This window comes from Amycolatopsis sp. MEPSY49 (assembly GCF_051337345.1).
In the GTDB taxonomy this organism is placed as follows: Bacteria; Actinomycetota; Actinomycetes; order Mycobacteriales; family Pseudonocardiaceae; genus Amycolatopsis.
The window spans coordinates 345,050-434,592 of record NZ_JBDLYJ010000006.1 but is presented as its reverse complement, the minus strand read 5'-3'; the positions used below and the strand labels follow the sequence as shown (position 1 = coordinate 434,592).

The following is an 89,543-nucleotide window of genomic DNA, read 5'->3' as shown; positions in this document are numbered from 1 at the left end:
CGGGCCCCCCCCCACGGGCGGTGGGACATCAGGAGGAGGCGGTCGCCTGCTCGGTGGCGGCCTCGGTCGCGGCAGCGGCCTCGGTCGCGTCGGCGGCGGCGGTCTCGGAGCCGGCGAGCAGCTCCTTCTCCCACTCGGCCAGCGGCTCGTCGGCGGCGACGCCCGGCTCCGGCTTGGTGTCCGCGGAGGCACCGTTGCGGCTGGAGCGCTGCATCAGACCGGCGGCCGCGGCCTCGGCGACGACCTTGGTCAGCAGCGCGGCCGACCGGATGGCGTCGTCGTTGCCCGGGATCGGGTAGTCGACCTCGTCCGGGTCGCAGTTGGTGTCCAGGATCGCGACGACCGGGATGTTCAGCTTCCGAGCCTCGCCGACGGCGATGTGCTCCTTCTTCGTATCGACGATCCACACGATGCTCGGCACCTTGGCCATGTCGCGGATACCGCCGAGGGTCTTCTCGAGCTTGTCCTTCTCACGGGTGAGCGTGAGGATCTCGCGCTTGGTGAGACCTTCGAAGCCGCCGGTCTGCTCGCGCGACTCGAGCTCCTTCAGGCGGAGGAGGCGCTTGTGGACGGTCTGGAAGTTGGTCAGCATGCCGCCGAGCCAGCGCTGGTTCACGTAGGGCATGCCCACGCGCGAGGCTTCGGCCGCGATGGCTTCCTGAGCCTGCTTCTTGGTGCCGACGAACATGATGGTGCCGCCGTGCGCGACGGTTTCCTTGATGAACTCGTACGCACGGTCGATGTAGGTCAGCGTCTGCTGCAGGTCGATGATGTAGATGCCGTTGCGCTCGGTGAAGATGTAGCGCTTCATCTTCGGGTTCCACCGACGGGTCTGGTGCCCGAAGTGCACGCCGCTGTCGAGCAGCTGCTTCATGGTGACGACGGCCATTGCCGGAATCACACCTCTTCTGTGTCGCGCGCGCCCGCTGGACGCGCTGCTCGGTTTTGTCGCTCGCGGCCGGGTGGCCGTTCGCCCTGGTGCCCGTGCCGGAGCCCGGACCCTGAGGGGTTGAGGAACCCCAGGGACCGCCGGACCCCGTGCGTCTCCCGCGGTAGGAAAATCGAGGGAACGCGCACGTGCACGCGAAGTCAGCCCGCTCACGCGGACCGCGCAGAAGATTCTACCCCCTGCCACCAGCCCCGCCCCCACCGGCGGCCGAGTTGTCCACACCGGCTCCGGAACGGTCCGAGTTGTCCACAGATTCGCGGCCGGGCCCCCACGACGCCTCGGCGTGACGCAGGCTGGAGCCATGGAGTTGATCAACGGAGTTTCGCGGTGGTCGAGGGGTCGCACTTGGGGCATGATTGCCCTGGTCAGTGCGGGTTTTCTGGCGGGCGTCGCGGTGGCTGTTCCGGCGCCGGTGACGTCCGGTTGGGCAGCCGGCCCGGGTGCGACGGCGGGCTTGGACGGGCTGGGGATGCCTGCCGGTCGGACCGGTGGGCAAGGACCACCACCGGCACCACCGCCACGGACGGGTGAGCCGCCGCCGACGGCCGGTCGGCCGACGGCGCACCGCGCCGAACCGATGGCGGCGGCAGCGCTCGGATCGACCCCGATCGAATCCGCCGGCCGGCTCCCGGCCGAACCGAGGCCAGTCGCTCCCGAAGCGACCGACCCGACGGCGGCTGGGCCCGGGGCCACGACCGAACCGCCGACGACCGTCCCATGGGCGGCCAGGCCGACGCTGGCGGGCTCCGAGGTCGCCAGGCCCGCAGCGACTGAGCCGACGATGGCGGTCCCGTGGGCGGCCCGACCAACGCCGGCCGACCCCGGGAGCGCCACGCCCGCAGCGACCGAACCGCCGGCGGCCGTCCCATGGGCGGCCCGACCTGCCCCGGCCGGAGCCTGGGCCACGGCACTCATGGCGGGCCCGTCTTGGCCCACCTCGACCTCGCCGGACCCCCGAGCCGTGCCCCAGGGGCGGCTCTCCTGGCCGTTATCACCCGATCCGGTGGTCACGAAGTACTTCGACGCCCCCGAAACGCCCTACGGCGCCGGGCATCGGGGCGTCGACCTGGCCGCCGTCCCCGGGCAGGAGGTTCTTTCCGCCGATGCCGGTGTCGTCGTCTTCGCCGGGCTCGTCGGCGGGCGGCCCGTCATGTCCGTCGACCACGACGGTGGCCTGCGCACCACCTACGAGCCCGTCGAGCCGAAAGTCGCCGTCGGGGATCAGGTCTACCGGGGGCAGGTGATCGGGACCGTCCTCGCCGGGCACCCCGGCTGCGCGATCGCCGCCTGCCTGCACTGGGGCGTGCGGCGGGGCGACGAGTACGTCGATCCCCTCGCCCTCACCGGCGAGCTCGGCGAGTTCCGCCTCAAGCCGTGGGGAGGTGGTCCCTGATCAGGTGCCGGTCTGCTCGACCAGCTTGGCGCGCAGCCGCATGACAGCCCGCGTGTGCAGCTGGCTGACCCGCGACTCGGTGACGCCGAGGACCTTGCCGATCTCGGCGAGGGTCAGGCTCTCGAAGTAGTAGAGGCTGACCACGATCTTGTCGCGCTCGGTCAGCTGCGCGATGGCCTGCGCGAGCTGGCGCCGGTTGTCCTGGTCGACGAGCACCGCGACCGGGTCGACGGCGTCGTCGTCGGGCAGCGTGTCGACCAGCGAGCCGCTGTCCTTGCCCGCGGCCACCAGGTCCTCCAGCGCGACGACGCTGGTGAGCTGCAGCTGGCCGTAGAAATCGCGCAGGTCGTCGAGGCCGATGCCCAGCTCGGTGGCGAGCTCGGCGTCGGTCGGGGTGCGGTTCAGGCGGGCGCCGAGCCGCTCCATCGCGCGCTCGGCCTCCTTGGCCTTGCTGCGGACCGCGCGCGGCACCCAGTCCTGCGAACGGAGGTCGTCGAGGATCGCGCCGCGGATGCGCTGCATCGCGTACGTCTCGAAGCGCAGGCCGCGCTCGGGATCGAACTTCTCGATCGCGTCGACGAGGCCGAAGATGCCGGACTGCACGAGGTCACCGACGTCGACGTGGGTCGGCAGGCCGGTGCCGACCCGGCCCGCGACGTACTTGACCAGCGGGGCGTAGTGCAGCACGAGCCGATCGCGCGACGCCTGGTCGGGGCTGTCGGCGAACTGCCGCCACAGCGCCGCGATCCCGGCGTCGACGTCGTAGCCGGCGCGCGATTCCGCGGGCGCGGCGGCCTCACCGTGAGTGGTCACTCCGGTGGCTTCGGTCACGTGCGGGCCTGCGGTCATTGCACAGTCGTTCTCGGCATGCGGCTCAGTGTCGTCTCCGTGCTCGTGCGGATGCGCGTGCGCCGCCGGGCCCGCTGGTGACGACCCCGGCGAGACTCCCCGGGCCGCCTCAGGCCCTGGGGTGCGTTCGGTCATGGATCGCTTTCAACCGGTCGACGGTCACATGAGTGTAGAGCTGCGTCGTGGCAAGCGTAGCGTGACCGAGCAGTTCCTGAACGCTCCTGAGATCCGCACCCCCCTCGAGCAGATGCGTCGCCGCCGAATGCCGCAGGCCGTGAGGCCCCATGTCGAGCGCTCCGGGCACCGCCGAGACGGCGTCGTGCACCACCCGCCGCACCGCGCGCGGGTCGACGCGTTTCCCCCGGACACCGAGGAAAAGCGCCGGCTCGACGCCGTCACCGGCGGTTTCCGCGACGATCTTCGGCCGTCCCTCGGTGATCCAGTCGTCGAGCGCTCGCGCCGCCGGGACGCCGAACGGCACCACGCGTTCCTTGCCGCCCTTGCCGAGCACCGTCACGACACGACGGGAGAAGTCGGCTCCACCGAGGTCCAACCCGCACAACTCGGACACGCGGATGCCGGTGGCGTAGAGCAGCTCGACGATCGCGCGATCACGCAGTGCGACGGGATCGCGTTCGGCGGCACCGGCCGCCGACGCCTGCATGACCTCCCCCGCCTGGCCGGCGCGCAGCACCCCCGGCAGGGTGCGGTGCGCCCGCGGCGCGGCGAGCCGACCGCCGGGGTCGGTCGCGAGGACGCCGGTCCGGTGCGCCCAGGCGGTGAACGTCCGCGCCGAGGCGGCCCGCCGCGCGAGCGTCGTCCGGCTCGCCCCGCCGGTCTGCTGGGCGGCGAGCCACGCCCGCAACCGCGCCAAGTCCAGCTCGTCGAGCCCGCCGCCGCCGTCCACGACGAACCCGAGCAGCGACACCGCATCGCCGACGTACGCCCGGACGGTGTGCGCGGACAAGCCGCGTTCGAGCCCGAGGTGCCGTTCGTACCCGGCGACGACGGCCCGGACCGGCTCGGGCAGCGCGGCCCGGAGCGCGCGCAGGTCCGGCCGGCGGCCCCGTCCGGAGTGTGATGGCGGCGGCATGGATGTCACGCTGCGCGAACATCCGCCTCCGGTCAAGGATCGCCACGCGGGCACACCGGACCGGCCGAACGGCTTCGACGATTTCGCCCGGATTTCGTGGCGTTCACGCGCTTTCCCTCCGTCGTCGCCAGCCCGCGTCGCCGCGGACGGCGAATCCGTCGATCTCCAGCGCGGGCAGCAGGGCCCGCACTTTCCGCAGCGGCAGCCCGGATTCGGCCGCGATTTCGGAGTCCGACCGGTCGGCGCGTACGGCAAGCGCCTCGTAGGCCCGCAACGCCTCGGGACCGAGCCGGTCGGTCGGGCGCTTCGGCCGGGCGTCCGGGTCCTCGGCGATGCCGAAGCGACCGACGGTCTCGAGGATCTCGTCGACGGTCGAGACGAGCGTCGCGCGGGAGTCGCGGATCAGCTCGTGGCAGCCGACGGACATCCCCGACGAGATCGGTCCCGGCACGGCCATGACCACCTTGCCGAGGGCCCCGGCGGTGCTCGCGGTGTTGCGCGCGCCGCTGCGTTTCCCGGCTTCGACGACCAAGGTGCCCTCGGTGAGGGCCGCGATCAGCCGGTTGCGGACCAGGAACCGGTGCCGGGCGGGCGGTGTGCCGGGCGGGTACTCGCTGACGACCGCGCCGCCGTCGCGGACGATCCGGTTGAGCAGCCCGACGTGGCCGGCCGGATAGCCCGCATCGACGGCGCAGCCGAGCACGGCGACGGTGACGCCCGAGGCGGCGAGCGCACCGCGGTGGGCGGCGCCGTCGATGCCGTAGGCCGCGCCCGAGAACACCGGAACGCCCCGGGTGGCCAGGCCGTAGGACAGCTCGGCGGCGTGGTGCTCGCCGTACTCGGTCGCCGCCCGAGCGCCGACCACGGCGACAGCGCGGTCGGCGGCGGTGCCGAGGGCGACCTCGCCGGTGACCCACAACGCGAGCGGAGGCACGGCTTCGGACACGCCGCGCCGGGCCGCTTGCTCGAGGGCGAGCAGCGGCCAGGCGGGCCACTCGTCGTCTTCGGGGACGACGAGCCGAGCCCCGGCCGCGGCGGCTCGCGCGAAGTCCTGACCGACGAGGTCGTACTCACGGCGCGCTTCGGTCGCTTTGAGCACTTCGGGCGGACAGTCCCCTCGACGGACCCGCGCAGCCGCGTCGACCGGGCCGCGTTCGGCCACGAAGGCGACCAAGGCGGCGGCTGGGGGTTCCGCGACCCGCAGGAGGTAGGCGCGGGCCTGTCGCAGCTCGTCGGCGCTCATGCCGCCACCCGCTCACGAATGGCCCGGGGCAAGCCGGTCGAGTGTTCCGGCGGGCCGGTCACTCGTGTACACGGCCGCTGCACCCCTTCGGCACTCACCACACCGCTCGAGCGCAAGGGCAACGACGAACCGACCGGACCCGTCCCAGCGATGGTCATGGGCTCCACCGGAGGCAGGCACGCCTGGCGTAGCTCGTCGGGACTCACACCGCCTCGCCCGCCGAAAACCAGGGTCAGCCGACCCGCGACACGCGCGTATGCGGTGCGCAGTCTGCCGGGGGTCATGCCGCCACCCGCTCACGAAACGCCAGCGCCGAGCCGACCTGGTCCGCTCCTGGGCGGTGCTCGCCGTCCAGGTCGGCCAGGGTCCAGGCGATGCGGAGGCAACGGTCGGCTCCTCGGCCGCTCAGGGCTCCGCGGTCCATTGCCCGGTCCAGCAGCTGCGTCGCGTCCGGCGCGAGCGTGAACTCGCGGCGCAAAGCCGGGCCCGGGACCTCCGAATTCGACCGCCAGCCATGGGCTTGCCAGCGGTGGGCGGCTCGTTCGCGAGCCTGCAAAACCCGGGTTCGGACCGTTTCGGAGGACTCCGTCGCTCCCGTGTCGTGGGCGTTGATCGCACTCAACGGTCGTAGGCGGACGCGGAGGTCCACGCGGTCGAGCAACGGACCCGACAGCCGGCCGAGGTAGCGGCGGCGGGCTGTCGGGGAGCACACGCAGTCCGCTTCCTTCGGTGGCGCGCACGCGCACGGGTTCGTCGCCAGGATCAGCTGGAACCGCGCCGGGTACGTGATCGAGCCCTTGACGCGCGCGATGCGGACCTCGCCCTCCTCCAGCACCGTGCGCAACGACTCCAGGCGCTGGCCGCCGAACTCGCAGACCTCGTCCAGGAACAGCACTCCGCGGTGGGCCCGGCTGATCGCGCCCGGTCCGGCCAGGCCGCTACCGCCGCCGATCAGGGCCGCCACCGTGATCGAATGGTGCGGGGCCACGAACGGCGGGACCGTCACCAGCGGCGACGACTTCGACAGCGAGCCGTCGACCGAGTGCACCGCCGTCACCTCCAAGGACTCTTCGTGGGACAGGCGCGGCAGGAGGCCGGGCAACCGACGAGCGAGCATCGTCTTCCCGACACCCGGTGGGCCGGTGAGCAGCAGGTGGTGGCCGCCCGCCGCCGCGACCTCCAGGGCCCAGCGCGCCTCCGGCTGGCCGACGACGTCCGCGAGGTCCGGTACCATCGGGGTGACCGGCGGGCCCGGGGGCTCCGGCGGCACGAGACCGGCCTCGTTCTTGAGCCACGCCACCAGGTCGCGCAGGTGGGCCGCGCCCGCGACGTCGATGCCGTCCACCAGCCCCGCCTCGACCAGCGAGTCCGCCGGGACGACGGCTCGCTCGTAGCCGGCCGCGCGAGCCGCCAGGAGGCCCGGGAGGATGCCGCGGACCGGGCGGACGCGGCCGTCCAGCGCCAGCTCGCCCAGCAGGACCGTGCCGAGCAGGCGGGTCGCCGGGACCGAGCCCGTCGCGGCGAGCACCGCGGCCGCGATGCCGAGGTCGTACGCCGAGCCGACCTTCGGCAGGTTCGCCGGGGACAGGCCGAGCGTCACCTTCCCGTCCGGCCAGCCCTGGCCGGAGTTGCGGACGGCCGACCGGACGCGGTCCTTGGCCTCGCGCAGCCCGGCGTCCGGGAGACCGACGAGGGTGACGCGGCTCAGCCCGCCGCCGAGGTCGGCTTCGATCTCGATGACCCGGCCGTCGATGCCGAGCAAAGCGACGCTCCAGGCTTTGGCGATGGGCATCAGAACGCCGCCTCGATGTGCTGGACGCGGGGGCGCTTGCCCGGCTCCGCGAGGATCGTCACCACGTCGTAGCGGACTGGGCACCAGCCGATGCGGTATTCACGTAGCCAGCGCTCGGCCGCTCGGCGCACGCGGCCCGCCTTCTCCTCCGTCACCGTCTCCGACGGCAGGCCGAACTCCGTGCCCGTGCGGGTCTTGACCTCGCAGAACACGACCCGGGCGCGGTCGGTGAGGATGAGGTCGATCTCGCCTTCGCGGCAGCGCCAGTTGCGGCCCAGCAGGACCAAGCCGCGGTCCAGCAGGTGGCGGGCCGCGAGGTCCTCGCCCCATGCGCCCAGGTCGCGGCGGTGTCTTGCGAGCTGGTCGGTGCCCGTCATCGTGTCGCCCCCTCGTCGGTGCGCCGGTCACCGGGACGGTCCCGGCGATCACGGTGCGTGTGCGTTCGACGATGCCAGGGGGCGAGGGGGCGGAACCAGGCCGGATTCGCCGGGCTGTGGACAACCGGGGGTATGTGGACAACTCGTCCACGGATCGCCGCGGAACAGCCGGAATCGTCGGACCGGCGTGCTATGGGGCGAAAAAGCGCCGGCCCGTCCAGAAGGACGAGCCGGCGCGGGTGAAGAACGGAAGCTCAGCCCGAGAACGGGCCGTCCTCGGGCAACCTCAGGTCCGGCTTGTCGAGCTCCTCGACGTTGACGTCCTTGAACGTGATGACCCGGACGTGCTTGACGAACCGGGCCGGGCGGTACATGTCCCAGACCCACGCGTCGGACATGCGGACCTCGAAGTACACCTCGCCGCCGCCGTCGCGGACCTGGACGTCGACCGCGTTCGCCAGGTAGAACCGCCGCTCGGTCTCCACCACGTACGAGAACTGGCCGACGATGTCGCGGTACTCGCGGTACAGCGAGAGCTCCATCTCGGTCTCGTACTTCTCGAGATCCTCTGCGCTCATGAAATCCGCGCCCCTCCTCGGGCTCGTGCTGCTCCGGCGGAGCGTTCATTGTGACCCACACCCGCGCCCGGGGCATGCAGCGGCAGGCTGAGTTGTGGCTCGAGTGCCTCGTCGAGGACCGCGGTCAGGCTCGCCGCGGTCCCGGACTCCATGGCCTTCTCCAGCGCCGCGTAGGTCAGCACGACCGGCCGCGTCGGCCGCAGGCCGTGCTTGACGGCCACCGTCGCGACGTTCGTGTACGACCACCGGTGGACGTCGCTGGGGCCGTGTTCGCGCAGCGCCGCCAGGTGGTCGGACGTGCTGTAACCCTTGTGCACGTCGAAACCGTAGTGCGGGAGGTCGTCGTGGTAGCCCGCCATGATGCGGTCCCGCGTCACCTTCGCCAGCACCGACGCGGCCGCGATGCACGCCACCGACCGGTCGCCCTTGATCACCGCCGCGTTCGGCGCCGTCAGGCCCGGGACCCGGAACCCGTCGGTGAGGATGTAGCCCGGCGACCCGCGCAGCGCCGCCGCGGCGCGCCGCATGCCCTCCAGGTTCATCACCCGGATGCCGTAGAGGTCGACCTCGGCCGTGGGGATGACGATCACCGAGTAGTCGACGGCGCGCTTGAGGATCAGGTCGTAGACGCGGTCGCGCGCCTTCGCCGTCATCAGCTTCGAGTCCGTCAGCTCGGTGAGCTTCGCGTCACCCTGCTTGAGCACACAGGCCGCGACGACCAGCGGCCCCGCGCACGCCCCGGCACCTGCTTCGTCCACACCGGCGACCGGGCCGAGGCCACGGCGGTCGAGCGCGCCCTGCAGCCCCCAGAAGAGGTCGCCGCGCACCACGGCCCGCGGCGGCCGGACCGGCTCGGCCGCGGTGAGGGGAACGGGAAGAGTCAAGGCTGGATCACCCGCCTGCCGACACGGATCGGGGTGGCTAGCGTTTCCGGCGCAGTCCGGATTTGAGCTTGCGCCCCAGGAAGAGCGCCGGCCACGCCGCCGCGACCCCGGCGCCGAGCGGGATGCCGCTCTGCCAGGCCGGCGCGCCGAGCGCCACCGGCTGGGCCGCTTCCTGCGGGTTGTGGTCGGTGATCCCGCCCCACCGGCTCGGCGGCAGGACGATGATCCGCGCCTTGCCGATGATGTTGTCCACGGGAACCGCGCCGTTCACGCCGCCGCCGCCCTGGAACCGGGAGTCGTCGGAGTTGTTCCGGTTGTCGCCCATGACCCAGACCGTCCCGGCCGGGACCTTGACCGGCTCGAACGGGCGCTCCGCCTGGTTGTCGGCGTTTTCCCAGTAGACGTACGGCTCGTCGAGCGCCTTGCCGTCCACGACGACGCGGCCCTGCGTGTCGCAGCACTGGACCGTCTGGCCGCCGACCGCGATCACGCGCTTGACGAAGTCCCGCTCGTCCGGCGGGGCGAACCCCACCAGCGAGCCGAGACCACGCAGGCCCTGGACGATGATGTTGCTCGACTCCTGCGGCGCGATCTCGTTGTTGACCCACGCCGGCGGACCCTTGAACACGATCACGTCGCCCGGCGAGGGCTCGGTGAAGTCGTAGGTGACCCGGTCGACGAGGATCCGGTCACCGGTGCAGCCGGGGCACCCGTGCAGGGTGGCCTCCATGGACCCCGAAGGGATCATGAAGACCTTCGCGAGGAATGTCTGGATCAGGATCGTGAGCACCAGGGCGATCACGAGCAGGATCGGCAGTTCCTTCCAGAACGACCGTTTCTTGGCGGGCTTGGCTCGCCGCCGTCGGGACCCCCCGCGCTCCTCGGAGCGGGACCGCCTCGGCTGGTCCTCCTCGGAGCGATCGGGGTCATCCTCAGGAGCGTTCTGGGACACGGGTTCGGCCACGTCGTCAGGCTACCGGTAACCGGGTTGTGACTCAGTTAGCCGAGGCCGTCTCGCGGTTCTCGCGGCGCTCCTTGATCTTGGCCTTCTTGCCGCGCAGGTCGCGCAGGTAGTACAGCTTCGCGCGCCGCACGTCACCGCGCTTGTGGACCTCGACCTCGGCGATGTTCGGCGAGTGCACCGGGAAGGTACGCTCCACGCCGACACCGAAGGAGATCTTGCGAACGGTGAAGGTCTCCCGGATGCCACCGCCCTGACGGCGGATGACCACGCCCTGGAAGACCTGGTTGCGCTCGCGGTTGCCCTCGATGACGCGGACACTCACCTTGAGCGTGTCGCCCGGGCGGAAGTCCGGGATGTCGGAACGCAGCGACTGCTTGTCCAGCGCGTCCAGGGTGTTCATCGGTGGTCCGTCCTCGTCTTCGTATGGCTTGCGTACACGTCCCCAGGCGCGCAACGGTGCCGCTGCGGGCGACCCGGGGGGCTGATGGCGGGCTCGTGAACGAGGAAGTCCACTCACGCCAACCTGTCAAGTATTACAGACCGGGATCGGGCGGCCGGAACCGGCCCTGAGCCTGCTCGGGGTCCAAGCCCTCCAGGACCCCGCGATCGTGCTTGTCGAGACTACCTTCCGGCAGCGCCGCCAGGAGATCGGGGCGGCGGCGGGCCGTGCGTTCGAGGGCCTGGTCACGCCGCCAGCGGTCGATCAGCGCGTGGTTTCCCGACCGCAGCACATCCGGCACGGCCAGGTCCCGCCACACCTCCGGGCGCGTGTAGCTCGGCCCTTCGAGCAGGCCGTCGGAGAACGAGTCCTCGGCGGCCGAACGCGCGTTGCCGAGCACGCCGGGCAGCAGCCGGACGACGGCCTCGACGATGACCAGCACCGCCGCCTCGCCGCCGACCAGCACGTAGTCGCCGATCGACACCTCGTCGACCGGCATCCGGCGCGCGGCGTCGTCGACGACCCGCTGGTCGATGCCCTCGTACCGGCCGCAGGCGAACACCAGGTGCTTCTCCGACGCGTACTCGTGCGCCAGCTCCTGGGTGAACGGCCGCCCGGCCGGCGTCGGCACGACGAGCCGCGTCCCGGAGGTGCAGACGTCGTCCAGCGCCGGGCCCCAGATCTGCGGCTTCATCACCATGCCGGGGCCGCCGCCGTACGGCGCGTCGTCGACCGCGCGGTGGACGTCGTGGGTCCAGTCGCGCAGGTCGTGCACGCCGACCTCGATCAGGCCGCGGTCGATCGCCCGGCCCAGCAGCGCGGCGCGGAGCGGGTCGAGGTACTCGGGGAAGATCGTGACGACGTCGATGCGCATCTCAGGCGTCCAGGAGCCCTTCCGGCGGGTCGAGCACGACCCGGCCGCCCGGGACGTCCACCGTCGGGACGATCGCGCGGACGAACGGCACGAGCACCTCACGGCCCTCGACGTCCAGCTCCAGCAGCTCACCCGCGGGCGAGTGGACGACTTCGACGACCTTGCCGACGACCGTCCCGTCGGCCAGCTCGGCCCGCAGGCCGGCCAGCTCGTGGTCGTAGAACTCGTCCGGGTCCGACGTCGGCGGCAGCGTGTCGGTGTCGGCGAGCAGGAGCGCGCCCCGCAGCGTCTCGGCGACGTCGCGGGTCAGGACCTCCTCGAAACGCACCAGCAGCCGCCCGCTGTGTTCGCGGGCGGCTGCGATGGTGAGTTCCCTCTTGCTGCCGTCACGCAGCTTCGTCGTGACGGCCGCACCGATCTTGAACCGCTCGTCCGGCGAGTCCGTGCGCACGTCCACCGCGAGTTCCCCGCGGATGCCGTGCGCCTTCGCGATGCGGCCGACTACGACGTCCATCCTGACCGTGCTTCCGAAAGGCTCAGCGGTCGGTGTCGACGACGTCCACGCGGACGCCGCGGCCACCGATGCCACCCATGACGGTGCGCAGGGCGGTCGCGGTGCGCCCGCCCCGGCCGATCACCTTGCCGAGGTCGTCGGGGTGCACGTGCACCTCGAGCGTGCGGCCACGACGCGTGGTCAGCAGCTCGACCCGGACCTCGTCCGGGTTGTCGACGATCCCGCGCACCAGGTGCTCGAGGGAGTCCGCGAGGAAACTCACTCGGACTTCTCGCCCTCAGCGGCCTCCGCCTTCTCGGCCTCGGCCTTCTTCGGGGCGGACTTCTTCTTCGGCGTGGTGGCCTCGGTGGAGGGCTCCTCGCCGGCGGCGGCGAGCGCCGCGTTGAACAGGTCCTGCTTGGACGGCTTCGGCTCGGCCACCTTCAGGGTGCCCTCGGCGCCCGGCAGGCCCTTGAACTTCTGCCAGTCACCGGTGATCTCCAGCAGGCGCTGGACCGGCTCGGTCGGCTGCGCGCCGACACCCAGCCAGTACTGGGCGCGCTCGGAGACGACCTCGATCAGGCTCGGCTCTTCCTTCGGGTGGTACTTGCCGATCGTCTCGATGGCCTTGCCGTCCCGGCGGGTGCGCGCGTCGGCGACGATGATGCGGTAGTACGGCGCACGGATCTTGCCGAGGCGCTGCAGCTTGATCTTGACGGCCACGGGTGTGGGTTCTCCTCGAATCTCTCTGGTGCTGGGCTGGGCGCACGCGGGCCGAGTGGGGACACGGTCGCGGGCACCCGAAGGTCAGGAGCTTTCGCACGGTGAGAGGGTCCGGCGGAAGCAGGCAGTGAACCATTCTGCCAGACGGCGCCCGCGCACCTAGAAAGAGGCCACCCCGAGCGCCCCGAGCAGGATGGTCAGCGCCGGGAGGAAGTTGTTCACCTGGTGGGCGACGATGCTGGCCGGCAGCCGTCCGGTGACCAGCCGGGCCAGGCCGATCGGCACCGCGATGACCAGCAGCAACGTCGTTCGCAGCGGCTCGAGGTGGCTGGCGGCGAACACCGCCGTCGACAGCAGGAACGCGGCCACGCGGCCCCAGCGCTCGCTGCGCCACTGCAGTTGTTCGGCGGCGCCCCAGAGCAGGCCGCGGTAGATGATCTCCTCGCAGATCGGGCCGAGCAGCCAGAGGTAGACGAACATCACGATGGCCGCGGAGATCGACATCTTCCGGTCCTCGACCAGCGCGCTGATCGCCGACGTCGCGTTCGCGTTGCCGACCAGCTGCGTCCACAGATAAGCGCCGAGAGTCGTGAAGACGAGCCCGACGCAGCCGTAGCGGAACCCGGTGCGGACGTCGGCCCAGCGCCACTCCAGCCGCAGGTCGACGACGGGCCCGTTGCCGCGCAGGTAGGTGATCAGCACCGCGACACCGGCCGCGATCATCGTCGGCAGCATCGTGCCGAGCAGCACGACCCGGATCGGCAGCGGACCGGGGCCGGTGTCGCCGACCAGCACCGACACGAACGCCGCCGACGCCAGGAGCACGGCTTCGACAAGCAGGAAGGCCCCGAAGCCCCACCGGTGCCGCCGCGGAGGCTCGAGGAACGCGGCCGGCTCCTCGGGTTCCGGCAGCGCGTCGGAAGCCGGGTCCCGGGGCTGGGAAGTGGTCACGCCTGGCCCTCCGCGGTCGCTCGGCTCCTACGTCGAGCCTAGCGGCCGCAAAGTGATCGCACAGTATCCGTCCGACTACTGTCCACGATCTTCCCAACCAGGCTCAGTGCGCGACGAACAGCAGCACCGCGGGCGGCAGGTTGTTGGCCGCGTGCGCGATCACCCCGGCGCTCACCCGGCCGGACAGGTGCCGGGCCAGCCCGATGGCCATGCCCTGGCCGATGAGCGCGATCGTGCGCGTCGGCTCGCCGTGCAGCTGGGCGAACACCACCGAGGTGAGCAGGAGCACCACCCACGGCGGGACCCGGTGGAACGCCAGCGCGTTCCACAGCGTGCCGCGGACCAGCAGCTCTTCGGTGATCGGCGCGCCGGCGATGACGATCACCGCGGCGAGCACCAGCCAGACGGTGTCGCCGTCGAAGGTGTCGGCGAGGTCGGTCAGCGGGCTGTCGGAGACGTCGTCGGCGCCGTAGACGGCGATCAGCACGAGGTTGAGCCCGTAGCCGACGACCAGCGCGAGCGCGCCGCAGGCGAGGCCGATCCGGACGTCGCGCCAGGTCGGCTTCAGCCCGAAGTCGGCGCGCAGGCCCTCGCCCCAGCGCCACGAGCCCACCGCCGGGCCGAGGCCGAGCAGCAGGTTGGGCACGAACGCCAGGAGCAGCAGCGGGCCGATGTCGTGCAGTTCGAGGGGGTCGAACTCGCCGACGTTGCGGTTGACCGCCGCGGCGATGACGAGGTTGATCAGGTAGTAGCCGGCGATCCCCGCGAAGAACGCCACGAAACACCAGTGCGCCCCCAGCACGCGCCGTGCGCCGTCGTCGTCCGTCACAGGTCCAACGCTAAAGTGCCGACCCCGCAAGGAAAACGGCGGGGGTCACGCGTACACGACGCCGCCGAGCACGATGTGCTCCGGGTGCCGCAGGACGCCCAGGTCCTCGCGGGGATCGCTCCCGTAGACGAGCAGGTCGGCGGGTGCGCCGTCGGCGATGCCGGGGTGGCCGAGCCAGTCGCGGGCGGCCCACGACGCGCTCGCGAGGGCCGCCTCGCGGGTCATGCCCGCGCGGTGCAGCGCCTCGATCTCGTCGACGAGCCTGCCGTGCTCGACCATGCCGCCGGCGTCGCTGCCCGCGAAGACGCGTACGCCCGCTTCGATCGCCGTGGCGACCATCTCGCCGACGCCCGCGTGCAGCGCCCGCATGTGACCGGCGTACGCCGGGTACTTGCCGGCCTTGTCCGCGATGCCCGGGAAGTTCTCGATGTTGATCAGGGTCGGGACCAGCGCGACGTCGTTGCGCGCCAGCTCCGCGAGCTGGTCGCCGCTCAGGCCGGTGCCGTGTTCGAGGCAGTCGATGCCCGACGCGATCAGGCCGGGCAGCGCGGCTTCGCCGAACACGTGCGCGGTGACGCGGGCGCCGTTCTCGTGCGCCACTTTGACGGCCTCGGCCAGGACGTCGTCCGGCCAGAGCGGCGCGAGGTCGCCCACGCCGCGGTCGATCCAGTCGCCGACGAGCTTGACCCAGCCGTCGCCGTCCCGCGCCTGCCCGGCCACCGCGTCCGGCAGCTGCGAGGCGTCTTCCAGCTCGATGCCGAGCCCGGGGATGTAGCGCCTGGCCAGCGCCAGGTGCTGCCCGGCGCGGATGATCGTCGGCAGGTCGGCGCGCCGCTGCAGCGGCCGGACGTCGATCGGGAGCCCGCAGTCGCGGATCAGCAGCGTCCCCGCGTTCCGGTCCACGATCGCTTGCGACGTCGCCTCGTCGAGCGAGACGGGCCCGCCGACGCCGATGCCGGGGTGGCAGTGCGCGTCGACCAGGCCCGGCACGAGGAAGACGTCCCGGCCCAGCGTCTCGGCGTCCGGCACCGGCTCGAACGAGATCCGGCCACCGGTGATCCAGAGGTCCCGGGACTCGCCGCCGGGCAGGACCACCCCGGCGGCGTGCAGCGCCGTGCTCAATTGTCCTTCGGGTTCTTCGGCAGCTTGAACTTCGACGGGTCGAAGCCCGGAACGTCGTTCATGCCGCCCAGCTGCGAGAGGTCGGGCATCCCGCCCGGCATCGGCCCGCCCGGGGGCAGCATCGGCATGCCGCCGGGGAAGCCGCCGCGGACCTTGGGCTGCGTCGGGCCGCGGCCCTTCTTGCCCTTCTTGCCCTTGCGGGACTTGGAGCCGCCGCCCCCGCCGCCGAAGCCGAACCGGCCGGCCATCTGGGCCATCATCTTGCGGGCCTCGAAGAACCGGTTGACCAGGTCGTTGACCTCGCGGACCGTGACGCCCGAGCCGTTCGCGATGCGCAGCCGCCGGGAGCCGTTGATCATCTTCGGGTCTTCGCGCTCGGCCGGGGTCATGCCGCGGATGATCGCCTGCAGCCGGTCCAGGTGCTTGTCGTCGACCTGGGCCAGCTGGTCCTTCATCTGGCCGGCCCCGGGGAGCATGCCGAGCAGGTTGCCGATCGGGCCCATCTTGCGGACCGCGAGCATCTGCTCGAGGAAGTCCTCCAGGGTGAGCTGGCCGCTGGAGAGCTTCTCCGCGGCCTTCTCGGCCTGCTTCTGGTCGAAGGCCTGCTCGGCCTGCTCGATCAGGGTGAGCACGTCGCCCATGCCGAGGATCCGCGACGCCATCCGGTCCGGGTGGAAGGTGTCGAAGTCCTCGAGCTTCTCGCCGTTGGAGGCGAAGAGGATCGGCTGGCCGGTGATCTCCCGGACGCTCAGCGCGGCACCACCGCGGGCGTCGCCGTCGAGCTTGGTGAGCACGACGCCGCTGAAGCCGACGCCGTCCTGGAACGCCTGGGCCGTGGTCACGGCGTCCTGGCCGATCATCGCGTCGACGACGAACAGGACCTCGTCCGGCTCGACGGCGTCACGGATGTCCGCGGCCTGCTTCATCAGCTCTTCGTCGACACCCAGGCGGCCCGCGGTGTCGACCACGACGACGTCGTGCTGCGCGTGTTTGGCCTCGGCGATGGCGCGGCGGGCGACGTCGACCGGGTCGCCGACGCCGTTGCCCGGCTCGGGCGCGAACGTGACGACGCCGGCGCGCTCGCCGACGACCTGCAGCTGCGTGACGGCGTTCGGGCGCTGGAGGTCACAGGCGACCAGCATCGGCGCGTGGCCCTGCTTCTTCAGCCACAGCGCGAGCTTGCCCGCGAGCGTCGTCTTACCGGCGCCCTGCAGACCCGCGAGCATGATCACGGTCGGCGGGTTCTTGGCCAGGTTCAGCCGGCGCGTCTCGCCGCCGAGGATCCCGACGAGCTCCTCGTTGACGATCTTGACGACCTGCTGCGCGGGGTTGAGCGCCTGGGAGACCTCGGTCCCCTTCGCCCGTTCCTTGATCCTCGCGATGAAGGTCTTGACCACGCCGAGGGCGACGTCGGCCTCCAGCAGCGCGATGCGGATCTCGCGCGCGGTGGCGTCGATGTCGGCGTCGGACAGCCTGCCCTTGCGCGTGAGCGTCTGCAGGGCGGCGGTGAGCCGATCGGAGAGGGTGTCGAACACGGGTGTGCACGCTCCAGCTGGGTCGATGGTGGCGCGCCGGACGAGGCCGGCCTTCCCGAGGGTAGTCGCTCCAGGTCCTCGGCCTCACGGGTACGCGTACGTAGTACATGTATGCGTAATACCTCAGCACTCTGTTCGGGAAAACGGCTGGAAAGCTGTGCGCGAATCAGTAAACATAGGCGTATGACCTCTGCGACCAGAGCCCGTCCGTCGCTCGCCGAGCCCACCACCGACACCGACGAGCCGGTCCCCCTCCGGCGGATCGCCGGCCTGTTCCGCGTGCACCGCGGCCCCCTCGCCGCGCTGTTCGCGCTGATCGTCGTGCAGGCCGGGCTCGGCGTCACTTCGCCGTTCCTGCTGCGCGAGATCCTCGACGACGCCCTCCCGCACCGCGACACGCTGCTGCTGAGCCTCCTGGCGGGCGGGATGATCGCCTGCGCGGTCGGCAGCGCCTCACTGGGCGTGGCGACCACCGGGCTGTCCAACACGATCGGGCAGCGCGTGATGAACGAACTGCGCGTGGCGGTCTACGGCCACCTGCAGCGGATGTCGCTGGGCTTCTTCACCCGGACGAAGAGCGGCGAAGTGCTCTCGCGGGTGTTCAACGACATCGGCGGCGTCGACAACGTCATCACCACGACCGCCGGGTCGATGGTGCAGAACGCGACCACGACGATCGCCATCACGGTGGCGCTCATCCTGCTCGACTGGCAGCTCGCAGCCCTCTCGCTGATCGTCGTTCCGCTGTTCCTGCTGTTCACCCTCCGGCTGGGCAAGAAACGGCGGACGCTGGCCCGCGGGCGGACCCGCCGGATGGCCCGGCTGACGACGATGGTCGAGGAGTCCCTCTCGGTCACCGGCGTGCTGCTCGCCAAGACCATGGGCAACGAGCGGGCGATGCGCGAGCGGTTCGGCGCCGAGTCGCGGGAGATCGCGTCGCTCGAACGCGCGGCGGCGCTGGCCGGGCGCTGGCAGATCGCGTCGCGGGCGATGAGCCTGACCGTCATCCCGGCGCTGGTCTACTGGATCGCCGGGCTGGCGCTGGCGGGCGGGGCGTCCCCGATCTCGCTCGGCACGGTCGTGGCGTTCACCAGCATGCTCAACCGGCTGGTCGCCCCGGCCAGCGCGATGCAGACCATCGGGCAGAACGTGGCGACGTCGAAGGCGCTGTTCGGGCGCATCTTCGAGGTCCTCGACCTGCCGGTGGAGATCGGCGACAAGCCCGGCGCCGGCACCCTGGAGGTGCGCCGCGGTGATGTCGCCATGCGCGGGGTGTCGTTCCGCTACGACGAAGACGGCCCGCTGACCCTGCAGGACATCGACCTCGACGTCCCGGCCGGGACCACGACGGCGCTCGTCGGCTCGACCGGCTCCGGCAAGACGACGCTCGCCTACCTGGTGGCGCGGCTGTACGAGGTGAGCGACGGGACGGTGACGATCGACGGCACCGACGTCCGCGACGTCACCCTGGCCTCGCTCGCCGCCGGCGTCGGGATGGTGTCGCAGGAGACGTACCTGTTCCACGACACCGTGCGGGAGAACCTGCGCTTCGCGAAGCCGGACGCGACCGACGAGGAGATCGAGGCCGCGGCGAAGGCCGCGCACATCCACGACACCCTGGCCGGGCTGCCCGACGGGTACGACACCGTCGTCGGCCAGCGCGGCTACCGCTTCTCCGGCGGCGAGAAGCAGCGGATGGCGATCGCACGGATCCTGCTGCGCAACCCGCCGGTGCTCATCCTCGACGAGGCGACCAGCGCGCTCGACACCCGCACGGAACGCTCGGTGCAGGCCGAGCTCGACCGGCTCGCCGCGGGCCGCACGACGCTGACGATCGCGCACCGGCTGTCCACTGTGGAGCACGCCGACCAGATCGTGGTGCTGCACGAGGGCCGGATCGTCGAACGCGGGACGCACGACGAGCTGCTGGCGCGCGACGGGCGTTATGCCCGGCTGGTCCGGGGAACCGCCTAATCTGGGGCCATGCAGCCCGAACCCGACGTCGCACCGCCGGTCAGCGCGGATCCCGAGCTGGCCGACCTGGCCCGCCGGGTCCGCGAAGGCGTCGGGCGGCTGAATTGGCGGATGCGCGCGGAACGCGACCCCAGCGGCCCGGGCCCGGCGGTGCTCGCGGTGCTGAGCAGGCTCTACCGGGCGGGCACGCACACGCCGACCGAGCTGGCCGAAGCGGAACGGCTGCAGCCGCAGTCGCTGACGCGGATCCTCGCGTGGGTGACCGAACGCGAGCTGGTGACGCGCGCGCCGGACCCGCAGGACGGACGCCGGTCGCTGGTCAGCATCACCCCGGCCGGCCTGGCGGTGCTGCGCGAGTACAGCATCCGCCGGGAGCGCTGGCTGGCCGGCGCGATCGAAGCGACGCTCTCGCCGACCGAACGGCAGCTGCTGAGCCTGGCCTCGGAACTGATGCTCCGGGTCGCGGACGCCGGATAGCCGCCGCGGAGACCCCTCGATCCCTCCACGGCGGCGATCCGGCGTTCGCGCCGCCTCCCCGCGGTGCGATGCGAGTCCCGGAACGGGCCGCTCCTCCGTCGGCCCGCCCCGGAACCCTGGTCCCCGGACGGCTCACCTCCCCAGGGGCCGTCCGGTTCTCCCCCCTGCCGGCGGTCCGGTACCCGCTGGCAGGACGAAGTCTGCCGCGCCGGGGTACCCGGCCAGCAGTGGGAGAACCCTCAATTACCCGTGGGTAGTAATACTCAAGACGTCTTCGTGCGGTTGCGCGTCGCCGCTCGCTTCGCCGTCGTACGCGCCTTCGCCGCCCTCGACGCGGCAGCTTTCGCCTTCGCCACGGCCGCGTTGCGCGCGTCCTCGGCTTCGGACGCCGTCTCCTGCAGGGCCGCCAGCAGTCGCGTGACGCCCTCCGCCTGCTCGGCCGCCGTCGGCTGGACGACCTCCGCGCCGTCGATCTTCGCCTGGACCAACGCCTGGAAGGCCTCGCGGTAACGGTCGGGGTAGCGGCCGGGGTCGAACTCGCCGGTCAGCTCCTCGACGAGGTTCACCGCGCGCCGGAGTTCCCCCGGCCGGATGTCGACGTCGGCGTGGCGGAACGGGAAGTCGGGCGCGCGGACCTCGTCCGGCCACCGCATCGTCTCCAGCACGATCACCTGGTCGCGCACGCGCAGCGCGCCGAGGGTCTCGCGACGGCGCAGCGCCACGGTGACCAGCGCGAGCCGCAAGGACTGCTGCAGGGCCTCGCTGAACAGCACGTACGGCTTCGTGCCCGCCGGCTCCGGCTCCAGGTAGTAGCTCTTCGCGAACCAGATGGGGTCGACGTCGGTGACCGGCGCGAACCCGCGGATCGCGATCGTGCGGCCGGGCATCGGCAGCGACGCGAGCTCGTGGTCCGACAGCAGCACGACGTCACCGCCCGGGACGGCGTACCCGCGGACCATCTGCTCGGGCGGCACTTCGGCGCCGTCGACCTCGCAGACGCGCTTCACCCGGACGCGGCCGCCGTCGGCCTCGTGGACCTGGTGCAGCGGGAGCTCTCGGTCCTCCGTCGCGCTGTACGCCTTCACCGGAATGGCGTAGCTGCCGAACCCGATCGTGCCCGTCCAGACTGCGCGCATGCGAGCCACCTCCGCAGCTCCAGGCTAGGCAAGCGACCTCGCGCGCCGACAGCTACAAACGGGTGTCAGGCGCGACGGATTCGCTCACACATTCGAACGACGGCGTGACCTCGTCGAGCGCTTCGGCCGAACAGCGGGCCGCGATGGCGGCCGCGCGGAGCACCTCGGTGACGACTTCCACGTCCAGCGGCGGGGCCGCGGCAAGTGCGTCGGTCCCGCCTTCGACGCGGGCGGCGAGGCCGGCGAGCGCGTGGGAGATGGCTTCCTGGCCGGCGATCAGGTGGGCGACGACGTCGGTGAGCTCGCCGGTCGTGGCGCCCGGGCCGCCGCAGCGGAGGCTCGCGGCGAGTTCCTCGGCGCAGGAGCGCAGGTGGGTGGCGACGACCGTCGGCGGCAGCGTCACGTCGTGCATCACTCACCCCCTCGGACCGGTCAGAGCAGCCATGGTGCCACCGCACCCGCTGTCATCGAGGGCGACACACCGCCGGACGCTTATTTGACCGATCGTTCTCGAAAGAAGTAGGGTTCCGGGCATGTCCCGGGTCAAGGAGTTCGACGTCGACGAGACCTGCGACGCCGCGCTCGCGCTCTTCCGGCGGCAGGGCTACGAAGCGACGTCGGTCAGCGACCTCGTCACACACCTCGGGGTGGCGAAGGCGAGCCTGTACGCCACCTTCGGCACGAAGCACGACTTCTACGTGACGGCGTTGAAGCGGTACGCCGAGCGGACCGACTCCCGGGTCGTGGCCGAGCTGTCGGGACCGGGTTCGGGGGTGGCCGCGGTGCGCCGGCTTTTCGACGGCTACCGCGCCGAAATCCTCGGCGACGAGACCCGGATGGGCTGCTTCGTCGTCAACGCGGCGATCGAGCTGCTCCCCCACGACCCCGAGGTCGCGCGGCTGGTGGAGCGCAGCTGGGACACCCTCGAGGTCGCCCTCACCATGGCGCTGGAACGCGCTCGATCCCAGGGCGAACTGCCGGACGACAGCGACCCGGCGACGCTCGCGCGGTTCCTGCTCACCGTGCTCCAAGGACTGCGTGTCCTGGGCAAGAGCGCGGACGCGACGAGCCGGCTGGACGCGGCCATCTCGCAGGCGATGCGGCTTATTCAAGACTGATCGGACCAGAAAGAAGGCACACGATGGGGGCACGGTTCGCGGGCAAGGTCGTCCTGGTGACGGGCGGCAGCTCGGGCATCGGACGGGACACCGCGCGGGCATTCGCGGCGGAGGGCGCGACGGTGGTCGTCGCGGGCCGGGACGAGCAGCGGCTCGCCGCCACCGTGAAGGAGATCGGCGGGGACGCGAGCGCGGTGACCGTCGACGTCACCGAGTCGGGGGACGTGGCGCGGATGGTCGAGACGGTCGTCGCGCGGCACGGCGGGTTGGACGTGGCGGTCAACAACGCGGGCATCCTCGGGTCGCCGGCGCCGGCCGCCGACCTCGACGAGGACGGCTTCGGCGCGGTGCTGGCCACGAACGTCACGGGGACCTGGCTGTGCGTGAAGCACGAGGTCGCGCACATGCGGGCGCACGGCGGCGGCGCGATCGTCAACATCGCGTCGAACATCGGCGCGCACGGCAGGCTGCCGAACATGGCGGCCTACGCGGCGTCGAAGGCCGCGGTGAGCGCGCTGACCCGTACGGCGGCGCGCGACCACATCGCCGATGGCGTCCGCATCAACGCGGTCAGCCCGGGCGCGACCGACACGGACATGTCGCGGCGCCCCGGCGAGACGGACGCCGATCGCGCCGAACGGCTCAAGGGCGCGATCCCGCTGGGCCGGGTGGGAGCCACCGCCGAGGTGGCCGCCGCGGTGCTGTGGCTGGCTTCGGACGAAGCGGCCTTCACCGTGGGGCACGACCTGGTGGTCGACGGCGGCGCGACCGCCTGAGCGGCCCCACCCGGGTCCGCGGCTCCTTCAGGACTCACGGTTGCGCATGGTGACGATCCCCTCTCGTGCGGGACGGACTGGGTGGCGGCGGGCTCAGGACTCGCGGTTGCGCACGGCAGGCTCCTTCCGGACGTACGGACGGTGGTCATGCGGGCTCAGGACTCGCGGTTGCGCACGGGGCTCTCCTCTCGCGCGTAGCGGCAGGACGGCTGCTCTCAGGACTCGCGGTTGCGCACGGCAGTTCTCCTCTCGGGCGGCGGGACGGGGGTGGCGGCTCAGGACTCGCGGTTGCGCATGACGTCCTCCTTCCGGCGTCGCGCGGACATCGGCCGGGGCGTCAGGACTCGCGGTTGCGCATGGCGGCCTCCCTTCGCTGCTCCGAACGTGTGGCAATCGTCGATCAGGATCGCCCGATGTGGTGAAGTGGACGCGGATCGTCGAATCACCCAGGGGAGTTGCACCGCCTTGAGTATGGACGGCGCCCGTCCGGCCGAACCCCGAGCGGGCCGGATCCGAGGGGCGCTGAACCCTGCTCACTGGACCCTCTGGCGGCAGCGCGGGTCGCTGATCTTCTACTGCTTCCTCGTCGAGTCCGTCGCTCTCGTGGCCACCGTCTGGACCGCCGTCGTGGTGCCCGCGCACGGGTGGGATCTGGTCGTCTTCGCCGTCCTCGCGATCCTCGGCGTGCTGCAGGCCGAGCTGGGCCGCAAGATCGAGCGCGTCCGCCGTTTGGTGTCCGACACCCCGCACATCAACCTGACGTCGGTCTGGACGTTCGCCGGCGTGCTGCTCCTGCCGCCCGCGCTCGTCACGGCGCTGATCGCCGTCCTGTACGCGCACCTGGCGACGCGCAGCCTCGCGCGGATGAAGCGCGTCCCGCCGTTCCGGACGACGCTGAACGCGACGCTGGTCGTCGTCACCTGCTACTCGGCCGAGCTCGTCCTGAGCCGCCTCGGCGTGCCGGACATGTACACGGCGCTGACGGCGGGCTGGCGCGGCGTCACGGCCATCGCGCTGGCCGCGGTGACGTACTTCCTGGTCGCGGCGATCACGATCCTCCCGGCGCTGACGATCACCCAGCGCTCGGTCAAGGCGTTCTTCGGCGGCCTCGGCGACAACCTCCTCGAGATCGCGACGCTCTGCCTGGGGCTGCTCACGGCGCTGACGCTGGCGACGCTGCCGGCGCTCGCCCTCGCGATCGTGCCGCCGCTGCTGGTGCTGCACCGGGCGGTGCTGATCAAGCAGCTGGAGATCGCGGCGACGACCGACGAGAAGACGGGCCTGTTCAACACGACCGGGTGGCACCTGCTCGCGTCGCGCGAACTGGCCCGCGCCCAGCGGAGCACGCGCAGCACGTTCGGCGTGCTGATGATCGACCTCGACTACTTCAAGCTGATCAACGACGAGCACGGGCACCTCGCGGGCGACACCGTGCTGCGCGCGGTCGCGGCGACGATCAAGAGCGCCGTCCGCGACTACGACTCGGTCGGCCGCTTCGGCGGCGAGGAGTTCGTCGTCCTGCTGCCGGACATCGGGCCCGCGGCGGTGCTCGCGGTGGCCGAGCGCATCCGCTCGGCGATCGAGTCCCTGCGGGTCGAGTACGAGGACGGCAGCCACATCCGCGCGATCGGCGGCCTGTCCGCCTCCATCGGCGTCGCGACCTACCCGGACGGCGGCACGGCCGTCGACCGGCTGCTGCAGGCCGCGGACAAGGCGCTCTACCGGGCCAAGGACGCGGGCCGCAACCAGGTCGTCGACGGCACCGCAACCGCCTGATCCACCTCTCGTCACCGGCTCTGACCAGGCGACTTGTCGGATTTGCTCGACTGAGCTAAATTTTGCTCATGCGAGCAAGAACGTTCACCGAGTCCGGCCGGCGGGCCCAGATCGTGCGGGCGGCGATCGAAGTGATCGCAGAAGCCGGCTACCTCAAGGCGTCGTTCAGCCGGATCGCGAAGCACGCCGGGCTGTCGAGCACCGGCATGATCAGCTACCACTTCGCGGGCAAGGAAGACCTGCTCAAGGCGTGCGTCACCGAGATCGAGGAGATCACCGGGGCGTTCATGCAGCCGCGCATCGACGCCGCCGTCGGGCACGTCGCGCAGCTGCGCGCCTTCGTCGAATCGAACGTCGAACTCGTCGGCGAGCACCCGGCCGAGATCCGCGCGCTGATCGACCTGGTGAAGAACGCCGGCTCGCAGAGCGCCGGCGTCAACGGACGGCTCGCCCTGTTCGAGGAGCACTTCCGCACCGGGCAGGCGGCGGGCGCGTTCGGTCCGTTCGACGCCCGGACCACGGCGCTCGCCCTGACCGCCGGGCTCGACGCCGTCGTCGCCACCGCGGCGGCGAACGTGCCCGAACCCGCCGAGCTCGCGCGCATCGGCCGCGACCTCGCCGACCTGTACGTGCGGGCGACCGCACCCGAATCCGCTGGGGGATCCGCATGATGATCGAGCAGAAGACCGAACCCGACGCCGGCCTGCGCCGGCTCGTCCGCGCCAACGTGCGGAACGTCGTGTTCGAAGTGGTCGTGCCGATGGCGCTGTTCTACGGCCTGCGGGCCGCGGGCGTGAGCCAGTGGTGGGCGCTGATGGCGGGCGTCCTGGTGGCCGCGCCGTACGTGCTGTGGACCATCGCCCGCAACCGCAAGATCGACCTCGTCGCCCTGGTCACGCTGAGCGTGCTGGTGCTGTCGGTCGTCCTCGGCCTGCTGTCCGACGACCCGCGCACGCTGGTGATCCGCGAGGGCTGGACAGCGGCGCTGGGTGGCCTGTTCGGCGCGTGGATGCTGGTGACGGTCTTCATCGGCCGGCCGGCGCAGCTGACGCTCGGCCGCACGATCGCCGAGGTCAAGCGCGGCGCGGAGGGGGCGGACGCGTGGGCGGGCCGGTGGGACACCGACGCCCGGTTCCGGCGCGGCCTGCGGATCGACACCGCCGCGTGGGGCGCGGTGCTGCTGGGCAGCGCGGTGGTGCACATCGTGCTCGTCTACACGCTGCCGATCGACCTCATTTCCCTGGTCACCAACGTGACGTGGTTCGGCGCGCTGGCCGTGCTGATCGCCTGGCACGTCTGGTACCTCCGCAAGGAGAACCTCGATGCCTGACGTCGTGGTCGCGGGCGCCGGTCCGACCGGCCTGCTGACCGCGTTCGAGCTGGAGCGCGCCGGCGTCGACGTCCTGGTCGTGGAGCGGGACGCCCAGCCCACCACGCAGTCGAAGGCCCTCGGCCTGCAGCCCCGGTCGGTCGAGGTGCTGGCCGACCGCGGCCTGCTCGCCGCGATCGAGCCGCACGTGCAGGCGAAGCTGCCCGCCGGGCACTTCTCGGGCGTCCCGATCGACTACACCGACCTGCCGACGTGCTTCCCGTACCAGCTCGGCGTGGAACAGGCCCACGTCACGGCGGCGATCGAGGCGCGGCTGCGGACGCCGGTGCTGCGCGACGCGGCCGTCACGGCCGTGGCGCAGGACGACGACGGCGTCACGGTCACCGCGGGCGGCCGCGAGTACCGCGCCGGCTGGGTGGTCGCCGCCGACGGCGGGCACAGCACGGTCCGGACGCTGCTGGGCGCGGCGTTCCCCGGCCGTCCGGCGCGGATCTCGCTGGTCGTCGCGGACATCACCCTGGCCGCCAAACCCGCCGGCGTGGCCGAGGACTGGACCCTGCCGTCGTCGGGGTCGGGATACCTGCTGCCGCTGCCCGGCGGCCGCTACCGCACGATCGTCTACGGCGAGGAGCAGCAACGGCTGGGCCGCGACACCCCGGTCACGGCGGACGAGGTGCAGCGCGCGCTGACCGCGGCGCACGGGCCGGAGATCCGCGTCGGCGAGGTGCTGTGGGCGTCGCGCTTCGGTGACGCGTCCCGTCAGCTGGAGCAGTACCGCCACGGCCGGGTGCTGTTCGCGGGCGACGCCGCGCACGTCCACCTCCCGGTCGGCGGCCAGGGCCTGAACCTGGGCCTGCAGGACGCGGTGAACCTGGGCTGGAAGCTGGCCGCGACGGTGCAGGGCACGGCGCCCGCCGGGCTGCTCGACAGCTACCACGACGAGCGCCACCCGATCGCGGCGCGCGTGCTGGTCAGCACGAGGGCCCAGGCGGTCCTCGGCGTACCCGACCCGGACGCGGCGGCGGTCCGGCAGGTCGTCACGGAGCTGCTGGCCGTCCCCGAGGCGCGGCGCGCGGTCGCCGCGGAGCTGTCGGGCATCGGCGTGACGTACCCGGGGATCACCGGCCGCGCGACCGATGTCCCGGCGAGCGCGGACGGCCGCGCGGTGCTGGTGGGCGCGGCCGTGCCGGCGGGGTGGGCCGGACGGGTCGAGGGCCGAGAGGGGGCGGCACCTCGGCTCGTCCGGCCGGACGGGTACATCGCGTGGAACGGCGGACCAGGCCTGGACGACGCGCTCCGCCGCTGGCTCGGCGCGCCGGCGTAAGGGCCGCTCAGCGCGGGTTGGCTCGCCCCCGGCGGCACGCCCGGGCCGGAGACCGAGGCCCGCTCCGAGGACCGCCGGAGCGGGCGCCGCCGCGGGTCGCCTCACTCGCGGCGGTGCCCGGCTTCCGCTCGCCCCGTCTCGAGCCGCCAAGCCGGAGGCACACCGCAGGCCGGCTGCGCGGCTTCCCCGCCGCAGCCGGGTCAGGAAGCCGCGGTCAAGATCGCCTGCTCCACCTCGCGCCGCCAGCCCGGCTCGATGCGGCCGCTCCTGGGCGTCACCGCGAACGAGTCCACCACCGCGCCGCCCAGCGTCGAGACCTTCGCCCACCGCACTTCCGCGTCACACCGGCGCAGCGCCCCCGCGACCCGGAACAGCAGGCCGATCCGGTCGGCGGCGCGCAGTTCGAGGACCACCGTGTCGGGGCCGCTCGTCTCGTCGTCGAACCAGAGGACCTTCGGCGCGACCGGAGCCGGCGAGCCGTAGTCACGTTCTTTCGCCGCCAGGCGCTGGGTGAGCGGGAGCGTTCCGGCGACCGCGCGGGCGAACTGCTCGCGCAGCAGCGTCGCGTCCGGCAGCGACCCGAACTTCGGCGATGCCGTGAACACCCCGGCGCGACCGCCGTCGTGCCCGCGCAGGACCGCGGAGTGCACCTCCATCGAGTTCAGCGCGAGCACGCCGGCCGCCGGTGCCAGGAGCTCCGCCCGGGCCGGCACGGCCAGCAGGACCGTGACGACCTTGCCGTGCGCGCTGATCCGGATCTCACCGTTGCCCGAAGCGACGGCCTGCTTGACGAGCTCGCGTTGTTCGTCGTCCATCGGTTCGGGTGCGGTGAACCCTTTGCCGCGCAACACTTCCTCGCAGCCGGTGACGAGCTCGGCGAGCAGCCGTGCCTTCCAGTCCGTCCAGACGCCCGGGCCGGTGGCCAGCGAGTCGGCCTGGGTGAGCGCGTGCAGCAGCTCGACCAGGACGATGTCGCCGTCCAGGGTCTTCACCACCCGCGCGACCGTCTCCGGCTCGCTGATGTCGCGGCGCGTCGCGGTGTGCGGCAGCAGGAGGTGGTGGCGGACCATCGCCGACACCGTCGCCGCGTCCGCCGTGCTCAGCCCCAGCCGCGTCGCGACCTGGGCGGAGATCTTGGCGCCGAGCTCGGAGTGGTCGGCGTCGCGACCCTTGCCGATGTCGTGCAGCAGCGCGCCGATCAGCAGCAGGTCCGGCCGCGACACCGTGGTGGTCAGCTTCGCCGCCTCGACGCAGGTGCGGACGAGGTGCCGGTCGACCGTCCACTGGTGCACCGGCGACCGCGGCGGGAGGTCGCGGACCGCGCCCCATTCGGGGAACAGCCGGGCCCACAGGCCGGTCCGGTCGAGCGACTCGACCGCGTCGACCAGGCCCTCCCCCGCGCCGAGCAGTTCGACCAGGGCGTTCAGCGCGTCGGACGGCCACGGCGCCCGCAGCTCGGGTGCCGATTCCGCGAGCGCCTTGAGCGTGCCGAGCGCGATCGGCTTGCCCGTGCGCGCCGACGCGGCGGCGACCCGCAGCAGCAGCGCGGGATCCTTCGCCGGGACGGCGTCACGGGCCAGCGAGACCTCGTTTCCGTGCAGCACCACGCCTTCGGCGAGGGGCGTGCGCGACGGACGTCGTCCGAACCGCGGCTTCGGCGGCTCCACAGTGGACCGGAGCGCGACATCGAGTGCGTACGCGATCGTGCGGCCGGCCCCGGACAGCTTGCGTGCCAACGTGAACCGGTCGCCGAAACCGAGTTCGGCGGCGACCAGCTCGGCCTCCGGCGCGGACAGGACGTCCCGTTCGCGCCGGATCTCCCGCCGCAGCTCGGTGCGGACGTCGAGCAGGAGTCCCTTGGCTTCCAGGAGTTCGTCGCCGGGCCGCGCGGTGAGCTGCGCCGCGGCCAGTGCTTCCAGGACGGCGAAGTCCCGCAGCCCGCCCCGCCCGTGCTTGAGATCGGGTTCGGCGGACTGCGCGATCTCGCCGCTGCGGCTCCAGCGCTGCCGGACCGACGCCGTCATGTCCGGGATCTGCTTGCGCGCGGTGCGGCGCCACTGCTCGCGCGCCGCGGAAACCAGGCGGCCGGCCAGCTCGGCGTCCCCGGCGAGGTGCCGGGCGTCGAGCAGGCCCATGGCCACCCGAAGGTCCTCCGAAGCGACCTTCAGTGCTTCGCCGGGTGTGCGGACCGAGTGGTCCAGCCCGACTTTCGCGTCCCACAAGGGATACCAGAGCGCGTCCGCGATCTCGCCGACGCCGCTGTTGCCGTTGTGCACCAGCAGCAGGTCGAGATCGGAGAACGGCACCAGCTCCCGGCGGCCGAGCCCGCCCACGGCGACCAGCGCGACACCCGGTTCCGCGGTGTCGACGCCGGCCGCCGAGGCTCCCCTGCTCAGCCAGAACTCGTAGAGGTCGACCAGGGCCGCCCGCAAAGCGGACGCCCCCAGCCGGCCGTGCCTGCCCTCGAGCAAACGCTCGGTGGCCTTGACCAGTTCGCCCCCGTCGGCCATCCCGGACGCCCTAGAGAGCGTCCGTGCCGCGCTCGCCGGTCCGTACGCGGATCACCGTCTCGACCGGGGTCACCCACACCTTGCCGTCACCGATCTTGCCGGTGTGCGCGGCCGTGGTGATGGCCTCCAGGACCTTCTCCACGTTGGTGTCGTCGGTGACGACTTCGATCTTCAGCTTGGCCACGAAGTCCACCGAGTACTCCGCGCCGCGGTAGACCTCGGTGTGGCCCTTCTGCCGGCCGTAGCCCTGGACCTCGCTGACCGTCATGCCCAGCACGCCCAGCTGCTCCAGCGCGGAGCGGACGTCGTCGAGCGTGAACGGCTTGACAATCGCCGTGATGAGCTTCATGCCTTGCTCTCCTCGAGTTTCGCGGCCGGGGTGGACTTGACCGGGATGGTGTTCGGGTGGCCGAGGCCACCGCCCGTCCCGGTGAAGTCGTAGGCGCTCTCCGCGTGCTGGGCTTCGTCGATGCCGCTGACCTCGTCCTCGGTGCTGACGCGGAAGCCGCCGGCCTTCTTGATCACGAAGCCGATGATGAAGGACAGCACGAAGGAGTACGCGAGCACCGCACCGGCGGCCGCCGCCTGGCGACCCAGCTGGGTGAACCCGCCGCCGTAGAAGAGGCCGTCCGCACCGAGCGCGTTGACGCTGGTGGTGCCGAAGAAGCCGATCAGCAGCGTGCCGACGATGCCGCCGACCAGGTGGACGCCCACGACGTCGAGCGAGTCGTCGAAGCCGAACTTGAACTTGAGCGAGATGGCCAGCGCGCAGACCGCACCGGCGATGAGGCCGATCGCGATGGCGCCGAGCGGGCTCACGAAACCACACGCCGGGGTGATGGCGACGAGGCCGGCGACCGCGCCGGAAGCCGCGCCGAGGGTGGTCGGCTTGCCGAACTTGAGCTGCTCGACCAGCAGCCAGCCGAGAACGGCCGCGGCGGTCGCGACGGTGGTGTTGGTGAACGCGACGGCGGCGAGGTCGTTGGCGGCCAGCGCCGAACCCGCGTTGAAGCCGTACCAGCCGAACCACAGCAGGGACGCGCCGAGCAGCACGAACGGGACGTTGTGCGGCCGGCCGGTGTCCTTCGGCCAGCCCTTGCGCTTGCCGAGCACGATCGCCAGGGCGAGACCCGCGGCACCGGCGTTGATGTGGACCGCGGTTCCACCGGCGAAGTCGAGTGCCTTGAGGTTGTTCGCGATCCAGCCGCCGACGGAGTTTTCGCCGATGAAGCCGTTGAACGAGAACACCCAGTGCGCGACCGGGAAGTACACGACCGTCACCCAGATGACGACGAACAGCGTCCAGCCCCAGAACTTCGCGCGGTCGGCGATGGCACCGGAGATCAGCGCGGGCGTGATGATCGCGAACATCAGCTGGAACATGACGAACGCGAGCACCGGCAGCGCGTCGGTACCGGGCCAGGCCACGGCGGGCGCCGAGTCGGTGGCGGCCACCGCGAAGCCGGCGAGCTTCCCGAAGGTGTTCTCCAAGCCGGCGAAGTGGAAGTTACCGAGCAACCCACCGAAGGCGTCGTCGCCGAACGACATCGAGAAGCCGTACAGCGCCCACAGCACCCCCACCACGGCCAGCGCGATGAAGTTCATCATCAGCATGTTCAAGACGCTCTTCGCGCGGACCATACCGCCGTAGAAGAAGGCCAATCCCGGTGTCATGAGCATGACCAGCGCGGCGCTGGCCAATACCCATGCGGTGTCTCCTGCGTTCAGCACATCGTCCTCCCGTGCCCTGGGTCTGTGCGATGGCAGTTTTGGCGCGCGGTGTTTCACGGGGCGGCGCGAGAGGTTTCGCCTGCGTGAACTGTCCGCGCCCGGTTGTTACGGCCAGGTTTCCCGGGAGGTGTGCTGGAGTGTCCGGTTGCTTTACGTCGTGGTCGAATATCCCCATGACCCCAGCCGACCACGGGAATGACCCACTGCCACCCCGGGTCGTCGAGGCGTTGCGCTGTTCGGTGTGCGCATCGCCGCTGAAGGGTGTCGAACGCACGCTGCGTTGCTCATCGGGCCACTCTTTCGATCTAGCCCGCCAGGGGTACGTCAACCTGTTGCACGCGCGAATCCCGGCCGGAACGGCGGACACCGCCCCGATGGTCGCGGCCCGCGCGGGCTTCCTCGCCTCCGGTGCCTACCGCCCACTGGCCGACGAGCTGGCCCGGGTGTGCGCGGAGGCCGAAGACCTGGTGATCGACGCGGGCGCCGGAACGGGCTACTACCTGGCGCACGTCCTGGAGACGGCTCCGGCCGCGTTCGGTCTCGCTCTGGACGTCTCCGCGGTGGCGTTGCGCCGCGCGGCCCGCGCGCACCCGAGGCTGGGCGCGGCGGTGTGGAACCTGTGGGAGCCGTGGCCGGTGGGCGACGAGGTGGCGTCGGCGGTGCTGAACGTCTTCGCGCCCCGCAACGGGCCGGAGTTCCACCGCGTCCTGCGTCCCGGCGGGCTGCTGACGGTCGCCGCCCCGGCTCCCGACCACCTCCGCGAGCTGGGCGACCTGGTGCTGTCGGTGGACGAGCGCAAGGAGGAGCGTCTGGACGGCACCCTCGGCGAGTACTTCGCCCGCACCGGCCGCACGGAGGTCCGCCGGACGACGGAGCTGAGCCCGCAGCAGGTCCGCCAGGCGGTGGAGATGGGCCCGACGGCCTTCCACCTCGATCGCGGCGACCGCCGGTCCCGCCTCGACGCGTTGAGCGGGCCCCAGGCCGTGACGGTGTCCTTCACGGTCTCCACCTACCGGCGGCTGTGAGGTTCCCGACGGTGCCCCGGTCTTCGCGACGCCGTCCGGCCGCCGCCGTCTGGAAGGCTGGGTGCCGTGAAGCCCGACTGGACCGCGCCCGCGACCCTGCTCGCGGACGCGGAGTGGGTCCGCGCCCGCATCGGCGGGGCGGCCAAGCTCTACGGCTGCGCTGCGCCCGAGGTGCTCGGCACGATCTGGTGGTACTCGCTCTCCTCGGTGCTCGTGGCGCCTGCCGTGGAGAGCCTGGCCGCGGCGGCCGCCCGGGCCCCGGCGGCCTCTTTCGGACTTCCCGGCCGTTCCGCGCCGCTTGTGCTGGCCGACCCCTCCCTGGACGCCATGGAGATCGACCTCCTCGCCGACGGCCGGTTCCTCGGCGCCCGGTCGACCCGTCCCCTCGCCGGCGGGCTGTCCGAGCTGGGTGCCGCGTTCGGCGAGGCCCTCGGGACCGCCATCGCGACGATCGCCGATGTCACCGGAGCCCGCGCGCGTGCCCTCGGTGCCATCACCACCGACTCGATCGGCAACCGGCTGCTCTGGACGTCCGATCCCGAACGCGCGATGACCCTGGCCGAGCCGCTCGTCGCCGCGATCGGCCTGGACCTGCCGAAGCCCCGCTTCGTGCGCGTCGGCCGGACACCCGCCGTGCGCCGGGCCTCGTGCTGCCTGATCTACGAGGTCGGCAACCCGAAGTGCGTGAGCTGCCCGCGCCAGACACCGGCCGAGCGCGACGCGCGCCTTCGCGCCGCCCTGGGCTGACCCAGGGCGGTCCGGCTGCCCCAGGTCAGTCGAGGACGGCCAGCTCCAGCCCGCGCAGCCGCTCCGGGTCGGCGATGACCTCGATGCCGGCGATCCGGTCGCCGTCGACCCGGAACGCCAGGACGACCGACAGCCGTCCCCCGGGCATCCAGAGCAGCCCCGGCGAGCCGTCCACGAGGGCCAGCTCGCTGGAACGGGCCCGTTCGGAGGCCAGCACCGCGCCCTTGCGCACGTTTTCGACGCCGCGCAGCACGACCGGCACCGGGCTCGGGCCGACGAACCGGTCGGCGTGCAGCACCACGTCCGGAGCAAGGAGCGCGAGCAGCGCTTCGAAGTCGCCACTCCGGGACGCCGCCAGGAACGCCTCGACGACCTTCCGCCGCCGCGGCAGGTCCGCGTCCACGGCGGAGCCGCCCCTGACCCGCCGCCGCGCCCGGCTCGCCAGCTGACGGGCCGCCGCCGGCGTCCTGTCGATCATCGGCGCGATCTCGTCGAACGGCACGGCGAACATGTCGTGCAGCACGAACGCGACCCGTTCGGCCGGCGCCAGAGCGTCGAGCACGACCAGCAGCGCCAGCCCGACCGTGTCGGCCAGCTCCGCCTCCTGCTCGGGGTCCCGGCGGTCCTCGCCCTGCTCGGGCCGGCCGTCCAAGGGCTCCTCGCGGTGGTTGCGCCGCGTCCGCAACATCGACAGGCACACCCGCGCGACGACGGTCGTCAGCCACGCGCCGACGTTCTCGACCTCACCCAGGTCGGTTCGGTCGAACCGCAGCCAGGCCTCCTGGACGGCGTCGTCGGCCTCGCTCGCCGAACCGAGCATCCGGTAGGCGACCGCGCGCAGCCGCGGCCGCTCCTGCTCGAACCGTTCGGTCAGCGTGTCCACCGTGTCCGTTCCTTCCGCCGCAGTCGTAGCAGTAGACCCCGCGGCGACGGCCGATGTGACCGGAACGTGCAGACGTCGTGCGTGACCTGGGTCATCCGGCCCGGATCACCTACCCATGAACCACCCTCCTCGGCTCGTACCACGTCTCGCCCACGGGCTCCCCCGCCATGTTCCAGCTCCACGAGATCCGAGGGGTGATCCGCGTGTACAGGCCCGGCCCCACCAACCCGGTCCGTTCCACGGGATCGTCCGCCTCGCCGTACACGCGGATCGCCCGGGCGATGAACGGCTGCAGTGACACGAGGTCGTCCACCACCAAGGCGACTTTCCGCCGGCCGGCACCGATGTTCCGGAATTTGCGGGTGGCCGCCACGGCCGCACCGGTCCCGCCGACCCAGAAGTGCTCGCCGTCGAACTCGAACGCGAGCGGGACGACGTCCGGCTGCTCACCGGCGCCGAGCGTGGCCACGCGGGCGAGTGGCTGCGAACGCAGGTAGCCGATCTCTTCGTCGGTGAACGTCATCGAGCACTCCTTACTGTCCGGATTCACCCTCTACACGAACGCACCGCCTCCGGATCGACAGCTCAGAGCACGCAGAACTCGTTGCCCTCCGGATCCGCCATCACGACGTGGTCCGGACGACCGTCCAGTACGTCTTCGCGCACGACGGTCGCCCCCGCCGCGGTGAGGCGGGCGACTGCTTCGACGACCCGCTCCCACCGCGTCTCCCACGGAACGTCGCGGCCGCCGCCGGCCTGGACGTCCAGGTGCACACGGTTCTTGGCGACCTTTTCCTCGGGCACCCTGAGGAAGCTCAAGCTCGGCAGTACGCCTTCCGGATCGCTCAGGTAGGCGCCGTCGCCCCACTCCTCCTCGGGCACGCCCTGGTGCGTGAACCAGTCTTCCCAGGTGGCGAACCCGGCGGGTGGCGGCCGCTCGATGTAGCCGAGGGCCACCGCCCAAAACCTCGCCAGGGCGCGGGGTTCCGCGCAGTCGATCGTCAGGCTCCACCGCACCGTCACGGACGAAGCGTAGCCGCGAGAAGCGCCACCGCTCCCTTCGCGACGGCGATTCCTCGTGCCGCGACGTGGCTTTCGTTCAGTGGCGTGACCGGGTCCGACACCATGACGCTGGTGACCAGTGAGCGGCCGTCCGCCGTGCGCGCCAGGTAGTTCAACGTCAGCACGCCGGGTTCACTGCCGCCCTTGAACCAGACTTCGGGGAACTTCGCCCGGTCGAGTCCGAGGCCACCGTCGTTCAGCGACAGCGCGTGCCCGATCTCCGGCTGGTTCTCCTTCCGCAGCCCGGAGAACGCCCGGCAGATGTCGTCCGGCGAACCGAACCACTCGATGTCGTCGATCTTCTCGGGTGCCTGCCAGCCCTGCAGACCGGTGAGCGGAAGCCGTTCGAGCCCGGCGACCGCCGCGGGACGGGCCCAGCGTGGCAGCGCCAGGTAGGCGTCGGCGCGAGCCGGGTACTGGGTGGCTTTGAGCTCGAACATCGCTTTCGTGCTGAGGAACGGGATGTTCGCCGACGGCCGCTGGTTGCCGAACGCGGTGAGCTGCCGCTGCACGGCGTCCCGCCCCAGCCGGTGGATCAAGTGGTCGGTCGCGGTGTTGTCGCTGATCGAGATCATCTTGTCGGCGTAGGCGGACAACGGGAGCCGCGTGCCCGCCGGTTCGTTCTGCAGCACTCCGGACGGCAGGCTCTTCCAGTCGTCGCGGATCGCTAGCTGCTCGGTCCAGGACGCCCGGTGCTCGGCGACCGCCTTGCCGAGCGCGCCCAGGACGTAGAGCTTGAACGCCGACCCCAGCGGCCGTTGCACGTCGTCGCGGACGCCGTGCACGTCCCGGCAGCGCCCGTCCGGCAGGATTTCCGACGCGCCGAACGACACCCGGCCGCCGAGCGCAGCCAGCTGCGCGTCGACCTCCGGCCACGAAGCCGGGACCGGGTCGTCCGGTTTCGCCGTGAGGCCGTCGATCAGTCCGGCCTGGTCCACGTGCAGGCCGAGCAGGTAGTCGTCGACGGTTCCGTGGACCTCCGCTTCCACGTGGTCCGGCCCCTCGGTGAAGATCCGTTTCACCTGCAGCGGGCCCAGCCCGCCGAGCGCGCCGTTGACACCCGCCGTACCGCCCACCGCGTCCAGCAGGACCTGGGCGACGTGGGCGCGGACCTCGGCGTCCGATACCGGAACGCGCCCGGTCGCGTCGACCACCCATTCGAGCTGCTGCGCAGCCGTGGGCACCTCGGCGGCTTGGGCGGCCGGTGCCACGAGTGCCGCCAAGACCGCGACCACAGCCGCTATCGCCGTCTTCATCTCTCCCCCTGTGCTTCCATGGTTCCCCCTTTTGATCACCGGCTACTCTTCGGGCGGCCGGATCCACAACCCGGCCACTCGGCCGTCTTCCCGGTAGGTCACCTGCACGGTCCGCTCGCCGGCCTCGAAGGCCAGCGGCATGTGGACGACCGTGTGGTCGCCCATGGACCGCGCATACGGTTCCCCCGTTCGCTCGTACCGCCCGACCGACCCGGCCACCTGGGCCCAGGCGAGCTTCAGCTCGTCCTCGCCGACCGCGTCGCGCATGCGGTCGTCGAAGTCCCGGCGGACCTCGTGCCACCGGCAGCCGACGAGCTCCGCCACGAGCCCTTCGGCGCGGTGGATCACGTCCGGTGGTTTCAAGTCGGTCATGGACGCTCCCGTCGTCGGATCGACCGGCCGGCCGAACCGCTGGAAAGCGGCCTGCCGGCTCGTGCCGAGCAGGTCGCCGATCTCCTGCCACGTGTGCCCGGCCGTCCTGGCCTCGTCCACCGCGTCCCGCAGGGTTTCTTCCGCGTCGCGAAGCTTCCGCAACGCGTCGCGAACCGAACCCAACGGCCCGTGTGCCGGCGCGCTGTCAAGAATGTATTGACGATCGGGATGTGTCAAGTCCGTCTTTACGTACTCCCGCTGTCGGCGAGCAGCACTTCGGCACGTGGCATCACAGTACTGGCGTTTTCGCCCGGATCCTTCGCGAGATGGCAGCGGCTTGCCGCAGGCGGCGCATTTCATGCTTTCGAGTGTAGCGCACGGAATTCCGAATCGTGCTACCGTCGACAGCACGAAATGACCTCGCCCACCACCTGGGAGGCGTGGCCATCCGAAGGGGAGGACGGTTACGGTGAGAACCGATGAGTGAACGCACCTGGGGCTTCCGGACCCGCGCACTGCACGCGGGCGGCACCCCCGATCCGGCGACCGGCGCGCGGGCCGTGCCGATCTACCAGACCACGAGCTTCGTTTTCGAAGACGCCGCCGACGCGGCGAACCTCTTCGCGCTGCAGAAGTACGGCAATATCTACAGCCGCATCGGCAACCCGACCGTGGCCGCGTTCGAAGAGCGGATCGCCAGCCTCGAAGGCGCCATCGGCGGCGTGGCGACCGCGAGCGGGCAGGCCGCGGAGTTCCTCACCTTCAGCGCGCTGACCGAAGCGGGCGACCACATCGTTTCGGCGAGCGGGCTCTACGGCGGTACGGTCACCCAGCTCACCGGCACGCTGCGGCGGTTCGGCGTGGAGACGACGTTCGTCAGCGGCGGCATCGACGACTACGCGGCCGCGATCACCGACCGGACCCGGCTGCTCTACACCGAGGTGATCGGCAACCCCGGCGGCGGCATCGCCGACATCGCGGCGCTGGCGGATCTCGCGCACTCGCACGACGTCCCGCTCGTGGTGGACGCGACGCTGGCGACGCCGTACCTGTGCCGCCCGATCGAACACGGCGCCGACATCGTGCTGCACTCGGCGACGAAGTTCCTCGGCGGGCACGGGACGACACTCGGCGGAATCGTCGTCGAGTCCGGGAAGTTCGACTGGGGCAACGGGAAGTTCCCGCGGATGACCGAGACCGTCGAAAGCTACGGGGGCCTCAGGTATTGGGAGAACTTCGGCGAGTACGCGTTCTGCACCCGGCTGCGCGCCGAGCAGCTGCGGGACATCGGCGCGGTCCTGTCGCCGCACTCGGCTTTCCTGCTGTTGCAAGGAGTCGAGACGCTCCCACAGCGGATGGACGCGCACGTCGCCAATGCCCAGGCGGTCGCCGAGTACCTCCAAGCAGATCCACGGGTGGCCTGGGTGTCGTACGCCGGGCTGCCCTCCCATCCCCAGCACGACCTGGCGAAGAAGTACCTGCCCGCCGGGCCGGGCGCGGTGTTCTCGTTCGGCATCGACGGCGGCCGGGCGGCGGGTGAGAAGTTCGTCGAATCGGTGGAGCTGCTGTCGCACCTGGCGAACGTCGGGGACGCGCGGACGCTGGTGATCCACCCGGCGTCGACCACGCACGCACAGCTGTCGGAGGATCAACTCTCAGCCGCGGGCGTCGGCCCCGACCTGATCCGGCTGTCGATCGGGCTGGAGGACGTCGACGACATCCTCTGGGACCTCGACCAGGCGCTGGACAAGGCGGTGGCCGGATGACGTACGCGGTGGGCGCCGTCGAACGGCGGGCGATCCTCAACCGGACGAAGTCGGTGACACTGGTGGGCGCGTCCGCCAATCCGGCGCGGCCGAGCTACTTCGTCGCGACGTATCTGCTCTCGTCGACGCGGTACGAGGTCAACTTCGTCAACCCGCGACTGGACACGCTGTTCGGCAAACCGGTGTACGCCTCACTCAAGGACGTACCGGGTGAACCGGACTTGGTCAGCGTCTTCCGGAAGCACGACGACCTGCCCCAGGTGGCCGAAGAGGTGATCGACGCCGGCGCACGGACGTTGTGGCTGCAACTGGGGCTGTGGCACGAGCCGGTGGCCGACCGGGCGCGGGAGGCCGGGCTGGACGTCGTGATGAACCGGTGCGTGAAGATCGAACACGCGCGCTTCGCGGGCGGGCTCCACCTGGCCGGGTTCAACACCGGCGTGATCAGCTCACGGAGGCAGTCGGCACCGTAGGGAAGAGAACGCACGTTCCCGCTGTTGGCCCCGGGTATGACCGAGAAACTGGGGATCACCTTGTCCGGCGGCCCGACCGCGCTCCTGGAGCTGGGTGGCGTGCGGCTGCTCACCGACCCGACCTTCGACGCGCCCGGCGACCACCCCGTCGGCAACCGCGTGCTGGTCAAGACCGAGGACTCCGTGCTGACCGAAGAAGCGGTCGGCGTGGTGGACGCGGTCCTGCTGTCCCACGACCAGCACCCGGACAACCTGGACGACCGCGGCCGGGCCTACCTCGGGACGGTGCCGCTGACCCTGGTCACGCCGAGCGGAGCCGAACGGCTCGGCGGGACCGCACAGGGCTTGAAGCCATGGGAGGAGACGCATGTCGGACCACTGACGGTCACGGCCGTCCCGGCGCTCCACGGCCCGGAGGGCGCCGAGCAGACGACCGGCGAGGTCACCGGCTTCGTGCTGAGCGGCACCGGCCTGCCGACGGTGTACGTGAGCGGGGACAACGCGTCGGTCGTGCTGGTGCGGGAGATCGCGTCGCGGTTCAGCATCGACATCGCGGTGCTGTTCGCCGGCGCAGCACGGACAAAGTTCTTCGACGGCGCTCCCCTGACGCTGACCAGCGCGAACGCAGTCGAGGCGGCAAAGGTGCTCAACGCGGCGAAGGTGGTACCGCTGCACTTCCGCGGCTGGCAGCACTTCAGCGAGGGGCCGGACGTGCTGAGCAAGGAGTTCGAGTCGGCCGGCCTCACCGACCGGCTGGTGCTGCTCGAGCCAGGGCAGCGCGCAGAGGTCTGAGGACCGGCAAGAAGTTGCCGAGGGGCGGGCGGGGCGGGGCGGGGCGGGGACGAGTGGCCACTCCGGCGTCGGCTAGGCGCAACCCCTGGCAGACGACTCGCCGGCGAAGCCACACGGCATCGGTCTGGCCTCGCCTGTGGCGACTGCCCGCACCGCCGCCCAGCGAGGCGCAAGCCTTGCAGGCGACGAGCGGGCGCGCGGCTGTCCGGCGCACATCCGCGGGAGCAAGCGGACGCCGCCGCCTGGCGGCGGACAGCGGCAGCACCGCCGCAGTTCCGGCGGCGGCCCTGCGGCTGGGCGGCCGGTGCGGCGGCGGACCTGCCGGCTGGGCCGCCCGGTGCGGCGGCGGACCTGCGACTAGGCCGCCCGGTCCGGCAGCGGACCTGCGACTAGGCCGATCAGTCCAGCAGCGGACCTGCGACTGAGCCGGCCAGCCCGGCAGCGGACCTGCGACTGGGCCGCCCGGTCCGGCGGCGGCACAGCCGTGGTCTGGCGCCGGCCCGGTGCAAGCCCCACCACAAGGCGCATGGGCCCGCCGCGACCCCGCACCCGCCCATGAGAGGCTGATGGCATGGCCAAACCGACCCCGCTGCAGTTCCGGAACATCCTCGTCGCCGTGCTGGCGGCGGCGGGCTTCGTCTGGAGCGTCGTGGTCGGGCTCCAGTGGTGGGTCAGCGCCATCATCGGCTGCGCCTGCGTGCTCTCGCTGGCCTCCGCCTACCTCAACCGGCCCGGCGCGAACAACTAGCGCGTCTTGGCGTAGCGGGCCTTCAGGTTCGTCCGGCCCGCTTCGGTGAGCCGGCCGAACAGGCGCAACCGCGCCAGTCCGCCGTCCGGGTAGATGTCCAAACGGGCCTCCGTCACCTCCGGCCCGTCCTTCAACGCGAAGCGGTGGCGGGTGTCCGGCTGCAGACGGGTCTTCGGCAGCAGACTGACCCACTCGCCGTAGGTGTCGCGGCCGCTCACCGATGCCCAGCCCGGGGCGTTGCCCTTGAGATTGCTCGTGTCCAGCTCGGCGAACCGGACGATGCCCGCGCCCGCGAGGCGGAGCGTCACCCAGTCGTTTCCGTCGTCGCGGCGGCGGGCCGTCTCCCAGCCCTCTGCCTGGTGCGCCGCCAGTCCGGGCGAGAGCAGGTTGTTCGGCGATGAGTAGAACTTGTTGCTGCAGCCCGTCACCACGGCGCCGTTCTCCAACGCCGCGAGGTCGAGCGCGTCCAAGTCGAGCAGGTCCGGGTCCGGGATCGGCCTGCCGTGGACGCGCAGGCGCGCCACGCCGCCGTCCGGGTGCTGCGTCAACCGCACGTGCGTGTAGCGGCGTGAACCGTTGACCGCGTAGAAGTTCTCCGTGTGGCCGGCCGCCGGAGCGTGGTCGACCAGGACGTCCCAGTCCGCCGACTGCAGCTCCGCCGCCGACGGATAACCCGGCACCGACGCCGCCTCGACCGAGACGAATGGCGGGTAGTTGCCCTTGAAGAACGCCGTGTCGACGATGACGCCGGTGACCGTGCCGGCCAAGCCGAGCCTGACCAGAGCCTGGTCGTCGCCCGGTTCGCGGTGGCGGCGGGTCTCCCAGCCGTCGTAGACCTGGCCCTTGGGTCCGAACGTCTCGGCGCGGTGCGCCGGCGTCCACGGGTTGACCAGGTTCTCCTTCTCGGCGAACAGTTCGTCGGTCGCCCACATCACCGTCCCGCCGAAGCGGCGTGACGCGAGGTCGGGTAGCTCGGTCCATTCAGGACGGTCGGACACGGCAGCCTCCATTTCAGCAGTCCCCCCGGTTCAGCAACGCGCCGCGTGGCTCGTCGCCCGTGATCTCGGTGCCCCGCAACCACGTCGAGCGCACGACGCCGGCGAGCGGCCGCCGGTCGTACGCGCTGACCGGGTTGCGGTGCTTCAGTTTCGCGACGTCGACGACGAACGCCTCGTCCGGCGCGAACACGCAGAAGTCGGCGTCGTACCCGGCCGCCAGGTGACCCTTGCGGCGCATCCCGGCCTGCGCCGCCGGACGCTCGGCCATCCAGCGGACGACGTCGGTGAGCGCGAACCCGCGTTGCCGCGCCTGGGTCCAGATCGCCGGCAGGCCCAGCTGCAGGCTCGAAATCCCGCCCCAGGCGAGCCCGAAGTCGCCGCTGTCGAAGCGTTTCAGCTCCGGCGTGCACGGCGAATGATCACTCACGACGGTGTCGATCACGCCGTCGGCGAGCCCCTGCCACAGCAGCTCGCGGTTGGCCGCCTCCCGGATCGGCGGGCAGCACTTGAACTGCGTCGCGCCGTCGCGGATCTCCTCGGCGATGAAACTGAGGTAGTGCGGGCAGGTTTCGGCCGTCAGCGCGACGCCGTCACGGCGCGCCGAAGCGACCAGCGGCAGCGCCTCGGCCGACGAAAGGTGCAGGATGTGCGCTCGCGCGTGGTGACGGCGGGCTGCCTCGATGACGTGCGAAATCGCGAGGTTTTCCGCCGCCGGCGGCCGAGACCGCAAGAAGTCGACATAGCGACCGCCGTGCGGCTCCGGCGCTTCGTCGATCTCGTGCGCGTCTTCCGCGTGGACGATCATCAACGCGTCGAAGGAACTCAGCTCGCGCAACGCTTCGTCGAGCCCCGCCGGGTCGAGCGGCGGGAACTCGTCGACGCCCGAGTGCAGCAGGAAGCACTTGAAGCCGAACACGCCGGCTTCGTGCAGGGCGCGCAGATCGCCGACGTTGCCGGGGATCGCGCCGCCCCAGAAGCCGACGTCCACGTGCACCCGTCCGGTCGCCGCCTTGCGCTTGACTTCCAGCGCCGCGACGTCGACCGTCGGGGGCAGGCTGTTCAGCGGCATGTCCACGATCGTGGTCACGCCACCCGCGGCGGCCGCGCGCGTCGCCGTCTCGAAGCCCTCCCACTCCGCGCGGCCCGGATCGTTGACGTGAACGTGCGTGTCGACGAGTCCCGGCAGGAGCACGACGTCGTCGCCGAGAACCAGTTCGCGGTCGCCGGACAGCGAAGCCCCGCCGGGTTCGACCGCGACGATCCGGCCGCCGTCGACGCCGAGGGTCGCCGGAACCTCGCCCTCGGCCGTGACGGCTCGGGCCGCGCGCACCACAAGATCCATCCGAAAACCCTTCTCCGGGAGGATTGAACCACCGCCGATTTCACAGTACGGAAAGGCGGTTTCGCACAACGACAGTAACCACGGCGCGCGCCGCTCGTCAACGACGGACGCGGCGCGTTACGGTCATCCTCGTGCGGCTTGAAGCGGAGTTCACCAGCGAACCGTTCCGCGGCGAGGGTTCGCCGCCCGACCACGCCGTCGCCGCGCGCGACGCCGCCGCGGAAGCGGGGCTGGACACCGACTTCGGCCCGCTCGGGACGCTCGCCCGGGGCGAAGCGAAGGAGCTCTACGACGCGCTCCCGGCGATCGCGCAGGCAGCGCTCGACGCGGGCGCGACGCAGGTGACGCTGCAGGTGCGCCGAGCCGAGCCAGGACGCGCCGAAGCGGGCGAAAAGCCGGCCGTGGGACTGAACGACGCGCTGGCCCGGCTTATCGCCGACGTCGAGCGGGAACTCGGAGCCAAACTCGGCGAGCTCGACCGGCCGGGCAAGCAGCGAGCCGTGCGGCTACTGCGCGAACGAGGGGCCTTCGGCCTGCGGAAATCCGTGTCTTCGGTGGCCGACGCGCTGGGCGTCACGCGCTTCACCGTCTACAACTACCTGAACCGGGAAGCCGACTGACCAGCGGTTTCAACAAAATGTTGACGGAACTCCGGCGCCGACGTACGGTCAGCGGGACGCCACTCACGAGGAGTTCCCCGTGCCGCTCACCCTCACCGACTTCAACACCGCCGACGCCGATGACGTACGGCCGGCGCTGACCGCCTGCCTCGCCGTCCCCCGCTGGGTGGACGTGATCCTCGAGCACCGGCCGTATGCCGACGTCGACGCGCTCACGGCCGCCGCCGACCTGCCGTTGACCACCGACGAGATCCGCCAGGCCATGGCCGCCCACCCGCGGATCGGCGAGAAACCGCAGCAAAAGGGCACCGAGAGCGAATGGTCGCGCAGCGAACAGTCCGGAGTGGACAATGCCGACGCCTTCGCCGCCGCGAATGCCGAGTACGAAGCCAAGTTCGGCCACGTCTACCTCGTCTGCGCCAGTGGCCGCAGCGGCGACGAGCTGCTGAAGATCCTCAACGCCAGGCTGGACAACGATCCCGCGACCGAACTGGCCGTCGCCGGGCGGGAACTCCTCAAGATCGCCGAACTCCGACTCGCGAAAGCGGTGACCGCGTGAGCCTCGTGACCACCCACGTCCTCGACACGGCGAAAGGTCGCCCCGCAACGGGGATCGCCGTCCGGTTCGAAACCGCCGAGGGGAAGCCGATCGCCGACGGGCGCACCGACGACGACGGCCGCATCCGCGACCTCGGCCCGGAAACCCTCGACCCCGGCGTTTACCGCCTGGTCTTCGACACCGGCGCCTACCTGGGCCCGGACGCCTTCTTCCCGGAGGTGGCGCTCACCTTCCGGATCGCCGACGGCACCGCGCACCACCACGTGCCGCTCCTGCTCAGCCCGTTCGCCTATTCGACCTACCGAGGGAGCTGAACCGTGGCCATCACCCTGGGCCCCAACCAGTACGGCAAGGCGGAGGTCCGCCTGGTGACGGTGCGCCGCGACGGCCCCGTGCACCACCTCAAGGACCTCACCGTGTCGACGTCGCTGCGGGGCGAGCTCGCCGCGACGCACCTCACCGGTGACAACGCCGGCGTGCTCGCGACCGACACGCAGAAGAACACCGTGTACGCCTTCGCGAAGGAGGCGCCGGTCGGCGAGATCGAGGACTTCGGCCTGCGCCTGGCGCGGCACTTCACCGGCACGCAGGGCAACATCACGGGCGCGCGGATCAAGATCGACGAGCACGGCTGGGACCGGATTCCCGTCGGCGGCGAGCCGCACGACCACGCGTTCAGCCGTTCGGGCGACGAACGGCGCACGACGGCGGTGACGGTTCACGACGGCCGCGCGTGGGTCGTGTCCGGCATCGACGGCTTGACGCTGCTGAAGTCCACGGGTTCGGAGTTCCACGGCTTCCCGCGCGACCAGTACACGACGCTCGCCGAGACCGACGACCGCATCCTCGCGACCGCCGTGACGGCGCGGTGGCGATACCAGGGCGAGGACATCGACTGGGCGGAAAGCCACCGCGAGATCCGGCGGCTGATGCTGGAGACGTTCGCGACGAAGCACAGCCTTTCGCTGCAGCAGACGTTGTACGCGATGGGCGAGGCGGTGCTGGAGGCGCGGCCGGAAGTGGCGGAAGTCCGGCTGTCGCTGCCGAACAAGCACCACTTCCTGGTGGACCTGAGCCCGTTCGGGCTGAAGAACGACAACGAGGTGTTCTACGCGGCGGACCGGCCGTACGGCCTGATCGAGGGAACGATCCTGCGCGACGACGCCGAGGACCCCGGCCCGGCCTGGGACATCCACTAACGGGTGCCGGAAGCAGGCCCGCCGCCCCCAACGCAGCCCCCGCCCTCTCCGGGGGACCGGCCCCGCATCCAGTGTATCGGGGACCACCGACGAAACCCGCGAAAAGCCGGGGTGGACGCCGGCTTGTCCACATCACGACCAGGCTGTGGACAAGCCGGTACGGAAGCACGAGCCGAGGGAGGCGGCGATTCGGTAGAACGCTCTAACGAGCGCGTATCCTCGATCCCGTGGCAGGGACCAAAGAACGCATCATGGCCGCCGGCGCGGAGCTGTTCCGGCGCAACGGCTACACCGGCACCGGGCTGAAGCAGATCGTCTCGGAAGCGAACGCCCCCTTCGGCTCGCTCTACCACTTCTTCCCCGGCGGCAAGGAGCAGCTCGGCACGGAAGTCATCCGGACCTCCGGGCTCGCCTACATCGAGCTCTTCGACCTCTTCATCGCGCCCGCTCCCGACCTGATCAGCGGGATCGAAGCCTTCTTCGCCGCCGGGATCGCGACCCTCGAAGCCACCGACTATGTCGAAGGCTGCCCGATCGCGACCGTTGCCCTGGAGGTCGCCTCCACCAACGAACCGCTGCGGCAGGCCACCGCCGAGGTCTTCACCGCCTGGATCGAGGCCGGCACCGAGAAGTTCGCCCGGTTCGGCCTCAGCACCGAAGCAGCGCGGACCCTCACCATCACCGCCGTCAACAACCTCGAAGGCGCCTTCGTCCTCTGCCGCTCGCTGCGGGACACCGAGGCCATGGCCGTCGCGGGGGCGGCCACCGTGGACGTCGCCCGACGGCTACTCGACGAGAACCCACAACTTTAGTCGGGAATCCAACACGAATACTCAAAATGGCTCTTGACCGCGCAGGACTCGACACCGATGCTGCGAGCAGTGGTCCAGACAACGCCGTCCGGTTGGAGCCGCCATGCGCCGAGTCTTCGCCGTCCTTGCCGCCGTCCTCGCGGGCGCCGCACTCAGCAGCCCGCCCGCGCACGCCCTCGAAAACGGGCTTCTCCGCACGCCCCCGATGGGGTGGAACACCTGGAACACCTTCGAGTGCGACATCAACGAAACGCTCGTCAAGCAGACCACCGACCTCATGGTCAGCTCCGGGATGCGCGACCGCGGCTACACCTACGTCAACCTCGACGACTGCTGGATGACCAGGACGCGGGACGGCAACGGCAACCTCGTCGCCGACTCCGCCAAGTTTCCCAGTGGCCTGAAGGCCCTCGGCGACTACATCCACGCCCGCGGCATGAAGTTCGGCATCTACGAGAGCGCCGGCTCCGAAACCTGCCAGCACTACCCCGGGAGCCTCGGCCACGAGCAGGCCGACGCGAACCTCTTCGCGAGCTGGGGCGTCGACTACCTCAAGTACGACAACTGCGGCAGCCCCGCCGGCGAAACGCAGCAGGACTACATCCGCCGCTACTCCGCGATGCGCGACGCGCTCAAGGCCACCGGCCGCCCGATCGCCTACAGCATCTGCGAATGGGGGAACTTCAGCCCCGCGACGTGGGCGCCGGACGTCGGCAACCTGTGGCGCACCACCGGTGACATCACCAACAACTGGGGCAGCATCGACTCGATCTACCGCCAGAACGTCGGCCTCGCCTCGGCCGCGAAGCCCGGCGCCTGGAACGACCCCGACATGCTCGAAGTCGGCGACGGCATGGACTTCCAGGAGGACCGCGCCCACTTCACGCTCTGGGCCGCGATGGCCGCGCCGCTGATCGCCGGCGCCGACCTGCGCTCCGCCAGCGTCGCCACCTTCTCCACCTACCTCAACGCCGACGTCATCGCCGTCGACCAGGACCCGCTCGGCAAGCAGGCGACGCGCATCGCCTCGGCGAACGGCCTGGACGTGCTCAAGAAGCCGCTGCAGAACGGCGACGTCGCTGTCGTGCTGTTCAACGAGAACGGCACCACGAAGACCGTCTCGACGACCGCCGCCGCGGCCGGGCTGCCCGCCGCGTCGACCTACCGGCTGACCAACCTGTGGTCCAAGGAGCAGACCACGAGCACCGGCGCGATCAGCGCGGACGTCCCGTCGCACGGCACCGTCGTCTACCGCGTCAAGGCGAACGCGAGCGGCAGCAGCACCGCGCAAGCACTCCAGGGCGCGTCGTCGTCCCGCTGCATCGACATCAACGGAAACCTCACCACGCCCGGCACCAAGGTCGACATCTGGGACTGCGACGGCGGCCCCAACCAGTCTTGGACGTTCACCAGCGCGGGCGAGCTGAAGGCGAACGGCCTCTGCCTCGACGCCGACGGCGGCAGCTCCACCGCCGGGACGAAGCTCATCGTCTGGACCTGTCACGGCGGCGCGAACCAGAAGTTCAAGCTCAACCCGGACGGTTCGATCACCCAGGCCGGGCTGTGCGTCGACGTCACCGGCGGCGACAAGCCCGCCGGCAACGTCAACGGCGTCCAGCTCGAACTCTGGGGCTGCAACGACGACGCCAACCAGAACTGGCAGCTCAAGTAGCGGTCAGGTGCTCCGGCCGGACCGGGACGCGGGTGAGCGCGAGCCCGGTCGCGGCCCGGATCGCGGCCACGATCGCCGGGGTCGACGAGATCGTCGGCGGCTCGCCGACCCCGCGCAGGCCGTACGGCGCGTGCGGGTCCGGGCGCTCCAGGACGTCGATGCTCATCGGCGGCATGTCCAGGACCGTCGGGATCAGGTAGTCGGTGAAGGAGGGGTTCCGGATCTTCCCGCCGGAGGTCTGGATCTCCTCCATCACCGCGAGCCCGAGCCCCTGCGCCGAACCGCCCTGGATCTGGCCCACCACGGCCTGGGGGTTCAGCGCCTTGCCGACGTCCTGCGCGCAGTCCAGCGCGACCACCTTGACCAGGCCCAGTTCCGTGTCGACGTCGACGACCGCCCGGTGCGCGGCGAACGCGTACTGCACGTGCGCGGTGCCCTGCCCGGTCTCCGGATCCAGCGCAGAAGTCGGCCGGTGCCGCCATTCCACGGTTTCGTCGTGGACGTCGTCGCCGAGGACGTCCACCAGGTCCGCGAGCACCTGGCCGTCGGCCGCTACGAGCTTGCCGCCGACCACGCGCACCCGCCGGTCGAACCGGGACAGCAGCCGCGCCCGCACCGCGACGCACGCGGCCTGGACCGCGCCGCCGGTGACGTAGGTCTGGCGCGACGCCGACGTCGAGCCGCCGTTGCCGATCGAGGTGTCCATCGGCAGCACCGTCACCTGGTCGACGCCCAGCTCGGTCCGCACGATCTGCTGCATGATCGTCACCAGGCCCTGGCCGACCTCGCAGGCCGCGGTGTGCACGGTCGCGGCCGGTTCGCCCCCGACCAGCTGCAGGCGCACGCGGGCCGTCGAGTAGTCGTCGAAGCCTTCGGAGAAGCAGACGTTCTTGATCCCGACGGCGTACCCGACCCCGCGGACGACGCCTTCGCCGTGCGTCGTGTTGGACACCCCGCCCGGCATGTGCCGCAGGTCGAACGGCCGGTCCGGCGGCAGCGGCATCTCCCGGACGCGGGTCAGCAATTCCGCGACGGGCGCGGAAGAGTCGACCACCTGGCCGGTCGGCATCAGATCGCCTTCGCTGATGGCGTTGCGGACGCGGATCTCGACCGGGTCCAGCCCACACGCGAGAGCGAGCTTGTCCATCTGCGACTCGTACCCGAACGCCGCCTGCACCGCGCCGAAGCCGCGCATCGCGCCGCACGGCGGGTTGTTCGTGTACGTGCCCCAGCAGTCCACCGATACACTGTCCACTTTGTACGGGCCGACGCCGAGCGTGGCGGCGTTCGCGACCACTGCGCCCGTCGAGGACGCGTACGCGCCGCCGTCGAGGTACAGGCGCGTACGCACGTACACGAGACGCCCGTCGCGGGTGGCGCCGTGCTCGTAGTACATCTTCGCCGGGTGGCGGTGGACGTGGCCGTAGAAGGACTCTTCGCGGTTGTAGACCATCTTCACCGGCTTGCCGGTGTGCAGCGCGAGGAGACACGCGTGGACCTGCATCGACAGGTCCTCGCGGCCGCCGAACGCGCCGCCGACACCGCCGAGCGTCAGCCGCACCTTCTCGACCGGCAATCCCAAAGCGGCGACGATCTGCTGCTGGTCGACGTGCAGCCACTGCGTCGCGACGTACAGGTCGACGCCGCCTTCGGTGTCCGGCACCGCGAGCCCGGACTCGGGGCCGAGGAACGCCTGGTCCTGCATGCCGACCTCGTAGACGCCCGAGACGACGACGTCGGCGGCGAGATCTTGCGGACCGCGGCGGATCTTCACGTGCCGGACGACGTTGCCGCCGTCGTGCAGCGAAGGCCCTTCGCCCGCGACGGCCGCTTCGGAGTCCGTCACCGGTGAGAGCTCTTCGTACGAAACGACGATCCGCTTCATCGCCCGGCGCGCGGTCTCCGGGTGGTCGGCGGCGACGAGCGCGACCGGTTCCCCCTGGTAGCGGACGACGTCGGACGCGAGCACCGGCTGGTCGGCGTGCTCGAGCCCGTACCGGTTCACGCCGGGGACGTCCTCGTGCGTCAGCACCGCGTAGACGCCCGGCACCGCCAGGGCTTCGGCGATGTCGATGCCGGTGATCCGCGCGTACGGGTGCGGGCTGCGCAGCGTCACGCCCCACACCATGTCCTCGTGCCACAGGTCCGAGGAGTAGGCGAACTCGCCGCGCACCTTCACCGTGCCGTCGGGGCGGCGCGGTGACGCGCCGACGCCGTTCGCGGTCTGCGTGGTGACGGAAGTGGTGGTCATCTGCCCTCCCTCAACCGGGCGCTCGCGGCCGACAGCTCACGGGCGATCTCGGACTCGTCGGCTTCGCGCAGCGTGCCGTCCTCGACGACGGCCTTGCCGCCGACGAACAGCCGCCGCAGCGGCGGGGTGGTGCCGAGCACCAGCGCCGCGACCGGGTCGGTGATGCCCGCGTAGTTCAGCCCGGTGAGGTCCCAGACGGCCAGGTCGGCGAGCTTCCCCGGTGCGATCGAGCCCAGGTCGTCCGCGCGGCCGAGGCAGCGGGCGCCGCCCATCGTGCCCATCCACAGCGCTTCCCGCGTCGTCAGCCCGCGGGGCCCACCGCGCTGGCGCGCCTGGAGCAACGCCTGGTGCAGCTCTTCGCCGAGGCCGCCGGATTCGTTGGACGCGGCGCCGTCGGCCCCGAGACCGACCGGGACTCCGGCGTCGAGCAGGTCGCGGACCGGGGCGATGCCGGCGCCGATCCGGCCGTTGGACGTCGGGCAGTGCGCCGAGCCCGTGCCGGTCGCGCCGAAGCGGCGGATCGCCTCGGGCGCGAGGTGGATGGTGTGGGCGAGCCAGACGTCGTCGGCGAGCCAGCCGAGCTTGTCGGCGTACTCGGCGGGCGTGCACCCGACTTCGGCGAGGCACTGCTTCTCCTCGTCGAGGGTCTCGGCGAGGTGCGTGTGCAGGCGGACGCCCTTGCGGCGAGCCAGCTCGGCCGCGCCGGACATCAGCCGCTCGGTGACCGAAAACGGCGAGCACGGGCCCGCGGCGATCTGCAGGTGCGCCTCGGGCGAGGGGTCGTGGAAGCGGTCGATCGCCGCTTCGGTGCCGGTCAGCGCGTCCTCGGTCGGCTCGACGAGGTTGTCCGGCGGCAGGCCGCCGTCGGACTCGCCGCGGTCCATCGACCCGCGCACGACGTGCAGCCGGACGCCGATCCGCTGGCGGGCCGCGGCCAGCGCCGCGACCTGGTCGCCGCCGTCGCGCGGGAAGACGTAGTGATGGTCGGCGACGGTGGTGCAGCCGGTCAGCGCGAGCCGCGCCATCCCGGCCGTGCCCGCGGCGTGCGTGATCTCGTCGTCGAGGCGGCCCCAGACCGGGTACAGCGCCACCAGCCACTCGAAGAGCGTGTGGTCGGCGGCCATGCCGCGGGTCGCCCACTGGTAGAGGTGGTGGTGGGTGTTGATCAGGCCCGGCGTGACCAGGCAGCCTTCGGCCTCGACGCGCTCGTCGAACTCGCCGGTGTAGACGCCTTCGCCGACTTCGGCGATCCGGTCGTTCTCGACCACGACGTGGCCGCTCGCGTACTCCTCACCGGTGACCGTCGCGATCGCCGCGTTCGCGATGAGCGTCCTCACGCGACACCTCCCTTGGCGACGGCCCGCACCGCGTCGAGGATCTTTTCGTAGCCGGTGCAGCGGCAGAGGTTGCCCGCCAGCGCCTCGCGGATCTCCTCGTCGGACGGATCGGGGACGCGGTTCAGCAGGTCGTGCGCGGCGACGACCAGGCCGGGGGTGCAGAAGCCGCACTGCACCGCGCCCGCGTCCACAAAGGACTGCTGGACCGGGTCGAGGGTGTCGCCGTCGGCCAGGCCCTCGACCGTGCGGACCACGCGGCCCTCGGCCTGCCCGGCCGCGACCAGGCAGGCGCACACCGGGACGTCGTCGAGGTAGACCGTGCAGGAGCCGCATTCGCCCTGCTCACAGGCGTTCTTCGAGCCCGGCAGGCCGAGCCGCTCGCGCAGGACGTACAGGAGGCTCTCGCCCTCCCACACGTCGTCCGCCTCGCGTTTCTCGCCGTTGATCGTCACATTCAAGCGCATGCGCGCTCCCCCGTCCGGTGTTCGTCCCAGGCCCAAGTCAACGTACGCCGCGCTAGTACCCCGAGCGCGTGCTTCCGATACGCGGCGCTGCCCCGGACGTCGTCGATCGGCGAAGTCGCTTCGGCCACCAGGTCGCCGAAGCGGCGCTTCAGCGAGTCGGGCAACGCGTCGGACGAGCCCCACGGCAGTTCGGCGGTCAGGAACTCCTCGGCTTCGCGGGCGTGGCGCGGGGTCGGGGCGGCGGACCCGATCGCCGCGCCGACCTGGCCGTCGCGCAGGGCGAGGGCGAACGAGCAGACCGCGATGACCATCGCGTTGCGCGTCCCGACCTTGGCGAACTGCTGCGGCCCGGCGTGCGCGGGCAGGTGGACGGCGGTGATCAGCTCGTCCGGCTCGAGGGCGTGGCGTTTCACCCCGACGTAGAACTCCTCCGCGCGGAGGAGCCGGCTCCCCCGGACGGAGGCCACCTCGATCCGCGCGTCGAGGGCGAGCAGCACCGGGTGGGTGTCACCGGCGGGCGACGCGGCACCGAGGTTGCCGCCGACCGTGCCCCGGTTGCGGATCTGCGGCGACCCGACCGTGCGCGACGCCATCGCCAGCGCCGGGACGGATTCACCCAGTTCGGCGATCACGCGGGTGTACGGGACGCCGGCGCCGAGGCGGATCGTGCCGTCCGATGTGGACCAGCCCGCCAGCTCGCCGACCCGGGTGAGGTCGAGCAGGGCTTCCGGGCGCCGGTGGTCGAAGTTCAGCTCGACCATGACGTCGGTGCCGCCGGCGATCGGCACGGCGCCGGGCCGCTCGGCCTTGGCGGCCAGAGCCTCGGCGAGCGTCGCGGGACGCAGGAACTCCACGGTTGCTCCTTCTCGAGGGCGATAGACCAGTAGACGCCGAACGGGCCCGGGGCGGCAACGGCACGGCGCATGAAACGCACAGGAGCGAAACCCGGTGCGGTTGTGCTTTCCTACAAGCCTGATGACGACCGTGAAAACTCTGCTGGGCCTCCCCGGTCTGCGGCTGCGCCCGCGAGCCGGGGCCGAGCTGCTCGACCGCCCGGTGACGCGCATCTACGTCACGGAGCTGCCCGACCCCGGACGGTACCTGTCGGCCGGTGAGCTGGTGCTTTCCGGCCTGCTCTGGTGGCGGCGCCCGGGTGACGCCGAGCCGTTCGTGGCCGCGCTGGCGCGCTCGGGGGCGGCGGCGCTGGCGGCGTCCGGCGCCGACTCGGGCGGCATCCCCGGCGACGTCGTCGAGGCCTGCGAGCGGCACCGGATCCCGCTGCTGGAGGTGCCCGCCGACCTGTCGTTCTCGGTGATCACCGAGCAGGTGGTGCTGGCGCTCGCCGCCGCGTCCGAGAGCGCGCGCAAACGTTTGCAGGCCGCCGCGGACGCCCCGGTCGAGACGCTGCTGGAGCGCGCGTCCGCGGAGTTCGGCCTGCCCTGCTGGGTGCTGTCGGGGCTCGGCCGGGTCGTCGCGGGGACGTCACCGCTGCCGGTGCCGGCGCCCGACGTCGTGCGGCGGTACGCGGCGAAGGAAGCCGGGTCGCTGACGGTGGTGCCGGTCGAGGGGCGCCACGCCGTGCCGTGGCTGGTCGCCGTCGGCGGGTCGCTGAGCACCGCGCAGGCGGAGCTGGCCGACGAACTGGCCGGGCTCGTGGGCGTCACGCGGGCGCGGTCGGTTCCGCCCGACGTCGAGGTGCCCGCTGAGGCGCACGTCGTCGCGTTGCGGACCGAAGGAAGCGACGAAAGCCGGGACGTCCTGCGGGAACTGCTCCCGGACGGACTGCTGCTCGAGTCCACTGGGGACACTTCGTACGCCGCTGTCGCGCGGTGGCCGGGCGCGGCCGAGCTGTCCACTGTGGAGCCGTTGCTGCGAGCGTCCCGGATCCTCTGCGGGGTGGGCGATTCCGCCCCGCGGGCCGAGGCTTCCGCGACGGCGCGGTTCGCGCTGGACGTGGCGGCCGGGCGGGCGGGACGGGTCGTGGCCGTCCAGGCGAGCGAGGTCGAGGCGCACCGGCTGCTGCTGGCCGGGACGCCCGACGGGCTGCGCGCGGCGTTGCGGCGCCGGGTGCTCGGGCCGCTGCTGGACTACGACGCCGAGCAGCACACGGACCTGGTGCACACGGTGCGGGTGTTCCTGGAGTGCTCGGGCTCGCCGACGCGGGCGGCGAAGGCGCTGCACGTCCACGTCAACACGTTGCGCTACCGCATCGGCCGGGCGGGCGAGCTGCTCGGGGCGGACCTGACGGAGTTCACCGACCAGCTCGACGTCTACCTCGCGTTGCGCATGGAGGAGTGAAGTGGAGATCACGTCGGCACAGCAGGCCGGCCACGACCCGCGGGTGGTCGCGTTCGGGCGGCTGCAGGGCGCGGCGAACCGGCTCGAGTACCTGCTCGGGCGCGCGCTGGAGCGGGAATGCGGGATCACGCACCTGATGTACGAGGTGCTGCTGATCGTCGGCCGCGCGGGTCCGGCCGGGCTGACGATGCGGTCGATCGCCCAGGAGCAGGTCCTGACCACCGGCGGCGCCACCCGGCTGGTCGACCGGATGTCGGCGCTGGGCTTGGTGACGCGCACGGTTTCGCCCGACGACCGCCGCGTCCAGCTGGTGCGGTTGACGTCGCTGGGCGAGGAGACGACGGTGCGGGCCAGCCGGGTGCACGTGGAGAACATCGAGCAGTTCTTCTTCAAGCCGTTGCCGCCGGAGCACCGGGAGCGGTTCGCGGAGGATCTGCGGATCTTGAGCCACTTCGCGCGGGACGCCCTGCCGCGGCTGCGTTAGAGCGTCGCGACCGCGAGGCCGAGGAAGAGCAGCGGGGCGGCGCCGGTGGCGAACTTGCGCGCTCGGACGTGGGCGATGATCGCGCCGAGGTAGAAGAGGATCAAGCCGATCGCCGCGGCTGTGCCCATCGGTTTGATTCCGGCCAGGCCGAGGGTGAGGCCGGCCGCGCCGGCGAGCTTGAGGGTGCCCAGCATGGGGAGCCAGGTCGGCGGGACGTCGACGGCCTGCGATGTGGCGAGGACGAACTTGGCCTTGGCCAGGTCGGCGACGCCGATCGCGGCGTTGAGGACGATCGCGGTGAGGGTGAGTGCGGTGTGCATGCCTTCCCGACGGGCGGGCAGCCGCGAAGGTGACCTACAGGAAGATCTTGACCAGCTGGTCGTGGCCGTCTTCGTCGCGGAGCAGGACTTGCTTGCCCGCTTTGAGTTCCGCGTCGATGAACTCGTAGACCTGGAGGGCGCGGTTGACGAGGTCGACCTTCTTCAGGCCGGTGCGGTCCTGGAGTCTCGCCAGCGCGTCGACCGCCTCGGCGACCAGCGCGACGTTGACCCGGCCTACTGGGCTGTCTTCGCTCACCACCTCATCATGGCAGATTCACCACCGAAAGCACACACTTTTCGCAGCGAATCGCTATTGCGCGCGACCGCCGGGCGCTCTACAGTCGGAAGCAGCGACGGAGCCCGTTTCATGCGAACGGGCCGGCGGCCGGTGGGCGCCCGGGGGGATGCCGATCGGTAGCCGGTCGCGGCACCGGCCGCGACCCGACGTGGTCCTGGTCCGGCTCGCCGGACAGGCCGGGAAGGAACGGGCACAGCATGAGTGCCGAAATCGAGCGCGCGGGCGTGCCCGCACCTCAAGGACCCGAGCCGGCGCGGGACGACGTCCCCAGCCGGTTCGCCCACCTCCGGATCGAGACGTCCGCGGTGAACGCCGAAGTGGCGGTGCCACCCGGCCAGACCCGTCGATTGCTCGGCACCATCCGGGAGGTGGGGGTCGTGCTCGGAGCCGCTCTGGGCCCGGCGTTGACGTTGACGGCGGCCCCGGCGGGGCTTCCGGCGTGGGCGGCGGGCGGGGCGATCGCGGGTCAGCTCGGCGTGCTGGCCTTCGTGGTCTTCCGCCGGCCGGCTCGTGAGTAGCGCGAGGGAGCACTCCGGCGGAGTGCTCCCTCAGCTCTCCCGGCGGGCGTACTTCTCCAGCTCCGGCCGCCCGAACGACAACTCGCCCTCGTCCAGCGCGCCGCAGTCCAGCCCGCGCAGCAGGTACACCGCCAAGGCCTGCGCGGTCGCCGGTTCGTCCAGCACTCCCCCGGCCTGCTTGTCCGCATACGCCCGCAGCCGCTCCACCGCCGCCGGGAACCCCTCGCGGTAAAACGTGTACGTCGCCGCGAAACGCGTCGGCAGCTGGTGCGGGTGCAGGTCCCAGCCCTGGTAGAACCCGCGCTCCAGCGACCGGCGGACCAGCCGCAGGTGCTCCGCCCACGCCGACGGCAGCGCGTCGCCGATCGGGAGGCGGTTCGTCGATCCGTCCGACAGCCGGACGCCCGTGCCCGCCGCCGAGACCTGCATCAGGCCCTTCGCCAGGTCCGCCGCCGGGTGCTCCATGCTCTGGTACGCCGCCGCGATGCCCAGTCCGGCGCTGTAGTCGTACGTCCCGTAGTGCAGCCCCGAGCACCGGCCCGACGCCGCCCGCACGATCCGCGGTACCGACAGCGTCCCGTCGAGGTCCACAATGGACTGGGATGTCTCGATCTGGACCTCGAACCGCAGCGTTCCCTCGGCGAGCTCGTACGCGGATTCCAGCCGCGACAACACTTCCGCGGCCACCGACACCTGCTCGATCGCCGTCACCTTCGGGAGCGTCACGACGAACCCCGTCGGCAGCGGCCCGTTTTCCAGCAGGGATCCCAAGAACAGGTCCAGCGTGCGGATCCCGCGCCGGCGCGTCGCCGCTTCGAAGCTCTTGAAGCGGATGCCCGAGAACGGTGTCCCGCCGGTCGTCGCCAACGTCTGGCCGGCCGCCCGCGCCGCCGCGTCTTCGACGTCGTCGGCGACGCGGCCGTAGCCGTCCTCGAAGTCGATGCGGAGGTCCTCGATCGGCTCGGTCAGTAGCTTCGCGCGGACGCGTTCGTACACGTCCGCGTCGACGCCGAGGAGGTCGCCGTGCTCGATGAACACGCGCATCGCCTGCTTGCCCCAGTCGGCGACCAGGCGCGTCTTGTACCGCGAAGCCGGGACGTACACGGTGTGCACCGGCTGCCGTCCCGGCCGCTCCCCCGGGTACGACGCCGCGACGCGCGCGTCGGCCTCGGCCAAGCGCGCGTCGGCGGCGTCGTAGACGTCGTCGGGAAGACGCACTACTTGATCCGCTCGTACGCGGGCAGCGTCAAGAAGTCCGGGAACTCGTCGGCCAGCGCGACCTGCTCGAACAGCTCGATCGCCGGCAGCAGCCGGTCGGCCGGGATCTCCCGGGCCAGCTCGCCGCGGACGTCCGCCAGCACTCCGCGCACCAGTTCCTTCGTCACGACGTCGCCGGTGTCCAGCGTGGTCCCGTTCTTGACCCACTGCCAGATCTGCGACCGCGAGATCTCCGCCGTGGCCGCGTCTTCCATCAGGTTGTGGATGGCCGCCGCCCCGTTGCCGCCCAGCCAGGACGCGATGTAGCGGACGCCGACGTCGACCGCGGCGCGCAGGCCGGCCGCCGTCGCGCCGCCCGGCGTCGAAGCGACGTCGAGCAGCTGGTCGGCGGTGACGCTGACCTCGTCGCGGGTGCGCTCGAGCTGGTTCGGCCGGTCGCCGAGGACCTTGTCGAACTCCTCCTTGCAGAGCTCGACCATGCCCGGGTGCGCGACCCAGGAGCCGTCGAAGCCGTCACCGGCCTCGCGCGACTTGTCCGCGTGCACCTTCTCGAAGGCACCCTTGTTGACCTCGGGGTCCTTGCTCGGGATGAACGCGGCCATGCCGCCGATCGCGAACGCGCCGCGCTTGTGGCACGTGCGCACGAGCAGCTCGGTGTAGGCGCGCATGAACGGCGCGGTCATGGTGACCGAGTTGCGGTCCGGCAGCACGAACTTCTCGCCCGCGTCGCGGAAGTACTTGATCACGCTGAACAGGTAGTCCCAGCGGCCGGCGTTGAGGCCCGAGGCGTGCTCGCGCAGCTCGTAGAGGATCTCCTCCATCTCGAACGCGGCCGGGATGGTCTCGATCAGCACGGTCGCGCGGACGGTGCCGTGCTCGATGCCGAGCGTCTTCTCCGCGTGGGTGAAGACGTCGTTCCAGAGCCGCGCTTCGAGGTGGCTCTCCATCTTCGGCAGGTAGAAGTACGGACCCTTGCCGCGCTTCAGCAGCTCCGCTGCGTTGTGGAAGAAGTACAGGCCGAAGTCGACGAGCGCGCCGACGGCCTCGCGGCCGCCGAAGGACAGGCCGCGCTCGGGCAGGTGCCAGCCGCGCGGGCGGACCACGATGGTGGCGTGCTCGACGTCGTCCTTCAGCGCGTAGCTCTTGCCGCCGCTCTCCAGCGTGATCGTCTCGCGGACCGCGTCGTACAGGTTGACCTGGCCGGACACGACGTTCGCCCAGTGCGGCGTGTTGGCGTCCTCGAGGTCGGCGAGCCAGACCTTCGCGCCGGAGTTGAGCGCGTTGATGGTCATCTTGCGGCTGGTCGGCCCGGTGATCTCGACGCGGCGGTCCCGCAGCGCCGGCGGGGCGCCGGCGACCTGCCAGTCGCCCTCGCGGATCTCCTTGGTCTCCGGCAGGAAGTCGAGCCTGCCGGTGGTCCGGGCCTCCTCGCGCCGCTTGCTCCGCGCCTGGAGCAGCTCGTCGCGGCGGGCGGCGAAGGCGTCGTGCAGGCCGGCGAGGAAGTCGAGCGCCTCCGTGGTGAGGATCTCGTCGCCGCGCTCGACCGGCTCGCCCAGCACCTGGACTTCAGAAGACATGGGGAAACACCTCGAAGGTTCGGAATCTTGGATAACGGCCCTACGGTTTTCTACCAGCCGGACTATAGTTTCTGCATAGCGGAACCTCAACGCCGACGTAAGGAGGGCCACCGGTGGCAGCGGAGAAGAACGGGCGCGACGGCGGCGTCCAGTCCCTGCAGCGCGCCTTCGAGCTGCTGGAACACCTCGCGGACACCGGCGGCGAAGCCAGCCTGTCCGAGCTGGCGACCCTGTCCGGGCTGCCGATGCCGACGATCCACCGGCTCATCCGCACCCTGGTCGACCTCGGGTACGTCCGGCAGAACACCAACCGCCGCTACGCGCTGGGCGCGCGCCTGATCCGGCTCGGCGAGAACGCGAGCATGCAGTTCGGCGCGTGGGCGCGGCCGTTGCTGGCGGAGCTGGTCGAGGAGGTCGGCGAGACGGCGAACCTGGCGGTCCTGGAGCGCGACGAAGTCGTGTACGTGTCCCAGGTGCCCTCGAAGCACTCGATGCGGATGTTCACCGAGGTCGGCCGGCGGCTGCTGCCACACGGCACCGGGGTGGGGAAGGCGATGCTGGCCCACCTGCCCGCATCGGAAGTGCGGGCGTTGCTTTCGCGGACGGGCATGCCCGCGTACACCGAGCACACGTTCACGGACCCGGACGCGCTGGCGGTCGAGCTTTCGCGGATCGCTTCGCAGGGGTACGCGCTGGACGAGGCCGAGCAGGAGCTGGGGGTCCGGTGCGTGGCGGTGGCGGTACCGGGCGCACCGGTCCCGGCAGCGGTTTCGGTGTCGGGCCCGTCGGGCCGGCTGACCGCCGAGGCGGTGGCGCACATCGCCCCGGCGGTGCAGCGGGTGGCCGACGCACTGGGCGCGAGCCTTTCTCAGTCGGCGGTGACGGTTTAGGCCAGCTCCCCCTCCAGCAGGTCCATCAGCAGGCCGTCGTGCCAGGTGCCGTCCGGCGCTCGCTCGTAGTTGCGCATCACGCCCACCGGGCGGAATCCCACCTTCGTGTACACCCGGATCGCCGCCTCGTTGGCGGCCGCCGGGTCGATGGTCAAGCGGTGGTGTCCCTGGTCGAACAAGTGGCGAGCCAGGGCACGCAACGCGTCCGTGCCGAAGCCGCGGCCGTGGAACTCCGGGTGCACCCCGATGTCGATGCCCGCGTGGCGGTACTGCGGGTCCAGTTCCTCGCAGCTCTGGATCAGCCCGACGACCACGCCGTCGCTTTCGATGACGTAGCAGGCGAAACCGTCCTCGACGGTGTACACGCCTTCGGTCTCGGTGTCCGGGTCGCCCCACCAGCGGGCGACCTCCGGAGTGCCGAGGATCTCGCGCACGCGGGCGCGGTCCCCGGCGGCGATGGGGCGCAGGACTACCCGATCGCCGGTGATGACAGTCATGATGGTTCCTTCCTCGTGTAGCGGACGACGGCTTCCGGGCGTCTGACACGAGGAGGGGCACGAGCGGACGTGCGTCAACCGGGCATACCGGGATTCTGCGCCGACGCGCGCCGCCCGTCACCTGGATTTCCGCCGGAGGGACCGCCGATGCAGCCGCAGCTCAGCTGGCTCGCCGCTTCGAACCTCGTCGACCGGCTCGTCGAGCGCGCCCTCGACGGCTCGCCGTCACCGCCGAAGTGGCCGCACCCGCCCCAGACGGCCGCGGGCACGGTCGAGATCACCGTCCGGCACCACTCGGCGGCGAAGGTCCGCACGCCGGTGGTGCTCACGCTGCAGGAGGAGGGCAGCCGCACCGGCACGGCGTTCTCGCTCGTCCTGGGGCACACGGCCCGCATCACCGTGCCCGGCGGCCGCTACTTCGGGGCGGCGATGGTGGTCGACCCGGCCCGCCGCACCCTGCAGGGCATCGGCTGGTCCCGGCTGACGGTGACGCCCCGCGGGACGTCTCCGTGCCTGATCCCGGCCGGCCGCCCGTCGGCGCCGGTGATCATGCAACTGGGGCTGCGGAAGCCGGACGGGACGCCGCTGTTCCGGCTCTAGCCCAGCAAGGCGTCCACGAACGCGCCCGGCTCGAACGGCGCCAGGTCGTCCGGCCCCTCGCCGAGCCCGACGAGCTTCACCGGCACGCCCAGCTCCTTCTGGACCTGGAACACGATGCCGCCCTTGGCGGTGCCGTCCAGCTTCGTCAGGACGATGCCCGTCACGTCGATCACCTCGGCGAACACCCGGGCCTGCATCAGCCCGTTCTGGCCCGTCGTCGCGTCCAGGACCAGCAGCACCTCGTCGACCTTCGCCTGCTTCTCCACGACGCGCTTGACCTTGCCCAGCTCGTCCATCAGGCCCGTCTTCGTGTGCAGGCGGCCCGCCGTGTCGACCAGGACCGCGTCGACGCCCGTGTCCACGCCGCGCTTGACCGCGTCGAACGCCACCGCCGCCGGGTCCGCGCCCTCCTTGCCGCGGACGACCTCCGCGCCCACGCGCTCGGCCCACGTCTGGAGCTGGTCGGCCGCCGCCGCGCGGAACGTGTCCGCCGCGCCCAGCACCACCGTCTTGTCCTGGGCCACCAGGACGCGGGCCAGCTTGCCCGTGGTCGTCGTCTTGCCCGTGCCGTTCACGCCCGCCACCAGGACCACCGCCGGCTGCTTCTTGCCGTCGACGATGTGCGGCAGCGCCCGCACCGCGCGCTCGCTGTCGGTCGACAGCTGCGCCGTCAGGACCTCGTGCAGCACCTCGCGCGCCTCGGCCGACGAGCGGATCGCGCGCCGGGACAGCTCGTCGCGCAGGCGGTCGACGATCTGGGTCGTCGTGGCCGCGCCCAGGTCGGCCATCAGCAGCGTGTCTTCGACGTCCTGCCAGGAGTCCTCGTCGAGGTCACCCGCACCGAGCAGGCCGAGCAGGCTCGTGCCGAACACCGAACGCGACTTCGACAGCCGGCCGCGCAGCCGCTCCATGCGGCCCGTCGCCGGCTCGATCTCCTCGGCAACGGGAGCGGCCGGCGCCTCTGAAGGCGCTTCGGGCAGCTTGACGTCGCGGACCGTGCGCTGCGGCGAATCACGCGGTACGGCGGCGTCGTCGCCGACCGCGGGCTGGCCGTCGGTCTCCGGCCGGTCTTCGACGGGGTGCTCGACCTCCGTGCCTCCGGGCGCGAGCGCGATGCCCCCGCTCGCCGCGTAGGAGCCGCCCTTCGGTTTCTCCTCGACCTCGCGCTTCGCGTCCAGGCTGATCCGGCGCTTGCGCGCGACCAGCAGGCCGGTCACCAGGATGGCGACCAGCACGACGACGGCGACGACTACGAACAGGAACCAGGTGCTCGACACCCGCCCATCCTTTCATCCGCACCGCACCGGCCCGGACACCCCGTCCGCACAGGCAATTCGTAACGACGTTGATCCCGATTGGGCCAAGACTTCACCACGTGGGTTGCGTCACACGCCGTGCCTGCACTAAACCCCTCCGGATGGGGACGCACGGCTTCAGGGTGATCGGCCTGCTTTCAGGCACGTCGGTCGACGGCATCGACGTGGCCGCGGCCGACCTGCACGCCGAGGACGACACCGTGGTCCTGACGCCGCTGGGCGAGCTCGACCTCCCCTACCCGGAATCGCTGCGCGAGGCCCTCCTGGCCGCGCTGCCGCCGAACCCGTGCACCGCCGGCGAGCTGACGCGGCTCGACACCGGCGTCGGGCAGGCGTTCGCCGACGCCGCCGCCCGCGGCGCCGAAGAGCTGGCCGGCGGCAGCGCCGACCTCGTCGCGTCGCTGGGCCAGACGGTGTTCCACTGGGTCGAGGACGGCCACGTCCGCGGCACGCTGCAGCTGGGCCAGCCCGCCTGGATCGCCGAGCGCACCGGGCTGCCGGTGGTCGCCGACCTGCGGACCCGCGACGTCGCCGCGGGCGGCCACGGCGCTCCCCTGGCGAGCACGCTCGACCAGCTGTGGCTGCGCGGCCTGGCCCGGGACACCGGCCACCCGGTCGCCGCGCTCAACCTCGGCGGGATCGCGAACATCACCGTCGTCGCCGGGGACGAGGCGGCGATCGCCTACGACACCGGACCCGCCAACGCCCTGCTCGACGTCGCCGCGTACCGCGTCAGCGGGCAACGCAGCGACGTCGACGGACGGCTCGCGTTCGGCGGCTCGGTGCGCTCCGACCTGCTCGTCCGGCTGCTCGCCGACCCGTACTTCGCCGCCGCGCCGCCGAAGTCCACCGGCAAGGAGCACTTCAACGCGCCCTACCTCGACGCCGCCCTCGCCGGGCTGCCGCCGGTGGAGCCCGGCGACCTGCTGGCGACGCTGACGGAGTTCACCGCGGTGACCGTCGCCGGCGAGTGCCTGCGCCACGGCGTCACGACGGTCGTCGCCTCCGGCGGAGGGGTCGCGAACCCGGCGTTGATGACGGCGCTGGCGCGGAACCTCCCCGCCGCGGTGCTCAAGACCAGCGACGACCTCGGCCTGCCCGGCGCGGGCAAGGAGGCGTACCTGACCGCCCTGCTGGGCTGGCTCACCTGGTGCGGCGTACCCGGTAGCGTGCCGTCGGCGACCGGCGCGCGCGGGCCGCGCCTGCTCGGCGCGCTCGTCCCGGGCGCCGGGCCCCTGATCCTTCCCGCCCCGCTGGGGGGCACCGTGACGCGGTTGCGAGTCGCGGAGAAGAACGGATGAATGTAGGAGAAGTCCATGCGCGGTGTTGACCTCGCGATCATCGTGGTCTACCTGGCGGCGATGCCGCTGATAGGCGTGCTCGTCGGCCGCAAGCAACGGTCGGCGGCCGACTACTTCGTCGGCGAGCGCAGCCTCCCGTGGGGCGCGGTGATGCTGTCCGTGGTGGCCACGGAGACCTCGACGCTGACCGTGATCAGCACGCCGGGCCTCGTCTTCGGCAACGCGTTCCTGTTCCTGCAGCTGGCTTTCGGCTACATCATCGGCCGGACGGTCGCCGCGTTCGTGCTGCTGCCGCGGTACTTCAAGGGCAACCTCGTGAGCGCGTACGCGTTCCTGGGCAAGCGTTTCGGTTCGGGGCTGCAGGGCACGGCGTCGGTGACGTTCGTGATCACGCGGCTGCTCGCCGAGGGCGTGCGCCTGTTCGCCGGCGCGATCCCGATCAAGGTGATCCTCGGGCACTACGACATCCACCTCGACTACTGGGTGATCGTGGTGATCCTGACCGCGCTGACGCTGATCTACGCCTACATCGGCGGGATCAAGGCGGTCGTCTGGGTCGACGTCATCCAGCTGTCGCTCTACCTGGGCGGCGCGGCGGTGGCCGCGATCGTGCTGCTCAACAAGCTGCCCGCCGACTGGGCTTCGCAGGCGTCGGCGGACGGCAAGTTCATGCTCGTCGACTTCACGAAGAACCTGCTGACCAGCCCGTACGCCTTCGTCACGGCGGTGCTCGGCGGCGCGGCGCTGTCGATGGCCTCGCACGGTGCCGACCAGCTGATCGCGCAGCGGCTGATGGCCACGCGCAGCCTGCGCGACGGCCAGAAGGCGCTCATCGGCAGCGGCATCATCGTCACCATCCAGTTCGCGCTGTTCCTGCTGGTCGGGGCGATGCTGTGGGTGTTCAACGGCCGCAAGTCGGTCGCGCAGCTCGGTCTGCAGAGCCCGGACGACGTGTTCTCGCGGTTCATCATCGACGACCTGCCGGTCGGCGTGTCGGGCCTGCTCATCGCGGGGGTCCTCGCGTCGACCATGGGTGCGCTGGCCTCGGCGCTCAACGCGCTTTCGACGTCCACGGTGGCCGACCTCTACCAGCGCTTCACCAAGCGCTCGCCCGAGGATTCGAAGCTGCTGCAGCACGGTCGCATGTGGACGCTGATCTGGGCGGTCGTGTTCGCGGTGTTCGCGTCGCTGTTCTCCACCACGAAGAACTCGGTCATCGAGCTGGGTCTGGCGATCACCGGCTACACCTACGGCGCGCTGCTCGGGTCGTTCCTGCTCGGCCTGCTGATCAAGAAGGCCCGGCAGGTGGACGCGATCATCGCGTTCGTCGCGACGGTCGTGGTGATGGCGTTCGTCATCCTCGGGGTGAAGTTCAGCGCGAAGACGGGCGGCCTGATCGGCATCGACTTCAGCAAGGCGGCCGGGGACAAGGTCGCGCTGGCTTACCCCTGGTACACGCTGCTGGGCGTGGTGATCACGCTGGTCGTGGGCGGGTTGCTGGCCTTGCGCCACCGGACGCCGGACCCGAAGGCGGCCGAGGCCGAAGCCGCCGGCGAAGCGGAAGCGGAAGTGCCCGCCGCCTGATCCTTCTGAACCGTTTCCGGCGGGCGCCCGTGTCGATCTGCGGGAGCCCGCCGAGAAGCGGCGGGAGGACATCGAAGGTGGACTTCATGAAGCGGATGACGGTGGCGCTCGCGGTCGGCGCCCTGCTGGTGGGCGGCGCGGCGACGGCTTCGGCGACCCCGGCGGCCCCGAGGGTGCCGGACGCGATCAAGGTCCCGGCCGGGAACCGGGCGCTGGCTTCGTTCCCCGCCGAAGGCGTGCAGATCTACGGGTGCACGGCCGGCGCGTGGACGCTGATCCAGCCCGCCGCGGTGCTCACCCGGCACGGCAAGCCGGTGGCCCTGCACAGCAAGGGTCCGGTGTGGACGTCCGTCGTGGACGGCAGCACGGTCGGCGCGGCGGCGGTGGCCAACTCCCCGCAGCCGGACGCGATCCCGCAGCTGCTGCTCAAGGCCAACCTCAACACCGGCGACGGGATCTTCGGCAAGGTGACCTACATCCAGCGGCTGAACACCCGCGGCGGCGCCGCCCCGGCGGGAACCTGCTCGGACGGCACGCAGACCGCGGTGCGCTACTCGGCCGACTACGCGTTCTGGGTCGCTGAATAAGCGGCTGTGACACCCCCTTCCGCTCCCGTAGCCTGGGAGCGGGAGGGGGTCTCACATGGGGTTCTTCATCGGGATCGGCGCTGTGCTCGCCGTGGTGCTCGTCATCGCGCTGGTCCTGGACCGGTCGGACCGCAAGCGCGGCGTGAAGCGCGGCTTCATCACCCCGCGCGGCCGGCGGGCGCGGATCGACGACGGGCGCTGGGTCGGCAACGACCTCGGCACGTTCGACGCCCGCGCGAAACCGGACGAGCGCGCGCCGCGCGAAGACGACATGCGCTGATCCGGGTCAGCTGACCGGGACCGGCTCTTCCTCGGCCGTGCGCAGGCGCTGCGAGATCACCTTCGTGATGCCGTCGCCCTGCATGCTTACGCCGTAGAGCGCGTCGGCGATCTCCATGGTCGGCTTCTGGTGGGTGATGATGATCAGCTGCGACGAGTCGCGCAGCTGCTCCAGCAGCCCGATCAGCCGGCGCATGTTGGTGTCGTCGAGCGCGGCCTCGACCTCGTCCATGACGTAGAAGGGTGACGGCCGGGCGCGGAAGATCGCGACCAGCATGCCCACCGCGACCAGCGACTTCTCGCCACCGGACAGCAGCGACAGCCGCTTGACCTTCTTGCCCGGCGGGCGCGCTTCGACGTCGACGCCGGTGCTGAGCAGGTCGTCCGGCTCGGTGAGGACCATCCGGCCCTCGCCGCCGGGGAAGAGCACGCTGAAGACCGTCTCGAACTCGCGGGCGACGTCGGCGTAGGCGCCGGCGAAGACCTCGAGGATCTTCTCGTCGACCTGCTTGATGACCGCTTCGAGGTCCTTGCGGGTGTCCTTGAGGTCCTCCAGCTGCGTGGAGAGGAACTTGTACCGCTCCTCCAGCGCCGCGAACTCCTCCAGGGCGAGGGGGTTCACCTTGCCCAGCAACGACAAGTCCTTCTCGGCGCGCTTGGCGCGGCGGGCCTGGGTGTCGCGGTCGTACGGCATCGGCGGCGGCGGGGTGACGTCCTCGCCGCGCTCCTTGGCCGCCTCGTACTCGGCCATCTCGCCCGCGCTCGGCGGGACCGGGACGTCCGGGCCGTACTCCTCCACGAGGTCGGTGAGACCGATGCCGAAGTCCTCGGCGATCTTCGCTTCGAGCGTCTCCAGCCGCAGCCGCTGCTCGGCGCGCAGGACCTCGTCGCGGTGGACGGCGTCGGTCAGCTTCTCCAGCTCGCCGGTGAGCTCGCGGACCTTGGCGCGGACGCCGGTCAGCGCCTGCTCGCGGCTCTGGCGGCGGGCCTGGACCTGGTCGCGTTCGGTGGCCGCGCGCTGGACGGAGTGCTCGATGCGCTCGAGGGCGATCTCGCCGCCGTTGACGACGGCGTTGGCGATCTCGGCGCCGCGCTTGCGGGCCGCGGCGGCGCGCTCGGCGCGTTCCCGGGCCTGCTGCTCGGCGTGCGCGGCGCGGCGGAGCCCTTCGGCCTTGCCGGCGATGCTGCGCGCCCGCTCTTCGGCCGTGCGCTGCGCGAGCCGCGCTTCCATTTCTTCCTGCCGGACGACGGCCAGCTCTTCGACGGCGGCGTCGCGCTCGGCGGTGTCCGGGTCGTCCTCGACGGGCTGCTCGGCGACGGCGGCGAGGCGTTCCTCCAGCTCGGCGAGCTGGGCGAGGGCCTGCTCGCGGCTTTGCTCGACCTTCGCGCGCTGGCCGGCGAAGCGCTCGACCTCGGCCTGCGCCTGCCGGGCCGCCTGCTGCAACCGGTTGAGCCGCTCCGACGACCGCGCCTTGCGGACCTTGGCCTCGCCGAGGGCGTCCTTGGCCTGCGACACCTCTTCGCGACGCGCCTGCTGCTCGGCGCGGGCGCCTTCCAGCTCGGCCGCGTAGCGCTCCAGCTGGCGTTCGGCCGTGCGAAGCCGGTCCCCCGCCTCGTCGACGGCCGCCTGGACCTCGATGACGCTCTCGCGCTTGCCGGAGCCGCCGATCGCCCATCGGGCACCGAAGACGTCGCCTTCGGCGGTGACCGCCCGGACCTCGGGGTGCACCGCCACGAGGTGGCGGGCCGCGTCGAGGTCGCGGACCAGGGCCAGCTTGTCGAGGGCCTGTTCGACGGCGGGGCGCAGCTGCGCCGGCGCCGTGACGACCTCCCGCGCCCAGCGCGCGCCTTCCGGCAGCGACGGCCACGAGTGCGTGTCCACAGTGGACTCGGGGCCGCCGAGGAGAATGCCCGCGCGGCCGGAGTCGGTGTCCTTCAAGTACTTCAGTGCGCGCAGGGCGTCTTCGCCGCCGGTGACGGCGACCGCGTCGGCCACCGGGCCGAGCGCCGCGGCCAACGCGACCTCGTAGCCGGGTTCGACGGTGAGCAGTGCGGCGACCGAGCCGAGCAGCCCCGGCAGCTCGTGGGACGCGCCGAGCAGCGCGCCGGCGCCGTCCTTGCGCCGCAGGCCCATCGACAGCGCCTCGACGCGCGCCTTCTCCGACGCGATCTCGCGCTCGGCGGCGCGTTCGGCCTTGACCAGCTCTTCGACGCGTGCCTTGGCCGCGTTGTTGGCCTCGACCGCGCGGTCGTGGCGGTCCATCAGGCCGGCGTCGTCGGACTCCTCGACGCCGCCCTCGGCCTTGGCCATCTCGAGTTCTTCGACGGCGATCTCGGCCCGCTCGGCGGCCTCTTCGAGGGAGACGCTGAGGCGGTCGATCTCGTCGGAGGTGGCGCCGTTCTTGCTGCGCAGCGCCTCGACCTGGCCGGTCAGCTTGGCCATGCCCTCGCGGCGGTCGGCGATCGCGCGGACGGCGGCCCAGTGCGCGCGCTCGGCGGCCTGGACGCGCTGTTCGAGGTCTTCGCGACGCAACACGGTCTGGGCGAGCAGCTCCCGGGCCTCCATGACGGCCTCGTTGAGCTCTTCTTCCTGCTCGGCGACGCGCTCGGCCTCTTCGAGCAGCTCTTCGGGGTCGCGGCCGCCGGTCGACGTCGAGACGTCGGCCGACAGGTGGCGCTGGCGCTCGATCGCGAGGCGGACGGTGCCGCGCAGGCGCTCGGCCAGCGCGGACAGCTTGTACCAGGTCTCCTGCGCGGTCTGCAGCAGCGGAGCGTCCTCGGCGAGCGAGGCCTCCAGCTCGGCTTCCTCGGCGGAGACGATCTCGAGGTGCTGCTCGACCTCGGCGCGGCGCTGGCGGGCGGTCTTCTCGTCGGCCTCGTCGCGCGCGATGGTGTCCCGCTGGGTGACCAGGTCGTCGGCCAGCAGGCGCAGGCGGGAGTCGCGCAGCTCGGACTGGACGGACTGGGCCTTGCGGGCGATCTCGGCCTGCTTGCCCAGCGGCTTGAGCTGGCGGCGCAGCTCGGTGGTGAGGTCGCCGAGGCGGTCGAGGTTGCCCTGCATGTTGGCCAGCTTGCGCAGGGTCTGTTCCTTGCGCTTGCGGTGCTTGAGGACGCCGGCGGCCTCTTCGATGAAGGCGCGGCGCTCTTCCGGCTTGGACTCGAGGATGGCCGAGAGCTGGCCCTGCCCGACGATGACGTGCATCTCGCGGCCGATGCCGGAGTCCGAGAGCAGCTCCTGGACGTCCATCAGGCGGCAGCGGTCGCCGTTGATCTCGTACTCGCTCGCGCCGTCGCGGAACATCCGGCGGGTGATCGAGACCTCGGAGTACTCGATCGGGAGCGCGCCGTCGGCGTTGTCGATGGTGAGGGTGACCTCGGCGCGGCCGAGCGGGGCGCGGCCCGCCGTGCCGGCGAAGATGACGTCCTCCATCTTGCCGCCGCGCAGGTCCTTGGCGCCCTGGGTGCCCATGACCCAGCGCAGCGCGTCCAGCACGTTGGACTTGCCGGAGCCGTTCGGGCCGACCACGCAGGTGATGCCCGGCTCGAAGCGCAGCGTGGTGGCCGAAGCGAAGGACTTGAAGCCCTTGAGCGTCAGGCTTTTCAGGTGCACTGGGTGCTGACCCCTCTGGCTGCCGGTACTGGCGATTCAATCGTCCCAGGCTACCCGGGGGCCTCCGGACACCGCCGGACGCGCCCCCTCATCGGCGCGCCTTAGCACAGTCACGGCCGGCTCAGCAACCTCGTGCGTCACACCCGCCCCGGAAGTACCAAGGCGTCCGCTACCGCTCGAGGAAGCCGGTGAGTCCCCCTTTCGGGTCGGACCAGCGCTCGACGACGGTCTCCACACTTCCGGGTGATTCTCCGGACCGCAGAGCGGCCAGCAACCGCTCACAGTGGTCTCGATCACCCTCCGCTATGACCTCGACACGCCCGTCGGGCATGTTGCGAGCACTGCCCACCAGTCCCAGCTCGAGCGCCCGGCTGCGGGTCCACCAGCGGAAACCGACGCCCTGGACGCGACCGCGCACCCACGCCGTCAACCGCGTGTTCGTTTGTTCCTCACTCACGCTTTCATCCTTTCCGGACTCTTCGACTGCGCACAGTGATCGCACAGGCCCACTACCTGGGCGAATGCGGCACCGACGGTGATAACCTCGCCGCCGAGGTCGTCCTCCCGGGTTCCCCCGCCCGGGAACGCAGTGATCGATTCACGGCCTCGACCGCGCCTCTCCCGAACCCCCGAGGAGCCTGCAATGCCCCGCCCCGACGGGTCCGCCTCGAACTCCCCCGTGACCAGGATCGACACCGCCCCGCCGAAGAGCAGCAAACCGAACCGCACCGGGTACGTCGTGCTCGGGGTGGCCGGTCTGGTGGTCGCGACCGCGTTCGCCGCGGTCGCCGAGCTCGCCGGCCCGGACCCGGCCACGACCGCGGGCGGCACCGGCGGCACGGGCGGCCAGGGCACCTCGCAGGCCGGCCTGCAGACGGTGCCGAACACCCCGTCGTCCAGCGGCCCGTCGACGGTGGGCGGCGTGCCGTCGAGCGAGTCGGCGACGACGTCGTCGAGCGCGCCGACCACGGTGGTTTCGGTCAGCCCGGACGGCAAGACGACGACCACGGTCGTCACCCACGCCGACCCGCCCCCGCCTCCGCGCAGCGACACGGGCGGCAACCCGCCCCCGGTCACGACCCCGAAGACGACTCCCCCGACGACGCCGAAGACGACGCCGCCGACCACCACGCCGCCGACCTCGACCACGGACGACCCGCCGCCATCGACGACCACCGGTGGCAGCTCCAGCACCGGCGGGGCCCCGTCACCGAGCATGACGGACTCCCCGACCGCGAGCGGAAGCACCACGCGCGCGCAGTAGGAACCCAAGCGCCCCAAGGCGGCCTTCGGTGCGTCTCACGCACCGAAGGCCGCCTTGGGTGCGTCAGACGCAACCAAGGCCACATTGGGGCGCTTGGCCGGTCAGGCGAGGATCGCGGCGACGACCGCGTCGCGCAGGAACTTCCCGTAGCGCTCCGGCGGCCACCCGCGTTCCAGGCACAACAGCTCGTACTGCTCCGGCCCGTGGTAGGCCCACAGGACGTCGCGGACGTCGTCGGCGGTCAACCCCGTCTTGACCTGCCCGGTGGCCAGCAAGTCGGCCGAGAAGTACGTCATCGCCGTGAGCATCTCCGCGCGCATCTGCGCCCACACCTCGGCCGCCGCCGGGTCGGCCGCGGCCGCTTCCCTGGCCAGCAGCTGGACCGGGACCACCACCGGGGCGACCGCCGCGAGGTGGTCGAAGTACATCCCGATCTTGCGGGCGGCGGCCGGTTCGGCCTGGATCGCCGCGATGAAGTCGCGGCCGGCGATCGGGACATCCTCGTCGTCGCCCGCGACCGTGACGTCGAAGACCGCCTTGAGCAGGGTCGCCTTGTTCGCGAACGCCTTGTAGACCGTCTGGACCGCGACGCCCGCCGCCTTCGCCACCTCGGGCATCGACGTGCCCGCGTACCCCTTCTCCCGGAAGAGCCCCGCCGCCGCCGTCAGGATCCGGCGGCGGTTTTCGCGCGCCTGCTCCTGGCGTCGCGACGTGTCGTAACGGCGCTTGACAGGCTCGGCCATTTAGGTAGAGACTCCTCTATCGAATAGACGTCCATCTATCATGACACCCTGAGGGGGCGCTGACCATGATGGGACAAGCCACCACCGACGCCGTGACCGCCGCGCGGGAGCTCGCGCCCGAGCTGAGCGCGCGGGCCGTCGAAGCCGAACAGCTCCAGACATTGCCGCGCGACCTCGTCGAGCGGGCTCGTGAAGCCGGGCTCTTCCGCCTGGCGACGCCGCGCGCGCTCGGCGGGCAGGAGCTGCCGCCCGCCGAGCTCGTCGAAGTGATCGAGGAGCTGTCCCGCGCCGACGGGTCCGCGGGCTGGACGATCACCATCGGCAACGGCTCGGCGTTCCTCGCCTGGCTCGACCCCGCGGCCGCCGCGGAGCTCGTCGCCGCCACCCCGGACCCGATCGGCGGCGGCGTCTTCGCGCCGATGGGCCGCCTCACCCCGGACGGCGCCGGGAAGTTCGCGTTCGCCGGCCGGTGGGGGTTCTGCAGCGGCAGCCCGCACACCGACCTGTTCTTCAACGGCGCCTTCGCCGGCGGCGACCCTCGCGACTGGCGGCTCGCCGTCGTGCCGGCCGCCGAGGTGCGGGTGGTCGAGAACTGGGACGTCAGCGGCCTGCGCGGCACCGGCAGCCACGACGTCGAGATCGAGGGGGTCGTGCGCGAGGAGCACACGATCTCGCCGTTCACGAACCCGGCGCGCCACGACGGGCCGCTGTGGCGGTTCCCGTTCTTCACGTTCGTCGGCACGCTGATGGCGGGCGTCCCGCTCGGCATCGCCCGCCGCGCGCTGGACGAGTTCACCGACTTCGCGCCGGCGAAGTTCCGCCCACCGGGCCCGGGCCCGATCGCCGAGGACGGCGACGTCCAGGTCGCGTTGACCAGGGCCGAGGGAGAGCTGCGGTCGGCACGGGCGTTCGTGTTCGACGCGCTCGGCGCGCTGTGGGAGACGGCGTGCGCGGGCGACGTGCCGGACGCGGCCCAGCGCGGGCAGTTCCTGCTGTCGACCCAGCAGGCGATGCGAGCGGCGTTGAGCGCGGTGAACACGGTGACGGGTCTCGCGGGCGCGGGGGCGTTGCACGCGGACCAGCCGGTGCAGCGGTGTTTCCGCGACCTGCACGCGGCATCCCAGCACATCTACTTCTCCGCGGCGGCGTCGAAGCGGTACGCCAAGCTGCGGTTCGGGATCGAGCAGCCGACCTTCTGGTTCTAGCGCCGGCGTCGCAGGCGGTGGGCGAACAGCGCCCACAGGTAAACGGTCAGCAGGGCGCCCGCGCCCGCCGCCGCCACGCGGAGCCACGTCACCCCGCTCACGCCGCCGTCGAACGCCGTGAACAGCCAGCCGGACGCGCCGAACGTCGCTCCCACCGCCAGCGTCAGCACGATCACCGGCGGGATGCGCTCACCGCCCCGCAGCCACGTCTTCGTCCCGTCCATGGCGGTGGGGTACCCACGCCGCTAGACCTCGAAGCGGTAGCCCATCCCCGGTTCGGTGAGCAGGTGCCGGGGCCGCGACGGCTCCGGTTCCAGCTTGCGCCGCAGCTGGGCCAGGTAGACCCGCAGGTAGTGGGACTCCGTCTCGTACGACGGCCCCCACACCTCGTGCAGCAGCTGCTTCTGCGCCACCAGCCGGCCGCGGTTGCGGACCAGCAGCTCCAGCACGCCCCACTCCGTCTTCGTCAGGTGGACCTCCACGCCGTCGTGGCGGCGGACCTTCTTCGCCGCGAGGTCCACGCTGAACGACGACGTGTCCACCACCGCGTCCGCGCCGTCGGCGCCCGTCACCGCCGACCGGCGGACCGCCGCGCGCAACCGCGCCAGCAGTTCGTCCATGCCGAACGGCTTCGTGACGTAGTCGTCGGCGCCCGCGTCGAGGGCCTGGACCTTGTCCGCCGAGTCGCCGCGGGCGGACAGCACGATGATCGGGACCGTCGTCCAGCCGCGCAGGCCGGCGATCACCTCCGTGCCGTCCAGGTCCGGCAGGCCGAGGTCCAGGACCACCACGTCCGGCTTGGTCTCGGCCACCGCCTTCAACGCGGCCGTGCCGTCGTGCGCGGTGATCACCTTGTAGCCGCGCGCGTTCAGGTTGATCCGCAGCGCCCGCACGATCTGCGGCTCGTCGTCCACCACCAGCACGGTGGCACCCGGGTCGCTCATCGCACCCCCTCTTCTTCGAACTCGACACTGAACGCGGGCAGCGAGACCACGATCGTGAGCCCGCCGCCCGGGGTGTCCTCCGCGCGGATCGTGCCCCCCATCGCCTCGGTGAACCCCTTCGCCACCGACAGCCCGAGCCCGACGCCCGGCGTCGTGTCGCGGTCGCCGCCCAGGCGCTGGAACGGCGCGAACGCCGAGTCCGCGGCCCCCTTGCGCAGGCCCTTGCCGTGGTCGACGATCCGCAGCTCCACCTGACCGGAGTGCGCCGACGCCCGCGCGGACACCGCTCCCCCGCCGTGCCGCAGGGCGTTGTCCAGGACGTTCGCCACCACCCGCTCCAGCAGGCCGGGGTCGGCGAGCACCGCCGGGAGCTGGTCGTCCACCGCCACCCGCACGTCGTCCGAGCCGTCCACAGTGGACAACGCGTGCGCGACGACCTCGTCGTAGCCCACCGGACGCAGGTGCGGCCGCACCGCGCCGGTGGCCAGGCGCGAGGAGTCCAGGAGGTTGTCGATCAGCCCCGCGAGCCGGTCGGCCGACAGCTCGATGGCCTCCATCAGCTCCGCGGTGTCCTCTTCGGACAGGTCGAGGTCGGGGGCGCGCAGGCTGCCGATCGACGCCTTGATCGACGTCAGCGGCGTCCGGAGGTCGTGGCCGACGGCCGAGAGCAACGTCGTGCGCAGCTCGGTCGCCTCGGCCTTGCGCTCGGCGCGGGCCGCGGCGGCGGCCGTCCGCTGCTGGCGCAGGGCGAGCAGCGCCTGCCCCGCCACGGCTTCCAGGACCCGCCGGTCGGCCGCGGGCAGCGCCCGGCCGCGCAGGGTCAGGTGGACGTCCGCGGTGACGGCGATGTCGACGTCGGCCTCGTCCGGGTCGGCGCACGGGTGCTCCCCCGCGCACGCCACCGCCCGCCACACGCCTTCCTGCTTTTCCAGCAGCGTCACCGAAGTCAGCGCGAAGTTCTCCCGCACCTTCTCCAGCAGCCGCTCGATCGGGTTCGCGTGGGTCAGCACGGTCCGCGCGTAGGACGCGAGCAGCGCCGCCTCGGTCCGCGCCCGCGCCGCCTGCGTGGCCCGGCGCGCCGCCTGGTCGACGACCAGCGCGACGAGCACCGCGACCACGACCATCGCGATCAGCGTCACCAGGTTCTGCGGCGTGTGCACGTTGAGCGTGTACAGCGGCGGGGTGAAGAAGAAGTTGAGCAGCCCGGCGCCGAGCACGGCCGCGACCAGAGCCGGGCCGAGGCCGCCGACCAGCGCGACGACGACCGTGGCCAGCACGTAGGAGATGACGTCGGTGGCGAAGTCGAGGCCGGCCGGGATGAAGAACCCGACGACGGTGACCAGCACCGGCAGCACGACGCTGAGCACCCAGCCCGCGACCAGCCGCGAGAACCCCAGCGGGCTCGCGCCGAGCCGGGCCCGCAGCCGGCCGCCCGCCTCGGCGTGGGTGACCATGTGGACGTCGATCGGGCCCGACCGCCGGACCACGGAAGCGCCGATGCCCTCGTCGAACAGCCGCGCCACGCGGGAGCGCCGCGAGGTCCCGATCACCAGCTGGGTCGCGTTGACCCCGCGGGCGAAGTCCAGCAGCGCGGCCGGGACGTCGTCGCCGACGACCGTGTGGAACGTCGCGCCGACCTCCTCGGCGAGTTTGCGGCAGCGGGCCATCGCGGTCGGGCCGATGCCGGAGAGGCCGTCGCCGCGGAGGATGTGCAGCACCTGCAGCTCGGCGCCGGCGCGGGTGGCGATCCGGCTGGCGCGGCGGATGAGCGTCTCGCTCTCCGGGCCGCCGGTGATGGAGACGACGACGCGTTCGCGCGCCTCCCACGTGTCGGTGATCCGCTGCTCGGCGCGGTAACGCTGCAGGGCGACGTCGACCTGGTCGGCCACCCAGAGCAGGGCCAGCTCGCGCAGCGCCGTCAGGTTGCCGGGGCGGAAGTAGTTGCCGAGCGCGGCGTCGATCCGCTCCGCCGGGTAGACGTTGCCGTGGGCCAGCCGCCGTCGCAGCGCCTCGGGCGTGATGTCGACCAGCTCGAGCTGTTCGGCGCGGCGGACGACCTCGTCGGGCACGGTCTCCTGCTGCGTGACGCCGGTGATCCGCTCGACGACGTCGTTGAGGCTCTGCAGGTGCTGCACGTTGACCGTGGACAGCACGTCGATGCCGGCTTCCAGGAGCTCCTCGACGTCCTGCCAGCGCTTGGCGTTGCGCGAACCCGGCACGTTCGTGTGCGCCAGTTCGTCGACGACGGCGACCTCCGGCGCGCGGGTCAGGATGGCGTCGACGTCCATCTCGTCGAACTCGCGGCCGCGGTGGCCGGCGTGCCGCCGCGGGACGATCTCGAGGCCGTCGAGCAGTGCCGCGGTCTTGTCGCGGCCGTGCGTCTCGACCAGCCCGACGACGACGTCGGTGCCGCGGTCCAGGCGCCGGCGCGCTTCGCCGAGCATGGCGAACGTCTTGCCGACGCCCGGAGCCGCGCCGAGGTAGATCCTCAGCTCCCCTCGGCGCGGCCTGTTTGCGGTGGTCACGCTGTCAGTGTGCCCCTCCGGCCGCGGCTTGCACGGCCAAGTTGAGCGGGAGCACATTCACGCCCGGGACGCCGATCCCCGCCCCGCTCGTGTTCTGGTCGATCAGCTGCTTCACCCGGTCGAGGGGCAGGCCGGTGTTCCGCGCGACGCGCTGTGCCTGCAGGTCGGCGTAGGCGACGCTGATCGCCGGGTCGAGGCCGGAACCCGACGCCGTCACGGCGTCCGGCGGCACCTGATCGGGCGACACGCCTTCGCGCTGGGCGATGGCCGCCCGCCGCTCCTGGATCGCCTTCACCAGGTCTTCGTTGTACGGGCCCTTGTTGGACGCGCCGGACGGCATCTCGGGGGTGACCGCCGAGGGCCGGGTGTGGAACCACGGGTCGTGCGCGGGGTCGGCGGGCGCCGGGTCGACGCCGATGAGCGACGACCCGACGGCCTGGCCGTTCTGCGTGACGACCGACCCTTCGGCGTTCGACTCCAGCCCGGGGATGCGGGCGATCGCCCACACGGCCAGGGGGTAGAGGATCCCGAGCAGGACGGTCAGCACGACGAGGACGCGCAGCCCCGCCCAGGTCTGCTTGACGAGCGTGTTCACTTCACTTCACCCAATTCCGGGGATGAGGCGCACGAGCAGGTCGATCAGCCAGATCCCGAGGAAGGGGCTGACGATCCCGCCGAGGCCGTAGACGAGCAGGTTGCGGCGCAGCAGGGCCGAGGCCGACGACGGCTTGTACCGCACGCCGCGCAGGGCCAGCGGGATGAGCACGACGATGATCAGCGCGTTGAAGATGACGGCCGACAGGATCGCCGACTTCGGCGTGGCCAGGTGCATGATGTTCAGCCCGCCCAGCTGGGCGTAGATGCCGGTGAACATCGCGGGCAGGATCGCGAAGTACTTGGCCAGGTCGTTGGCGACGCTGAACGTGGTCAGCGCGCCGCGGGTGATCAGCAGCTGCTTGCCGATCTCGACGATCTCGATCAGCTTCGTCGGGTCGCTGTCGAGGTCGACCATGTTCCCGGCTTCCTTGGCGGCCGAGGTGCCGGTGTTCATCGCGACGCCGACGTCGGCCTGCGCGAGGGCAGGGGCGTCGTTGGTGCCGTCGCCGGTCATCGCGACGAGCCGGCCGCCTTCCTGCTCCTTCTTGATGAGCGCCATCTTGTCTTCGGGCTTGGCTTCGGCGAGGAAGTCGTCGACGCCCGCGTCCGCGGCGATGGCCTTGGCGGTGAGCGGGTTGTCGCCGGTGATCATCACCGTCTTGATGCCCATCGCGCGCAGCTCCGCGAAACGCTCCTTCATGCCCGGCTTGACGACGTCGGACAGCCGGATCACGCCGCGCACCACGGTGTCCTCGGCGACGACCAGCGGGGTCCCGCCCTGGGCGCCGATCTCGTCGACGACGCGCTCGGTCTCGTCGGGGAAGTCGCCGCCGTTGTCGCGCACCCACGCGCGCACGGCACTGGCCGCGCCCTTGCGGATCCGCCGGTCGCCGATGTCGAGGCCGCTCATCCGGGTCTGGGCGGTGAACGGGACGAACTCGCCGGGTTCGTCCTGGGCCGCGTAGTCGGCCGTCAGCTCGACGACGCTGCGACCCTCGGGGGTCTCGTCGGCCAGGCTGGCCAGCCGGGCGGCGCGGGCCAGTTCGTCCGGTGTGGACGTTCCGACCGGGATCAGCTCGGTCGCCCGGCGGTTGCCGAAGGTGATGGTGCCGGTCTTGTCGAGCAGCAACGTCGAGACGTCACCCGCGGCTTCGACCGCGCGGCCGCTGGTCGCGAGAACGTTGCGCTGCACCAGGCGGTCCATGCCCGCGATGCCGATGGCGCTCAGCAGCGCGCCGATCGTCGTCGGGATGAGGCACACGAGCAGCGCGGTCAGCACGATCACCGACTGCTCGGACCCCGAGTAGCGGGCCATCGGCTGCAGCGCGACGACGGCGAGCAGGAAGATGATCGTCAACGTCGAGAGCAGGATCGTCAGCGCGATCTCGTTCGGCGTCTTCTGCCGCGAAGCGCCTTCCACCAACGCGATCATGCGGTCCACGAAGGACTCGCCCGGCTTGGTCGTGATCTTCACGACGATCCGGTCGCTCAGCACCGTCGTGCCGCCGGTGACCGCGCTGCGGTCGCCGCCGGACTCGCGGATGACCGGGGCGGACTCGCCGGTGATGGCCGACTCGTCGACGGTCGCGATGCCCTCGACGACGTCGCCGTCGCCCGGGATCACCTGGCCGGCCTCGACGACGACCAGGTCGCCGACCTTCAGCTCGACGCCCGGGACCTGCTCCTCCGAGCCGCTCGAGGTGAGGCGGCGGGCGACGGTCTCCTTCTTCGACCGCCGCAGTGATTCGGCTTGGGCCTTGCCGCGCCCTTCGGCGACGGCCTCGGCGAGGTTCGCGAACAGGACCGTGAACCAGAGCCAGACGGCGATCAGGATGGTGAACACGCTCGGGTCGGTGACCGCGAAGACCGTGGTGAGCGCGGAGCCCACCCACACCACGAACATCACCGGGTTGCCGAGCTGGTGCTTCGGGTTCAGCTTCCGGAACGCGTCCGGCAGCGACGTCCAGAGCTGGCGGGGGCTGAAGACGCCGGCGCCGACCCGGCTCGTGGGTTCGGCGGGGGTCACCTGGGGTCGTTCTTCGGTGACGGTCATGCGAGTGCCTCCGCGATGGGCCCGAGCGCGAGCGCCGGGATGAACGTGAGGGCCGCGACGAGCACCACCGTGCCGGTGAGCATGGTGGCGAACAGCGGTCCGGTGGTGGGCAGGGTGCCGGCGGTTTCCGGCACCTTGCGTTGCGCGGCCAGGGAACCGGCGAGGCAGAGCACGGCGAGGATCGGCACGAACCGGCCGATCGCCATGGCGACGCCGAACGAGGACTGGAACCAGTCGTTCGTAGCGGTCAGGCCGCCGAACGCGCTGCCGTTGTTGTTGCCGGTGGACGCGTAGCCGTAGAGGATCTCCGACAGGCCGTGCGCGCCGCCGTTGCCGAGCGCGCCCGCCGTGTCCGGGAGCAGCAGCGCGATGCCGGAGCCCAGGAGCACCACGGTCGGCATGGCCAGCATGGCGATGGCCGCGCAGGTGACCTCGCGCTTGCCGAGCTTCTTGCCCAGGTACTCCGGGGTGCGCCCGACCATCAGGCCGGCCAGGAACATCGCGATGATCGCCAGGACGAGGATGCCGTAGAGGCCGGTGCCGACGCCGCCGGGCGAGATCTCGCCGTAGAGCATGTTCAGCAGCGGGCCCCCGCCGCCGAGCCCCGAGAGACTGTCGTGGGCGCCGTTGACCGCGCCGGTCGACGTGCCGGTGGTGGTGTCGGCGAAGATCGACGTCAGGCCGATGCCGAACCGCTGTTCCTTGCCTTCCATGCTCGCGCCCGCGGCCAGCGCCGCCAGGTTGTTCGCGTGGGCTTCGGAGAACCAGATCAGGGCCAGCGAAGCCGCCCACAGCAGGCCCATCACGCCGAGCAGGACGTACCCCTGCTTGGGCTTGCCGACGAGCTTGCCGAACGCGCGGGTCAGGCTGACCGGGATCACCAGGATGAGGAACAGCTCGATCAGGTTGGTCCACGCGTTGGGGTTCTCGAACGGGTGCGCGGAGTTGGCGTTGAGGATGCCGCCGCCGTTGGTGCCCAGCTCCTTGATCGCCTCCTGGCTCGCCGCGGGGGCCAGGGCGATCGTGCTGGAGCTGCCGTCCGGGTTCGTCACGGCGACACCGGCCTTGAGGCTCTGCACTACGCCGAGCGCGACCAGCACGAGCGCGAACACGAACGCCATCGGCAGCAGGACGCGGACCGTGCCGCGCGTCAGGTCCACCCAGAAGTTGCCGAGGCGGTCGGTCTTCGCGCGGACGAACCCGCGCGTCACGGCGATGGCCACGGCCAGGCCGACGCCCGCCGACAGGAAGTTCTGCACGGTCAGCCCGGCCATCTGCACGAAGTGACCCATCGTCGTCTCGGGGACGTAGGACTGCCAGTTCGTGTTGGTGACGAAAGAAATCGCCGTGTTGAACGCGACGCCGGGGCTCACCGCGCCGCGGCCGAGGTTCCACGGCAGCAGCGGCTGCAGGCGCTGCAGCAGGTAGAGCAGGACGACCGAGACGAACGAGAAGCCGAGCACACCGGCGGCGTAGGTCGGCCACCGCTGTTCGGAGTCCGGGTCGACGCGGAAGAGCTTGTAGAGGCCCTTCTCGAGCTTCGTGTGCTTCTCGCTGGAGAAGACGCGCGCCAGGTAGTCGCCGAGCGGTTTGTAGACCGCGGCGAGGGCGGCGAGGAGGAGGCCGAGCTGGATGAGCCCGGCCGTCGTGTCAGTCATTCTTGCCCCTCCGCGGGGATGAGTACGTCGGGGCGCATCAGAATTTCTCCGGCCTGATCAAGGCGACGAACAGGTACACGAGGAGGCCCAGCGCCAGCAACCCGCCGACGATGTTGGCCACGGTGCCGGCGCCGCTCACAGCTTCTCCAGCCCGCGCAGCGCCAGTGCGAGCACCACGAAAATGCCGATCAGGAGAACGGCGTAGAGCAAGTCGGCCACAGGCACCTCTCAAGACGGGTCACCGGGTTCGGTGACCGGACGCCTTCACTGTGCGGCTCCGGGACGTCGTCCCGACCTGCGGCTGACGGCGCCTTGATGCGTTCCTGACACGCATTTACGCCGTCTTTATGGCAGGTGGCGGCCATCACGCAAACGTTTGCCGATTAATCACGCAATGCAGTTGGTTAGTGACTCGCGACACAACGCGTGACCGAACAAGTGCGGAACGTGCAATTCGGGCAGACAAGATCCACAGCCCGTGTTACACCTGTGTTACCGATAGTTGTATCGGCTAAGCAAAATTGGGAGAGGGGATCACCTATGTGCGGTATCGCCGGCTGGGTTTCCTACGACGCCGACCTCACCCGCCGCCAGGACGTGGTCGACGCGATGACCGCGACCATGTCCTGCCGCGGCCCGGACGACGAGGGCACCTGGGTGCGCCGCAACGTCGCGCTCGGCCACCGGCGGCTGGCCATCATCGACCTGCCCGGCGGCCGGCAGCCGATGTCGGTGCGCACGCCGAACGGCGAGGTCGCGATGGTCTACAGCGGTGAGGCCTACAACTTCACCGAGCTGAAGGACGAGCTGACGAAGCTCGGCCACAAGTGGGAGACCGACAGCGACACCGAGGTCGTGCTGCACGGCTACCTGCAGTGGGGCGACGAGGTCGTCGACCACCTCAACGGCATGTACGCCTTCGCGATCTGGGACGAGCGCGACGACCGGCTCGTGATGATCCGCGACCGGATGGGCATCAAGCCGTTCTACTACTACCCCACGCGCGACGGCGTGCTGTTCGGCTCCGAGCCGAAGGCCATCCTGGCGAACCCCCTCGCGAAGAAGGTCGTCGACCTCGACGGCTTCCGCGAGCTGGCCGGCTTCACCAAGCGGCCGGGCTGGTCGCTGTGGAAGGACATGGAAGAGGTCCAGCCGGGCACGATCGTCACCGTGTCCCGCGAGGGCATCAAGACCCGGACGTACTGGAAGCTGGACGCGAAGCGGCACACCGACGACCAGGAGACGACGGTCGCCCGCGTGCGCGAGCTGATGACCGACATCGTCAACCGCCAGCTCGTCGCCGACGTCCCGCGGTGCGTGCTGCTTTCCGGCGGGCTCGACTCCAGCGCCGTCACCGGCCTGGCCGCGGCCCGGCTGGCCGAGCAGGGCGAGCAGCTGCGGACGTTCTCGGTCGACTTCTTCGGCCAGGAGGAGAACTTCAAGCCGGACGAGATGCGCGACACCGCGGACTCGCCGTTCGTGCGGGACGTCGCTCAGCTGGTGAACTCCGCGCACGAAGACGTCATGCTCAACCCGGGCGACCTGACCGACCCCGAGGTCCGGCGCGCGGTGCTGCGGGCCCGGGACATCCCGGCCGGCCTCGGCGACATGGACACGTCGCTGTACCTGCTGTTCAAGGCGATCCGCGGCCAGTCGACGGTGGCCCTGTCGGGCGAGTCGGCCGACGAGGTGTTCGGCGGCTACCGCTGGTTCCACGACGAGAAGGCCGTCAACGCGGACACGTTCCCGTGGCTGGCGTTCCGCACGTCGATGATGGACGAGCGGGCGTCGCTGTACACGCCGGAGCTGGTGAAGAACCTCGACGTCGAGTCCTACGTCGCCGATCAGTACGCATCGGCCGTTTCCGCGGTCGAGCACCTGGACGGCGAGTCCGAGCGCGAGGCGCGGATGCGGACGATCTGCAACCTGCACCTGACCCGGTTCGTCCGGATGCTGCTGGACCGCAAGGACCGCGCGTCGATGGCGGTGGGCCTGGAGGTCCGCGTGCCGTTCTGCGACCACCGGCTGGTCGAGTACGTGTACAACACGCCGTGGTCGCTGAAGACGTTCGACGGGCGCGAGAAGAGCCTGCTGCGGCACGCCACCAAGCACGTCCTGCCGGAGTCGGTGGCCCAGCGGGTGAAGAGCCCGTACCCGTCGACGCAGGACCCGGGCTACGCGGCGGCGCTGCAGCAGCAGGTCAAGGAGGTGCTGGCCGAGCCGAAGCACGACGTGTTCGGCCTGGTGGACCGAGCGTGGGCGCACCGGGCGTCCGAAGTGGACCCGGCGACGATGGACCCGGCCATGCGCATCGGCCTCGACCGGGTGCTCGACCTGTACCACTGGATCGAGATGTACTCCCCCACGCTCGAACTGTCCTGACGTCGAGCTTGACTTCGAGTGCCCTTGAGGTGTGAGCCTGGGCGGCATGAAGGTGCTGCTGTTCGGCCGCAACCCGGCCACGGTCTCGAGGGTGACGGCGGCGCTGTCCGCGGCGGGTCTCGCCGCGGACGGCGTCGTTTCGGAAGAAGCGGTCTTGTCCCGGCTCGGTGTGGTGGACGCGCTGGTGCTGGGCGCGGGCGTGGTGGGCCCGCTGCGGGAGCGCGTCACGGCGGCGGCTCTGCGGCACGGGGTCGGGTGGGTGCAGGGGCCGCACATCCTGCCTTCGCGGGATGCGCTCGAGTACGTGCGGACGGAGATCCTGCCGCGCTTGCGGTCAGCGCAGCGGTAGTTCCGCGCGGACCTCTTCCCCCTCGGTGGTCAGCACCGCGCCCAGTCCGGTCAGCAGGGATCGGGCGCCGTGGTTGTTCGGCGTCGTCGCGGCGATGAACCTCGCCACCCCGGAGGTGCGCGCCTCGGCCACAAGCAGTCTCGTCACCTCGCGCCCGGCTCCCCGGCCGCGAGCACCGCGGCCGAGCCAGATGCCCGCCTCCACCGCGTCACCCCGGCGTTCCAGGCGGGCCGCTCCCACCGCGGTCCCGTCCACCTCGACGACCCAGGTCCGTTCGACCGCGGTCGCCGGGTCGAGCGAACGGCCGCGGTGGAAGTCCAGGAACGCCGCCCGGCGCGCGGCCGTCCACCCTGGCGGGCCCGCGACCGGCGGCATGACCTCCAGCGGATCGGCTCCGGCAACAGCGGCTTCGAGCAGCCGCGCGAGAGCGGGCTCGTCCAGCGGGGTCAACGTGATCACCTCACGAGTCTCCCCACTCCCGCGACCGAATTTCAGCGGCGGACCTCCGCCAGCTTCACCGGCCGCCGTTCGCGACGCGACACCTCGCACGCCTCCGCGATGTAGAACGCCTCCAACGCGTCCGCCGCGACGCACGGCGAAGGCGCCCGGCCTGCCACGACGTCCAGGAACGCCTTCAGCTCCGTCGTGTACGCCGGGCGGAACCGCTCCATGAACCCCGGGTACGCCGGCCCCGGCAGCGGCGCCACCCCCGGCTCCACCGAGCGCAGCGGCGCCCGGTCGTCCAGGCCGACCACCACCCCCGAGACCGAACCGAGCACGTCCAAGCGCACGTCGTAGCCCGCGCCGTTGTAGCGGGTCAGCGACACCGTCGCCAACGTTCCGTCGTCCAAGGTCAGCGTCGCCGCCGCCGTGTCGACGTCGCCCGCTTCCACGAAGAACCGCTCGCCGCGGTTCGCGCCGATCGCGTACACCTCCTCGACCTCGCGGCCGCTGACCCAGCGGATGATGTCGAAGTCGTGGACGCCGCAGTCGCGGAACAACCCGCCCGAGTGGGCGACGTACTCCGCCGGCGGCGGTGCCGGGTCGAACGTCGTCGCGCGCAGCGTGTGCAGCCAGCCCAGCTCGCCCGACTCCACCGCCGCTCGCGCCGCCGCGTAGCCCGCGTCGAAGCGGCGCTGGAAGCCGATCTGGACCGGGACGTCCGAGGCGTCGATGCGGTCGATCACCGCCAGCGTGCCCGGGATGTCCGCCGCCACCGGCTTCTCGCAGAACACCGGGAGGCCCGCGTCGACCGCCGCGATGATCAGGCCCGGGTGCGCGTCCGTGGCGGCCGTGACGACCAGGCCGTCGAGACCCGCGGTGAACAGGTCGTCGAGGGAAGCCGTCTCGACGCCCAGCTTCGCGGCGGCGGAAGCGGCCCGGGTGGCGTCGACGTCGGCCACCACGACCGACTCGACCTCCTCGAAGCCCTTCAGCGTCTCCGCGTGCGCGGTGCCGATCCGGCCGGTGCCCGCCAGTCCCAACCTCATCGTGGTGCTCCTCCTGTCGCAGAAACCTCGGAAGTGGTCGCGCGGACCACCAGTGACGGGTGCAGCAGGTGCCGGACCGGCTCCGTGCGCTCCCCGCGGACGCGCTCGATCAGCGCTTCGAAGGCCAGCCGCCCCATCTCGGTACGTGGCTGGTCCACTGTGGTCAGTGAGAGGTGCCGCAGCGCGGCCAGCGACGTGTTGTCGTAGCCGACGACCGAGACGTCTTCGGGCACGCGCAGCCCGGCTTCCTCCAGGGCCGAGATCGCCCCGACGGCGTTGAAGTCGTTGCCCGCCACCAGACCCGTGGGCAGGTCGGCGCGCGTGTACGTCGCCAGCAGCTCGCGGACGGCCTTCTCGCCACCGGTGTCGGTGTGCTCACTGCGCACCACGATCGGCTCCAGCCCGTGGCGCCGCATCGCCGACTGGAAGCCGCGCCGCCGCTGGGCCGCTCCGGCCGCGCCGCCGCCGTCCAGGTGCGCGATGCGCCGGTGCCCCAGGCCGACGAGGTGGTCGACGGCCAGCGCCGAGCCCGCTTCGCCGTCGTCGTTCACCGTGTCCACTGTGGACGAGCGGATCGTCCGCGAGACCAGCACCACCGGGCACTGCTTGGCCGCGAGCTGGATCGACGCCGCCGGGACGACCGGGGACAGCAGGATGATCCCCGCCGGGCGGAAGGAAAGCAGGTTGTGCAGGGCGTTCCACTCGCGCGCGGGACTGCGGCCGCCGGTGTTGAGGATCAGGTCGAACCCCGCGGCCTGCGCGGCCGCGTCCAGCCCCTCGACGACGTCGGCGAAGAAGGCGTTGCGCAGGTCGTTCACCATCACACCGAGCACAGTGGACGTCCGGCTGGCCAGCGACCGCGCCATCACGTGCGGCTGGTACCCGAGTTCTTCGGCCGCGCGCAGCACCGCCGCGCGCCGGGCTTCGGAGACCTTCGGTGAATTGTTCATCACCAGGGAGACCAGCGCGCGGGAAACCCCCGCCCGCGCGGCGACGTCCTCCATCGTCGGACGCATGCGGCACACCTCCCCTGATCACCGGAAACTCGGCCTTGACTTGGTGTGACGGACGCTACAAGATTAGAGCGCTCTAATCAATAGAGCGCTCCAACGGACCAACGGAGGCCCCTTGTGACAGCGACGATCCGCGTGGCCGGCGCCCCGATCTCCTGGGGTGTCTGCGAAGTCCCGGGCTGGGGCCGGGTCCTGGACGCGCCGGCCGTGCTCGGCGAGATGGCGGAGCTCGGCGTCCAGGCGACCGAGCTGGGCCCGCCCGGGTACCTCCCGCGCGACCCGGCCGAGCTGCGGGAGCTGCTCGGGCAGTACGACCTGACGCTCGTCGGCGGCTTCCTCGCCGTCGTCCTCCACACCGGCCAGGAGAACGCCCTCGAGGAAGCCGAAGAGTCGGCCGCGCTGTTCGCCGCGTGCGGCGGTGACGTCCTCGTGCTCGCCGCCGCCACCGGGCTCGACGGCTACGACGACCGGCCGAAGCTCACCGACGCCGAATGGGCGACGCTCGTCGACACCGCCGGCCAGATCCGGGACATCGCGGCCGCCCACGGCCTGCGCGCGGTGCTGCACCCGCACGTCGGCACGCACGTGGAGCAGCAGGCCGAGGTCGAACGGTTCCTCGCCGATTCCGATCTCGGCTTGTGCCTCGACACCGGGCACCTGATGATCGGCGGGACGGATCCGGTCGAGCTGGCGCAGCGGTATCCCGAACGGGTGGGGCACGTGCATCTCAAGGACGTCCGAGAAGACCTGGCGGCGGAAGTCCGCGCGGGGCGGCTCGGCTACACCGACGCGGTCGGGCGGGGCATCTACACCCCGCTCGGCGAGGGGGACGTGGACGTGGCGGCGATGGTGCGCTCCGTCCAGGCGGCGGGCTACGACGGCTGGTACGTCCTCGAACAGGACACCGCCCTCGGCACGGAGAGCCCCGACGACCTGCCCCGGCGGGACACCGAGCGCAGCCTGGCCCACCTCGCGAAGATCATCGACTCCCTGTAATCCCTGGTCCCAAAGGAGTGACTGTGTTCTCAATCAAGAAGCTGGCCGGTGTGGCGGCGCTCGCCGCCGCCGGGCTGGTCCTGTCCGCCTGCAGCGGGCCGAGCGCCGACAACTCGTCGAGCAGCAGCCCGAGCTCCCAGGCCGCGGCGCCGAGCACCGGCGGACCGCTGAAGGTCGCCGTCGTCACGCACGGCAGCGCCGGCGACGCCTTCTGGAACGTCGTGAAGAACGGCGCCGAGCAGGCGGGCAAGGACCTCGGCGTCGGCGTCGACTACTTCGCCGACGGCGACCCCGGCAACCAGGCCCGGCTGATCGACAACGCGGTCGCGCAGAAGGTCGGCGGCCTCGTCGTCTCGATGGCGAACCCGCAGGCGCTGCAGACGTCGATCCAGAACGCGGTCAAGGCCGGCATCCCGGTCATCACCATCAACTCCGGCGAGGACTTCAGCGCGCAGTACGGCGCGATCGCGCACGTCGGGCAGAGCGAGGGCCTCGCGGGCCAGGGCGCGGGCCAGCGGCTCAAGGCGGCGGGCAAGACGAAGCTGCTGTGCGTCATCCACGAGGCCGGCAACATCGGCCAGAACCAGCGCTGCGACGGCGCGAAGCAGGCCTTCGGCAACGTCTCCACGCTGCAGGTCGACATCTCCAACCCGACCGACGCGCAGGCCCGCATCCGCGGCGCGCTGCAGTCCGACCCGTCGATCGACGCGGTGCTGGCGCTGAACTCGCAGGTCGCGGCCCGCGCGGTCGACGCGGCCAAGGAGGCGAGCTCGAAGGCGCAGGTGGCGACGTTCGACCTCAACGCCGACGTCGTCGCGGCCATCAAGGCGGGCACGATCCTCTTCGCCGTCGACCAGCAGCAGTACGAGCAGGGCTACCTGCCGATCGTGTTCCTCAAGCTGTACAAGGAGAACGGCAACACCATCGGCGGCGGCCACCCGGTGCAGACCGGCCCCGGCTTCGTCGACAAGACCAACATCGACACCGTGGCCCCGTACGCGCAGCGCGGCACGCGATGACCGCAGCCATCCAGGCGCAACCGGACGAACGCGTCGCGCAGAAGAGCCTGGCCGACCGCCTGGTCGTCCGGCCCGAGATCGGCGCGCTCCTCGGCGCCGTCCTCGTGTTCGTCTTCTTCTCCGTGGTCACCGGCCAGTTCCTCAGCCCGCTGGGCGTGGCGACCTGGCTCGACGACTCGTCGACCCTGGGCATCATGGCCGTCGTGGTCGCGCTGCTCATGGTCGGCGGCGAGTTCGACCTCTCGGCCGGCGTCATGACGGCGTCGACGTCGCTGGTCACGGCCATCCTGGCGACACAGGCGGGCTGGAACGTCTGGCTCGCGCTGCTCGTGTCCTTGGCCTTCGCGCTCGGCGTCGGCGCGTTCAACGGCTGGCTGGTCATGAAGACCGGCCTGCCGAGCTTCATCGTCACGCTCGGGTCGTTCCTCGCCCTGCAGGGGCTCAACCTCGGCGTGACGCGCTGGGTGACCAACACCGTCCAGGTGTCGGGCATGCGCTCGACCAGCGGCTACGAGTCGGCGGGCGGCCTGTTCGCGTCGACGTTCGACATTGGCGGCACCGAGTTCCAGTCGTCGATCGTCTGGTGGATCGTCGTCACGGCGATCGCCGCGTGGCTGCTGGTGCGGACCCGGTTCGGCAACTGGATCTTCGCGGTCGGCGGGTCGCAGGTGTCGGCCCGCTCGGTCGGCGTGCCGGTGGTGCGCACGAAGATCCTGCTGTTCATGGGCACCGCGCTCGGCGCGTGGCTGGTCGGCTCGATCAACATCCTGCGCTTCGCGAGCGTGCAGGCGAACCAGGGCATCGGGCTGGAGTTCCAGTACATCATCGCGGCGGTGATCGGCGGCTGCCTGCTCACCGGCGGGTTCGGCTCGGCGGTGGGCGCGGCGATCGGCGCGCTGATCTTCGGCATGGCGCGCCAGGGCATCGTGTTCGCGCAGTGGAACAGCGACTGGTTCATGCTGTTCCTCGGCGTCATGCTGCTGGCCGCGGTCCTGGTGAACAACGCCTTCCGGCGTCGCGCGGAGAGGGTACGCCGATGAGCTTGCTCGAAGTGAAGGACATCGGGAAGACCTACGGCAGCGTGATCGCGCTGCGCGATGTGTCCACTGTGGTCAACGCCGGCGAGGTGACCTGCGTGCTCGGCGACAACGGCGCCGGGAAGTCCACGCTGATCAAGATCCTGGCCGGGGTGCACCAGCACGACCGCGGCGAGTTCCTCGTCGAGGGCGAGCCGGTGCGGTTCGCGTCCCCGCGCGAAGCCCTCGACCGCGGGATCGCGACCGTGTACCAGGACCTCGCCGTGGTGCCGCTGATGAGTGTCTGGCGGAACTTCTTCCTCGGTTCCGAGCCGACGACGGGTTTCGGCCCGTTCAAGATGCTCGACCGGAAGAAGGGCCGCGAGACGACCAAGAAGGCGTTGTCCGACATGGGCATCGATCTGCGGGACGTCGAGCAGCCGGTCGGGACGCTCTCCGGTGGCGAACGCCAGTGCGTCGCGATCGCGCGGGCGGTGTACTTCGGCGCGAAGGTGCTGATCCTCGACGAACCGACCGCCGCGCTCGGCGTCAAGCAGGCCGGGGTGGTGCTCAAGTACGTGGCGCAGGCCCGGGACCGCGGGCTCGGCGTCGTGCTGATCACGCACAACCCGCACCACGCCTATCCAGTGGCCGACCGGTTCCTGCTGCTCAAGCGGGGTGCCGCGCTCGGGCACTACGAGAAGTCCGAGATCGACATCGGCGAGCTGACCCGGCAGATGGCGGGCGGTGCGGAACTCGAAGCGCTCGAACACGAACTGCGGCAGGTGGAGAAGGCGTGAGGCCCGCCGACGCACTCTTCCCCGCGGAGGCGGCATGACCATCGAAGCGCTCACGATCGGCCGGGTCGGGGTGGACCTCTACCCCGAGCAGAGCGGCGTGCCGCTGGCCGGGGTCAGCACGTTCGCGAAGTCGCTCGGCGGGACCGCGACCAACGTCGCGGTCGCCGCCGCGCGGCTCGGCCGGTCGGCGGCGGTGCTGACCAAGGTCGGGCCGGACGGCTTCGGCGACTACGTCCGGCAGGCGCTCGACGGCTTCGGCGTCTCACCGGACTTCGTGGGCACTTCGCCGGACCTGCAGACGCCGGTGGTGTTCTGCGAGCTGAACCCGCCGGCGGACCCGCCGCTGCTGTTCTACCGCTCCCCCATCGCCCCCGACCTCACGCTCACCGACGAAGACGTGCCGTGGGACGTCGTCGAGTCGGTGCCACTGCTGTGGGTCACCGGCACGGGCGTCTCCGCCGAGCCCGCGCGAGGCACCCAGCGGAAGATCCTCG

The 89,543-nt window shown here is 71.5% G+C and carries 92 protein-coding genes (1 of these 92 cut by a window edge); 39 read left to right on the top strand and 53 right to left on the bottom strand.

Annotated elements, in window-relative coordinates; all coding sequences use genetic code 11:
* Positions 1-28 precede the first annotated feature (28 nt).
* A complete protein-coding gene (gene rpsB, locus ABFJ78_RS28170) occupies positions 29-889 on the bottom strand; it encodes a 30S ribosomal protein S2 (RefSeq protein ID WP_372670636.1) in 861 nt (286 codons plus the stop codon).
* A gap of 973 nt (positions 890-1,862) precedes the next feature.
* Here rpsB and ABFJ78_RS28165 point away from each other — a divergent pair.
* On the top strand, positions 1,863-2,342 hold the full coding sequence (locus ABFJ78_RS28165) for a M23 family metallopeptidase (protein WP_436389610.1): 480 nt from the start codon (positions 1,863-1,865) through the stop codon (positions 2,340-2,342).
* Here ABFJ78_RS28165 and ABFJ78_RS28160 read toward each other — a convergent pair whose 3' ends face one another.
* From ABFJ78_RS28160 to ffh, 17 genes are all read right to left on the bottom strand, one after another.
* The gene (locus ABFJ78_RS28160; RefSeq protein WP_436389609.1) at positions 2,343-3,191 is read right to left on the bottom strand and encodes a FliA/WhiG family RNA polymerase sigma factor; all 849 of its coding nucleotides are present in this window, start codon (positions 3,189-3,191) and stop codon (positions 2,343-2,345) included.
* 109 nt (positions 3,192-3,300) lie between these two features.
* A complete protein-coding gene (locus ABFJ78_RS28155; RefSeq protein ID WP_436389608.1) occupies positions 3,301-4,284 on the bottom strand; it encodes a tyrosine recombinase XerC in 984 nt (327 codons plus the stop codon).
* Positions 4,285-4,387: 103 nt separating this feature from the next.
* The gene (gene dprA / locus ABFJ78_RS28150) at positions 4,388-5,527 is read right to left on the bottom strand and encodes a DNA-processing protein DprA (protein WP_436389607.1); all 1,140 of its coding nucleotides are present in this window, start codon (positions 5,525-5,527) and stop codon (positions 4,388-4,390) included.
* Between the two features lie 280 nt (positions 5,528-5,807).
* Positions 5,808-7,319, bottom strand: a complete 1,512-nt coding sequence (locus ABFJ78_RS28145; protein WP_436389606.1) for a YifB family Mg chelatase-like AAA ATPase — start codon at positions 7,317-7,319, stop codon at positions 5,808-5,810.
* The gene (locus ABFJ78_RS28140) at positions 7,319-7,696 is read right to left on the bottom strand and encodes a YraN family protein (protein ID WP_436389605.1); all 378 of its coding nucleotides are present in this window, start codon (positions 7,694-7,696) and stop codon (positions 7,319-7,321) included. The genes ABFJ78_RS28145 and ABFJ78_RS28140 overlap by 1 nt, the downstream gene beginning before the upstream one ends.
* A 254-nt stretch (positions 7,697-7,950) precedes the next feature.
* Complete coding sequence (locus tag ABFJ78_RS28135) at positions 7,951-8,274, bottom strand: DUF2469 domain-containing protein (RefSeq protein ID WP_003096226.1); 324 nt, start codon at positions 8,272-8,274, stop codon at positions 7,951-7,953.
* A complete protein-coding gene (locus ABFJ78_RS28130) occupies positions 8,271-9,104 on the bottom strand; it encodes a ribonuclease HII (protein ID WP_372670905.1) in 834 nt (277 codons plus the stop codon). The genes ABFJ78_RS28135 and ABFJ78_RS28130 overlap by 4 nt, the downstream gene beginning before the upstream one ends.
* Before the next feature lie 91 nt (positions 9,105-9,195).
* On the bottom strand, positions 9,196-10,122 hold the full coding sequence (gene lepB / locus ABFJ78_RS28125) for a signal peptidase I (protein WP_436389604.1): 927 nt from the start codon (positions 10,120-10,122) through the stop codon (positions 9,196-9,198).
* Between the two features lie 31 nt (positions 10,123-10,153).
* Entirely contained in the window at positions 10,154-10,522 is a 369-nt protein-coding gene (gene rplS, locus ABFJ78_RS28120; protein WP_003103119.1) for a 50S ribosomal protein L19, read from the bottom strand.
* Between the two features lie 133 nt (positions 10,523-10,655).
* Positions 10,656-11,435 (bottom strand): tRNA (guanosine(37)-N1)-methyltransferase TrmD, encoded by a 780-nt coding sequence (gene trmD / locus ABFJ78_RS28115; protein ID WP_436389603.1) that lies wholly within the window; start codon positions 11,433-11,435, stop codon positions 10,656-10,658.
* A 1-nt stretch (position 11,436) separates the two neighbouring features.
* Positions 11,437-11,949: a ribosome maturation factor RimM gene (rimM, locus tag ABFJ78_RS28110; RefSeq protein WP_436389602.1), complete on the bottom strand. Its 513-nt coding sequence runs from the start codon at positions 11,947-11,949 to the stop codon at positions 11,437-11,439.
* Between the two features lie 22 nt (positions 11,950-11,971).
* Entirely contained in the window at positions 11,972-12,211 is a 240-nt protein-coding gene (locus ABFJ78_RS28105) for an RNA-binding protein (RefSeq protein ID WP_003103110.1), read from the bottom strand.
* Complete coding sequence (gene rpsP / locus ABFJ78_RS28100) at positions 12,208-12,651, bottom strand: 30S ribosomal protein S16 (protein ID WP_043780385.1); 444 nt, start codon at positions 12,649-12,651, stop codon at positions 12,208-12,210. The genes ABFJ78_RS28105 and rpsP overlap by 4 nt, the downstream gene beginning before the upstream one ends.
* 159 nt (positions 12,652-12,810) lie before the next feature.
* Positions 12,811-13,602, bottom strand: a complete 792-nt coding sequence (locus ABFJ78_RS28095; RefSeq protein ID WP_436389601.1) for a CPBP family intramembrane glutamic endopeptidase — start codon at positions 13,600-13,602, stop codon at positions 12,811-12,813.
* A gap of 103 nt (positions 13,603-13,705) precedes the next feature.
* Positions 13,706-14,431: a CPBP family intramembrane glutamic endopeptidase gene (locus ABFJ78_RS28090; protein ID WP_436389600.1), complete on the bottom strand. Its 726-nt coding sequence runs from the start codon at positions 14,429-14,431 to the stop codon at positions 13,706-13,708.
* A 45-nt stretch (positions 14,432-14,476) separates the two neighbouring features.
* The gene (locus ABFJ78_RS28085) at positions 14,477-15,553 is read right to left on the bottom strand and encodes an amidohydrolase family protein (RefSeq protein WP_436389599.1); all 1,077 of its coding nucleotides are present in this window, start codon (positions 15,551-15,553) and stop codon (positions 14,477-14,479) included.
* A complete protein-coding gene (ffh, locus tag ABFJ78_RS28080; protein ID WP_436389598.1) occupies positions 15,550-17,088 on the bottom strand; it encodes a signal recognition particle protein in 1,539 nt (512 codons plus the stop codon). The genes ABFJ78_RS28085 and ffh overlap by 4 nt, the downstream gene beginning before the upstream one ends.
* A gap of 183 nt (positions 17,089-17,271) precedes the next feature.
* Here ffh and ABFJ78_RS28075 point away from each other — a divergent pair, with 183 nt between their 5' ends.
* Both ABFJ78_RS28075 and ABFJ78_RS28070 read left to right on the top strand, forming a co-directional pair.
* Entirely contained in the window at positions 17,272-19,062 is a 1,791-nt protein-coding gene (locus ABFJ78_RS28075; RefSeq protein WP_436389597.1) for an ABC transporter ATP-binding protein, read from the top strand.
* A 9-nt stretch (positions 19,063-19,071) separates the two neighbouring features.
* Complete coding sequence (locus ABFJ78_RS28070) at positions 19,072-19,539, top strand: MarR family winged helix-turn-helix transcriptional regulator (protein WP_436389596.1); 468 nt, start codon at positions 19,072-19,074, stop codon at positions 19,537-19,539.
* A 263-nt stretch (positions 19,540-19,802) separates the two neighbouring features.
* Here the strand turns inward: ABFJ78_RS28070 and ABFJ78_RS28065 are convergent, their stop codons facing one another.
* Both ABFJ78_RS28065 and ABFJ78_RS28060 read right to left on the bottom strand, forming a co-directional pair.
* Positions 19,803-20,675 (bottom strand): Ku protein, encoded by an 873-nt coding sequence (locus tag ABFJ78_RS28065; RefSeq protein ID WP_436389595.1) that lies wholly within the window; start codon positions 20,673-20,675, stop codon positions 19,803-19,805.
* A 52-nt stretch (positions 20,676-20,727) separates the two neighbouring features.
* Positions 20,728-21,087 carry a hypothetical protein gene (locus ABFJ78_RS28060; protein WP_436389594.1) on the bottom strand — a complete coding sequence of 120 codons (360 nt, stop codon included), beginning with the start codon at positions 21,085-21,087 and terminating at the stop codon, positions 20,728-20,730.
* A 121-nt stretch (positions 21,088-21,208) separates the two neighbouring features.
* Between ABFJ78_RS28060 and ABFJ78_RS28055 the strand changes: the two genes are divergently transcribed.
* The 6 genes from ABFJ78_RS28055 (at position 21,209) to ABFJ78_RS28030 (ending at position 26,999) form a co-directional block, all read left to right on the top strand.
* Positions 21,209-21,793: a TetR/AcrR family transcriptional regulator gene (locus ABFJ78_RS28055; RefSeq protein ID WP_436389593.1), complete on the top strand. Its 585-nt coding sequence runs from the start codon at positions 21,209-21,211 to the stop codon at positions 21,791-21,793.
* Between the two features lie 23 nt (positions 21,794-21,816).
* Positions 21,817-22,569 carry a glucose 1-dehydrogenase gene (locus ABFJ78_RS28050; protein ID WP_436389592.1) on the top strand — a complete coding sequence of 251 codons (753 nt, stop codon included), beginning with the start codon at positions 21,817-21,819 and terminating at the stop codon, positions 22,567-22,569.
* 471 nt (positions 22,570-23,040) lie between these two features.
* Complete coding sequence (locus tag ABFJ78_RS28045) at positions 23,041-24,345, top strand: diguanylate cyclase (protein ID WP_436389591.1); 1,305 nt, start codon at positions 23,041-23,043, stop codon at positions 24,343-24,345.
* 68 nt (positions 24,346-24,413) lie between these two features.
* Entirely contained in the window at positions 24,414-25,016 is a 603-nt protein-coding gene (locus tag ABFJ78_RS28040; protein ID WP_436389590.1) for a TetR/AcrR family transcriptional regulator, read from the top strand.
* On the top strand, positions 25,013-25,675 hold the full coding sequence (locus ABFJ78_RS28035) for a VC0807 family protein (RefSeq protein WP_436389589.1): 663 nt from the start codon (positions 25,013-25,015) through the stop codon (positions 25,673-25,675). The genes ABFJ78_RS28040 and ABFJ78_RS28035 overlap by 4 nt, the downstream gene beginning before the upstream one ends.
* Positions 25,668-26,999 (top strand): FAD-dependent oxidoreductase, encoded by a 1,332-nt coding sequence (locus tag ABFJ78_RS28030; RefSeq protein ID WP_436389588.1) that lies wholly within the window; start codon positions 25,668-25,670, stop codon positions 26,997-26,999. The genes ABFJ78_RS28035 and ABFJ78_RS28030 overlap by 8 nt, the downstream gene beginning before the upstream one ends.
* A gap of 200 nt (positions 27,000-27,199) precedes the next feature.
* Here ABFJ78_RS28030 and ABFJ78_RS28025 read toward each other — a convergent pair whose 3' ends face one another.
* The 3 genes from ABFJ78_RS28025 to ABFJ78_RS28015 are packed head-to-tail and all read right to left on the bottom strand — an operon-like array spanning position 27,200 to position 31,240.
* On the bottom strand, positions 27,200-29,509 hold the full coding sequence (locus ABFJ78_RS28025; protein ID WP_436389587.1) for a [protein-PII] uridylyltransferase: 2,310 nt from the start codon (positions 29,507-29,509) through the stop codon (positions 27,200-27,202).
* Between the two features lie 10 nt (positions 29,510-29,519).
* Entirely contained in the window at positions 29,520-29,858 is a 339-nt protein-coding gene (locus ABFJ78_RS28020) for a P-II family nitrogen regulator (protein ID WP_086677886.1), read from the bottom strand.
* Complete coding sequence (locus ABFJ78_RS28015) at positions 29,855-31,240, bottom strand: ammonium transporter (RefSeq protein ID WP_436389586.1); 1,386 nt, start codon at positions 31,238-31,240, stop codon at positions 29,855-29,857. Before ABFJ78_RS28015 ends, ABFJ78_RS28020 begins: the two co-directional genes overlap by 4 nt.
* 173 nt (positions 31,241-31,413) lie before the next feature.
* On the opposite strand from ABFJ78_RS28015, the gene ABFJ78_RS28010 reads away from it, so the two are divergent.
* Positions 31,414-32,265 (top strand): putative RNA methyltransferase, encoded by an 852-nt coding sequence (locus tag ABFJ78_RS28010; protein WP_436389585.1) that lies wholly within the window; start codon positions 31,414-31,416, stop codon positions 32,263-32,265.
* A 66-nt stretch (positions 32,266-32,331) separates the two neighbouring features.
* Positions 32,332-33,012 carry a (2Fe-2S)-binding protein gene (locus ABFJ78_RS28005; RefSeq protein ID WP_436389584.1) on the top strand — a complete coding sequence of 227 codons (681 nt, stop codon included), beginning with the start codon at positions 32,332-32,334 and terminating at the stop codon, positions 33,010-33,012.
* A 25-nt stretch (positions 33,013-33,037) separates the two neighbouring features.
* Here the strand turns inward: ABFJ78_RS28005 and ABFJ78_RS28000 are convergent, their stop codons facing one another.
* The 5 genes from ABFJ78_RS28000 to ABFJ78_RS27980 all read right to left on the bottom strand — a co-directional run bounded on the left by ABFJ78_RS28000 (position 33,038) and on the right by ABFJ78_RS27980 (position 36,747).
* Positions 33,038-33,895 carry a sigma-70 family RNA polymerase sigma factor gene (locus ABFJ78_RS28000; protein WP_436389583.1) on the bottom strand — a complete coding sequence of 286 codons (858 nt, stop codon included), beginning with the start codon at positions 33,893-33,895 and terminating at the stop codon, positions 33,038-33,040.
* A 109-nt stretch (positions 33,896-34,004) separates the two neighbouring features.
* Positions 34,005-34,418, bottom strand: coding sequence for a PPOX class F420-dependent oxidoreductase (locus ABFJ78_RS27995; RefSeq protein ID WP_436389582.1), 414 nt, complete (start codon positions 34,416-34,418; stop codon positions 34,005-34,007).
* Between the two features lie 62 nt (positions 34,419-34,480).
* Entirely contained in the window at positions 34,481-34,918 is a 438-nt protein-coding gene (locus ABFJ78_RS27990; protein ID WP_436389581.1) for a VOC family protein, read from the bottom strand.
* A complete protein-coding gene (locus ABFJ78_RS27985; protein ID WP_436389580.1) occupies positions 34,915-36,213 on the bottom strand; it encodes a serine hydrolase in 1,299 nt (432 codons plus the stop codon). Before ABFJ78_RS27985 ends, ABFJ78_RS27990 begins: the two co-directional genes overlap by 4 nt.
* Positions 36,214-36,255: 42 nt before the next feature.
* On the bottom strand, positions 36,256-36,747 hold the full coding sequence (locus ABFJ78_RS27980; RefSeq protein ID WP_436389579.1) for a DUF3887 domain-containing protein: 492 nt from the start codon (positions 36,745-36,747) through the stop codon (positions 36,256-36,258).
* Between the two features lie 317 nt (positions 36,748-37,064).
* On the opposite strand from ABFJ78_RS27980, the gene ABFJ78_RS27975 reads away from it, so the two are divergent.
* The 4 genes from ABFJ78_RS27975 (at position 37,065) to ABFJ78_RS27960 (ending at position 40,364) form a co-directional block, all read left to right on the top strand.
* On the top strand, positions 37,065-38,351 hold the full coding sequence (locus ABFJ78_RS27975; RefSeq protein WP_436389578.1) for an O-acetylhomoserine aminocarboxypropyltransferase/cysteine synthase family protein: 1,287 nt from the start codon (positions 37,065-37,067) through the stop codon (positions 38,349-38,351).
* Complete coding sequence (locus ABFJ78_RS27970; RefSeq protein WP_364450542.1) at positions 38,348-38,824, top strand: CoA-binding protein; 477 nt, start codon at positions 38,348-38,350, stop codon at positions 38,822-38,824. Before ABFJ78_RS27975 ends, ABFJ78_RS27970 begins: the two co-directional genes overlap by 4 nt.
* 36 nt (positions 38,825-38,860) lie before the next feature.
* Positions 38,861-39,616 carry an MBL fold metallo-hydrolase gene (locus ABFJ78_RS27965; protein ID WP_436389577.1) on the top strand — a complete coding sequence of 252 codons (756 nt, stop codon included), beginning with the start codon at positions 38,861-38,863 and terminating at the stop codon, positions 39,614-39,616.
* Between the two features lie 571 nt (positions 39,617-40,187).
* On the top strand, positions 40,188-40,364 hold the full coding sequence (locus ABFJ78_RS27960; protein WP_436389576.1) for a hypothetical protein: 177 nt from the start codon (positions 40,188-40,190) through the stop codon (positions 40,362-40,364).
* On the opposite strand, the gene alc is transcribed toward ABFJ78_RS27960, so the two are convergent.
* Both alc and allB read right to left on the bottom strand, forming a co-directional pair.
* Positions 40,361-41,374 carry an allantoicase gene (gene alc / locus ABFJ78_RS27955; protein WP_436389575.1) on the bottom strand — a complete coding sequence of 338 codons (1,014 nt, stop codon included), beginning with the start codon at positions 41,372-41,374 and terminating at the stop codon, positions 40,361-40,363. The two genes, ABFJ78_RS27960 and alc, sit on opposite strands and share 4 nt — an antisense overlap.
* A gap of 1 nt (position 41,375) precedes the next feature.
* Positions 41,376-42,704, bottom strand: a complete 1,329-nt coding sequence (gene allB / locus ABFJ78_RS27950) for an allantoinase AllB (RefSeq protein ID WP_436389574.1) — start codon at positions 42,702-42,704, stop codon at positions 41,376-41,378.
* A 131-nt stretch (positions 42,705-42,835) separates the two neighbouring features.
* On the opposite strand from allB, the gene ABFJ78_RS27945 reads away from it, so the two are divergent.
* The 6 genes from ABFJ78_RS27945 to ABFJ78_RS27920 all read left to right on the top strand — a co-directional run bounded on the left by ABFJ78_RS27945 (position 42,836) and on the right by ABFJ78_RS27920 (position 47,566).
* Positions 42,836-43,324, top strand: a complete 489-nt coding sequence (locus ABFJ78_RS27945) for a helix-turn-helix domain-containing protein (protein WP_436389573.1) — start codon at positions 42,836-42,838, stop codon at positions 43,322-43,324.
* A 79-nt stretch (positions 43,325-43,403) separates the two neighbouring features.
* Complete coding sequence (gene uraD / locus ABFJ78_RS27940; RefSeq protein ID WP_436389572.1) at positions 43,404-43,883, top strand: 2-oxo-4-hydroxy-4-carboxy-5-ureidoimidazoline decarboxylase; 480 nt, start codon at positions 43,404-43,406, stop codon at positions 43,881-43,883.
* Complete coding sequence (uraH, locus tag ABFJ78_RS27935; protein WP_436389571.1) at positions 43,880-44,197, top strand: hydroxyisourate hydrolase; 318 nt, start codon at positions 43,880-43,882, stop codon at positions 44,195-44,197. The genes uraD and uraH overlap by 4 nt, the downstream gene beginning before the upstream one ends.
* Before the next feature lie 3 nt (positions 44,198-44,200).
* The gene (gene pucL / locus ABFJ78_RS27930; RefSeq protein WP_436389570.1) at positions 44,201-45,082 is read left to right on the top strand and encodes a factor-independent urate hydroxylase; all 882 of its coding nucleotides are present in this window, start codon (positions 44,201-44,203) and stop codon (positions 45,080-45,082) included.
* Positions 45,083-45,309: 227 nt separating this feature from the next.
* Entirely contained in the window at positions 45,310-45,894 is a 585-nt protein-coding gene (locus tag ABFJ78_RS27925) for a TetR/AcrR family transcriptional regulator (protein WP_436389569.1), read from the top strand.
* A 103-nt stretch (positions 45,895-45,997) separates the two neighbouring features.
* Positions 45,998-47,566 carry a glycoside hydrolase family 27 protein gene (locus ABFJ78_RS27920; RefSeq protein ID WP_436389568.1) on the top strand — a complete coding sequence of 523 codons (1,569 nt, stop codon included), beginning with the start codon at positions 45,998-46,000 and terminating at the stop codon, positions 47,564-47,566.
* On the opposite strand, the gene pucD is transcribed toward ABFJ78_RS27920, so the two are convergent.
* Genes pucD through ABFJ78_RS27900 form a run of 4 tightly spaced genes read right to left on the bottom strand, consistent with a single transcriptional unit; the run spans position 47,559 to position 52,472 of the window.
* Positions 47,559-49,817, bottom strand: a complete 2,259-nt coding sequence (gene pucD, locus ABFJ78_RS27915; RefSeq protein ID WP_436389567.1) for a xanthine dehydrogenase subunit D — start codon at positions 49,815-49,817, stop codon at positions 47,559-47,561. The two genes, ABFJ78_RS27920 and pucD, sit on opposite strands and share 8 nt — an antisense overlap.
* Positions 49,814-51,154, bottom strand: coding sequence for an 8-oxoguanine deaminase (locus ABFJ78_RS27910; protein WP_436389566.1), 1,341 nt, complete (start codon positions 51,152-51,154; stop codon positions 49,814-49,816). Before ABFJ78_RS27910 ends, pucD begins: the two co-directional genes overlap by 4 nt.
* The gene (locus tag ABFJ78_RS27905) at positions 51,151-51,618 is read right to left on the bottom strand and encodes a (2Fe-2S)-binding protein (protein WP_086679939.1); all 468 of its coding nucleotides are present in this window, start codon (positions 51,616-51,618) and stop codon (positions 51,151-51,153) included. The genes ABFJ78_RS27910 and ABFJ78_RS27905 overlap by 4 nt, the downstream gene beginning before the upstream one ends.
* On the bottom strand, positions 51,609-52,472 hold the full coding sequence (locus ABFJ78_RS27900) for an FAD binding domain-containing protein (protein WP_436389565.1): 864 nt from the start codon (positions 52,470-52,472) through the stop codon (positions 51,609-51,611). Before ABFJ78_RS27900 ends, ABFJ78_RS27905 begins: the two co-directional genes overlap by 10 nt.
* A 121-nt stretch (positions 52,473-52,593) precedes the next feature.
* On the opposite strand from ABFJ78_RS27900, the gene ABFJ78_RS27895 reads away from it, so the two are divergent.
* Both ABFJ78_RS27895 and ABFJ78_RS27890 read left to right on the top strand, forming a co-directional pair.
* Positions 52,594-53,916, top strand: a complete 1,323-nt coding sequence (locus ABFJ78_RS27895; RefSeq protein ID WP_436389564.1) for a PucR family transcriptional regulator — start codon at positions 52,594-52,596, stop codon at positions 53,914-53,916.
* A gap of 1 nt (position 53,917) precedes the next feature.
* Positions 53,918-54,400 carry a MarR family winged helix-turn-helix transcriptional regulator gene (locus ABFJ78_RS27890; RefSeq protein WP_436389563.1) on the top strand — a complete coding sequence of 161 codons (483 nt, stop codon included), beginning with the start codon at positions 53,918-53,920 and terminating at the stop codon, positions 54,398-54,400.
* Here ABFJ78_RS27890 and ABFJ78_RS27885 read toward each other — a convergent pair.
* Entirely contained in the window at positions 54,397-54,720 is a 324-nt protein-coding gene (locus ABFJ78_RS27885) for a DoxX family protein (RefSeq protein WP_436389562.1), read from the bottom strand. The genes ABFJ78_RS27890 and ABFJ78_RS27885 overlap by 4 nt on opposite strands.
* Before the next feature lie 34 nt (positions 54,721-54,754).
* Positions 54,755-54,976 carry a hypothetical protein gene (locus ABFJ78_RS27880; RefSeq protein ID WP_436389561.1) on the bottom strand — a complete coding sequence of 74 codons (222 nt, stop codon included), beginning with the start codon at positions 54,974-54,976 and terminating at the stop codon, positions 54,755-54,757.
* Positions 54,977-55,215: 239 nt separating this feature from the next.
* Between ABFJ78_RS27880 and ABFJ78_RS27875 the strand changes: the two genes are divergently transcribed.
* Positions 55,216-55,536: a hypothetical protein gene (locus ABFJ78_RS27875; RefSeq protein WP_436389560.1), complete on the top strand. Its 321-nt coding sequence runs from the start codon at positions 55,216-55,218 to the stop codon at positions 55,534-55,536.
* Between the two features lie 30 nt (positions 55,537-55,566).
* Here ABFJ78_RS27875 and ABFJ78_RS27870 read toward each other — a convergent pair whose 3' ends face one another.
* Together ABFJ78_RS27870 and aceB are read right to left on the bottom strand one after the other, a co-directional pair.
* Entirely contained in the window at positions 55,567-56,754 is a 1,188-nt protein-coding gene (locus ABFJ78_RS27870) for a DUF6986 family protein (protein ID WP_436389559.1), read from the bottom strand.
* The gene (aceB, locus tag ABFJ78_RS27865; RefSeq protein ID WP_436389558.1) at positions 56,754-58,331 is read right to left on the bottom strand and encodes a malate synthase A; all 1,578 of its coding nucleotides are present in this window, start codon (positions 58,329-58,331) and stop codon (positions 56,754-56,756) included. The genes ABFJ78_RS27870 and aceB overlap by 1 nt, the downstream gene beginning before the upstream one ends.
* A gap of 113 nt (positions 58,332-58,444) precedes the next feature.
* Here aceB and ABFJ78_RS27860 point away from each other — a divergent pair, with 113 nt between their 5' ends.
* Complete coding sequence (locus ABFJ78_RS27860) at positions 58,445-59,221, top strand: IclR family transcriptional regulator (protein WP_436389557.1); 777 nt, start codon at positions 58,445-58,447, stop codon at positions 59,219-59,221.
* Here the strand turns inward: ABFJ78_RS27860 and ABFJ78_RS27855 are convergent.
* Positions 59,218-59,718, bottom strand: coding sequence for a GNAT family N-acetyltransferase (locus tag ABFJ78_RS27855; RefSeq protein WP_436389556.1), 501 nt, complete (start codon positions 59,716-59,718; stop codon positions 59,218-59,220). The two genes, ABFJ78_RS27860 and ABFJ78_RS27855, sit on opposite strands and share 4 nt — an antisense overlap.
* Positions 59,719-59,865: 147 nt before the next feature.
* On the opposite strand from ABFJ78_RS27855, the gene ABFJ78_RS27850 reads away from it, so the two are divergent.
* Positions 59,866-60,318, top strand: a complete 453-nt coding sequence (locus ABFJ78_RS27850) for a hypothetical protein (RefSeq protein ID WP_436389555.1) — start codon at positions 59,866-59,868, stop codon at positions 60,316-60,318.
* On the opposite strand, the gene ftsY is transcribed toward ABFJ78_RS27850, so the two are convergent.
* Positions 60,315-61,595 carry a signal recognition particle-docking protein FtsY gene (ftsY, locus tag ABFJ78_RS27845; RefSeq protein WP_436389554.1) on the bottom strand — a complete coding sequence of 427 codons (1,281 nt, stop codon included), beginning with the start codon at positions 61,593-61,595 and terminating at the stop codon, positions 60,315-60,317. The genes ABFJ78_RS27850 and ftsY overlap by 4 nt on opposite strands.
* 140 nt (positions 61,596-61,735) lie before the next feature.
* On the opposite strand from ftsY, the gene ABFJ78_RS27840 reads away from it, so the two are divergent.
* From ABFJ78_RS27840 to ABFJ78_RS27825, 4 genes are all read left to right on the top strand, one after another.
* Positions 61,736-62,935 (top strand): anhydro-N-acetylmuramic acid kinase, encoded by a 1,200-nt coding sequence (locus ABFJ78_RS27840; RefSeq protein WP_436389553.1) that lies wholly within the window; start codon positions 61,736-61,738, stop codon positions 62,933-62,935.
* A 15-nt stretch (positions 62,936-62,950) separates the two neighbouring features.
* Entirely contained in the window at positions 62,951-64,519 is a 1,569-nt protein-coding gene (locus ABFJ78_RS27835; protein WP_436389552.1) for a sodium:solute symporter, read from the top strand.
* An 86-nt stretch (positions 64,520-64,605) separates the two neighbouring features.
* The gene (locus ABFJ78_RS27830; RefSeq protein ID WP_436389551.1) at positions 64,606-65,106 is read left to right on the top strand and encodes a DUF3455 domain-containing protein; all 501 of its coding nucleotides are present in this window, start codon (positions 64,606-64,608) and stop codon (positions 65,104-65,106) included.
* A gap of 55 nt (positions 65,107-65,161) precedes the next feature.
* Entirely contained in the window at positions 65,162-65,386 is a 225-nt protein-coding gene (locus tag ABFJ78_RS27825) for a hypothetical protein (protein WP_436389550.1), read from the top strand.
* A gap of 6 nt (positions 65,387-65,392) precedes the next feature.
* Here the strand turns inward: ABFJ78_RS27825 and smc are convergent, their stop codons facing one another.
* Together smc and ABFJ78_RS27815 are read right to left on the bottom strand one after the other, a co-directional pair.
* Complete coding sequence (gene smc / locus ABFJ78_RS27820; RefSeq protein ID WP_436389549.1) at positions 65,393-68,995, bottom strand: chromosome segregation protein SMC; 3,603 nt, start codon at positions 68,993-68,995, stop codon at positions 65,393-65,395.
* Between the two features lie 169 nt (positions 68,996-69,164).
* On the bottom strand, positions 69,165-69,452 hold the full coding sequence (locus tag ABFJ78_RS27815) for an acylphosphatase (RefSeq protein ID WP_086679970.1): 288 nt from the start codon (positions 69,450-69,452) through the stop codon (positions 69,165-69,167).
* A 186-nt stretch (positions 69,453-69,638) separates the two neighbouring features.
* Between ABFJ78_RS27815 and ABFJ78_RS27810 the strand changes: the two genes are divergently transcribed.
* Positions 69,639-70,259 carry a hypothetical protein gene (locus ABFJ78_RS27810; protein WP_436389548.1) on the top strand — a complete coding sequence of 207 codons (621 nt, stop codon included), beginning with the start codon at positions 69,639-69,641 and terminating at the stop codon, positions 70,257-70,259.
* A gap of 101 nt (positions 70,260-70,360) precedes the next feature.
* Here the strand turns inward: ABFJ78_RS27810 and ABFJ78_RS27805 are convergent, their stop codons facing one another.
* Complete coding sequence (locus tag ABFJ78_RS27805) at positions 70,361-71,002, bottom strand: TetR/AcrR family transcriptional regulator (protein ID WP_436389547.1); 642 nt, start codon at positions 71,000-71,002, stop codon at positions 70,361-70,363.
* 65 nt (positions 71,003-71,067) lie between these two features.
* Between ABFJ78_RS27805 and ABFJ78_RS27800 the strand changes: the two genes are divergently transcribed.
* A complete protein-coding gene (locus tag ABFJ78_RS27800; RefSeq protein ID WP_436389546.1) occupies positions 71,068-72,207 on the top strand; it encodes an acyl-CoA dehydrogenase family protein in 1,140 nt (379 codons plus the stop codon).
* Here the strand turns inward: ABFJ78_RS27800 and ABFJ78_RS27795 are convergent.
* From ABFJ78_RS27795 to kdpF, 7 genes are read right to left on the bottom strand one after another with little or no spacing between them, the layout of a single operon-like run.
* Entirely contained in the window at positions 72,204-72,431 is a 228-nt protein-coding gene (locus ABFJ78_RS27795; RefSeq protein ID WP_436389545.1) for a hypothetical protein, read from the bottom strand. The genes ABFJ78_RS27800 and ABFJ78_RS27795 overlap by 4 nt on opposite strands.
* A gap of 21 nt (positions 72,432-72,452) precedes the next feature.
* Positions 72,453-73,151, bottom strand: coding sequence for a response regulator (locus tag ABFJ78_RS27790; RefSeq protein WP_436389544.1), 699 nt, complete (start codon positions 73,149-73,151; stop codon positions 72,453-72,455).
* Positions 73,148-75,676, bottom strand: coding sequence for a DUF4118 domain-containing protein (locus ABFJ78_RS27785; protein ID WP_436389543.1), 2,529 nt, complete (start codon positions 75,674-75,676; stop codon positions 73,148-73,150). Before ABFJ78_RS27785 ends, ABFJ78_RS27790 begins: the two co-directional genes overlap by 4 nt.
* A 4-nt stretch (positions 75,677-75,680) precedes the next feature.
* The gene (locus ABFJ78_RS27780; protein WP_436389542.1) at positions 75,681-76,271 is read right to left on the bottom strand and encodes a potassium-transporting ATPase subunit C; all 591 of its coding nucleotides are present in this window, start codon (positions 76,269-76,271) and stop codon (positions 75,681-75,683) included.
* Between the two features lie 6 nt (positions 76,272-76,277).
* A complete protein-coding gene (gene kdpB, locus ABFJ78_RS27775) occupies positions 76,278-78,326 on the bottom strand; it encodes a potassium-transporting ATPase subunit KdpB (RefSeq protein WP_436389541.1) in 2,049 nt (682 codons plus the stop codon).
* Positions 78,323-79,984, bottom strand: coding sequence for a potassium-transporting ATPase subunit KdpA (gene kdpA, locus ABFJ78_RS27770; protein ID WP_436389540.1), 1,662 nt, complete (start codon positions 79,982-79,984; stop codon positions 78,323-78,325). Before kdpA ends, kdpB begins: the two co-directional genes overlap by 4 nt.
* A 37-nt stretch (positions 79,985-80,021) precedes the next feature.
* Entirely contained in the window at positions 80,022-80,123 is a 102-nt protein-coding gene (kdpF, locus tag ABFJ78_RS27765) for a K(+)-transporting ATPase subunit F (protein ID WP_328443292.1), read from the bottom strand.
* Between the two features lie 401 nt (positions 80,124-80,524).
* On the opposite strand from kdpF, the gene asnB reads away from it, so the two are divergent.
* Positions 80,525-82,366 carry an asparagine synthase (glutamine-hydrolyzing) gene (gene asnB, locus ABFJ78_RS27760; protein WP_436389539.1) on the top strand — a complete coding sequence of 614 codons (1,842 nt, stop codon included), beginning with the start codon at positions 80,525-80,527 and terminating at the stop codon, positions 82,364-82,366.
* A gap of 46 nt (positions 82,367-82,412) precedes the next feature.
* Positions 82,413-82,715 carry a hypothetical protein gene (locus ABFJ78_RS27755; RefSeq protein WP_436389538.1) on the top strand — a complete coding sequence of 101 codons (303 nt, stop codon included), beginning with the start codon at positions 82,413-82,415 and terminating at the stop codon, positions 82,713-82,715.
* Here the strand turns inward: ABFJ78_RS27755 and ABFJ78_RS27750 are convergent.
* From ABFJ78_RS27750 to ABFJ78_RS27740, 3 genes are read right to left on the bottom strand one after another with little or no spacing between them, the layout of a single operon-like run.
* Positions 82,701-83,174, bottom strand: a complete 474-nt coding sequence (locus ABFJ78_RS27750) for a GNAT family N-acetyltransferase (protein ID WP_436389537.1) — start codon at positions 83,172-83,174, stop codon at positions 82,701-82,703. The two genes, ABFJ78_RS27755 and ABFJ78_RS27750, sit on opposite strands and share 15 nt — an antisense overlap.
* A 32-nt stretch (positions 83,175-83,206) precedes the next feature.
* On the bottom strand, positions 83,207-84,205 hold the full coding sequence (locus ABFJ78_RS27745; protein WP_436389536.1) for a Gfo/Idh/MocA family protein: 999 nt from the start codon (positions 84,203-84,205) through the stop codon (positions 83,207-83,209).
* Positions 84,202-85,221, bottom strand: coding sequence for a LacI family DNA-binding transcriptional regulator (locus ABFJ78_RS27740; RefSeq protein ID WP_436389535.1), 1,020 nt, complete (start codon positions 85,219-85,221; stop codon positions 84,202-84,204). Before ABFJ78_RS27740 ends, ABFJ78_RS27745 begins: the two co-directional genes overlap by 4 nt.
* Before the next feature lie 114 nt (positions 85,222-85,335).
* On the opposite strand from ABFJ78_RS27740, the gene ABFJ78_RS27735 reads away from it, so the two are divergent.
* The 5 genes in view from ABFJ78_RS27735 to iolC are tightly spaced (at most 34 nt apart) and all read left to right on the top strand, a layout consistent with a single transcriptional unit that may run on beyond the window.
* Positions 85,336-86,214, top strand: a complete 879-nt coding sequence (locus ABFJ78_RS27735) for a TIM barrel protein (protein ID WP_436389534.1) — start codon at positions 85,336-85,338, stop codon at positions 86,212-86,214.
* Positions 86,215-86,237: 23 nt separating this feature from the next.
* Positions 86,238-87,233: a sugar ABC transporter substrate-binding protein gene (locus tag ABFJ78_RS27730; protein ID WP_372670562.1), complete on the top strand. Its 996-nt coding sequence runs from the start codon at positions 86,238-86,240 to the stop codon at positions 87,231-87,233.
* Positions 87,230-88,273, top strand: a complete 1,044-nt coding sequence (locus ABFJ78_RS27725) for an ABC transporter permease (RefSeq protein WP_436389533.1) — start codon at positions 87,230-87,232, stop codon at positions 88,271-88,273. The genes ABFJ78_RS27730 and ABFJ78_RS27725 overlap by 4 nt, the downstream gene beginning before the upstream one ends.
* On the top strand, positions 88,270-89,049 hold the full coding sequence (locus ABFJ78_RS27720) for an ATP-binding cassette domain-containing protein (protein WP_103337458.1): 780 nt from the start codon (positions 88,270-88,272) through the stop codon (positions 89,047-89,049). Before ABFJ78_RS27725 ends, ABFJ78_RS27720 begins: the two co-directional genes overlap by 4 nt.
* A gap of 34 nt (positions 89,050-89,083) precedes the next feature.
* A protein-coding gene (iolC, locus tag ABFJ78_RS27715) for a 5-dehydro-2-deoxygluconokinase (protein ID WP_436389532.1) crosses the window boundary here: on the top strand, positions 89,084-89,543 show its 5' end (the start). 470 nt of this gene lie beyond the right edge of the window; 460 of the gene's 930 nt are visible here — the first part of the coding sequence; it begins with the start codon at positions 89,084-89,086; its stop codon lies off the right edge, out of view.

Bases quoted from the DNA above. Each gene is read 5' to 3' on its own strand.
- rpsB (WP_372670636.1), bottom strand. From the start codon at position 889: ATGGCCGTCGTCACCATGAAGCAGCTGCTCGACAGCGGCGTGCACTTC.
- ABFJ78_RS28165 (WP_436389610.1), top strand. From the start codon at position 1,863: ATGGCGGGCCCGTCTTGGCCCACCTCGACCTCGCCGGACCCCCGAGCC.
- ABFJ78_RS28160 (WP_436389609.1), bottom strand. From the start codon at position 3,191: ATGACCGCAGGCCCGCACGTGACCGAAGCCACCGGAGTGACCACTCAC.
- ABFJ78_RS28155 (WP_436389608.1), bottom strand. From the start codon at position 4,284: ATGCCGCCGCCATCACACTCCGGACGGGGCCGCCGGCCGGACCTGCGC.
- dprA (WP_436389607.1), bottom strand. From the start codon at position 5,527: ATGAGCGCCGACGAGCTGCGACAGGCCCGCGCCTACCTCCTGCGGGTC.
- ABFJ78_RS28145 (WP_436389606.1), bottom strand. From the start codon at position 7,319: ATGCCCATCGCCAAAGCCTGGAGCGTCGCTTTGCTCGGCATCGACGGC.
- ABFJ78_RS28140 (WP_436389605.1), bottom strand. From the start codon at position 7,696: ATGACGGGCACCGACCAGCTCGCAAGACACCGCCGCGACCTGGGCGCA.
- ABFJ78_RS28135 (WP_003096226.1), bottom strand. From the start codon at position 8,274: ATGAGCGCAGAGGATCTCGAGAAGTACGAGACCGAGATGGAGCTCTCG.
- rplS (WP_003103119.1), bottom strand. From the start codon at position 10,522: ATGAACACCCTGGACGCGCTGGACAAGCAGTCGCTGCGTTCCGACATC.
- trmD (WP_436389603.1), bottom strand. From the start codon at position 11,435: ATGCGCATCGACGTCGTCACGATCTTCCCCGAGTACCTCGACCCGCTC.
- rimM (WP_436389602.1), bottom strand. From the start codon at position 11,949: ATGGACGTCGTAGTCGGCCGCATCGCGAAGGCGCACGGCATCCGCGGG.
- ABFJ78_RS28075 (WP_436389597.1), top strand. From the start codon at position 17,272: ATGACCTCTGCGACCAGAGCCCGTCCGTCGCTCGCCGAGCCCACCACC.
- ABFJ78_RS28070 (WP_436389596.1), top strand. From the start codon at position 19,072: ATGCAGCCCGAACCCGACGTCGCACCGCCGGTCAGCGCGGATCCCGAG.
- ABFJ78_RS28065 (WP_436389595.1), bottom strand. From the start codon at position 20,675: ATGCGCGCAGTCTGGACGGGCACGATCGGGTTCGGCAGCTACGCCATT.
- ABFJ78_RS28060 (WP_436389594.1), bottom strand. From the start codon at position 21,087: ATGCACGACGTGACGCTGCCGCCGACGGTCGTCGCCACCCACCTGCGC.
- ABFJ78_RS28055 (WP_436389593.1), top strand. From the start codon at position 21,209: ATGTCCCGGGTCAAGGAGTTCGACGTCGACGAGACCTGCGACGCCGCG.
- ABFJ78_RS28050 (WP_436389592.1), top strand. From the start codon at position 21,817: ATGGGGGCACGGTTCGCGGGCAAGGTCGTCCTGGTGACGGGCGGCAGC.
- ABFJ78_RS28045 (WP_436389591.1), top strand. From the start codon at position 23,041: ATGGACGGCGCCCGTCCGGCCGAACCCCGAGCGGGCCGGATCCGAGGG.
- ABFJ78_RS28040 (WP_436389590.1), top strand. From the start codon at position 24,414: ATGCGAGCAAGAACGTTCACCGAGTCCGGCCGGCGGGCCCAGATCGTG.
- ABFJ78_RS28035 (WP_436389589.1), top strand. From the start codon at position 25,013: ATGATGATCGAGCAGAAGACCGAACCCGACGCCGGCCTGCGCCGGCTC.
- ABFJ78_RS28030 (WP_436389588.1), top strand. From the start codon at position 25,668: ATGCCTGACGTCGTGGTCGCGGGCGCCGGTCCGACCGGCCTGCTGACC.
- ABFJ78_RS28025 (WP_436389587.1), bottom strand. From the start codon at position 29,509: ATGGCCGACGGGGGCGAACTGGTCAAGGCCACCGAGCGTTTGCTCGAG.
- ABFJ78_RS28020 (WP_086677886.1), bottom strand. From the start codon at position 29,858: ATGAAGCTCATCACGGCGATTGTCAAGCCGTTCACGCTCGACGACGTC.
- ABFJ78_RS28010 (WP_436389585.1), top strand. From the start codon at position 31,414: ATGACCCCAGCCGACCACGGGAATGACCCACTGCCACCCCGGGTCGTC.
- ABFJ78_RS27995 (WP_436389582.1), bottom strand. From the start codon at position 34,418: ATGACGTTCACCGACGAAGAGATCGGCTACCTGCGTTCGCAGCCACTC.
- ABFJ78_RS27985 (WP_436389580.1), bottom strand. From the start codon at position 36,213: ATGAAGACGGCGATAGCGGCTGTGGTCGCGGTCTTGGCGGCACTCGTG.
- ABFJ78_RS27975 (WP_436389578.1), top strand. From the start codon at position 37,065: ATGAGTGAACGCACCTGGGGCTTCCGGACCCGCGCACTGCACGCGGGC.
- ABFJ78_RS27970 (WP_364450542.1), top strand. From the start codon at position 38,348: ATGACGTACGCGGTGGGCGCCGTCGAACGGCGGGCGATCCTCAACCGG.
- ABFJ78_RS27965 (WP_436389577.1), top strand. From the start codon at position 38,861: ATGACCGAGAAACTGGGGATCACCTTGTCCGGCGGCCCGACCGCGCTC.
- ABFJ78_RS27960 (WP_436389576.1), top strand. From the start codon at position 40,188: ATGGCCAAACCGACCCCGCTGCAGTTCCGGAACATCCTCGTCGCCGTG.
- alc (WP_436389575.1), bottom strand. From the start codon at position 41,374: ATGGAGGCTGCCGTGTCCGACCGTCCTGAATGGACCGAGCTACCCGAC.
- allB (WP_436389574.1), bottom strand. From the start codon at position 42,704: ATGGATCTTGTGGTGCGCGCGGCCCGAGCCGTCACGGCCGAGGGCGAG.
- ABFJ78_RS27920 (WP_436389568.1), top strand. From the start codon at position 45,998: ATGCGCCGAGTCTTCGCCGTCCTTGCCGCCGTCCTCGCGGGCGCCGCA.
- pucD (WP_436389567.1), bottom strand. From the start codon at position 49,817: ATGACCACCACTTCCGTCACCACGCAGACCGCGAACGGCGTCGGCGCG.
- ABFJ78_RS27905 (WP_086679939.1), bottom strand. From the start codon at position 51,618: ATGCGCTTGAATGTGACGATCAACGGCGAGAAACGCGAGGCGGACGAC.
- ABFJ78_RS27895 (WP_436389564.1), top strand. From the start codon at position 52,594: ATGACGACCGTGAAAACTCTGCTGGGCCTCCCCGGTCTGCGGCTGCGC.
- ABFJ78_RS27885 (WP_436389562.1), bottom strand. From the start codon at position 54,720: ATGCACACCGCACTCACCCTCACCGCGATCGTCCTCAACGCCGCGATC.
- ABFJ78_RS27875 (WP_436389560.1), top strand. From the start codon at position 55,216: ATGAGTGCCGAAATCGAGCGCGCGGGCGTGCCCGCACCTCAAGGACCC.
- aceB (WP_436389558.1), bottom strand. From the start codon at position 58,331: ATGTCTTCTGAAGTCCAGGTGCTGGGCGAGCCGGTCGAGCGCGGCGAC.
- ABFJ78_RS27855 (WP_436389556.1), bottom strand. From the start codon at position 59,718: ATGACTGTCATCACCGGCGATCGGGTAGTCCTGCGCCCCATCGCCGCC.
- ABFJ78_RS27850 (WP_436389555.1), top strand. From the start codon at position 59,866: ATGCAGCCGCAGCTCAGCTGGCTCGCCGCTTCGAACCTCGTCGACCGG.
- ABFJ78_RS27840 (WP_436389553.1), top strand. From the start codon at position 61,736: ATGGGGACGCACGGCTTCAGGGTGATCGGCCTGCTTTCAGGCACGTCG.
- ABFJ78_RS27835 (WP_436389552.1), top strand. From the start codon at position 62,951: ATGCGCGGTGTTGACCTCGCGATCATCGTGGTCTACCTGGCGGCGATG.
- ABFJ78_RS27830 (WP_436389551.1), top strand. From the start codon at position 64,606: ATGAAGCGGATGACGGTGGCGCTCGCGGTCGGCGCCCTGCTGGTGGGC.
- ABFJ78_RS27825 (WP_436389550.1), top strand. From the start codon at position 65,162: ATGGGGTTCTTCATCGGGATCGGCGCTGTGCTCGCCGTGGTGCTCGTC.
- ABFJ78_RS27810 (WP_436389548.1), top strand. From the start codon at position 69,639: ATGCCCCGCCCCGACGGGTCCGCCTCGAACTCCCCCGTGACCAGGATC.
- ABFJ78_RS27805 (WP_436389547.1), bottom strand. From the start codon at position 71,002: ATGGCCGAGCCTGTCAAGCGCCGTTACGACACGTCGCGACGCCAGGAG.
- ABFJ78_RS27800 (WP_436389546.1), top strand. From the start codon at position 71,068: ATGATGGGACAAGCCACCACCGACGCCGTGACCGCCGCGCGGGAGCTC.
- ABFJ78_RS27795 (WP_436389545.1), bottom strand. From the start codon at position 72,431: ATGGACGGGACGAAGACGTGGCTGCGGGGCGGTGAGCGCATCCCGCCG.
- ABFJ78_RS27790 (WP_436389544.1), bottom strand. From the start codon at position 73,151: ATGAGCGACCCGGGTGCCACCGTGCTGGTGGTGGACGACGAGCCGCAG.
- kdpB (WP_436389541.1), bottom strand. From the start codon at position 78,326: ATGACCGTCACCGAAGAACGACCCCAGGTGACCCCCGCCGAACCCACG.
- kdpA (WP_436389540.1), bottom strand. From the start codon at position 79,984: ATGACTGACACGACGGCCGGGCTCATCCAGCTCGGCCTCCTCCTCGCC.
- asnB (WP_436389539.1), top strand. From the start codon at position 80,525: ATGTGCGGTATCGCCGGCTGGGTTTCCTACGACGCCGACCTCACCCGC.
- ABFJ78_RS27755 (WP_436389538.1), top strand. From the start codon at position 82,413: ATGAAGGTGCTGCTGTTCGGCCGCAACCCGGCCACGGTCTCGAGGGTG.
- ABFJ78_RS27745 (WP_436389536.1), bottom strand. From the start codon at position 84,205: ATGAGGTTGGGACTGGCGGGCACCGGCCGGATCGGCACCGCGCACGCG.
- ABFJ78_RS27740 (WP_436389535.1), bottom strand. From the start codon at position 85,221: ATGCGTCCGACGATGGAGGACGTCGCCGCGCGGGCGGGGGTTTCCCGC.
- ABFJ78_RS27725 (WP_436389533.1), top strand. From the start codon at position 87,230: ATGACCGCAGCCATCCAGGCGCAACCGGACGAACGCGTCGCGCAGAAG.
- ABFJ78_RS27720 (WP_103337458.1), top strand. From the start codon at position 88,270: ATGAGCTTGCTCGAAGTGAAGGACATCGGGAAGACCTACGGCAGCGTG.